Raw genomic sequence first — 91,304 nt, forward strand, 5'->3', positions numbered from 1 at the left:
ACAGACCGAAGCCACAATCATACGGCACTGACACTACCACACTCGGTTGAGTTCAGGCGGTAACTGGATCGCACATATACACGGTCGGCCGATCGCGAGATCGGAACCACCGACACAGGCGTCTTCCACTACGGAGAGGAAGGCTCGGTTCGAATCCGAGCGTCGGCGTAAAGGCGGCCAGAGCGGTGGGGCCACACCCGTACCCATTCCGAACACGGAAGTTAAGCCCACCAGCGTACCGGGAAGTACTGGAGTGAGCGATCCTCTGGGAACCGCGGTTCGCCGCCTGCCCATTCATCCGGGGCGATTGCCCCACACGTTTTCACCCGCAGAGCGGAGCGTCTGTGAGCACCTCCGCAGTCTCCGCGCCCAGTTACGGCGCCGTGTCCGCGGTCGACGCTTACGCGCGACCGCTAGGCTTAAACGCTCGACTGCGGTACGTCCGATAGGCGCCAAGGTGGCAGAGTCTGGTCAGACGCAGCGGCCTGCAGAGCCGCCCAACGCCGGTTCAAATCCGGCCCTTGGCTTCATTTCTGATACAACCGGAGTCCGTGACACGTCTCGGTTGAGGGTGTCGACCACCGCGCGTGGTGTTTCCGGCTACGGGGCGTTGCGGTGGGTTGCGGGAGCCGGTCAGCGAGGACAGGCGGTTCGACTCCGCTCTCGCTGTCGCCCCGGGGTAGCGCTGAACCGTATCGGACGGTCGGTCGTCACGATGGCTCGGCTTAGTAACCGTTATACACGGGGTGACCCATGCTGAAACCATGCAACGACGCGCTGTGGCCGTGTACGTCGCGCTCTTCGTGCTGATCGCGGGTGGAGCGGGTGTCCTCACCGCGACAGCTGATAGCCCGGAGATCGGTTTCGAAAACCCCGACTTCGAGGTCTCGGAAGGTGACCCGATCGAAGTCGACGGGGAAGAGTACGTCGTCGCCGGGGTCGAGGGTGACGATGGTGCAGAGTCCTCGGCCGTCGCGACGATCGAGCGGAACGTGACAGCGGAACAGTCCGAGACGTGGGCGAACGAGTCGACCGTCGAGGTCGGCGACCGCGAGTGGCGCGTGATGATCACGGGAGAGGACCCGAACGAGTTCACACTCGTGGAAGAGCTCGACCGGCAGGCGATCCTCGAGGACGACTCCCAGGCCGACAACGAGACGGTTGAGCGCGACGACGGCGAGTACGTCGTCGTCACTGAGGACGGCGAGTCGACGCTCGTCCCGGTCGAGGAGTACTTCCCGACCCCCGAGGAGCGGTCGTACGCCGAGGATGACGCCTTCGAGTACGGCGATAACACCGCCACCGTCGACAACGTCACGGCCGATCAGGCGGTGCTCGTCTGGGAGGCTACCGAGACTGAGAGCATCGAAATAGAGGGGGAGGCGATCGTCACGATCGGCGAGACGGAGTTCGTCGCGAACTTCCCAGACGCCTCGACGGTGCAGCTGTCGAGCGACATCGAGGGGTACGAGGCGCAGGTCGCACAGATCGAACAGTTCCAGCAGTACAACAGCGGACTGACGCGCGTGTTGGTCCTCGCGTTCCTCTCTTCGCTGCTCCTGCTCGGAGCGGCGTTCATCCCCTCGCGGTACTGACCGCGCGGTCCCGGAGCGAATTTTTTGCCGTTCACGCTTCCCGAGACGGTATATTGGCTGCGCGCGTTGTGGGCGTATGACGTCGACCCGCGAAAAGATTCGACAGCTCGCACCGCACTGGGCCGTGATGTTCCTCCTGATGATGGCCGTACTGACGCTCGTCGAACGGGTCGTCGGGTCGGTTGGATTTGTCCCCTCGGTGGCGCTGGTCGTCGCCGTCGCCGCCGCCTATCCGTTCGTCGTCAGAGCGCTCGGCGTCGCCCCGCCGGTCTGGCAGCGTTCGTGATACCGGCCCCGGGGGAGCTCGTCCCGAGCGCCAGTCACCGACCGCGTCGGTGAGCGTGGACGCCAGCCGCCGCTCGCACCGATTTCAGGCACGGAGGCGACGACGGAACTCCACGACGCGTCGAGGTCGGTGATGCAGTACTCGCAGGCGCGGGGCGCACTGGCGGTCAGGAGTACCGATTGTGGGTCGTGCGTTGCGTACGTGCCCGTGTGCTCGTGATCGACCTCCGAGCGGTGCCTTCGAGCGCCGGGCGATAACACCGATGTCAGTCGATCACCCGAGGGTCCCTTTCGTTTTTATCCCTGCTCGGCTCGTACGAGCGGTATGAGCGACGACACTGCGGCTCCGGTCACGACGGAGCTCCCGGACGCACCGTTTCACACCAGCGGCACCGATCACATCACCGTCTGGGGGAGCAACGAGGCCGACACGATCGCCTTCTACCGCGACCTCATCGGGATGCCGCTCGTTCTCCGACAGCCGAACCTCGACGACCCGTCCCAGACGCACCTGTTCTTCGACACGGGCGACGATCGAATCCTGACGTTCTTCGTGAGCGACGACCGGCCCTCGGCCCGCGGCCAACGCGGCGGCACCGGCGCGGTCCATCACCTCTGTTTCAGCGTCGAGCCCGACGAGTACGAGGACATCATGGCGGCGTTAGAGGAGGCCGGCAAGGGGTACAACGTGTTCGATCGCGGGATATTCCATTCGATCTACACGCAGGACAACAACGGGCTCGTCATCGAGCTCTCCGCGGACAAGTACGAGATCCCGGACGGCCGCAAGGGCGAGGTGCTCGCGACGGCGCAGCGCCTCCGCGAGGAGGACGGCGCCGACTTCGCGCAGGACCGCCACATGAAGGGGGCCTTAGAGGAGCTGGGCCTCCCGGTGATAAAACACGACCTCCCCGACGCGGACGCGGGCGTCGGCGTATGAGCGGGCGTACTCCGCACGCGGACGACGACCCCCACGCCGGCGAGGAGCTGGTGGCCGCCGGGACGCCGGTCGACGAGGCTGACGCCGCGGTCGTCCTCGTTCACGGCCGCGGCGCGACCGCCCGGAGTATCGTCGGCTTCGGCGAGGAGGTCGCCCGCGACGGCGACGTCGCGCTGCTGGCCCCTCAGGCGGCGGCGAACACCTGGTACCCGAACTCCTTTCTCGCGCCGGTCGCCGACAACGAGCCCGGTCGGAGCTCCGGTCTCCGCGCCGTCGGTCGCGCGGTCGAGGCGGCGACGACCGCTGGAATTCCGACGGAGCGCGTTCTCGTCGCCGGCTTCTCGCAGGGGGCCTGTCTCGCCGGTGAGTTCGTCGCGCGGCATCCGGCCCGGTACGGCGGGCTCGCGGTGCTGAGCGGCGGCCTGATCGGCGAGTCGATCGACGTCGACGACTACGTCGCCCACGCCGCGGCCAGGGTCGACGGGAACGCTGCCGAGCCGCTTGCCGGGACGCCGGCGTTCCTCGGCTGCAGTGACGTCGATCCGCACATCCCGGTGGAACGGGTCCACGAGACGGCGACGGTGCTGGAGGCGCTGGGCGCCGCCGTCGACGAACGGATCTACGAGGGGATGGGCCACGGGATCAACGGGGACGAGACCGAGGCCGTCGCCGCGCTGGTCGCGTCACTGTCGTAGGGATCGGCGCGCCGCCGTAGGGCTCAGGACGCCACCGTCCGATCTTGTCGCTGTCGTCGGGGCCGGCGGCGCGGCCCCGGCCCACTCGCTACCGCCGCCTCACGCCAGCCAGTCGTCCGGCTTGGTGTCGTAGTCGACCTCGTCGGCGGCGATCCGCTCGCGGACCTCCGGCTCGAGGTCGTGTTCGGTCACTTCGCCGCCGTCGTACTGGAAGCGCACGCCGACCTCCTCGCCCTCCGGTTCGACCCCCCGGCGTTTCGCCCGGCGGATCGCCTCGTCGGAGTACTCGACGCGGATCGTCGCGAGGTTCACGGGGCGGCCCCACAGCTCGAAGACGCGTTTCAGCGTCTCCGTCGCCGACTCCTCGTCGAGCGCGACCCCGTTGAACCGGTGGCCGAGCAGGAGTTCGCCGCGGTTCCGGTAGTTCCCGTCGAGCACGACGACCGTCGGCTTTCCGAAGTTCGTGAACTGCAACAGGAGCTTCCGACGCACGTCGTCGGCGTCGACGCTGGCGACGCGGTGTTCCTCGGCCGCTCGACTGTACTCGTAGGTGAAGTAGTTCCCCTCCCGGACGAACTCCTCGGTGAGGAACGCGTCGATGAACGTCACGTCGTTGTGGCTCTCGCGCACCTCCAGCATCCGGTCCCAGCCGGCTGTCCGGTCCACGTCGGCGAGCGCCTCGTCGACGGTCCCGTACCGGTCGACGTCGAACATGTACCGGGCGCGCTCGGTCAGCGTCTCCCGGGAGACGTTTCGCAGCGCGCCCCGGTGTTCCGGCCGCGAGAGGACGTAATGGCGCTCCGCGAGCCCCTCACGGGTGAGGAGTTTCCACGGGTACCGCTCGATGTCCGGACCGGCCTCGGGGTCGATCTCCCCGTCGTCGGTGCGGGCAGAGAGCGCGCGGTCGACGGCCTCTGCGTCGACCCGCGGGTCGCCGTCGCCGGCGAGGTCGGCCAGTTCGTCGAGCGTCGCCGGCCCCGCGCCGGTGATCGCGGGGTGCGGTGTGAGCGCCTCGGCGACCTCGTCGAGGTCGATCCGGGAGTGGAAGTTCTCGGGCGTCACCCCCTCGACGCGGAGCAGCCTGTCGATCACGTCCCGTCGGGCGGCGCGGAGCTCCAGGTGTGTCCACAGCTCGAAGCCGAGCTTGTAGGGGTTGAGCCCGGGCGAGCCGAGCACCCGAGACATGTGGTCGGCGTACGTGAGGAACTCGTCGGGACCGGCGAACCCCTCGCCGCCCATCATGATCGACTCCCAGTAGGTCGCCCACCCCTCGTTCATCACCTTCGTCGACTTCTGGCCCGCGAAGTAGTACGCCTCCTCGCGGATCGCGTCGATGACGGTCGTCTCCCACGGTTCGCGGTCGACCGCCTTTCCGCTCTCGGCGTCGTACCGCTTCCCGTAGTCGCGCAGGAACGCGAGCACGTCCGGGCGCGGCTCTTCCGGCTCGACGCCCTCACCGTGTTCCTCGAGCCACTCGTCGTCGAACACGTCGCGGCGCACCTCGTCGGAGAGGTCGAGCTCGGCGATCCGGTCTTCGATCGCCGCGAGGGTATCGTCGTCGGGGTCGCTCACGTCCTCGGCGATCCCCGGTTCCTCGACCGACCGAGCGGCGTCGACGGGGCTGTGCTGGTCGATCGTGTCCTCCAGCGCCGAGACGGCGTCGATCAGCCGCTCGACCTCGTCGCGGTCGACGTTGGGTCGGTCGACGATCGCCGCGATCCGGTCGGCGTTGCGCTCCAGCCGGGCCGCGGCGTTCGGGCCGTCCTCGCCCCGGTCGGCGTACAGCCCGAACCACCCGTTGTTCGCGAAGAAGTCTGCGTGCGCCTCGACGTGAGTAATCACGGCCTTCTGGTCGGCGGGCGAGTTCGACTCCTGGAGGAACGCGTGGCTCGGGTCGTCGTTGTTGACGATCTCGAACGCCTTCCCGAGGCCGTGGCGGTCCACCTTCGACTGTCGCTCGTAGTTCATCCCCCACCGCCAGTGCGGGTAGCGGTGCTGGAAGCCGCCGTACGCGATCAGCTCGTTCATCTCGTCGTGGTCGACCACCCAGTACCGGACCAGGTACGGCGCCAGTCCGAGCCGCTCCGCGAGCTCACGAGCCTCCTCGGCGGGCTCGTCGAGGACGTCCGCCGCGCGTTTGGCCTCGACGCGCTCGTCTCTCATCGGCGATCACCCCCTTTTTGCGCCGCTCTGCCGGCGGCCTCGGTGCCGTCCTCCGACGCCTCGGTGCTGAGGATCTCGTAGATCGCGTCGGTGACGTCGTCGGGCTTCGAGACGCGCGCGACCGCCACGTCGTCGCCGGCGCCGAACGCCGCCTCGACTTCGTCGGCGTGGCGCGCGTTCGGCGCGGCGCCGCCGGGCTGGGTCTCCACGTACGCGTGGAGGTTCGCGTCGATGGACTCCATGAGCGGGATCACCGAATCGGTCGTGTCGCTGCCGGAGTTCTCGGAGTCGCCGGCGGCGAAGACGTAGCGGTTCCACTCGCTGTACGGGTACTCCTCGAGGATCTCCGCGACCAGCTCGTAGGCGCTGGAGATCCGGGTCCCGCCGCCCGACTGGATCCCGAAGAACTCCTCGCGGTCGACCTCCCAGGCCTCCGCGTCGTGGACGACGTACCGGAACTCCGCGGCGTCGTACTTCCCGGTCAGGTACCAGTCCATCGGCGTGAACACGCGCTCGACCAGTTCGCGCTTCGTCTCGCGCATCGAGCCCGAGGCGTCCCGCACGTTCACCACGACGACGTTGCGCTCGCGCTTCTCGATCACCTCCGGGTGACGGAACCGCTCGTCCTCCCGGCGGAAGGGGACGCTGTCGATCCCCTGCCGGCGGATCCGGTGACTCACGGGCTCGCGGTCGATCTCGTCGTCCAGCGCGTCGAAGCTCTCCCAGCGGTCGAGTGCCGCCACGGGCTCGCCGCGCTCCTCCGCGAGGGTCGCCGCGGCGTCGGCGATCCACGCGCGCGAGACGGGCACGCCCTGCCCCCGCGCCCACGCGAACACGTCGTCCACGTCGGCGCCGGCGACGAACAGCCCCTCGCGGACGTACTCCCGGTCGAAGTCGGTCGCGAGGTGGCGCTTCAGTCCGCGCTTGAAGAACTCGTCGACGTCGAGGGTGCCGCGCGGGCCGGCCCGGGCGGTGTCGGTGAAGTCGCCCTCCACCTCCTCGACCACGCGCTTCCCCTTCGGTTCGAGGTCGAGCCCCAGCTCCTCGTCGAGCTCGCGCGCGAACTCCTCGGGGTCCATCTCGTAGTACTCGTGCTCGCCGCCCTCCTCGCCGGGGTCGCCCTCCTCGTCGCCGTCCCCGGGCTGGGGGTCGACCGGCTGGCCGGGCTGCGGCTGGCCGCCCTGCCCCTGTCCGACGCCGCCGGCCTCCCGTTTGTCGTACTCGAAGGAGGGGAGGTCGACGATCTTCACCGGGATCTTGACCCGGTCCGGGTCGGAGCCGCCGAGGTCGCCGTGGCTGATGAACTCCGAGAGGTCCTCGCGACGCTTCTCGCCGATCTCACGGAAGCGCTCGCGGTCGTCGGTCAGTCCCACGCCACACCACCTCCGTTCTCGTCGCGGCCGCCCCGCCGACCCTTCTCGTCGCTGCCGTCGGCCGCGAGGTCGGCCCACTCGTTTCGAGCGTCGCGCATCACGGCGCGGCTGGTCAGCTCGGCCGACGCGGGGCTGTACCCGCGGTCGACGAGGCGCTCGATCGTCGCCGCCTTCACGCGCTCCGTCTCGGTGTCGGCCGGCGGGTCCGCCCACTCGGCCGGGTCGAGCTCCGGGAAGCGTCGCTTCACGTCGGCCAGGTCGTTCGCGTCGAGGACCTCGCGCAGCTCGGGGATCTCCCCGAGGTCGACGTCGTCGACGCTGAACTCGTCGCCGCGGTTCCGCCACGCGTACCGGGTGAGCGCCCGGATCACGCGCTCGCGGCGGAACTCGGCCACCCGCCGCGTCGGGTCGGTCCCGTAGTAGTCGTCCTCGTCGAACCGACCCAGCGTCTCCGTCTCGAACACCTTCATCACGAGCGCGTCGGGCTCCTCGGGGCCGCGCTCCGTCTCCACCGGCTCGTCCGCGTCCCAGGCGTACACGTGTTCGACGTACTCGGCCACCGTCTCTTCCGGGACGGTCGCCTCCGCGAGAGCGGCGTCGATCACGTCGGCGCGCTGGCGCTCGCGGACGCGCTCGGCGACCGGGGTCTTCCGGCTCTCGAACTCCGCGACCTCCGACCGGGAGAACAGCGGCGCCGCCGAGAGCTCCTCGGCCATCGCGTCGAGCACGTCCGTCGGCGTGACGACGCGCTCGACCGGCAGCTCCGGGTGGCTCCGGTCGACGTCGGTCCCCAGCAGATCGGCGACGACGTCGCGGGTGTACGTCACCGGGATCCCGTTCCGCCCGTCGCCGTCGCCGAAGTCGACGTCGTCGATCGTGATCAGCTCGTCGTCGCCGTCGTCGTCCCGGCGTCTGAGCTCGCCGGCCTCGTACAGCTCCGCCTTCTCAATGAGGCCGAGGTCGGCCGGCAGATCCTCCGCGTCCAGTCGGGTGACGACCGCGTACAGCGCCGCCGCCCCGACCGCGTGGGGCGCGAGCTCGCGCTCGGTGACGCTCCCCTCGTCGTCGCGGACGTCGACCGCGAGGGCCGCGGCGCCGGGTTCGTCGGCCGGGTCGCGCTCGGGGTCGGCGGTCTGGCCTCGCCCTGGGCCCTCGTCGTCCTCGACCTCCGTCTCGTCGACGCCGTCGACGGTCGGCACGCCGCGCACGCCGCCCACCTCGCGGCGGAGCAGCTCCGCCTCCAGCCGCCGGTTCGTCAGGTAGCGGAACTCGTGACGGGTAAGCCGCCGCTTCAGCGCCTTCAGAGGATCGGCCCCCTCGCGCTCGGCGTGGCGGTCGAGCTCGGCGTCGAGGTCGGGGTTCGAGATGACGATCAGCTGCGTGTCGAGGTCCATCCCGATACCCTTGTCCAACTTCACGCGCCGCTCGTCGGGGACGTTGAGCAGTCGTCGGAGTAGGTCGGCGTGCTGGCTGGCGTCCTCCACGACGGTGGCGACGCCGTTCCCCTGCGAGAGCACGCCGTCGTAGCTGAACGCCTGCGGGTTCTTCCGTCCGCGAGAGTCGAGCTCGCGGAGCATCCCGCCCATCCAGGAGCCGACGAGCCGCTCTTTCGCGGTCCCGTCGTCCTCGGCGTGGAGCACCCCGACCCCCTCGCCCACGTCGACGACGTAGCTCGTCACGCGGAGGTGGTCGCGGTCGGTGATCGCGGAGAACAGGTCCCGGCGTCCCTCGTCGCGGTACGTCGACTCCAGGTGGTCGTACGCCTCGCGGCTGAACGGGTCGAGGTCGACGTCGGCCGCGATCGGGTAGGCGTCGTCGTCGACGGCGTCGGCGATCGACTCGCGGACGTCCTCGGGGAACACAGAGAGGGGGTGCGCCTGCACGGGGCTCCGGTACCACGCGGCGGTGTCGCCGCCGTCGCCGTACGAGAGGCCGCCACCGCCGCCGCTCCCGGCGCCGGTGACGTTCCACTCGACGGTGTAGCGACGACCGCTCTCCGTCTTCGAGAACTCGCGGAGCCCGTTCACGAGGCACCGCTTGAACTCCGACTTCCCGGTCGCGGTGGGGCCGTCGATCCAGACGATTGTCTCGTCGTTGCCGCGGCCCGCCGCGGCGGCCCGGAGGTCGTCGACGAACGCGTTGAGCGCGGCGGTGTTGCCGAGGACGGCGTGCTCGCCGCCGTTGAACGGGTCGTCGAAGAACCGGTACCGCTCCAGCCGCTCGCCGCGCTCGCGGACCTCGCGGGTGCCCTCGGACTCGATCGCCGCGAGGACGTAGCGGGCCCCGGAGGCGGCGGCGACGGGGTTCTCTAAGACGTGGTCGACGTACTCGTCGAGACTCATCGGCGGGTCGTACGCGCCCCGCAGCGTCTCGTCGGCCGCGTGGACGAACGCCTCGCCGTTGGATCGGTCGCGGTCGTTCATGTCAGCTCCCGCCGTCTTCGATCTCCGAGCGGGCGACGGCGGCGCCCGCGTACTCCAGCACCTCCGCCGCGCCGTCCTCGGAGTAGCCCCGGTCGACGAGGGCGTCGACCCAGGCGCTGCGCTCCTCGTCGTCGAGGTCGGTCGCGGAGACCAGCGCGGAGAAGTTGATGTTGTGTTTCTTGTCCTCCCACAGCTTGCGCTCTAAGGCGCGCCGGAGCCGGTCGTTCTCCTGCGGGTCGAAGCCGCGCCCCTCGCGGGCGCGCCGCGAGATCCAGTTCGACACCTCCTGCCGGAAGTCGTCCTTCCGGTCAGAGGGGACGTCGAGCTGCTCTTCGACCGCGCGCATGAACGTCTCGTCGGGCTCCGTCTCGCGCCCGGTGAGCTCGTCGTCGACGGTGTCGTCGTCGATGTACGCCATGACGTGGTCCATGTACTTCTCGCCCTGTCGCCGGAGCTCGTCGACGTCGTACGCCAGCGCGTGGCGGACGTCCTCGATGGCGCGCTCGCGGTACTCCTCGCGGACGGTCTCTAAGAGGCGCTCGTAGCGGTCGAGGTCGTCGGCCGCGATGGAGCCGTGCCCGCCGAGGTTCGCCTCGAAGTGGTCGAAGACGGAGAGCGGCGAGAGGTAGCCCCGTTCGCGGTGGGTCGCGTCCATGATCGCCTCGGCGATCTCGTCGCCGATGAACCGGGCCGAGACGCCGTCCATCCCCTCGCTCACGTCGGACTGCTCGGCGCCGTCCTCGCGCAGCTTCCGGCGGTCGATCTCCTCGTCTTCCAACTCGCCGTTGTACACCTTCGCCTTGTCGAGGAGGCTCACCGTCTCGTCGGTGGGCTCCTCCAACCGGGTGAGTACGCCGAAGAGGCCGGCCATCTCCAGCGCGTGCGGCTCGACGTGGACGTTCGGCACGTCGGCGTTGTCGAGCATCTTCTGGTAGATCTCCGCCTCGCTCTCGTACTCCAACACGTAGGGGTAGTCGATCCGCTTGGTGCGGTCGTTGAACGCCTCCATCTTCTCGTCGCCCGTCTTCTCGCGGTACTCCGGCATGTTCGTCCGGCCGACGATCACCTGGTCGATGTCGATCCGGGGGTTGTTTTTCGGCTTGATCGTCGACTCCTGGGAGGCGTGCAGGAAGTCGTAGAGGAACTCGCGCTGGAGTTTCAACAGCTCCTCGCCGGAGAAGAGCCCCCGGTTGGCGTTACAGAACGCGCCGGCGTAGTCGAACGCGCGCGGGTCGGACTCGCCGTAGACGGCGAGCTTCGCGTAGTTGACGTCGCCGGTGAGCTCCGTCTCGTCCTGGTTCTTCTTGTCTTTCGGCTCGAACGTCTCGATGCACTCCCGGCGGTTCTCGTCGGCGACGAGCCGGACGACCTCGATGTGCTCGTCGAGCACGCGCCGGAGGTCGTCGTCGTAGTGCGCGAGCAGCTCGTTCAGGTAGAACTCCGAGGCCGGGTCCGGGTGTTGGTCGTTCCGGAGGGTGTAGGGGGCGTCGAGGACCTCGTTGAGGTCTTCGATGACTTCCTCGCGCTGCGGGCGCGGGAGGAGCACGAGCGGGTCCTGATTCATCGGCGAGCGCACCGTGTCGTCGGCCGGGTCCTGGTCGTCGATCACCGAACAGAGGTCGACCCACCGGAAGGTGTACATCCGGCCGGCCTCCTCGCGGGTGTACGCCTCGAAGTACCGGCGCGTGAGCCAGTCGAAGTGCGACTTCCCGGAGCCGACGGGGCCCAAGAGGAGCTTGATCCGCTTTTCGGGCCCGAGCCCCCGGGCGCCGGACTTCACCTTGTTGACGAACTCGTGAATCGACTCGTGGACCTCGCGGCCGTAGAAGACGTTCTCGCCGTCGTGGAGCGGGTCGTCCGCGGCGAGCGCGTACTCGACGACCCCGCGTTCCTCGTCGTACCGCGTGCCGTAGTGGTCGAACATGTCGGCGACGCGCTGGTGGGCGTTCCGCGCGATACGCGGCTCCTCGTACAGCGCGTCGAGGTACCAGTCGAACGAGCGGGGTTCCCGGAGGTCGTCCGGGACGTTCGTCCGGTACTCCTCGCTGAGCCGTTCGAGCGTGTGTCGGTCTGGCATTGTATCTGGTTTCTCGGACGGGCGAGGGACGTCAACGACCGGACCGCGCAGACGCGCGGCTCTTCGTGCCGAAACGACGGCTCATCGAGCCGCGCACGCCGCTGTCGTCGAGGGGGACCCGCCGCGGGCCACCGGTTCGCCCGTAACCGAGGCTATATGTATGGGAGGGATTCGCACTCATAAGTGTGTCGCTGGTACACATGAGACGCGCCACCACGGATCCCCCCGCGATCTGCGCTTTTGTCTCGCGTTAACCCCTCGAAATCGACGCAGAGCGGGCTTAAAACGGCTCCGAGAGCGATCTGCTTTTATCCGAGGAGCCGGCAGCGTCGGCTCCGCGGTCATCCCGGGTCCGCACCGGCCGACGCCCGGTACCGGAAACGTCGCCCCCGGGGCGCAGTCTTTTGCCGGTCGCCGTCTCACGACCGGTGTGACGTTCAGTATCTGCGTTCGCGAGCGGTACACCGACGACGACGGCGGCGACCAGCTCCGTTACGGCGTGGCGGTGACCACCCGGCTCCCGGGGGTCGGCACCCTGTGTCCGTTCGCGTCGGCGGACGGTGCGGTGGCGACCCAGTCGCTCGTCAACGTCGAGCTCGGGCGGAAGGGGATCGAGTACCTCGGGGACGGGCTCGCGGTCGACGACGCGCTCGAGGCCCTCCTGAACGCCGACGAGGGCAAGCCCCAGCGCCAGCTCCACGGCGTCGACGCCGACGGGACGTTCGCGTTCTCCGGCGAGGAGTGCAACGACTGGTACGGGCACGTCGTCGGCGAGAACTACACCGTCGCCGGGAACCTCCTGACGGGCGAGGACGTGGTCGACGACACTGCGGCCGCCTACGAGTCCGACGCCCACGGCGACGCCCCGCTCGCGGAGCGGCTGATCGACGCCCTCGCGGCGGGCCACGCTGCCGGCGGCGACAAGCGCGAGGACCTCGAAGTCCAGTCCGCGGCGCTCGTGGTGCGGGACACGGAGGAAGGGACCGACGACCCGTACTACAACGACCTCCGCGTCGACGCAAGCGAGACGCCGGTGGTCGACCTCCGCGAGACGTACGAGACGGCGAAGCGCGGCTACGAGACGGTGTTGGAGAAGTACGCCGACGAGAGCGACGAGAGCGACGGGGAGTGAGCCGTCGCGGGAACGAGTCCCTCCCTACAGCGACGCCCACGTCAGGATCGGCAGGTGGTCCGACGGGTACCGACCCCGGTCGTCGCGGTCGGTGAGGGTGGCGAACGCCTCGACGCCGACCGTCTCCGAGACGAGCGCGTGGTCGATCCGGCGACCGTCGATCAGCCGCGAGAAGTCCGTGAGACTCGTCTCCGGGCCGTGCCGGAGGTCGGCGACCGCGGCGGCGTCGCGGAGGGGGAGCCGGTCGGCAGTGACCTGACCGCCCGCGCCCCGTTCCGGATCGTCGCCGAGGAGGATCCGGTGGGGATCCGACCCCGCCGTGCAGTTGAGATCGCCGACGAGGACGACCGGGATCGTCTCGTCGGGGTCGCCCGCGCGTCGTCGCGCCAGGTCCGGGAGCCGCTCGCGGAGCAACCGCGCGGACTCGCGTCGCGCGTGCGCGCTGACGTGGTCGAAGTGCGTGTTGACGACGAGCAGTTCAGCGGTTCCGTCGACGGCGCGGACCCGCGCCCACGTCGCGATCCGCGGGTGGGCGGCGCCCCAGTCGGTCGACGGCTCGGCCGGCGTCTCGGAGAGCCAGAAGGTGTCGTCGTCGACGATCTCCCACCGATCGACTCGGGCCGCGATCGGACACCCCTCGCCCTCGCCGCCGGCCTCCCGCCCCCGTCCGACGAACTCGTAGCTCGGGAGCCGCTCGCGGAGGTCTCGGCGTTGGCCGGGGAGCGGCTCCTGGAACGCGGCGACGTCCGGGCGGTGGAACCGGACGAGCCCCCCGACCGCGTCGCGGCGGTCGTGCCAGGCGTCGTGGTGGTCGCCGCGGTTGGCGTAGCGCACGTTGTAGCTCAGCACCCGAATCCGGGTCATTGTCGGGAGGTCGCGCGCGAGGCGATTAAAAGACGCGGAGCGACCGCGAACAGACGCGGAGCGACCGCGAACAGACGCAAAGCGATCGCGAACAAACGTGGAGCGACCGCAAGACAGGCGACGGACCGTCGTCGGCTCGCGCCGCCAGCACCCTCCGTTTATAAATAACCGTCGCAACCGCCCGCCTACGCCGAGAACTCGTACAGCTCGTCGCCGACGTGGTGGATCGACTGGACGACCTTTCCGCTGTCCCCGACCATCTCGTCGCCGTCGACGAGCGCGCGGCCGACCGCGAGGACTTTCTCGTGGGTCTCCTCCGCGACGACGACGAGGTCGCCCCCGCGGATCTCCGGGTCGGCCTCGACGATGCCGGGGCGCATCACGTCGGCGCCGTCGGAGACGAACGAGACGGCGCCCGCGTCGACCGTGACGACCCCGGTCTCCGGCTCGTAGTCGTTCGCCCCGCGGACGGTGAGGAACGGCTCGTCGTCGTCGACGTAGAAGACGGCCGGCTCGCCGTCGACGAGGACGAGCTCGTAGCCCGCGTCCACGAACTCGACGAACTCGAAGGTGTCCCCGTCGATGTCGACGCCGAGGTGGTCGGCGATCGCCTCGCGGATCGTCGCGATGTCGTCGCTCCGGAGGTGGTGCCGCGATTTCACTTTCATGCGCGCCCAGTGGGTCGCTCGGCCGATAAATGGTCCGTTTGACGGCCTCCCGGGACGCCGCGCGGCGCGGGCGTCGCCCCCGACGCCCGGCTCTCACGCGGTTGGACCGATCAAAACGGCCTTAAGCAACCTCTCCATATCGGTTCGTATGCTCAACCCGCTCATTGCGAACGTCGCGAACCTGCCAGCGATCGTTCTCGGGGTGATCGCGACGCTGATCGTCGTCCTCGTCAGCAGCCTGAAGGGGACGGGGTGGGAGCCCACGTCCGACATCTCGGACGAGATACTCGACCGTCGCGCGGCCGCGGTCCCCGAAACCGAGTTCCCCGAACCCGGGAACCGCGCCGTCGGCGGCGGCGGCGGCGCGATCCCCGCCGGCGGCGCCGAGGGCGAGGAGGGCGAACTGGAGGAGGGAGGCACCGCCAGCGCCGGCCCCGGCGACATCCCCGAAGACGAGGTCGAGTACTTCGAGGTCGAGTTCGTCAAGCAGGGCGAGACGGTCGAGCTCTCGAACGACGAGCCGATCCTCGACCAGGGGGAAGACGAGGGCTGGGACCTCCCGTACGCGTGTCGGCAGGGCCAGTGCGTCTCGTGTGCCGGCCGCATCACCGACGGCCCCTCCGAGGACTTCGTCGAGCACGACAACCAGCAGATGCTCGAGGCGGGCGAGATCGACGACGGCTACACCCTGACCTGCGTCGCGTACCCCCGCGACTCGTTCAGCATCGAGACGGGCGAAGCGCCGTAGCGGTCCGGGCGCGACCCACCGCTCGGTTCCCTCCCGCCCCGGTCTGCTCCGCTCTCCGCGCGCGGCGGTCACGGGTGCTTTTTTAACATAGTGTCGCCCTCGTCCGGCAGCGACAGTCGTTCGACCGTTCTCCCATGTTCCAGCATCTCCTCGCGTCCGTGCTCGCCCAGTCGCTCCCGTCGTTTCCCATCGAACGTCCCGTCATCGTCTTCGCGCTCGCGCTCGCGACGTTCCTCGTCGCCCCCCTCCTGATCGAGCGCGTCGGGCTGCCCGGGATCGTCGGCATCGTCCTGGTCGGCGCCGCGCTCGGACCGAACGGAACTGGGATCCTCGCGCTGACCGACGCCATCGTCCTCCTGGGGAACGTCGGGCTGGTGTACCTGCTGTTCACCGTCGGGCTCGAGCTCGACCTCCGCGGGTTCGCGGCCGCTCCGGAGGACGCCGCGCTGTTCGGGCTGACGAGCTTCCTGCTTCCGTTCGTCGTCGGCACCGCCGTCGGCGTGACGGTCCTCGACCTCGGGACGTGGGCCGCGCTCCTGCTGTCCGCGGTGTTCGCGTCCCACACGCTGCTCGCGTATCCGGTCGTCAACCGACTCGACGTGACGAAGAACCGAGCCGTCACCGCCGTCTTCGGGGGGATCCTCTTCACCGACACGCTGGCGCTCGTCGTGCTCGCGGTCGTGCTCGGCGCGGTCGAGGGCGACCTCTCGGTCGTCCTGTTCGGCCGGGTGCTCCTCTCGATCGCCGTGCTGTTCGCGGGGGTCTGGTTCGTGCTCCCGCCGATCGCCCGGTGGTTCTTCCGGAACACGAGCCAGGAGAGCTACTTCGAGTTCCTGCTGGTCGGGGCCGCCATCTTCGGCGCGGCCAGCTTCGCCGAGGTCCTCGGGCTCGCGGACATCCTCGGCGCGTTCGTGGCGGGAATCGCGCTCAACCGGCTGATCGCCAGGGGCGGACCGCTCATGAACCGGATCGAGTTCGTCGGGAACGCCCTGTTCGTCCCGTTCTTCCTGCTGTACGTCGGGATGTTGGTCGACCCCGGCGTCATCCTCGACGGCCCGCGGACCCTGTTCGTCGCCGGGGTCATCATCGGCGTCATGCTCGTCACCAAGGTGGCGGCGTCGGGGCTCGTGACCCTGGTCCAGGGCTACGACCGCAACGAGTTCGGCGTCATCACGGGCCTGTCGGTGGGGCAGGCGGCCGCCGCGCTGGCGATCACCCTGATCGGCTTCGACGTCGGCCTGTTCGGGACCGACGTGCTCAACGCGGTCGTGCTGATGATGCTGGTGGCGGCCGTCGTCAGCCCGTGGCTGACCGAGCGGTACGGCACCCGGGTAGCGCTGGCGGAGGACGTCGAGCCCGGGGACACGCGGGAGTTCGACCCCCGGATCCTGCTGCCGCTGTCGACGGACGCCGAGAAGCAGCGGGCTCTCCTCGACCTGGCGTTCACGCTCAAAGACGACCTGACCGAGGCCCCGGTCCACCTGCTGACGGTCGTCCGACCCAACCGGACGCCCGATCCGGAAGCGGAGGTCGAGGAGGCGGAGGAATCGTTCGCCGACGCCGTGGACCACGCCGAGGCGGCGGAGGTCCCCGTGCGGACCGAGACGCGCGTCAACCACAACGTCGCGTCGGGGATCGTGCGCGCGACCACGGAGACCCGCGCGGACGTGGTGGTCATGGGCTGGGACGCGGGGCGCTCGCTGTCGAACCGCGTGTTCGGCAGCGTCATCGACCAGGTCCTCCGCCGGACGACCGTTCCCGTCCTCGTCTCGCGGCTTGGACATCCCCTCAACACGACGGACGAGGTGTTCGTCGTGATCCCCCCGGGCGTCGACCACCACGACGGGTTCTACGAGGCGGTCCACCTGCTCAAGCGGCTGACCGAACGGCTCGGCGCGTCGCTCCGCGTCTACGTCGTCGAGGACAATCCGCGCCAGTACGAGCGGCTGTTCGGGCTGGTCGAGCCCGAGCTCGACGGCGAGTTCGAGGGCGTTCCCGACTGGTCGACGCTCCTGACGCGACTCGAAGAGAACACCGGTCCCGACGACCTCGTCGCGTCGATCTCGCCGCGTCAGGGGGGCGTCGGCTGGACGCCGGCCCTCGCCGACCTCCCGCGGGACCTCGCGGCGTTACCGCCGCACTCGTTCGTCGTCGTGACCCCGCGTCAGAGCGACCTGGCGTATCCCGCCCGGTTCCTCAGGATCGACTGAGTCCGCTCGTCGCCCCGGCCCGGACACCGCTCCGCCGCCCGCCCGCGACACCCTTTTTCGCGTCTCGCCCGAACGGGCGGTATGTCAGTCACCACGGTCGTCGGCGTCGGCGCCGCCGCGCTTCTCGCCGTCGTCGCGGTCGTTCTCGTGTACCGTGACGCCGCGCGCGTCGGCGTCGACCTCGGTTCGCCGCCGCTGTGGGCCGCCTTCGTCCTCGTCACCTCCGGCGCGAGCCTGACCACCGCCCTGCTCGTCCCCGACGCGCCGCTCCCCGGCGTGCTCGTGCTGGCCGCGCTCGGCCCGCTCCTGTACCTCCTCGAACGCGACGACGCCGTGCACGGCGACGAACCCGCCGACCCAACCCGTCTCCCGAGTCAGTCGGAGCGCGCCGACGACCGCGACGAATGACCGACGGCGAAACGAAAATCGGTTTCGGAGCGCGGCTTCTGCGGGATCGACGGTGACACAGTTCGTTTCGTCGATTCGGTTGGCTCTGAAACCGCAAGCTTCCATAGGCTCGGGTGCCAACGTTCATCAATGAGCGACGAGAGCCTCGCGGACCGAGTCGAGCGGTGGATGGTCGGACAGATGCCGATCATCCAGATGCATGGCGGCACGAGCGTCGTGCGCGAGGCCGACCCCGAGAGCGGCGAGGTCGTCGTCGAGCTCGGCGGCACCTGCTCCGGTTGCGGCATCTCGAACATCACGGCCGACAACATCCGCCGCGACCTGATCATGGACTTCGACGAGGTCGAGAACGTGACGGTCCGGACCGCCTCCTCGGGCGACCAGGGCGCCTCTACCGTCGAGGGCGGCCGCGGCGGCGAGCTGAAACACGAGACCGAGTCCGCGAACCACTTCTGAGACCGGGGGCCTCCCCGCCCCGTCCGCTCGCTTTTCGACGCTCGTCGCGACGTACCGGCCCGCTACAGCGACGTGAACGGCAGCGTGGCCAGCGAGTCGGGGCCGTAGTCCAACGCCTCGGACTGGCTGACTTCGTCCGGAGGCACCAGATCGATGACGCTCGGGGCGTTGTCGACCGCGTCCTCGCGCGCGCCGCCGAAGACGAACCCGCCGGCGTTCACCTGTACGTCGCGGAACGCGCCGAAGTCCTCCGAGCCGACGACCGGCAGCGCCTCCCACTCGGAGAGGTCCGGATCGCCGAGCGCGGACTTCGGAACCGAGAGGACCGCGACGTTCGACTCGAAGCTGGCGAAGACCTCCGGCGTGCCGAGCCGGTTCCCGTCGGCGTCGACGATACCGACGTCGAAGCCGCTCGCGCCGATCCGGTACTGCCACGGGTCGGCGAACTCGGCGGTGATCCCGAGCCCCGACTCTCCGCCGAGCTCGGTCGTCCGCCCCCCGTCGGCGGACGGATCGCGCAGGTAGACGACGAAGTAGTGCGGGGAGAAGGTCCCGCCGAAGGCGGCGTACAGGGTCTCCACCTCGAAGGCGAACCGGTACTCCTCGTCCGTCTCCAGCACGCGGACCGAACGCAGGTCGAACGCGCCGTCTCGGAACGCGCCGTCGGTCGGGTACACGTACTCGCCGGGACCGGTATCGTCTCCCCGCGGGTCGGTGAGCTCGGCGACGAGGTCACCGAGCGTCACCGTGACGCGGCCGGACGCCAGTTCGGCTCCGTCGTCGGGCTCGCGGACGACGACGTCGAACGTGCCGACCCGCGCGATGCTGAAGCCGAGGGTGACCGTCTCGTCCGTCGCGTCCGGCGGAAGCCGGACGTTGTCGACAGCGGCGACCTCGCCGTCGACGACGATCTCCACCGTCGTCCCGCCGATGTAGTCGCCGTCGTTGGAGCCGGTCGCGGTGAGGAAGGGCTCGTCGAAGTCGGTCTCGGCGGCGATACCGACGGTCAGGTCCTGCTCCGGGCGCTCGTACTCCGGGAGCCGGTTGATCTCGCGCCCCCGTGCCGCCCGCAGCCTGACGGCCGTCCCGCCGCTCGGCGCCATCGACGCGAGCAGGGTCGTCTCGGGATCGACGACCGCCTCGTCGATCCGGACGCCCGTCGGAGCGGCGTCCACGCCGGCACCGACCGCGTCGGAGTGGATCTCGGCGACGTACTTCGGACCGCTTCGGTCGTTTCCGGTACCGGTTCCGTCGTCGCCTCCCTTCCCGCCGGAGTCTCCGGGGGCGAGGAAGTCCAGCGGGACGTCGACGGCCCGCCCGCCGCCGTCGGTCATGGCGCCGACGTACCACTCCTCGCCCGCCCGGCGCGCGATGGCGATGTAGTCGCCGATCGCGGAGCCGACGACGCGCGTCTCGTCCCAGCCGGCCGCCGGCACCGACTCGATGAAGCCGAACTCGGGCTCGGCGTCGAAGTTCTCGTTCTCGGGGACGTACCCCTCGTACTCGGCCGGCACCGGAGAGGGATCGCCCGACTCCGTGACCGCGAGCGCGTTGAGGTTGAACCCGCCGACGTCGCCGGCGAAGCCGTCGTCGCCCTCCGCGTAGTCGAGCTCGATCGCGACCTCGGTGTCGCCGGCGTCCAGCTCGACCTCGGTCGTGAACAGGTCCCAGTCGTCCCAGTAGTCGGTGAACCCGGGCTCGATCGTCTCGCGCTCGTCGCCGACGCGCAGGGTGGCCCGCGGGCCGCCGGCGTCGATCACCCGGCCCGCGTTCTCCTCGGGGGCGCTCGCGTACCGGAGGTGGAGGTCGTACGTCCCCGCCGCGGGGACGTCGCGGACGGTGAACGAGACCGACGACCCGCTCGGCGCGCGGTTCGGGTCGACGGCGACGAAGTTGGTCCCGAACGCGTTCCGCCACGTGTCGTCGGTGACGAGGCCGTCGAGGTCGCCGGCGGCGGCCTGGAGCCCCTCGCCCACCGCGAACGTCTCGTCGACGTACGCCTCGATCCGGTCGGCGGCCATCTGGAGCCCGCTCAGGTACGTCGGGTACATCGCGAGCTGTTTCGCGCGCGTCGTCTGAATCTGGTCGCCGCGGTCGTCGTTGAAGGTGAGATCGAAGATGCCCGGCTGGTAGCTCACCGGCCCCGCGAGGTTGCGCGTGAACGGGAGCGTGACGTGGTGGCCGCGACCGACGTTCGAGCCGAGCTGGCCGAACCCGTCGTACTCCTGGGCCTTGACGACCTCGCGGTTCGCCACGTTCGGGTAGGTGCGGATCTCGCCGGTCGGCTTGATCCCCTCGTGGATCTCCAACAGCTGGCGGTTCGCGGCGGCCTCGCGGATCACCAGCCGGTGGTGGTTCACCGCGAGCTGGTTGTGCTGGTTGTGGGTCGGCGCCGAGCCGTCGCCGTCGATGCCGAGCCCGGCGTCCGAGACGTAGCCGTTCTTGATCGAGTTGATGCCGACCGACTCGTACCCCGCGAACGCGTCCCCGTCGAGGATCGCGTCCTCGTAGTTCGGGAGGTTGCCCGCGGTCTCATTATGGATCGTCATCTCGACCGGCTCCGGCAGCGACGCGCCGAAGTCGGTCGCCTCCCGGACGTCGAAGTCGGGATACGAGTCGTCGACGCCGAACTCGAAGCCGGAGCCGTCGCCCGGATAGGTGTCCCACCCCTCGTTCCACCCCTCGACGAGGACGCTGTCGATGCCGTTCTCGCTCGCGAACCGCATGTACCGCTTCATCCGCTCGGTCCGGGCGCCGTGGACGTAGGCGGCCGGGTTGCCGTCGTCGGCCCTGACCTCCTCGTCGGTCTTGTACTCCCAGTTCGCCGACCCGGCGATCATCGTCCACCAGATGCCGACGTACTTGCGGGGCTCGATCCAGTCGGTGTCGGGCGCGCCGCCGACGGTCGGGAGCGCCGACTCGTCGAGCGGGTCGGAGAGCAGGGGGACGAGCTGCGACTCGATTAACCCGCCCGGTCGGTCGACGAGCTGGACCGTCCGCCACGGCGTCGCCGCGGGGAGCTCCAGCGACGCCTTCGTCCCGTCGGGGAGGGGGGTGAGCGCCGTGCGGAACGCGGTTCCGCCGCCGTCGTCACGGGGGGCGAGCGTCGTCGCGGCGTAGTCGTCGAGGTTCGCCTCGTGGACGCTCAGGTACGCGTCGCCCGCGTCGACCGTCAGCGGGGTGTGCGCGCCCTCGCGGATCGGGGTGTCGGTCGGCCGCGTGGGCCGGGTCCCGCCCGGGATCTCCGAGAGCGGCGTCTCCGCGTACTCCTGCTCGAACCGCGGGTTGGTCACCTCGTTTCCGATCCACCACGCGTCGTAGTCGTCCGCGAACGCGACGCCCGTGTTCTCCGCCTCGATCACCGCCCGCTCGGCGTTGCTCGCGAACCCCTCCCCGAGCACGACACGCAGGCCGATCCCGTCGTCGAAGACCCGGACCTGGAGGGTGGCGCTCCGGCCGTCCACCGCGTCGGCCCCGCTGACCTCCGTACTGCCTTCCACGTCGCCGTCCGTGAGCCCGATGCGCAGGGCGTTGTACTCCGCCGACACCTCGTCGAACGCCCCCCAGACCGGCTCCCACTGCTCGGCGTCGGCCTCGCGCTCGGTCCCCGTGACGGTCAGCGGGACGGCGCCCCCGTCCGTCGCGCTCGACGCGCCGAACGACGCCTGGTTCCGGAAGTCGAAGCCGAGGGACGACGGCTCGACGTACGTCGTCCCGCCGCGGACGACCTCGTAGGTCGGGATCCCGTCGGCGACGTCGACCGTCACCGCGATCGATCCGTCCGGGGACTCGACCGTCTGGACCGGGTCGTCGTCGCCGTTCGCGACCGTCTCGGCGTCCGCGGCCGAGACGTCTCGCGAGTACGCGGCCGCGGCCACCAGCGCCCCCACGCTCCCGAGGAACCCCCGCCGGCTCGTCTCCTGAAATTCGTGCTGTGATTGTTTTTCGCCCATTATGCGTTCGCCATGTATGCGATGATTTATAATGTTATTGTAACGAACGAGAGGTGTTTCGTCCGTCCGTATTCGGGATAAGAACACGCGGGGTCGGGACGACCCGAGAGAGGGACGGGACGATCCGAAACGGCGTTCGGACGCTCCGTGGCGACGTCGGACGCTTCGAGGTGACGCCGGGACGCTCGGCGACGTCGACTGAGGGCCGCGGCGATCCGGTACTGTTTATAAGGCGTTCTCCAGCGCGGACGCGACGCTCCGCGCCTTCTCCGCCAGCGGCTCCGGCACGTCGCCGGTCGCTTCCGCGTCCCGCAGCTCGTCGTCGTCGAGGCGCTCGACGGTCCCGTCCGGGCGCTTCACCACGTCGACGTGGAGGTCCACGTAGCGCGCGGCGTCCGGGAACACCTCGACCGGGGTACAGACGTTGACGTAGGTGCCCCGAACCGTCCCGTCGCGCCCCCGGTACGTGGTCGGGTACCACCACCGGCCCTCTTTCAGGCTCGTCTCGGCGATGTCTCCGGCCTCGCGCGCCACGCCGAGCCCGTCGTAGATGCCGCTGCCGGTCATCTCGCGCTCGAGGGTGACCGAGCCGTCCGCGTCGACGCCCGTGACGGTCCCCTCGCCGAGCGTGAGGAGCCGACCGTCGGGCTTCCCGTGGTCGATCCGGAGCGCGTCGCCCTCGCTCGGCCCGAACGCGTCCGTCACGACCCCGAACGGGAACGCGGCGTCCGGGTCCGGCTCGCAGAGCGCCTCCGCGAGGTCGACGCCGGCCGACGCGTCCCCCGATCCCGCCTTCACCCGGTGGTGGCCCGGCATCGTCGCCGTCGCCTCGCGGCGCCGGTCGTCGAGCGCGAACCGGCTCTCGCGGCCGAACCACACCCACGCGCCCGCGGTCGGCGACGCGAGCGGCTCGTCGCGGACCCGCCCGGTGTCGTCGAGGACGCCGACGCCGCCGGCCGCGTCGACCGCGTCGCCGAGCCCCTCGGCCGCGGCGACGGCGCGCTCGAGTCCCGCCTCCAGCGCCTCCGTGTCGGCGTCGACCGCGGGCGGCTTCCAGACCGCCCGCCACCCGTCCGGCGGCTCCAGTCCGAGCAGGTCGAGCATCCCCGCCAGCTCCCGGGCGGCCTCGTCGTTTCGGACGTCGACTCGGGTGCCCGAGCCCGGCTCAAGCGCGACGAGCCCGTCACCGGCGCGCAGCGAGCCGTCCAGCTCGGGGCGCCGGTCCGTCCACGGCGCCGCGGACGCGCCGACCCGCACCCGGACCGGGTCCCCGGTCTCGACGCGGTCGTCGACGCTCCCGTACGGGAGGTACCCCTCGGCGGTCGCGCCGTCGCCGGCGCGGAGCCGCACCACCGCCCCGCCGCCGAGCGTCTCGGTCACCTCGCCGTCGAGGACGGTTCCCGGCGGCGTCGGGTCGGTCCACGCCAGCGCGTCGCGCCCCACGCCGCGCAGCCGATCGCGGAGCGACGCCACCGTCTCGGGGTCGCCGCGGACGCCGACGCCCTGCCTGTCGGCCGTCGTCTCGATCCGGACCTCCGGCGGCGCGTTCTCGAAGTCCGCCTCGAAGCGCCGGCGGATCGGCGGCGACGCGTCGACGACCTCGTGGCCCGCGTCGAGCAGGAACCGCGTCAGGGCGGTGGCGTAGATGCCGCGGACGCGGACGGCGGCGGTCACAGCTCCTCCGGGTCGCGGGCGAAGCGGACCCGACCGTGGATCGTCTCGCCGAGCGAGAGCTCGACGAGGACGGGGGCTTCGCCGCCGTCTTCGTCCTCGCTCTCGCCGTCTTCGCCCTCCGCCGTCCGCAACACCCGCCCGTCCTCGACCGGGACTCCCCACCCATCGAGCGAGAGGTACCCGCGGAGGTCGCTCCCGTGGGTGAACAGGTCGACGTCGGCGGTCGAATGCTCCTGCGTCTCGGCCGTGCTGTGAGCCAGCTCCATGTCGGAGTAGTACGGCCCCTCGGCGGCGAAGAACGCCCGCAGCCGGTCGGCGTCCGCGGCGACCAGCTCGGCGACGCGGTCGGAGGCGGTCGCGATCGCGTCCGCGTCGAGCCCCGCCTCGCGCAGCGCCTGCTGAGTCCGTCGGTCGAAGTGCATACCGTCCCTTCGGACGCCGCGGTTTCAACTCCATCGGCTCGGACCGCTCGCGCCGCGCGAGTTGTTTCGGGTCTCCGCCTCGGCCACGGCTTAAGTCACCGCGGGCCGAACCGAGCCGTATGTCATCCCCGTCGGACCCGGTCAAGTCGCGCGCCTCCGACGACCGCGACCTCTACGACGTGGCCACGTGGGAGGAGCGCACCTCCCTCGACGGCCTCTCGGTCGCGCTGTACTGGCTCATCACCCGGTCGGCGAAGGCGCTCGTCGTCTTCGTCGCCCTCTTGGGGCTCCTCGCCATCCTCGGATCCTTCGGTCTCGGGCTCGTCTTCGACCCCGCCGTCGCGATGCTCGTCGGCCTCTCGGCGATCCCGGCGTTCGGCCTCGCCGCGTACGTGTACGTCTCCGACGTCACGACCGCGGAGCCGCTCTCCCTGCTCGTGGCGACGTTCCTGCTGTCGATCCTCACCGCGACGTTCGCCGCCGTGCTCAACAGCTACGCACAGCCCCTCTTCGCCCCGTTCGGGTTCCTCGGATTCGTCCTCTTCTTCTTCGTGATCGTCGGTCCCGTCGAGGAGACGGTGAAGCTGCTCGCGGTCCGGCTGTACGCGTACACGGACGACCGGTTCGACGCCGTCGTGGACGGCGCGGTGTACGGGGCGATCGCCGGGCTCGGCTTCGTCGTCATCGAGAACCTCGTCTACATCGTCCAGAACGTCGAGATGTCGGAGCTGACGCTCGGGTTCGCCGTCCTCGGCGCGGGCGACGGGATCACGGCCCTCCGCGCGCTCGCGGGCCCGGGCCACGTCGTCTACTCGGCGTTCGCGGGCTACTACCTCGGGCTGGCGAAGTTCAACCCGGAGAACCGCGGCCCGATCGTCGTGAAGGGGCTCGTCATAGCCGCCGTGATCCACGCGCTGTACAACACCCTCGTCGGTCCGGTCACCTCGGTGGCCTCGGCGCTCACTCCCCTGTCGCGGATCTCGGCGCTGTTCGTCTTCGTCCTCCTCTTTCAGGGCGCGTTCGGCTACGTCCTCCTGCGCAAGATCTGGCGGTACCGGGACGCGTACCTGGAGACGCGGGACTCGGTCGACCCGAACGTCAAGCCGGAAATGACCGAGTTCGAGGACTGACCGTCGCCGCGCGTTTCACACCGATCAACTGGGCGGCGTCTCAACTCGCGAGCGGTCGCCCGTGCCCCCGGTGAGCGCGCTCGCGAGCGCTCCCTTCACGACGACCTCGTCGCCGAGTTCGGTGAGCCGGAACTCCGGGACGTTGATGAACACCATCTCGGCGAGCTTCTCGCGGATGGGGTCGAGCACGCGTTCGGGGTTGTTGAGCGCGACCGCGCCGCCGACGCTCACCACGAGCGGAGCGTACGCGTGTATCACGTTGGCGACGCCCATGGCGTTCCAGTGAGCGACCTGGTCGATCACGTGGTCGGCGAAGATGTCGTCGCCGGCCGCCTCGAACACGTCCACCGCGGAGAAGTCGGGGTCCTCGATGGGCAGCGAGGTCTCGACCGGGTCCTCAGCGTGGAGCTCGCGGGCGTACTTCGGGATGTTGTTACCGGAGCAGTACCCCTCCCAGTGGCCGTCGAGGCCGCACCCGCAGGTCATGAAGCCGTGCGGGTCGACGGTCATGTGGCCCACCTCGCCGGCGTTGCCGTCCCACCCCGAGAGCACGTTGCCGTCGACGGCGACCCCCGCGCCGATCCCCGAGGAGATCGTGAGGTACACCATGTCGTCGGGGTTGCGCTCGGCGTGGAACCGCTCGCCGATGACGCCGGCGACGGTGTCGTTGTGGAGGTGGACCTCGTCGGTGTCGAGGAGCTGGGAGACGGGTCCCACGAGGGGGATCCGCTCGACGGTGTCCGGGAGGTTCGCCGGCCCCTGGACGACCCCGGCCGCGAGGTCGAGGGGACCGATCGAGCCGATCCCGGCCGCGACGGCCTCGGTCGGGTCGATCTCCGCGGCCGAACACGCGCCGCGGACGACGCCCAGCACGGCCTCCGTCACGGCGATCCCGTTCGGCCCGCGGGGGGTGCCCCGCTCGTCGGAACCGAGAATCGTCGCCGTCTCGTCGCCGACGACCGCCCGGACGTTCGTCGCCCCGAGGTCGACGCCCACGTAGTACATCGGCTAAAATCGCGTTCCGGTATCACTTAAGCGGGACGCTTCCCGAGACGGTTCGCCGCGCTCTCAGGCCGCGACCTCGCGCACGAAGGTCACGGGGCACGGGGACGAGAGCATGACGTCCTGCGCGATGCTCCCGAAGACGGCCTTGCCGGTCGGCGACCGACCCCGTCCGCCGACGACGATGCGGTCGGCGCCGACGGCCGTGGCCGTCTCGACCACCTTGTCGGCGTGGTCGCCGATCTCCCCGCGGATCGAGTACCGGACGCCGGCCTCGGAGAGCGCCTTCGCGATCGCCCGCGTCGTGGTGTGTCGCTCCGCGACGGCGTCCGGCGTCGAGCCCTCGCTTGACTCGTTTACGCCGAGTTTCGCCCGGACCCCGTCGAACTCCTCGTCGGTGAACACGTGGGTCAAGACGACCTCCGCGCCCGCGGGCTCGGCGACCGCGATGGCCTCCTTCGCCAGCTGTTCGGTCCGCTTTTCGTCCTCGGTACCAACGGCAAGCAGTACTGTCTCTATGCTCATACCCCTACTTCGCCGCCTGCCGGTTTAAGACTGTCGAAGTTTTAACTCAGTTCTGAATTAATTTTCACTTGATCGATCCTGACGTTCCTCGCCCGGATTCGTTCCGGGGAATTCGGCCGTTTCAGCCTTTTGAACGCCGGAACCGGCCGGTCTCTCGTCCGACGATCCGGACTCGGTCGCGTCCGACCGGCTCGGCGGCTCCACGAACAGCGGCTCGCCCCACGGTCGCCCGTAGTCGACGACCCAGAATCGGCCGCGGTAGGCGCCGACGTTCTCCGGTTTGAGCTCGTCGAAGTGGAACCGGTCGCGATAGGGCGCCAGCGCAGCCCGCATCCGGTCGAGCGCCTCCTCCCGGACCGCCTCGTCCGGCGGGACGTCCGCGCGCGGCATGACGATCCAGTCCCCGTCGCCGTCGCCGTCGAGGACGGGGAGGAACGGGTGCGACCCGATCGCCGACCAGATCCGGCGCTCGCGGCGGTTCTGCAGGCGCCCGTCGCCCATCTCCGCGGACGGCCCGTACCGCGCCAGCTTCGCGACGAGGGGATCGTCGGCGACCGTTCTCGACCCCGCGTCGGTCACGTCCGACCCGTTGCCGGTCACGTCCGGTTCCCGAGGCGTCGATTCGGCTCCCTCACCGGTCGTCTCCACCTCCCAGCGGATCGACTCGGGGATCCCGACGGCGACGCGGCCCGTACCGAACCCGACGACCTCGGCTCCCGGCTCTGACTCCGGGCGAGATGCGTTCGGCTCGGTCGCCCCGGTGAGGTCGTTGAGCTCGGCGATCAGGTCGTCGAGGACCTCGCGCTCGCCCGGCGCGAGCTCGTGAAAGTAGGTCCTCGCCTCGCCCGCCGGCCACGACCACGTCCGACCCGCGTACTCCCACTCCGTGTCCTCGACAGCGACGCGGTCGAGCGCGGTCCGACGAGCCGCCCGCAGACGGCGAGCCGCGATCGACAGCCGGTCGGCGACCGGAGCCGGGATCGGGTCCTGGCGCATTCGTTCTCTCTACCCGGCGAGTCGTCAATAGCCTGTCGTCCCTGATCGGCCGTCGACACCCCGTCGTCGGTCGTCGGTCCCTTCCGCACGCCCGCCTCCCAGCGAAACCTCCTTGCCGCGCGCTCCCCTCTCTCGGCCGTGAGCACGCTGTTCGTCAGACACGGGACGACCGAGTGGAACGAGGTCGGTCGGATCCAAGGGTGGGCGCCCGTCGGCCTCTCGGACCGCGGACGTGGGGAGGCCGCGCGGGTCGCCGACGCGCTCGTCGAGCGCCACGCGGTCGACGCGGTCGTCGCCTCCGACCTCGCGCGGACCATCGAGACCGCCGAGCCGATCGCCGCGGCCGCCGGGGCCGAGGTGGAGACCGACCCGCGGCTCCGCGAGCGCGACTTCGGCGTCTTTCAGGGGCTCTCGTCCGACGACTTCTTCGAGCGATTCCCCGCCTTCGACCTGCTGGAAAACGGGCGGGCAGCGGCCGAGCGCGCGCCCGAGAGCGGCGAGAGCTGGCTCGCGGTCCGCGAGCGCGTCCTCGACGCGGCCGCCGACCTGCGCGCGCGGGAGGAGACGGTCGTCGCCGTCACCCACGTGAACCCGATCCGGCTCCTCCTCGGCGAGCGCCGCGGCCTCTCGGTGGTCGAGTCGCTCACGGGGCTGTCGGTCGACAACTGCTCGGTCACCGCGGTCGACGACGAGGGCGGGGTCGTCCGCGCGAGCGACCGATACGACACGTAGCGGGGGCAGTCGGTCCGTTCAGTAGTCGGGGGCGTCGTCCTCGACCTCGCGCTTCAGCGAGTCGCGGCGGGACTTCGCGTCGCGCCCCGTCGCCTCCAGCAGGAACTCGTTTTTCGCGTCGACCGCGTCGGCGGCGGCGTCGGCGTTCCCCTCGGCGATGACGTCCTCGGCCGGCCGCTCCTCGAAGTGGACCGCGAGCTTGTCCTTCTTGCTGCCGTACTCGGCGGTGCCGGCCACAATCCGTTCGAAGACGGGGTTGTCGGGGTCCTCGACGACGTACAGCTCGTGGCCCTGCCACTCCTCGGTCCCGCTGACCTCGCCGAAGTACTCCTCGATGGATCCCTTCAGGTCGGGCATGCGTTCGTCCAGATGCTCGCCGCGGCGCATCTTGTACTCCTTCATGCCGCGACCGTTCGACAGGGGGGCGTAAACCAGTTTCGTCACGGGGTCTTCAGGCCGTTGAGCAGCCCGTCCGACGCCGTCGGTCCGGACGCCCGACGACCCGAGCCGAACTCCTCGCGAATCAGATCGGGCGTTCGGTGACGTATCCGCGCTTGCACTCGGGACAGATGTCGCCCGCGCGCATGGAGTTGCCGTCGGACTCCCGGGTCATGCCGCACTCGGGACAGTGGTACTCCGTCGCCGTCTCCGACATCGACGTCTCGAGATCGGGGCTCTCGGGACGGGTGATCCCGGTCCCCGCGTCGATCGACTCCGCTTCGCCGTCCCGCTGTTCCGCCCCTCCGCCGACCCCGTCGCGATCCCGCGCCGGCCCCTCGACGTACTCCGCGTCCGCGTCGTTCGAGGCCGTGTCGGCGGCCTCCGGCGTGAGCCCCGCGCCGAACTCGACGGCGTCGCCCGCGTCGCCGTCGCCGACTTCCGCGCTGAACCCCTCGTCCTGCCCGTGCTGTTCGGGCCACGGCGTCGTCGCGGTCGGCGCGTCCTCGGGCTCGTCGACCTCCGGCCACGCGCCGCGCTCGCGGTCGGTCGTCGGCTCGTCCTCCTCGTCGAGGATCACGCCGTCGTCCGTCTCCGCGCGCTGTTCCTCGTCGACCGGCGACTCCACGTGCTCGACCTCCGGGTACTCCGCGTACTCGTCGCTTCCGCCGAGCGAGCCGGCCTCGTCGTCCGGTCCCGACTCGAGGAGCTCCACGCCGTCGTCCGTCTCGCCGACGGGCCCGCCTTCCGCGTCCTCGTCGGCCGCAGCCGTCGCCCCCTCGTCGACACCCGGATCCGCGACCCCGTCGTTCGCGGCCGTGGCCCCGTTCTCGGCGCCCGTTTCCACGCCCCCGGCCCCGTCATCGATGATCACGGCGTCGTCGACGTCCCCGTCGACCGGCGGGTCGGCGTCGGCGACTCCGGCGTCCGTCGACGCGGGCCCCACCGGGACGTCGTCCGGGCCGACCTCGTCGGTCGCAGCTGGACCGCCGCCGACGCTCTGGTCCGTCGGAGCGGTCGGTCCGGCCCCGGCGGCGGCCTCGTCGGCCAGCTGCTCCATCGTCGTGACCTCGGTGTTCTCGCTCACGACCTGCGTCTCACCGCAGCGAGCGCAGGTCTTCACCTCGGTGACGGTCGTGACGACCTCGTTCCCGTCCTCCTCGCGCTCGCGCCGTAGTTCGGGCTCGCCGAAGTCGTGCCCGAGCAGACACCTGAGTCCCATTATGCCAACTCTGCGGTGCCGAAGGTAAAAAAACGCCCCGTCCGTCGTCAGACGCCTGGCGCACGCCCGTTTTCGGGACGCCGCGGCCGACGGTCCCGGTCCACCCGCGCCGCGGACACAGACTCTTTGTGGATCGCCGCTGTACCCTTCATCGACATGCCTACCGTATCCTATCAGGGGGAGGAAATCGAGTGCGAGAAGGGCGACGTGTTACGCGACGTCTTGAAGGAGGCCGGCCTCTCCGTGTACAACGGCAAGATGGAGCAGCTCAACTGCCGGGGCGTGGGGTCGTGTGGCTCCTGTGCGGTCCAGGTCGACGGAGAGGTGAGCGAGCCCGGAAAGAAGGAGAAGGCCCGCCTCTGGTTCCCGCCGCACCACCCCAGTCACGACGTCCGCCTCGCGTGTCAGACGAAAGTCGAGGGCGACGTCGAGGTGACGAAGGGCCGCGGGCTCTTCGGACAGCACGTCTGATTCGGTCGAAAACTCCGCTTTCGTCGCGACGCGGATCACGCTCGCCAGCGCCGCCGCTCGCCGTCCTCCGCCGGACCGGTCGGCGACCGCCCGACCGGCGACGGCGCTCGGTGTCGTGATAAGAACCCGTGTCGGACGTGAGTCCGATACGGGCAAAAGTCTCGTTATCGCGTGTCAGAGTCGCGTTCGGCGTCAGCCGGACCGACCCACCTTATCGGATCGGCTTACTGCCGAACGACGTTGGACGCGCGCGGCCCCTTGGGCGAGGACTCGATGTCGAACTCGAGCTCTTGGCCCTCTTCGAGGTCCGGCCCTTCGACGTCTTCCATGTGGAAGAACACGTCGTCGTCAGCGTCGTCAGTCTCAATAAATCCGTAGCCGCCAGTGTCGTTGAAGAAATCAACCTTTCCGGTCGCCATTGCATCTGGACGGACGCCCGCTCGGGTCATAAGGATTGCGAGTGTACAGTTACCACGGCTGTTGCCGGACGTTTGTTTCTGTTATCGGCATTTATCGGGACGATCAGTGACCGTACTGCGAAGTCGCTTCGGTTCGACCGACTGATCACGCGGTTCTGCGAGCACGCTGCCGCCGGAGGGACGTTTATATTCGGCCGCCGCGATCGGACCGACGTGTTCCGATCGATCAGAGCGAACGGCCCGGCGCTGCTCGTCCCCGCCGCCTGGCTCGTCGTCGCGGCGACGACGCTCGGTGTCGTCTCGACGCACGCGCTGTTCGTCGCGCACGTCGTCATGAGCGCCCTGCTCGTCGCGTTCGTCGTCGCCTCGTGGCGCGACATGGCGACCGGCGTGCTCCGGGCGTGGAAACTCGTGATCCTCGCGGGCACGCCCGTGACGCTCGCGGGCGTCGCCGGCTTCCTCCTCCGCGGCGGCGACGCCGGAGTCCCGGCGGACGTCCTGTTGGCCGTCTCGCTCTTCGGCTGGGCGCTCCTCCCCGCGCTCGGGTTCACGTACACCGGGCGCCGCGTCGAGGCGGGCGCGCGGATCTACGCCGCCGGCGTCGTCTGCTGCGTCGCCGGCGCGGTCGCGGTCGCGGTCGCGCCGTCGCCGCCGTGGACCGCGGTCGGGCTCGCGGTCGTCGGCGCCGGACAGACGGCCGGCATCCTCGACGCCACGCTGCGGTACTGACCGACCGTCGCCACGGTCCGTGCCCCGCGTGATCACCCCACAATACCTAAGCCTCCGGCCCGTAGGGCTCGCATGATCGACGTCGGCCCGATCTACCTCGCGATCGCGGGAGCGCTGCTGCTGTTCGCGCTCGCGCTCGGCTTCCGTGTGCTCCGCGATATCGTCCGCGAGGGCCGCGACCGCCGGCGTCGTCGGCGGGCCGGGGAGCTGGAGAAGTACACCGAAGACCAGGAGTACGGAGGGCGGCCGCCGGTCGGCTCCGGTGCGGACCGCGGGGAGGCGAACGATCCGGACGCCCCGGACGACCGGACCGATCCGGGCACGACGTGTCCCAAGTGCGGCGCGGCCAACGAGCCGGGGTTCAACTACTGTCGCCGCTGCACCGCGCCGCTCCGTTCCGGGACGTAGCTCCCCGTCTCCGTCGCTGCTCCGTTCCGGGACGTAGCTTCCCGTCTCCGTCGCCGCTTCCGTCTTCGCATCGCCGCGGAGGCGGACGTCGGCCCCGGCCCCGGAAGCGTGTGCCACCACGCCCACAGCACGGCCTGACACGGCGACTGACAGCGTGTCGACCACCGCTTCGGCGGACGCCTGATGCGACACAACGGCGAGCGCAACGAGCCCGGGTCCTCGGATTCGGGTCCCGGACGGTGCCTACGCCAGACCGAGTATCTCTCGTGGGTTCTCGTAGACGACCCGAGAGACGTCCTCGCGATCGACACCGAGGCGGAGCAGGTCGAGGATCGTCCGCTTCATGACGAACGGATCGTTGTCCATCGCGCCGATGAGGTCCGTGTCGACGACGATCCGGTCGCTCCCGTGTGCGTCGATCGCTGCGGCGACGTCGCGGGCGTCGACACCGCGCAGCCACGGCGCACTCACGCTGTAGGCGAGATAACAGCCCGTGTTCTCTAACACGAAGTCCCGGACGCTCCGACCGGCGTGGTCGATCACGAGCTTCTCGTCGGACAGCCCCACCTCGTCGGCGAGCGCGAGGTCCATCTCGACGGCCTCCATTTTCGCGTCTTCCGGGGATAACAGCGGATCCGTAAAATTGCGGTTTCCTTCCTCGTAGCTCTGGACGTGCCGCGGGTCGACGTCGCCCTTGCTCGACCCCGGCGTGTGGACGAGCACCGGAAGATCCGTGTCGCGCGCGACGCGAAACTGCTCGCGGACGACCTCCTTCTGTCCCTCCAGCGGCCATGACACGGTGTGCTGAGTCGATTCGATCCCCGTCTCACCGATGGCGATCACCCGATCGTCCTCGCAGTACTCGGGGAGCACGGCGAGGAGCTCGTCGGCGTCCTCGACCCGGGACCAGGTGTGGATCCCGACGGCGACGTACTGGTCGTAGAAGTGCCGGTGATCGAACGCGGCCGCCCGTCGGAGCGCATCGTCCCAGAGGAACCGGACGTCGTCGGAACTCACCGGCCGGTACGGAGCCCAGTAGTACCCCGCCGCTATCGCGACCGCAGCTTGCCCACCGCTGAGATCGAATTTCTCGCGGTCGTTCCACGTCAGCGACTGCGTGTGCTGGTGGATGTCGATCCACGGGATGTCGACCGGATCCGGCGCCGCTCCCGCTTCCGGCGGGTCGCCGATCGGTCGCTTCGTCGGTCCGCTCATCGGCATCGCCGCCCGGTGCGCTCGGATCGGCGGCCGTTCTCTCGCTCGCGCTGATGGCGCGTCACCGTCGCCTCCGGCACGCTACCGCCACGACCGATGGCGTGTGTCGGCGACCGACCCCCCCCGTCTGCGCTCCGTCCGAGGTTCGAACGAATTTTCTTGCCATGTCTCACCATCACATATCCGACCGATACCGCATAAGTTCGCCGAAAACAGCGGTCAATACCCGTTCGAACGACGAGTTAAGTACGAACGCGCGAGGGTGCCGTGGTTGGCGTGATTCAAAATCAGCGTCGATTCGGTAGCGGCCGACGGTCGGCCTCATCGCCCGGTCCCACGACCCGTCTGATCAACTCGGCTCGGGGTTGCCGTCGTCGCTTCCGGACCCGGATTCCGGGAGCGTGTGCCACCACGCCCACAGCACCAGCACGGCTTGAACCGGTAGGCGCGCCCACGCTGCCGCCCGGGCGGCGCCGGCGAGACGGCCGGGAGCGAACTCGGCCGCCACGTCGTCGGTCGCCATGTAGACGTTCGCCGGGAAGACGGCGACCAGCAGCGCCACGAGTCCCCACGCCGACGCGCGTCGCGTCCGGTCGAACTGCATCCCGAGCCCGAAAAGTACCTCCGCGACTCCGGAGAGGTAGACGAGCGCCCGCGGCCGCGGAAAGCCGGGCGGGACGACCCGGGCGAACGACTCCGGCGCGAGGAAGTGCGTCACGCCCGCGACCGCGTAGATCGCGCCCATCACGCGACCGAGAGACCGCTTTCGTCGGGCGAACGACCCGGCCCGGTCGACCGGAGAGGCGGCACCGATGTCGACGTCGTCGCTCATCCGTGTGGATAGCGACTGCCGGCTAATGAGCGTTCTCCCGGCTCTTCGAGACGAGACGACACTGAACAACGACGTGGCTCGCCGTCGATCCTTCGCTGCCTGCCGCGCTCGCTGACGCAATCGTTATAACGCTGCTCAGCGTACGTTCAAGTTGTTACATGTTACCATGGGACACTATAACGGCGGTTCACCGATCGGCGATATATCGTATCTCGTGCGTGCCAACCACCGCGTCCCGACGCTCGTCGCGCTGACCGAGCGACCACTGCGCCGGTCAGCGCTCTGTGAGCTGACCGACGTCTCGTCCTCCACGATGCGGCGGACGCTGAGCGAATTCGACGACCGGAGCTGGGTCCGCAAAGACGGACACGAGTACGCGGCGACGCGACTCGGGGAGGCGATCGCATCCGGGATGGAGGACCTGATCGAACGAGTCGAAACCGAGCGAACGCTGCGTTACGTCTGGTCGTACCTCCCCGACGCAATCAGCGAGTTCCCGTTCGACACCTGGTCGGAACTGACCATCACCGTCGCCGAACCCGATTCCCCGTACTGTCCGGTGGATCGATTCGAGTCGCTTCTCCGGAACACGACCACGTTACGGTTTCTTCGCCCCGAAGTCGCGCTGATGGATCCCTGTTTCGACGTTCTCTACCAACTGGTCGACGACGGCGTGGAGATGACGCTGATCGACCGACCAGCGTGCCACGCGTACTTCCTCTCGACGTACCCGGACCGAAGCTCGGAGATGGTGCAACGGGACAACTTCACGATTCTCGAGCATGACGAGCTCCCCGCGTACGGAATCGGTCTGCTCGACGACCGCGTCGCGATCAGTTGTTACGGCCAGGACAGCGGCACGGTACGCGCACTAATCGATACCGACGCGCCGGCGCTCCGCGAGTGGGCGGAATCGACGTACGATTCCTCCCGACGCGAGGCGCGACCGCACACCCTCGAACTAGTCGCGAAGTGACGGTATCGATAATCGAGAGATCCGCTGCCGCTCCCTCTCGAGTGCCGATCCATTTCTCAGAGTGACCGTTGCACCACCTGCTCGGCGGTCAGTGGGTGACCGAACGTCACGAGATGACTACATGTCTGCTCGACACCTCTCGGTACTCGACGAGGTACGAAATAGCATGTCAATCACAAACGGCGTAGACGTGGAACAACTCGGCCAGGCGGTCGAAACGATCACGGACGAACCGGAGGGCGGTCAGTTCCGGTTCCGTGCGGAAACCGAATGGACCGACGGCCTGCAGTCCGTCACGGTGATCGACGATTTCGATCAAGCAGGCGAACAGATTCACACCCAAGAGTTCCACATCGAGGGCGACGAGCCGGAGCAGATCCTCGGTGAGCGGGCGGCACCGAACGCGGTCGAGCTCCTGCTCGCCGCTCTCGGGTCGTGTCTGAGCGTCGGCTACGCGGCCAACGCCGCCGCCATGGGTATCGAACTCGACGACCTCCGATTCGAACTCGAAGGCGACGTCGACCTCCGGGGATTCCTCGGGATCTCCGAAGACGTCCGTGCCGGGTACAACGCGGTGACCTGCACCGCCTACATCGACGCGGACGCGTCGGACGAGGAACTCGCCGAACTCCGGGAACGCGTCGAAGCCACGTCGCCGTTGCTGGACAACATCACGAACGCCGTCCCGCTCGAAACCGACGTGGTCTCCGCACGGAAGCGCGAGCTCTGATTTCCCAGTCGCTCACCGTCGAGCGACTGGCGAACGCGCGGCGGCTGCGCGAGGAGGCCGGGACGGAGACCGTCTCTCCGCACTCACTCCCGGTCTCGAAGCTGCCGCCACGAGAGGACCGCCCGCTGGAGCGCGGTGGCGTTGCTCGCGATCATAAAGAAGACGATAAGCCATCCGACGATCGTCAACCCGAAGTACTCCCCCCGGACCCACACGGCGGCGATGCTCACTCCCCCGATGAGGAGCAGAACCTCGACCCGCGTAACGAGCCCCTCGTACATCCGACCCAGCCCGACGGCCTGGGCCTGCGTGCCCACGTAGGCGTTCAACAGGATACCGACGATCGCGACGAAGCCGATATCGTAGCGTCCGACTCCCGCCACGACCCCGCCGAGTATCACCACGTCGGCGTAGCGATCGACGAGGTGGTCCAGGAAGTCCCCTTCCGGGGTCGCGCTGTCGGTCTGGCGAGCGAGGGCCCCGTCGAGCAGATCCAGAAAGCCGTTGAACAGCACTAACGCACCGCCCAGCAGGTACCACGACGGATCGTCTCCGGCGATCGCCAGGGCGACCGCGGCGGCGACGGCGACCCCCATGGACCCGACGGTCACCGCGTTCGGTGACAGCCCGAGGCGGTCGGCGACGGAGACGAACGGGGTGATGGCCCGGTTCGATATCGCCCGAAACCTGTCGAGCGTCATCGTCGCGGACCCCTCGTTCCGCCTCTGTCGCCGTCGCCGTCCGAACCCGCGATCAGAGCCAGGAGCATGATCAAGGGCTCTCGCGGGATCGATAAAAAGTAGTCTATCGATCCGAGGCACAGTCACCGGTCGTGAGCGGTAGCGAGATTACGACCCCGCGGAACCGCCGGCGCTGTCGGTCTCGTCCGACGAGTTTTCGTCGTCTTCTTCAGTCTGTTCTGCTGATTCCTCGTCGTCTTCTTCAGTCTGTTCTGCCGCCTTCTCGCCGCTTTCCACCATCTTCTCTACGACCTCTTCGCCGGTTTCTTCAGTCTGTTCTGCCGCCTTCTCGCCGGCCTCTTCGGCCTTTTCTGAAGCCTTTTCACCGGCTTCTTCGGCCTTTTCTGAGGCTTTTCCGCTGACTTCTTCGGCCTTTTCTGAAGCCTTTTCGCCGGCCTCTTCGGCCTTTTCTGAGGCTTTTCCGCTGGCTTCTTCGGCCTTTTCTGAAGCCTTTTCGCCGGCTTCCTGAACCGCCTCGCTGGCTCGCTCTGAGCCCTCTTCGATCCGTTCGGACGCGGTCTCGCTCCCCTTCTCGATACTCTCTGCGGTCCGGTGGATCCGGTCGGCCGTCTTCTGTTTTACACCCTCGACAAGGTCGTCCGGCCTCTGGGAGTTCCGGATCCAGTAGGCGAATCCGATCGCCCCCGCTCCCAACAGCAGGAGGGTCTTCAGTCCCATCCCTTTCGACCGTTTCGCGGGCCTGATCTCGATGACCTTATCGTTCGACGAAAAGGCATCGGTTATGGCTTCCTTCATCTGATCATCTATACTGGACTCGTCCGTGCCGAGCTGCTCTTTGAGTGACGGAGGGTTCATTGTGATTTGGTGTTGCCGCGATAGGTTGCGTCCGAGCACAGCCGCGTCACCGGGAACCGTGATCCGGATCACGATAGGCTCGTGACTGGTCTCCCATCGACCACACGTTGATCCCGCTCAGGTATTGTTATGTTCCGCTGTATCAGCCTGCCAGCGAACGATCGTCCGTAACCCTGCCTTATCGGCGACGCACTCCGAGTTCGGGATTACGACACGACTCATCCGCTACGCTACGGCCTGAGCGCTCCGTGAAGGCTGAGGGTGCCCGAAGCGTGAGATGAAAGGCCGTGCAGCCGCGGGGACGCTCGTCACCCAGCCCGCTCGACCTCTCTGACCCGTCCGGTCGCACACCGCCGTGATCACGGCGGTTCCAGTTCCGCAGTGACTCCCGCGTGGTCAGACGGCCACCGTCCCTCGACGCGAGCGGTCTGATCGTCCACAACGCGTTCGGCTCCACGGATTTTCACGTCCCCTCGTGTGAAGACGTGATCGATTCGACGGTCCAGCGTCGACTCCTCGTTGGTGAGCGTCGGTTCCTGACAGCACGTGTACCCCTTCTCGTCCGGATTCGCTGCGGCGTACGCGTCGGTGTAGCGGTTCGTCAGGACGTCGTACGCCGGTGCGGAGGACGTGTTCGGACCGCTATTGAAATCCCCGACGAGGACGGTCGGTGGATCGCGAAAGCGCGCCGATAGCTCCGACGCTTGACTGAATTGAAGAACGGGGACCCGCGGGGGAGATAGGTGGGTGTTGACGAAGGTAAACGCCCCCTCTACGGTGGTCGAGCAGTATCCACGCCCGACGCCGAACTCCCTGCTTCCCGCGTAGTACGTGCCCGCGTCGGCCGCGCTCGTTTCCACCCCCTCGCGAGCCAGGATCACATCGCGGTTCGAAAATCGAACCCGATCGGGAGCCGAGCCGCTCGTGACCGGAAATTCGGCGTCGAACGTCTTGACAGAAGCGCGTTCGGTGTACGACAACCCTTCCTCTTCGAGTGCATCGGCAAACATGTGAAAATAATCACGGGTCGTCGACTCGCCGTCTCGCTCCGCGAAACGGGCGGCCTCCTGCAGCCCGATCACGTCCGGCTCGATGTCGGCGACCTCGTCCGCCAACGCTCGGGCCCGCAGATCCAAACGGCTTTCGAGGACGTTCCGGTAGATGCTTTCGGCCGTCTTCTCGAACTCGGTTTCCGTCTCCGCTTCCAACGCAGGCGCAAGCGCTGCTCCGAGGAAGAGATTCTGGGTCAGTACGCTCACCGTACCGGACGAACTGGCGGCGACGCTGCCTATCCCATAGAGGCTACCAATGGCAACTGCTCCGCCCGATTTGAGTATCGCCCGACGGGACGTTAGACCGGACGCGACGGTTCGTGGAGTCATCTTCCAGACCTCGAACTGACACTATCGGCTAAAGTTATCACCGACGTAGCGAGCCAAACGTGAGACGTCTCTCGTGAACCCGCTCCTCCACCCGTCGATCGGCGACGTCGAACACGGCGAGCGCCGCTTGTTCTCTTCGCCTCTCTACTGGGTACCGTCGACGGGTAATCGTCGCTTATGGGGCCCTCTCGTTTCGTGGATGATGATCGGACCTCCGGCTCACATGGTGGTTCGAAACGGTCGCCTCGCTGCGCGCTTCGAATCTCACTCGATCCCGGGGACGGACTCGCACTCTGACGGTTCTCTCGAGTGCTGTGCTACAGTGCCCCGCCAGCTACCATGTACCGAGCGGGGTTCCGGTGACCGGAACGCGCTCTACTGACAGCAACCGGTTCAATCACAGGCAGACTCCGGGTTTTGATCCCGAACGGAATAGATTCCTCGCCCAGCACCGGGCAATCACATCTCGTCGGTCGCAAGCGCTTCGAGTGCGTCGGCGATGTTCTCGAGAATCTCGTCCCGATCATCGATGCCATGGCGGGCGGCAATATACTCCGGATCGTTGTATGTGACCTTGACCTCGTCGCTGTCCTCCCAGACGAGCATCCGTTGAGGGAGGTCGAGTCCCGCCCGCGGAGAGCTCTGCATCAGTGGTGTCCCGAGCTCCGGGTTACCGAAGAACACCACTCGCGCCGGCGGCAACTCCATATCTACTCCCGCGGCGTTCGCGCTGTGGTCGAGTTCCGCTACGAGGCCCAGATTCTCGTTTTCCTCGATTGTTGTCGTGATACGATCGAACGCCGCGTCGACGGTGTCTTCGTCCACCGTTACCGTCACTACTCCCGCGTTCTCGGGATCAGCCCCGTTACCGTCGTCGTCACCGGCACAGCCGGCAAGCACACCGACGGTAGTGACTCCCCCCAGAGCGAGGAGGTATCTGCGATTCATACCGTTCTTTCGTGAAGAACCTGCAAAAGCCTGTCTTCCATCGGTTGCCACACCAGTCCTAGCGGAACGAGACGTGGACCGGATCACGCAGTCGGCTCCCCGAGTTGAACTCCGAAAGACGGTCGCGCTCACTCCGTTCGCGCGCTGCGACTTCCGTGCGCAAATCGACTCGGCGACGTTTCTTCGCCGCTCGCTACGCTCGCGGACTCAGAATACGCCGCCTCCCCGAGTTGAACTCCGAAAGACGTGCTCGCAACGCGGCTCTCGACCGCGGCTCGACGACGCCACTGGTCGGTCGTCCGCTCCCGCGTGGTGACCACTATTTTTCAAACTCGATGTAGTAGGGTAGTGCGACAGATGGGATCGACCTGGCAAGCAGCGTGGAGCCGCCTGCGCGAGGACGGCCCGCGATCCCTGGCGATCCGAACTGCCGAACGGACGGCCGAAGGAGGCTGTCTCCGAGCGTGCTCACCGGAGACGTACTGGACGCTCGCGTCCCGGTACTACCGCTGGCGCGCGACCAGGGACGTCGACGGGTACGACGTGCCGACCGATCCGTTTCGGGTCCTCTGGGTCGACCCGGACGACATCGTCCGTCACTCGAACCGGGAGTACCCCCCTTGGCAGGGGGGATGGCGGCTGTGCGGTCGCGTCGCAGACGGCGACTGGGACCGGCCCTCCGAGGAGTACCGGCACCCGCCATCGTTCGAGGATCGACTGGAGTTTGAAGCGTTCCGTGCCCACTTCGTCGACGGCGTCCAGTGGGGGGAGACGGAGTTCCTCCTCCGGAAGATCGAAACGGTCGAGAACGGCGGGACGAGCAGGGCCGGCGAGGACCGAGAGGAGATCCTCGACTACTGGACGAAGTACGACGACCTCTACCAGGAGATATCGGAGACCGGCTACGACACCCAGCGGGACCGCGTAACGAGTGGAGCCGAAACGAAGCGGTTTCCGCAGGCGATCAGAGACGAGATCGCGATCGACATCGCGCGCGACGGGGAGCCGCTGTTCGTCGACGGCTCCCACCGCCTCTCGATCGCGAAGCTCCTCGACCTCGACTCGGTCCCAACCGTCTGCTTCTACCGCCACGAGGAGTGGATGGGGGTCCGCGAGGCGGTATATCGCGCCACCACCGTCGACGAGCTGGGCGAAACTGCACGCCGGCGACTGCAAGCGGATCACCCGGACCTTCGAGACCTGCATGACTCCTTCGAGTACGGCGGCGAGCACCCCTCGTATCGGTGAGGAGCCTCGCAGCGATCTCGGCCCGAGACGGCGGCGAATCGACGCCCTCGCGAACCGATAGACGACCCTGACTTCGAACGACTGGAATCGGGACTCCTCGCCGACGCAACACGAACTCGCGACCGGGCGGTCATGTCGTCCGTCGCGGTAGAACGCTCACGAACGTTGTCGACGTCGGTTTCTCGAGGGCTCGCTCCGCTCACCGCCTCGAAATATGCCGCCTCCCCGATTTGAACTCCGGAAGACGTGCTCGCTTCGCTGCGCGCGACTTCCGTGCGCAAACCGGCTCGGGGATGCAGATTCGTGGCCGACGGCTCACTCGCTCCGCTCGTTCGCGTTGTCGGCCACAGAAATATGCCGCCTCCCCGATTTGAAACGCGTGAGACTCCCTGCGGTCGCCTCACTGTACCCCGCTCGCTACGCTCGCGGGGACGGGGGACAGCTCGATCTTCAGCCGACGCTCACGAACGTTGTCGACGTCGTTTTCTCGACGGCTCGCTCCGCTCACCGTTTCGAAATATGCCGCCTCCCCGATTTGAACGGGGGACAGCTCGATCTTCAGTCGAGTGCTCTCCCAGTCTGAGCTAAGGCGGCTCGCACTCGGACCAACGCCGATTCCGGACAAAAGGATTTCGAAAGGCGGCAGACGGGTCGGCGTCGATCTTGCCGTCGCCGTGTCGTTCTGCACACCGCCCGGACTACTTTCTCCTTCCGCTCGCGGTGTTGCTCGCGCCGGGAAAGTGGGACCGCCCGGATTCGAACCGAACCCGAACGTGCTCGCTCTTTCGTCGCTGCGCGCGTCCGGTAGGGTTCGAATCCGTTCACCGCTGCGGCGCTCGCAGTGTTGCTCGCGCCGGGAAAGTGGGACCGCCCGGATTCGAACCTCAGTCGCTCCACTCCGTTCCGCTCCCTGCTTCGAATCCGCTCCGCCTGCTGCTGCTCGCGAGCGTGCTCGCAGCAGCAGAATGGGACCGCCCGGATTCGAACCGGGGTCACGGGCACCCAAGGCCCGAAGTATACCACTAACCCACGGTCCCGCGTCTACGTCTAGCCGCATCGGCCGCTAAAGCGTTTCGTTGCGCGGGTACGTCGCGTTCGACCGCGGACTCCTCGCGACGACCCGGTCACTCCTCGTCGTCGCGCAGCTCGAGATCGGCGACGATCTGGTACGGGTCCGTCTCCTTCCGGATCGCGTCGAGGATGAAGAACGCCTCGTCGGGCGCGAGGAAGTGCCTGGTGACGCCCCGGCCCAGCGGCGTCGGCGAGAAGCCGTCGATGAACTCCCACTCCAGCAGCTTCCCGATCGCGTGCTTTGTCGGCACCTCGCCGATCATCCGGTCGTTGAGTCGCTTGGCCTTCTTGCCCGCGACGACGATGTTCGCCAGCGTCTCCTCGACGGCGGCCGCCTCGTCGTAGTGGGTCGCGACGTCCTCCATCTCCCCCTTGAGCAGCGTGAACGCGACCTCGTCTTCGGTGCGGTCCATGGAGTTGTGGTACACGCCGTCGGGCTCGACCAGGAGGTAGACGCGCCCGCGGTCGTGATAGTCCGGACGCCCGGCGCGCCCCAGCATCTGGGAGAACTCTTGGACGGAGAGCCACTCGATCCCCATCGCCAGCGAGTCGAAGATCACCTGCGAGGCGGGGAAGTCGACCCCGGCGGCGAGCGCCGCGGTGGTGACGACCGCCGAGAGGTCCTGGTTCCCGAACTGCCGTTCCACCGTCTTCCGGCGCTTGTAGTCGAGGCCGGCGTGGTACGGCGCGGAGTCGTACCGGAGCTTCCGGCTGATCTCGTGGCAGCGCCGTCGCGAGTTCGTGAAGATGATCGTCTGGCCGCGGTACCCCTTCGAGGACTTCGTGTCGAATTCGCGTTTCACGAGCTTGTCGGCGATCTGCGCCTTCTCGCGGCTGTCCGCGAAGGTGACGTGTCGCTCGATGGGGACGGGTCGATCCTCGTACTCGATCAGGGTCGCCCGGAGCTTCTCGGCGAGCCACTCCGGGTTCCCGACCGTCGCGGAGAGGTAGACGAACTGGGTGCCGTCGTACCCCTCGTGAGTCCGCATCCGCTCCTCGCTGTAGTACTTCAGCCGGGAGATGAGCCCGTCGAGCCGGTGGCCCCGCTCGCCCTCCTTCAGCGTGTGGACCTCGTCGATGACGACGGTGCCGACATCGCCCAGGTCCTTGCCGGTCCGGAGCGCGTGGTCGATCCCCTCGTAGGTCCCGACGATCACGTCGGCGTTCGGGTCGAAGCGGTTCCCGTCGTCGTTCACCCGCGAGGAGCCGACGCGGATCGAGACGTTCAGGAGGTCCCCGTAGCGGTCCGTGAAGTCCTCGTGCTTCTGGTTGGCGAGCGCGACGAGCGGGACCAGAAAGAGGAGCTTCCCCTCCCCTTTCAGCGCGCGGTCGATCCCGGTCAGCTCGCCGACCAGCGTCTTCCCCGTCGCGGTCGCGCTCACGACGAGCTGGTCGTCGCCGTCTAGGAGGCCGTTCCGTACCGAGAGGCTCTGGACCGGCAACAGCTCCTCGAATCGGCCCTGGAGGTGCGCGGAGAGGTCCGGGTGGAGGTTGAGGTCCTCGGTCCGCACCGGACTCACGTCGTCGACGTTGGCGGAGACCTCGTCGTACTTGGTGAGGTCGGGATCGAGCCCGCCCTGCAGGAGGTTGACGATCCGGTCCAGGTCGCCGGACTCGTACAGCAGCTCCTCCAACCGCTCCTCGGCGGCGCCCGTGAACTCGCCCTTATAAGAGAGCTCTCGCTCCAGCTCTCGGCGGGCGCAGTCGCGGCAGATGAGCTCGTCGTTGTGTTCTATCGCGGACTCGCTCGTTATCGGTCCGTACCGACCGTCGTTCGCACAGCGCCGACAGGTCCGGACGGCCACCGCCTCCAGCTGGTAGCCGTCGAGCATCGCCTCCAGCCGCGCCCGGTTCTCCGGGGACGTCTGCTCGGAGATGCGGATCCGGCCGGCCGCGCGGGCGAGGTCGACGAACTCGTCGGGCTGGCGAGGGTGGTCCTCGCCGTCGCGGAGCACGCGGAACTTCCCCGGACGCGGGCCCGCGGAGGTCTCCTTCAGTTCGAGCCGCCCGCGGAGCACGCGGTTCCCGTCCCGGTTCGCGACGACGGTGTAGTCGCTCCGCGCCTCGTGGAGGAACAGCGTCTCGACCTCGGCCAACTGCTGTGACACTGCCCGTCGGTACGCGAGGAAGGTATTTCAGGGGTTCGGCTCGCCGTGCGGCGGGTTCGCAGTCCCGGACTCGTCCACGGCGGGTTGCGCCTCGGTGACTGTTCGCGTGGCCGCGCGGCTGGGGGCCGTGAAAACCGCGCCTCGAAAAAGACCGGAGCGTCTACGAGACGAGGAGCTTCTCGCCGCGCTCGACCGTGATCCGGCACGGCGGCGAGAGCTTGTTGTACGCGCGGCGGAACGCTTCCTTCACGACGGGCGCTTGCTCGACGTCGCAGTACGCGGTGAAGACGATGTCGTCCTTGTTCAGGCGGGCGGCGGTGCCGACCGGCTTCCCGAACGCCTGCCGCATTCCGTCGGAGACGCGGTCCGCGCCGGCGCCGGTCGCCTGCTTGTTCTCCCGGATGACCTGGTGGGGGAACTTGCGGAGCGTCATCTTGTAGTTGCCCTCGCCGAGCTCCTTGATCAGGTGGCGGTTCGCCGAGAGGCGCGCGCTCTCCAGCGAACCGTGGCGGATCTGGAGCTCCTCTCCGACGCGGAGGCTGATCTGGACGGGGTAGTCGTCGGGCTCCGCGGACAGGTCGCCCATGTTGTGCTGGGCGATCTTCGATCCGGGGATACCCGTGATGTACTCGCGCCGGGTGTACGACGGCTTGTCGATCTCCCGGTACATGGAGGCGGGTTTGTCAGACATGGCTACTTGCCCGATGTAGCCCGCGCTGCGGCGATAAACCCTTCGATACGGCGGCGTCGGCCACTCGTTTCTTCGGCGTCGACGGCCCATTTTCCGGCAGCCACCGACTCACTCCTCGGGCGTCGGCTCGAGCGCGACGTGGTCGAACCCCCGGTCCGCCAGCCGCTCTGCGGCTCGATCTGTGATCGAGGGCGCGACGAGGATACCCCGGACGAGGGGGGCTTCGTCGCTGTCGCGGTCCGCCTCTTCGATCCCCAGCTCCTCGCGGAGCGCGCGGACGTATCGCGCGAGCTGCCCCACCGCGTCCGGACCGACGCGCCGGCGCTTCAGCTCGACGACGACCGGGTTGCCGTGGGCGTCGACGCCGAACACGTCCATCGGGCCGGCGCTCGAGGGACGCTCGATCTCCCTCGGCTCGAACCCCGGCTCGACGAGCTCTGGACGTTCGAGGATGCGGGTCCGAAGGTCCTCCTCGCTCCCGTGGAGGCTGAGGTCGCGCCCGCCGGTGACCGCCATCGCCGAGAGCTGGTGGACCCGCTCGAAGCGGACGGTGAGCGTCTCGTCGGGGTTCATTCGCCTCGAGCGCACCCGGAGCCGCCCCTCGCGGACCGCGGCGCGGTGCTCCGACCCGGGCGGCTGCCAGTTGACGGGCTGGCGTCCCTCGTCGGTGTGGACGAGCGCGGCCCCGTCGGGCTTCAAGACGAGGAGTCGGTCGCCCGCCCCGAGGTCCGAGGCGGCCCGGCCCTCGTAGCTGACCGTACAGCGCCCGAAGACGCTCACGAGGTCGCCGCGCTCGAAGGCGTCCTCGAGCTCCCAGAGGGCCTCGCGGTGGCTCGGGTCGTGGACGCTCGTGACTGTCACTGGAGGCCGTAGGCGGTCGTCGCTGAAAAAGGGCGCGCGGGGTCCTCTCGGACCCCGATCCGTCGGCGTCACGTTGTTTCGTCGGCGTCACACTGTCTCGTCGGCGTCGTGCCGCCACCGGTCCTACGCGGCGTCGCTCCCGTCGCCGCGCCGCGACACCGCGATCCCGGCGACGAAGAGGACCGCGCCGAGCCCGAAGGCCGCGACGCGGAGCGTCGTGTCCGAGACGAGGACTCCCGCCAGGATCGCCGCGCCGAATCCGCTGTGAAGCACCGCCGTCAGGTTCATAGAAACGGTACGGCCGCGCCGCACTAAAGCCGGTCGGACCCGGTGCGTCCGGCGGACGGGGGCGGGCCGCGACCGGTCCAGTCGACGCTCCGGGTCTCGTCGAGCCCGATCAGGTACCGTGCTCCCAGCTGCCCATGTACTCGCGCTGCTCGTCGGTGAGCGCGTCGTGTTCGACGCCCTCCGCCGCGAGCTTGATCTCGGCGACCTCGCGGTCGAGCGCGTCGGGCACGTCGTGGACGCCCGGCCCGTACTCGCCGCCGTTTTCGGCCAGCTCGCGGACGACGACGGCCTGTACGCCGAAGCTCTGGTCCATCACCTCGACCGGGTGCCCCAGCGAGATGGGCGCGGCGAGGTTGACGAGCCGTCCCTCCGCGAGGACGTTGAGGACGCGGCCGTCCGCCATCTCGAACCCTTCGACGCCGTCGCGGACCTCGTAGCGGTCGACGGCGAGGTCGTCGAGGTCGTCGAGGTTCACTTCGACGTCGAAGTGGCCGGCATTGGCCAGCAGCACGCCGTCCTGCATCTGCTCGAAGTGCTCGCGGGTGATCACGTCGCGGTTGCCAGTCGTCGTGATGAACACGTCGCCCTTCTTCGCGGCCTCGATCATCGGCAGCACCTCGTACCCCTCCATGTGGGCTTCGAGGGCCTTCCGCGGGTCGACCTCGCAGACGATGACGTTCGCGTTCTGGCCGGACGCCTTCTTCGCGACGCCCTTCCCGCACTGGCCGTATCCGCCGACGACGACGTTCTTGCCGGCCCACGAGAGGTTCGTCGTCATCGCGATGGTCGCGAGCGACGACTCGCCCGTGCCGTGGACGTTGTCGAACAGCTGTTTCATCGGCGTGTCGTTCACGGCGAAGACGGGGTAGTTGAGCTCGCCGTCGGCGTCCATCGCGCGCAGGCGGTGGACGCCCGTGGTCGTCTCCTCGGCGCCGCCGACGATGGAGTCGATCAGGTCGGGGTACTCCTCGTGGACGAGCTTCACCATGTCCATCCCGTCGTCGACCGTGATGGTGGGGTCGTGGGCGATGCAGGCGTGCATCGCGTCGTAGTACTCGTCGTCGTCGACGCCTCGGACCGCGTAGGAGGTGATCGACTCGTGGGTGTCGAGCGCGGCCGACACGTCGTCGTGGGTCGAGAGCGGGTTACACCCGGTGATCGCCACCTCGGCGCCCCCCTCGGCCAGCAGTTCGACCAGGTTCGCCGTCTTCGCCTCGACGTGCATCGCCATCGCGATCGTCTCGCCGGCGAGCGGCTGTTCCTCGACGAACTCCTCGCGGAGCGCGTTCAGGATCGGCATGTGCTGGAGCGCCCAGTCCATCTTCCGGCGCCCCTCCTCTCGGGCCGCTTCGACGTCCGAGAGGTGCTTCGACACCGGCGGATACGCGGTTTCGCTCATACCAGTCGGTTCGCTCACGGCGCACTAAACCCTGCCGACACCGGGTCACGTCGAAACGCGTCGAAAAGGAAACTGCACCGCCTGCACGTCGGTTGCGGCGTCGTTCGCGCGTCGGTTGCGGCGTCGTTCGCGCGTCGGTTGCGGCGTCGTCCGGTCGTCAGTTATTCGGACCGTTGCCGTTCCCGTTACGGTTGCCGTTGCCGTTCCCGGCACCGTTGTCGTCGTCATCGTCGTCTCCTTCGTCCTCGTCATCCGCGGTTTCGGCGCCGTCTTCGGTCTCGCCGTCGGCGTCGTCGCCGTTACCGGCGTGGTCCGGCGGACCCTGCTCGCCGTCGTTACCCTGGCCCGCGTGGTCCGGGGCGTTGCCGGGCGCGTCGCTCTCGTTACCGGAAGCGTCGCTCGCGTTACCGGCCGCGTCGTTCGGGCCGCCCGCGTGGTCGGGCGCGTTACCCGGGTTGTTCTCCGTCACGAAGTCCGAGACGGCGGCGCCGATGCCGCCCTCACGGTCTTGTAGGCTCTCGATGAACTCCTGGACCTGCAGGCCGAACGGCTGATCCTCCTCGCCCTCCTCGCTGGCGGTGAGGTCGGCCGTCGCGGTGGCGGATGCGTTCTCGTGCTCGGCGGTCACGTCGATCGTGACGTTCTCGTCGGCGGCGACGAGGGTGACGGTGCCGTTCTCGTCGGTGTCGTAGCTGCCCTCGCCGTCGTAGGTGGCGTTCTGCCCGTCGGCGGTGGTGACGTTCACCGAGGCGTTCTCGACCGCGGTGTCGTTGTCGGTCACCGTGACGACGGGCTCACCGCTGGTGTTCGAGACGTCGAGCGCGAGGCCGTCGGCGGGGGCCTCGAGCGGGACGTTCTCGGCGGACGCGGTCTCGTTATCGGAGGCGGCGGTGACGTTCACCGTCACGTCCTCCTCGGGCGCGGGGAGAGCGACGGTCCCGTTCGCGTCCGTCTCGTACTCGCCCGTTCCCGCGTACGATTCGTTCTCCGCGTCGACGACGCTCACGTTGACGGTGGCGTTCTCGACTGCGGTGCCGTTGTCGGTCACGTTGACCACGGGTTCGTCGCCGGTGTCGTCGACCGACACCGCGAGGTCGCCGTCGGCGGCAGCGATGCCGGTCATCGCGCCGAGCGCGACGACCGCGACCAGTAGAACTGCTGTCGTGCGTCCTTTCATGTCCACTCGGGTACAGCCGCCGTTACCACATAAAAAGGGAGTTCGATTAAGCCGGATTTAACCGAATTTTATCCGGGTTTCCGGCGCTGTATCGGTCGTTTGGGGATCGAGTGCGGGATCGGCGGTTAATCGAACCGAACCCGTGTCGATCCGGTCGGGTCCGCGGCTCGGGCGCGCTGGGTCGGGACCCCCGGTCGCTACTTCTCGACGGGCGGTCGCTACTCGCCGACCGTCGGGCGTTGCTCGTCGACCCCCGGTCGCTACTCGTCGACGCGGTCGCTACTCGCCGACGCGGTCGACGAGGTCGGCCGCGGCGTCGGCCGCCCCCTCCCGGACCGCCTCGGCGTCGAGCGTCAGGACCTCGCGGTCGCGCATGAGGACCTCGCCGTCACAGACCGTGTGCCGGACGTCGCTCCCGCGAGCCGCGTACGCGAGGTGCGAGACGGGGTCATGGACGGGCGTGAGGTGCGGGGCGTCGAGGTCGACGACGGCGAGGTCGGCGGCCGCGCCCGGCTCGATCCGACCGCCCGGGAGGCCGAGTGCCTCCGCGCCCGCCGCGGTCGCCATCTCCACGACGGCCTCGGCCGGGACCGCCGCGGCGTCGTCCGCGGCGAGCTTCCCGAGCATGGCCGCGTCGCGCATCTCGTCGAAGACGTCCAGGTCGTTGTTCGAGGCCGCGCCGTCGGTGCCGAGCGCGACCGTGACGCCCGCGTCGCGGAGCCGCTGGACGGGGGCCATCCCGCTGGCGAGCTTCATGTTCGAGGCCGGACAGTGGACGACCGCGGTCCCCGCCTCGGCGAGCCGGCCGATCTCGGAGTCGTCGACGTGGACGCCGTGCGCGAAGAAGTCGTCCGGGCCGAGCGCGTCGAGGTCGGCCGCGTACGCGATCGGGCGCTCGCCGCGCTCTTCGACGATCGGGTCGACCTCGTCTTCCGTCTCGTTCGCGTGGAGGTGGACCGGCACGCCCGCCTCGCGCGCCGCCGCGATCCCCTCGCGCAGGAACCCCTCGCTCACCGTCGTCAGGGAGTGCGGCATGAACGCGGTCCGGATCCGACCGTCAGCGGCCCCGTCGAGCTCGCGGGCGATCTCGAGGCTCTCCTCGACGTCGGCGCGGGCGTCGGCCTCGTCTTTCCCGACCGTCACGACGCCGTGTCCGAGCCGTGCGCGCAGGCCGGCGCGGTCGACGACGTCGGCCACCCGGTCCATCGCGAAGTACATGTCCGCGAACGCGGTCGTCCCGGAGCGGATCATCTCCAGCGCGCCGAGCGCGGCGCCGGCCTCGATGTCGTCGGGCGTCAGCTCGGCCTCCGCCGGCCAGATGTCCTCCCGGAGCCACGCGTCCAGCGGCTTGTCGTCTGCGTACCCGCGGAGCAGCGTCATCGCGACGTGCGTGTGGGCGTTGACGAGTCCGGGGATCACGAGCGACCCCGCGGCGTCGAGGGTGTCCTCGGCGGTCACCGGGACGTCCCCGTCGGCGGCGGTCGCCGTCTCGTCGCCGACCGCCAGGATCGTCCCCGCGTCGCGGTCGACCGTCACGTCCGAGTCGGTCACGGAGCCGTCCGGTCGAAGCACTCGTCCGCCGGCCACGCGAAGCGTGTTCATACGAAGCGATCCCGGCCCCCGAACCAAACGGCTTCGGTTCCGACGCGCCGGGGTTCGGCGGGCGTCGCCCCGCTCCGTCGCTCCTGCGACGGGCTTAGGCCGCTCGGGCCCCTCCGTTCGGAAGTGACTGTCGACGTCCACGCGCACACGTCCTATTCGGACGGGTCCGGGATCCCGCTCATGGTCGACGCCGCCGAGGCGGCGGGGCTCGACGCGGTCGGGTTCACGGACCACTGCAGCCTGAGCGAGGCCTGGCGCGACGAGCGCCTGCTGTGGAACCGCAACTTCGATCGCACCTACGCCCGCCGTCGGACGGCGCTCTCGATCGTCGCCGACCGCACCGACCTCGCGATCTACGACGCGGTCGAGATGGACTACGAGCCCGGACTGGAGGCCGCGATCGACGAGTTCCTCGACGAGGCCGGCTTCGACTACGCGATCGGGAGCGTCCACTACGTCGCCGGCAAGCAGGTGTTTCCGTTCGAGTCGTTCGCGGACGCGAGCGACGCCGAGCGCCGGGCGTTCGTCGACGACTACTACGACGCGGTCGTCTCCCTCGTCGAATCCGAGCTGTTCGACGTGCTCGCGCACGCCGACCTCGTCGAGAACCACCCCGCGCTCCGCGGGCTCACCACGGCGGCCCACCGGGACCGAGTCGCGGCCGCCTGCGCCGCCTCCCGGACCGTCCCGGAGATCAACGCCGGCCGAGCCGGGGACCGGGGCGAGTTCGACCTCTTTCATCCGACCGACCCCCTCGTGGAGGCGTTTCGCGACCGCGGCGTCAGGTTCGTCGTCGGCACCGACTCCCACGACCCAGCGGACTTCGCCGACAGGGTCCCGCGGCTCGAGCGGTACCTCGAGGAGACGGGAATCGAACCGCTCGGGATGGCGGAGGTGGCCAACGACGGGGTCACCGGGCGTTCCGGCGCTTCCGAGGCGGGACCCTCCGAAGCCTCTTAGGCCGGCGCCGCCGCAGTACGGACATGGCAACCGACGCCCAGCAGGCGTGCTTCGAGGCCGGGATCAAGTTCGGCTCGCTGTACCACCAGTTCGCGGGGACCCCCGTCAGCCCGTCGAGCGCGCGGAGCCTGGAGGCCGCGATGGCGGAGTCGATCGAGAACCAGCCGTTCTGCGAGTCGGTGACCGTCGCGATCCACGACGACCGCGTCGCCGACGCGATCGACCACGAGAACGGCTACACCGAACTCACCGGCTCGCTCATGGACGTCGAGATGCGGATCGAACACGAGGGCGTCACCGTCCGCACCCGGATGACGATGTCCGACGGCTACCCGCTGATGGAGATCGCCTCGATCGACGGCGCGTAATCCCCGACCCGACGATGGTCCACCGACGACACGGCGACTCCGACGACAGAACCGGCTTCGACGAGACCACCAACTACCTCTCCGCGGCGGTCTCGCGGTTCGTCCCTCGTGGGCTCGCGCGCCGTGCGGTCGCCGTCGACGTCAGCACGGACCGCGACGCGTACGACCCGGGCGAGCCCGTCGAAATCACCGTCCGGCTCCACAACCGGCTTCCGCTCCCGGTCGAAGTCGTCACGCCGACTCGTCGCCCGTGGGGGTGGGCGGTCGACGGCGTTCTCGAGGGGACGGACGAGCGACGGTACGTCCGCGAGGAGTCCACGGCCCTCTCGTTCCGCGCGGGCGAGACGAAGACCGCCACCGCGACGTGGAACGGCCGCTTCCGTCGCGAGAACGCAGACGGCCTCGACCGCTCGGAGCCCGCCGACAGCGGCGACCACACCGTCTCCGCCTTCCTCTGTGTCGCCGACCGACGGTCGCACCACGAAGACGCCGTGGAGATACGGATCCGCTGACCGTCGCTCCGGCTCTCTTCGCCCGCTTCAGTCGTCCGCGCCGGCCTCTCCGACCGCGCCGCTCCCGGGCGCGTCGAGGTCGGCGGCCGCGCCCGCGGCGATCGCCTCGTCGCGAACCCGGTGACAGGCGGTGTAGTGGCGGCCGTCGCCGTGGACGGGAGCCACCTCGTACGCCGGCTCGTCGGTCGCACAGACGCTGGCGTCGGCGAACGACTCCGTGAGGAGGTCCTCCGCTTCGTCCCACCGCTCCTCCGCGATGTAACTCAACGCGTCCTCGACGAGCGTGCCGGCGTCGCCGGCCGGCACGTCCTCGAAGTAGCGCCGTCGGATCTCTCCGCGGTCCGTCGTCTCGAAGGCCCGTCGCTTCACCGCCCGCTGGAACGCGACGACGTCCGCCCACTCGGACTCCGTCATCTCGAACTCCGCCGGCTGGATCAACACCGGGCAACGCGTCCTGAACCGACACCCCGAGGGCGGGTCGATCGGCGAGGGTACGTCGCCGGTCAGCAGCCCCGTCCGACCCGCGCTCCGCGGATCGGGCACCGGGATCGCATCGAGCAGCGCCCGCGTGTACGGATGCCGCGGATTCTCGAACAGCTCCTCCTTGTCGGCGAGCTCCACCATCTGCCCCAGGTACATGACGGCGACGCGGTCGGAGATGTGCCGAATGACGCTCAGGTCGTGGGCGATGAACAGGTACGTGAGGTCGAACTCCGCCTGCAGTTCCTGCATCGTGTTGAGCACCTGCGCTTGGATGGAGACGTCCAGCGCCGAGACGGGCTCGTCACAGACGATGAAATCGGGATTCACCGACAGCGCCCGCGCGAGGTTCACCCGCTGGCGCTGCCCCCCGGAGAAGGCGTGCGGGTACCGGTTGTAGTGCTGCGGATCGAGGCCCACCTTCTCCAACAGCTCTTTGGCGCGGGCCTCGCGCCCCTCCTCGTCGAGCATCCCGTGCGCCTGCATCGGCTCTTCGACGATGGGACCGACCTTCATGCGGGGGTCCAGCGAGGACTGTGGGTCCTGGAAGATCATTTGCATGTCCTGTCGCTTCCGTCGCAGCGGCTCGCCGGAGATGGTCGCGAGGTCCTCTCCCTTGAAGTAGACGCTGCCCGACGTCGGTTCGAGCAGCCGGAGCACCGTCCGGGCGAGCGTCGACTTCCCGCAGCCGGACTCGCCGACGAGCCCGAGCGTCTCGCCTTTCTTGATGTCGAAGCTCACGTCCTCGACCGCGCGGACCTTCGACGGGTCGCGCGCGACGAACGGGAACTCCCGATCGACGGTCACCCCCCCGAACAGCCCCCCGTCGTTGTCGAAGTACTTGCACAGGTTCCGGACCTGCAGCAGCGGTTCGTCGTCGCCGAGGCCGCTCATTCGTCGCCCTCCGTCTCGGTCAGGCCGGCGGAGAAGCCACCTGTCGCCTCCGTCTCGATCGGGCGGCTCGCTTCGTACCCGACGTCGAACTCGTCGTACATCACGCACGCCGCGCTGTGCATCGGTTCGCCCTCGTCGGAGAGGTCCCGCGGCTCGGGATGGACCTCGCGGCACACCTCCCGCGCGTGCGGGCACCGCGAGTGGAACCGACACCCGGACGGCGGGTCGATCGCCTCCGGCATCACCCCCTTGATCGGGTCCAACTCCTCGACGGTCTTGTCCGGCCGCGGCATCGAGTCGAGCAGCGCCTGCGTGTACGGGTGTTTCGTGTCGTAAAACAGGTCGTCGACCTCGGCGTGCTCGATGATCTCCCCGAGGTACATGACGTTCACGCGGTCGCAGATCTCGGCGACGACGCTCATGTCGTGTGTCACCCAGATGAACGACGTGTCGTACTTCTCCTGGAGATCCGCCACCATCTCGAGGATCTGCCCTTCGACGGTGACGTCGAGCGCGGTCGTCGGCTCGTCGGCGATGATGAGGTCCGGTCGACACGCGAGCGCCATCGCGATGAGGACGCGCTGTCGCATCCCGCCGGAGAACTGGTGCGGGTACTCGTCGTACCGCGATTCCGGCGCGGGAATGCCCACTTCGCGGAGCATGTCTATCGCCTCCTCTCTGGCTTCCTCCTCGGAGAGGTCGCGGTTGATCTCGATGAACTCGCGGAGCTGCCCGCCGACGGTGAAGACAGGGTTCAGCGACTCCATCGGGTCCTGGAAGATGATCGCGATCTCGCGGCCGCGGATCTGGCGTCGCATCTCCTCCTCGGAGAGCATGTCGTCGCGGGGCTGAGGGTCGCCGTTCGTCCCCTCTTCGAGGCCGAATATCGTCTCGCCTTTGAACGTGATCTCGCCGCCGACGATCTCGCCGGGGCTGTCCACGAGGCGGAGCAGACTCGACGTGGCGACCGACTTTCCGGCCCCCGACTCGCCGACGAGCCCGACGATCTCTCCCTCGTAGACGTCGAAGGAGATGCCGTCGACGGCCCGCACGGTTCCGTCTTCGGTGAAGAACTGTGTCTTGAGATTCTCGACGCTGAGTAGTGGTTCGCTCATGTCAGTTGTTGATGCGGGGGTCGAGTGCGTCCTGGAGCCCGTCGCCGAGAATGTTGAACCCGATGACGGTGATCAGAATCGCGATCCCGGGGAAGAGGCTGAACGTCGGCGCCGGGAGCATGTAGTTCCGAGACGCCGAGAGCATCTGCCCCCACGACGGGGTCGGCGGCTGCGCGCCGAACCCGAGGAACGAGAGCCCGGCGACGATCAGGATGCTCACCCCGATCTGGAGCGTCGCCTGCACGAGCACCGGGGCGAAGCTGTTCGGGATGATGTGCCGGAAGATGATGTTCCGGTCTTTTACGCCGGCCGCGCGCGCGGCCTCGATGTAGTCCTCCTCGCGGATCGAGACGACTCGCGAACGGATGAGCCGGTTGAACACCGGTATCGACGTGATCCCCACGCCGATCATCGCGAAGGTGAGGTCGCGGCCGAACGCCGTCATGAAGGCGATCACCAGCACGAGGAACGGAATGGCGTAGATGGTCTCCGTGACCCGCTGGAGCACGTCGTCGATCCACCCGCCGTAGTAGCCGGAGACCGCTCCGATCAGGGTCCCGCCGAGGAGACCGATACCCGTCGCCATGAAGCCGACGGTGATGGCGATCCGTGTCCCGTAGAACAGGCGTACGAAGATGTCGCGACCGCGGTGGTCGGTCCCCATCGGATGCTCGATGACGCCCGGGCCGTACTGGTTCTCCATCCCGACGGGCGGCAGGAGCCGCTGCACCTGATCCGGGTCCTGAACCGGGCTGTACCAGATCGTCTCCGCGATCGCGTAGTCGAGGAGGTAGTAGTCGATCGCCGCCACCAACGCGACGAGGGTGACGAACCCGACGGTGTAGATGCCGATCAGCGCCGTCGTGTCGCGTTTGACCTGTTTCAGCGTGTAGCGGAGACCCACGCGCGCCTCGATCTCGCCGGCGCCGCTCTCGCCGGCCGCCGTACCGTCGTCCGTCCGCGGGTCCGTTTTTGTCGACATTAGTCGTCACCGTAGGCGACCCGCGGGTCGATGTAGGCGTACGCGACGTCGGTGATGATGACGCCGATGACGAACGCGACGCCGAACATGAACGTCGTTCCCATGATCAGTTCGTAGTCCTGGTTGTTGATCGCCGTGATGATCAGCCGGCCCATGCCCTGTATCTCGAAGACCGTCTCGGTCAGCACCGCGCCGCCGAGGGCCGTTGAGAGGCCGAGGCCGATGATCGTTATCACGGGCAGCTGTGCGACCTGGAAGGCGTGTTTCCGAACGATCTTCGACTCCGGAACCCCGTACGCCCGGGCGAGCTTGACGTACTCGCCCTGGAGCGACTCCACCATCGACGACCGTTCGATCCGCGTGATCTGCGCCATCTGAAGCGTTCCGAGCGCCACCATCGGCATCACGAGGTGGTGGAGCGACGTCCGTATCACCTCCAGTTGGGTCTCCGCGCCGCGGATGTCGGCCGGGTCGGCCCACGGTAACGGGAGCCCGCGGGCGGGGAACCAGCCGAGGTAGAACGCGAACACGATGATGAGCATCAGTCCAATCCAGAACGACGGCGTCGACACGCCGATGAGCGAGACGATCCGCGAGACGTGGTCGGCCGGCTTGTTGCGTCGCTTCGCCGAGAGGACGCCCAGCGGGATCGCCGTCGCGATGGCGAACATGAACGCCGACACCGTGAGGTACAGCGTCACCGGCAGCCGGATCAGGATCATCTCTAAGACTGGCCGGTCGTAGTAGATGCTCTGTCCGAGATCACCGGCGGCGACGCCGGACAGGTACGCCAGATACCGCTCGTGGGCCGGCCGATCCAGGCCGTACCGAGCCTGAATCGCCTCGACCTGTTCCTGTGCCGGGGTCGGCCCCAGCATGATCTCGACCGGATCGCCGGGGATCTGGTTGGCGAGGAAGAACGTGATCGTGATGATACCGATCAGTACGGGAATCGACTGTGCGAGCCGCCAGAGTGTGTACCGTAGGAGCCCCATTTCGTGGCGTGTTGTTACTGTGTAGTTCGGACCGTGGTGTTATACCTGACTGATCGTCACCGGTTCGGTCGCCGCAGTCTCCCGATTTCGCCGGTTTTAACCGCTCTTCCGTCGCCGCTCCGCCTCCTGTCGCCGTTCCGCCTCCCGCCGTCGTTCACCCGGCGCGCTCCGCCACCGGTGCGCCCGGACCGGTCGAACTCGCCGGCTCCCGACGGACTCCCTCGGAAGCCGTCCTGCGCCCGGACCGGGGCGCCGTTCGGCCTCACTCCACCGAGACGTTGTTGTGTCCGGTGAAGATCTGGATCTCGCTCGAGATCGCGTGCGCGCTGAAGTCGGAGACGCGCTCGTGGATCCCGTAGGAGTTGTTCAGGTTGTACGCCGGGATGTGGACGCGCCCCTCGAGCAGCTCCGTCGTCGCGTCGATGTAGAGCTCGCGACGTTCCTCGCGGTCCGCGCTCTCGCGGGCCTGCGTCAGCATCTCGGAGGCCTCGTCGTAGTCGTGGAACGTCCCGTTGGTGACGCCCTCGACCTCCTGGCTCAGCAGCTGGTACGCGAACGCGTCGGGGTCGGGCGAGCCGGACCAGCCGAGCGTGTACATGTTGAAATCCTCTTCGTCCCCGCTGGTGTACGCGTCGGTGAACGTCCCCCAGTCGAGCCGCTGGACCTCGACGTTCTCGAAGCCGGCGTTCTGCAGGCCGTCACCGATCGAGACGCCGATCTGCTCGCGCATGTCGTCCGGCGGCACGATGATGCGCCAGTCGTAATCCATGTCGACGCCCGCCTCCTCGAACAGCGCCTCCGCCTCGTCGAGGTCGCGGTCGTGCGAGATGTCGCCCCACTCGTCGAGCGGGAACTCCCACTCCTCGGCCATCGTCTGCGGGTACGGGCTCACCTGCCGGACGCCGGCCGGCGCGACGAAGTTCTCGATGGCCTGGTCCATCGAGAAGCAGTAGTCGACCGCCTCGCGCACGACGGGGTCGGACGTCGGTCCCTCGCCGCAGTTGAACGCGAGGTAGAAGTACCCCACGCCGGGCTCCTCGTCGATCGTGGCGCTCTCGTTGTTCTCAACGGTCTCGTACAGCTGCGGGGGGATCGTCTCGATGATGTCGACGTTGCCCGTCTCCAGCTCGGTCACCCGCGTCGTCTGCTCTTCGATCGGGTCGAACTCGATGGTCGCGACGTTCGGCAGGCCGTTCGAGTCGTCCCAGTAGTCGTCCCACCGCTCGAGCGTCGCGTAGCTCTCCGGCTCCCACTCGACGAGCTGGTACGGTCCGGAGCCGACGGGGTCGGTGTTGTACGCGTCCCGGTCGTCGGTCCGAACCGACTGGCTCACCACGCTCCGAACGAGGGCCACCTCGAACGCGCCGTACGGGAACGAGAGGTCGAACTGGACTGCCGAGTCGTCGATCACTTCCGCCGTGTCGACCATGTTGACCTCCGCGGCGTTCTCGGTTTCCTCTTCCGCGGGGGCGACAACGGTGTGCATGACGTCCTCAGCCGTGACCGGGTCGCCGTTCTGGAACGTCGCGTCGTCGCGGACCGGCACGATGAATCGGGTGCCGTCGCGTTCGATCGTCGGCGCCTCGGACGCGATCTTCGGTACGATACCGACGCCCTCGTCGTACTCGTAGATCCCGTCGAAGATCTGGTTCGCGATCTGCGCGGACGGGACGTCGTTGATGATGATCGGGTCCATGTCGAGCGGTCCCTTCACCTGCGCGAAGTACAGCTCCTGGTTCGGCAGGTCGTCACCGTCGGACCCGTCGGAACTGTCGTTCCCGTCGGAGCCGTCTGACCCGTCCGAGCCGTCCCCGCCGTCACCGGCGCAGCCGGCGAGCAGCATCGAGGACGAAACCGCCATCCCGCTCGCCAGCGCTTGCCGACGAGTGATACCTAGTTCTGTGTCGAATTCACGTGCCATACCCTCACGATCCGGGGATATCGGTATAAACTTTGCCACCGGTTTGCTGTGAAACTCTCGTCTCTGCGCCGATCAGTCTCACAGTTGGGCGAATTTACACCGGATAAATAACAGATGACAGAACGAAACGAACTGAGAAATTCCGAATTCAATACAACCGATCACCGTGTGTAAAATTCATAATTTTTGATTATGTATTCGGGGGCGACGTCCACGTCAGCGTCGGTGTATCGGGAGCACCGGAGGACAGGCACGCGAGGCAGTGACCGTCCGTAGCGGACCCGGCCGCGTCCCTTTTCGCCGGACGGTTCTCGGCCGGACCGTCTTCTTCCGCGCTCAGTCCCGACTGCGGGATTCCACCTGACGAATGGTTCCGACGCCCTTGCTCGAACCCTCTCGGAAGACGAACCGCTGGCCCTCCTCGACGAGGTACGGCCGGAACTTGAACCGGACCCGCGTCCGGCCGGTGTCCCCGGGCAGCAGCCGGCCGCCCTCGGGCGCGAAGACGGCCGCCTCGGAGACGGTCTCCACGTGAACGACCGGCTCGTACCCTTCCTGGATCCGCGTCGGGTGGTTCAACACCATCACCTCCGCCTCGAACTCGCGGACCGGCTCGGGGTCGCTCTCTCGCGGCACGAGGGCCATCCCGCGCTCGATCTCGGCCTCGTCGACGCCTTTCAGCGCGATGCCGACGATCCGGCCGGCGGTCGCCTTGTCGACCCGGTGGTAGTGCATCTCGATCGAGCGCACCTCCACCTCCCGGAAGGTGCCGTCGGCCATCGGGCCGAGCAGGAGCTCGTCGCCGGCCTCCACGGTGCCGGAGTTGACGGTGCCGGACGCGACCGCGCCGACCCCGGTCACCTTGTAGCTCCGGTCGACGTACATCCGGAACTCCGCGCGCTCCGGCGTCGCCCGCTTCGGGAGCGTCTCGAACAGCCGGTCGAGCGTCCCGATTCCCTCCTTCGTCACCGCGCTGGTCCGGAGCAGCGGGACGACGCCGTCCCCGACCTCCGCGACCGCCGCGTCGATCCCGTGTCGATCGACGAGCAGGGGCGTCTGCCCGGCGTCCCGGAGCGTCGACTCCACCTCGCGCTCGACCTCGGTGAGCCGCTCGTCGCTCACGGCGTCGGCCTTCGTGATCGCCACGATCGTCGGCAGCTCGGTCGCCAGCAGGATGCCGAGGTGCTCGCGGGTCGTCTTCGTCGGCCCGTCGTCCGCGGCGACGACGAGGAGCCCGTAGTCGAGCTTCTGGCCGACCAGCCCGCGGATCGTCGTCCGGAGCCAGGGCTCGTGGCCGACCGTGTCGACGAACGAGACGAGCCGATCGGCCTCCTCCACGATCCGCGCGCGGTCGGACTTGCGGTGCGGGTTGTCCATCCGTACCGGCTCGCCGTCGCCCTCGTCGAACCCGTAGACGGCGTACGACAGGTCGGCGGAGAGCCCCCGCTCGACCTCGTGGGGCTGGACGTCGAGGAAGCCTCGCGTGCCGCCCTGTCCGTCGTCGGCCCGACCGGTCACGAGGGTACCGACGAGCGTCGACTTCCCGTGGTCCACGTGGCCCGCCGTCCCGATCACGAGGTGGTCGTCGTCCGTCTCGAACATCCCGCCGTCGCGGAGGGTGGCGAGGCCGACGAGCCCCTCCGCGCTCCCGTTGCCCGCGGAGCCGGCGCTCCACGTCTCCACGTCGGCGATGTGGGCGTCCGCCTCGTCGGCCAGGAGCGAGAGGACGTCCATCGTCTCGGAGAAGGCCTCGGGCGCGATCCCGGCCAGCCCGCCGTCGTCGGTGACCCCGAGGACGTAGGTCGCCTCGCCGTCCCCGGAGAGCACCCGGTGGCGGAGCTGGGCCACGAGCGACTCCATCCGTCCCTCCGCCAAGTGGACCTCGCGTGTCAGTCGCTCCTTGAACTCGATCGCGCCGCCGTCGCGCTCGCCGCGCTCGATGGCCCGCCGTAACGCGGACCTGTCAGCGCTCATGGACGCTCATAAGCGACAGCCGGGCTTAACGGTTTTCGTGGTATCCGTCCCCACGTCACGTGATCGGTACCGAGCGCTCCCGAGCGGCGCGACCCGCCGTCGCTTCCGTCGTATTTTAAAATACGACCGGCTAGGGACGCGGCGGTCTCCGTCGCTTCGGAACCCTTCGACCGCTTCGCGACGCCACTCGGCTCCGGACGCCCCTCGCACCCCCGGCGCAATATTTATTAATACAAGTAGTATAGTTATTACTGTACAATAATGGTGTTCGAAAGCTTCGCCCGACGGGTAACCGGTGAGCGCGGCCGGTCGGAGACCCGCGAGCGGGCGGTCGGCGGCGGCGGCGTGGTCGCGCTCGTCGCTCTCTCGGCCCTCGCGCTGGCTACGGGAGTCACGTGGAAGCTGGTCGCCATCTCGTGGGTCGCGTTCGGTGCCATGGCCCTCGGCGCGCCGCTGGGCGCCCGGGCGGCGGCGGCCGATCACCCTCTCGAACCGGTCTGGGGGTACGGGCTGGCGAGCGGCGCGATGGTGACGAGCACGGCGTTGTTCCTGATCCCGCAGGCGCTCGCTCAGCACGAGAGTTTCGGCGGCCTCGGAATCGCCATCGGCTTCTTGGCCGGGTACGCCGGTCACTCGCTCGGACACCGGTTCACGCACCTCGACCTCCCGGTCGACCACACCGCCGCGGAGCTGACGGTCCACGCCCTCGCGGCCGGCGCGATCATCGGTGCCATCTACAGCGCGATGCCGTCGCTCACGTCGCTGCTCGGCATCGCGCTGGTCTCTCATAAGGCGCCGGCCGGGTACGCCGCGGCGCGACGCCTCGCCGGGCGGGACCGCTCGGTCGCCGTGCTCGCGCTCCCGGCGGCCGCCGTCGGTCTTGTCGCTCTCCCGGTCGGCGCGACCGGACTCATGCCGCCAACCGTCGTCCGCGGACTGCTGTTCGGCGTCGGAGCGGGGGTGTTCCTCCACGTCGCCGTCGACCTGCTGCCCGAGTGCACCGCCGGGAGCGAGACCTGTCCCCCGGACGCCGCGGCCGACGGTCACCGTCTCCGTGACCGCCTGCGCACCCACGCCGCCGTCAGCTCCGCCCTCGGTGGGGCCGTCGTCGCGCTGGGCTGGTTCCTGGTCGGCTGACGACTCCGCCCCCCGCGCCCCGCCGACGGCCGGTCACTCCCCGGTCAGGTCCACGTACGTCCGCCGGACCGTCACGGGCGTCACGTCGGCGACGTCGGCGGCCTCCTGCTGCGTGCAGTCGGCGCCCAGCTCCCGGGCCGCCGTGTACAGGCAGGCGGCGGCGACGCCGACCGGGTTGCGGCCGTTCGCGATCCCCTCGCTCACGGCGCGCGCCGCGAGCTCGCCCGCCCGCCGCTCCACGTCGGTCGAGCAGCCGAGGTCGCTCGCGAACCGCGGGAGGTACTCCGCCGGGCCAGTCGGCCCGATCGGGAGCCCGAGCTCCCGGTTCATCGCGTCGAAGGCGGCCCGGTGTTCGTCCTCGGTCGCCTTCGCCTCGGCGCAGATCTCCCCGACGGTCCGGGCGACGTCGGCGGTGCGGCAGGCGACGTAGACGCAGGCGGCCGCGAAGCCCTCCAGCGACCGGCCGCGAAGCAGGCTCTCGTCCTGCGCGGAGTCGAACAGCGCGCAGGCCGTGTCGCGGACGCTGCCGGGGAGCTCCAAGACGCCGGTCAGCCGACGGATCTCGGTGTAGGCGTACACCTTGTTGCGGTCCCGCTTGGTCGAGATCCGCGCGCGGTTGTGCTGGGTCCGCATGCGGGCGAGCCGTCGGCGCTTCCGCCCCTTCACGCGGGTCGACCGGCCGATCTCAGTCGAGAGCCCGCGGTCGTGTCGGGAGCGCGTCAGCGGTGCGCCGGTGCGCTTGGGATTCGTGTCGTCGTCGGCGAAGGACCGCCACTCCGGGCCGTGGTCGATCCGATCGGCCTCAACGACGAGCCCGCAGTCGGTGCAGACGCGTTCGGCGGCGTCGACGCGGGTCCGGCCGCCGCATTCGGGGCACTCGTCGACGGCGGATTTCGCCGCCCCGCCTCTCCGCTCGTCGCGGTCGGTGTCGACGGCGGTCGCCGTCGGCTCCTCGTCGCGGTCGGTCGTCTCGGTGCGGTGCGAACGGACGCGGGTCGAGCGTGCCGGGCTCATCACACGTCGAACTCGGGCCCGATCCCTTACTTAAACCCGGGGGGATTCGGGGTCGATCGACCGGATCGGCGCGCTCGAACCGACCGGTAACCGGTCGGTGATCGGCGTCTCCGTCCCGCCGCAGTACGGTGGTTTTAACCCCTCGAACGAGCTACCGGTTCGCATGACGCTGTCGGAGATCGCGGACGGGCTGGAGGTGACCGCGAGCCAGCGGAACCGCGGGGTCGCCGTCGCCGACGACACGGAGACGCCGCTCGTCGAGCGCCTCGCGGCGCACGCGGACGACCTCCCGTGTACCCCGGCCGCGACCGCGACGCTCGTCGACGCGTACACGGCCGGGCGGAGCGTCGGCGACGCCGCCCGCGAGGCCGGCGTGACGCCGATGACGGGCGCGAAGGCGCTGCACCGCTGCGGCGTCGAGGGCGTCTGCCCACTGGCGCCGAGCCGACGGAGCGTCGTCCGCGACTGGCTCGACGGGCGGATCGCGCGAAGCGAGGCCGTCGCGCTCGCCGGCGGCGACGAGGCGGACTTCGCGCTGGCGACGTACGTCGAGACGCACGACTCGGTCCCCGCGGTCGCCGACGCCGTCGACGCGCACGTCGCGGGGTCCGCACCGCTCGGCGACGGCGACGCGCTCGGCGGCGCGCTGGGTTCGCCCGACGGCCTGCGCTGACGGGGTCGCGACCCGGCGCCTCTCCTCCCGCTCGTTTCCCCGCTTACCCTCGGGACCGCATCCGCTCGACCAGCCCCGGCTCCTCGAACTCGATCCCCACCGACGCGTCGAACGCGCGCTCGTACGCCCCCGCCAGCGCCTCGACGTACGCGCCGGTCCCGGTCGCCGCCTCGGGAGCGCTCCGGACCGCGGGGTCGACGGCCGGGAGTCGAGTGTCGGCGCTCACCCCGCCGTTGCCCTCGGAGTCGGCTCCCGCGGCGCGCTCCACCGCGATCGTCCCGTCGACGCTCTCGCCGACGTCGGCCACTCGACCGCGGAGCCGCTGGAGCGCGTCGCGACCGTGCGCCGTCGCGGGCGTCACCGCCTCGACGCGGTCGGCGGCCGCGACCGCCCCGACCGCTTCGTTCGACCCGACCGGGGCGACGTCGACGATCACGGCGTCGTAGGCGGTCGTCGCCTCGTCGATCCGACGCTCCAACTTCCGCGCGGCCTCCGCCGTCTTCGCCCTGGCAACGCGCTCGAACGGCGCCCGGGCCGGGATCAGGTCCGCGCGTCCGGGGAGCGTCGCCGCCTCGCCCGCGTCGTCCCCGCCGCGGCCGGCGCGGATCGGGTACGCCGCCGCCGACAGCGACGCGTCGGTCTCGTCGGTGAGCAGCGCCGTGAGGTCGGTGCCGATCCGACCGGCGACGTACTCGGAGAGCCCCTGCGTCGTGAACGCGGCGTCGATCACGGCCACGTCGCGGCCGTCGCGCGCCCCCAGCGCGGCCAGTTCGACGGCGGTTCGCGTCGTTCCCGCGCCGCCGGTCGCCCCGACGAGCGCGAGCGTTCTGGTGTGCATGGCTCTGCTCACTGGGGTCGATTGTTAAGCGTCGCGGATCGCCGCAGCGCCGGCCACAACGTTTATGTCTCGGTTATTGGTATCGACACTGACATATGGCCGCTATCGCAGACGGGAAGTGGCGCGCGCTCGCGCTCGTCGGCGTCGCGGAGCTGTTCGCGATGACGCTCTGGTTCAGCGGGACGGCCGTCGGGCCGGAGCTGGCCGCGGCGTGGGGGCTCTCCGCGGCCGAGACGGCCTGGCTGACCAACGCGGTCCAGCTCGGCTTCGTCGTGGGGGCCCTCGCCTCGGCGTCGCTCACGATCGCCGACGTCGTCCCGCCGCGGTACCTGTTCGCCGGCTCCGCACTGCTCGGCGCGGCGGGGACGGCGGCCATCGCGGCGGTCGTCGCCAGCGGCCCGCCCGCGATCGCCCTGCGATCCCTGACGGGCGTCGCGCTCGCGGGGGTGTACCCCACCGGCATGAAGATGATGGCGTCGTGGTTCGACGCCGGGCGGGGGCTCGCCATCGGCGTCCTGGTCGGCGCGCTGACGGTCGGGTCGGCCTCGCCGCACCTCCTTCGAGCGGTCGGCGGGATCGGTCGCCCCGACGCGGTCCTGTACGGCACGGCCGCGCTGGCGGCGCTCGGCGGCGCGCTCGTCCTCGCGTACGAGGACGGGCCGCACCAGCCCGAGACGGCACCGTTCGATCCGGGCGCGATCCGCCGGATCGTCACCGACCGCGGCGTCGTCCTCGCGAACACCGGCTACTTCGGTCACATGTGGGAGCTGTACGCGGTCTGGACGTGGATCCCGTTCTACATCGCCGCGAGCTTCGAGGTCGGCGGGGTGGTCGACGCCGACGGCCGCGCCGCGCTGCTGGCGTTCGCGACTATCGCGATCGGCGGCGTCGGCGCGTGGCTGGCCGGATCCGCGGCCGACCGCTGGGGTCGGTCCGCCGTCACCAGCCTGTCCATGGCCGTCTCGGGGAGCGCCTGTCTGCTCGCGGGCGTCGTCTTCGGGTCGTCGCCGCTCGTGGTCGTCCCGTTCGTCCTCGTCTGGGGCTTCTTCATCGTGGCCGACTCCGCGCAGTTCTCAGCCGCCGTCTCCGAACTCGCCGACGAGAGCTACGTCGGCTCCGCGCTGACGCTACAGACCGCCGTCGGCTTCCTCATCACCATCGCCTCGATCCAGCTGGTTTCCCTCGTGCGGGACGCCGCCGGCTGGCAGTGGGCCTTCGCCCCGCTCGTCGTCGGGCCGCTCGTGGGCACCGGGGCGATGCTGTGGCTCCGCACGCTCCCGGAGGCCGACCGGCTGGCGGGGGGGCGGGGGTAGGTCGGCGGGCGATCGGCCGCCGGCCGGCGTCCCCGCGACCCCCGAGTCAGCCTCTCACTCGGCGATCGCTTCGGCCACGGCGTCCAGTTCGTCGTCGGAGAGGTCCGGTCGCTCGCCGCCCACCGCGTGGAGCGGCGCGCCGCCGTCGCCCTCGAACCGCGGGATAATGTGGACGTGGACGTGCGGGACCTCCTGGCCGGCCGCCTCGCCGTCGTTGATCCCGACGTTGGCGCCGTCGGCGCCGACGGTCGACTGGACGCGCGAGTTGAGCTCGGTCACGGCCGCGAACAGATCGCTCGCGAGGTCGCCGTCGAGGTCGCCGACGTGTTCGGCGTGGGCCTTCGGGATCACGAGGGTGTGCCCGCGAGCCAACGGGTTGGCGTCGAGGAACGCCAGCACGTCCTCGGTCTCGTGGACGGTCCGGGCCGGGATGTCGCCGGCGACGATCGAACAGAAGACGCAGTCGTCGGACATACGCGAGGAGTCGGCGCCGCGACTCATCAAGGTTTCCCGGGCGCGGGTCTCGGGCGGCGCGGGCGGCCCTGCGGGCGACGGTATCGCCCGGCGCGCGGCCCTTACTCGTCGGCGTCCTCGCGAACGGTCCCGCCGACGACGAGCGCGGCCCCGATGATCACGAGGTTCTTGACGATGTACTGTCCCTCGACGGTCAGCCCGAACGGGAACGTCGTGAACACGACGTCGGGCAGGAGGACGATCGGCAGGAAGGTGCCGGGCATCTGGAGGAACAACAGCAGGATCCCGACTCTGATGAGGGGCCGGTACAGCAGACACAGCCCGATGAGCACCTCCCAGACCCCGAGGATCGGGACGAACATCTCCGCCGGCACCACGTACACCGTCGCGGCGACGAGCTCCGCGGCCGGACTCCCGCCGACCACTTTCAACCCGCCGAACCAGACGAACACGATCCCGAGCGCGACGCGGAGGGCGGGGATCCCGAGCCGGTTCATCTGCCGCGTGATCTCGCGGTCGATCCGGTCGAAGCGCTCCCGGACCGATTCGAACCGGTCCGTCGCCTCCAGATCCCCCTCGACGTCGGTCTGCGTCGTCTGTGTGTCGGACATCGCTTCTCGGGATTATAGGGCGCCGATACGCAAAAATGCTCCTCAGAGTGTCCCTGAGCGGGAATACGTGGGGTTTCTCGCGGTGCGTTCTCGGCGGCGACGCGATCGCCGGAGGGGTCCTCGTTCACTCCGCCGCGTCGGGGAACGGCACCTCGATCAGATCGCCGTCGTCGGGGAGCAGGACGTCGCCGTCGAACGCCGCTCGCGCCTCCCGCAGGATCGGAGTGGCGTCGGCGGCGTACCGCGAGGAGACGTGAACCAGCGCCAGCCGCTTCGCGTCGGCGCGAGCGGCGATCTCGCCGGCCTCCCGGCCGGTCGAGTGCGCCGTGTCGCGGGCCCGGTCGGCCATCTCGTCGGTGAACGTCGCGTCGTGGACGAGGAGGTCGGCGTCGCGGGCGACCTCGACCGTCCGCTCTCGCGGGCGCGTGTCGGCGGTGTACGCGAGCGTCCGGCCGGGTCGCGGCGGGCCGACGACCTGCTCCGGCTCGACGACCGTCCCGTCCTCGGCCTCGACGGGCTCGCCGGCGTGGAGCCGGCCGAACTTCGGCCCGACGGGGACGCCCAGTTCCTCGGCTTTCGGGCGGTCGAACCGGCCGGGGCGGTCGTCCTCCTCGAGGACGTACCCCTGCGAGACGGTCCGGTGTTCCGTCTCGAAGGCGCGGACCTCGTAGCCGTCGGCGTCGAGCGCCACCTCCCCCGGCGCGACCTCCTCGATGCGCACGCGGAAGGCGGGGTCGTGACCGACCGCGTGGACGAGGTCGCTGAGGTCGTCCGCGGTCCCCGGCGGGCAGTGGACCGTCAGGGGTTCCGTCCGGTCGTTGAACCCGAGGGTCTGGACCAGTCCCGGGATCCCGAGGACGTGGTCGCCGTGGAGGTGCGAGACGAACAGGTGGTCGATCCCGAACCCGGTGCCGAACCGCATCATGCCGCGCTGGGTCCCCTCGCCGCAGTCGAAGAGGAGGCGGTCGCCCTCGCGGTTGACGAACAGTGCGCTCGGCGCGCGCTCGGTGGTCGGAACCGCGCCGCCCGTGCCGAGAAACGTGACGCGAAGGGACATACCCGCCCTGCGGTCGGCGGCGATAAACTCCTTTCGAGGTCGGCGTCGCGGTCGTCGCCTCCGCCGATTGCGGCGTAACAGAGACGGCCTCGTCGAGTGCGACGCGACGGAGACGGCCTCGTCGACCGGGGCCGAAGCCGACATGTGTCCGCCGCCCCGAACGCGACCATGCACGACTCGATCGCCGCGCTCGTCCGACAGGAGGGGTGGCGCGCGGAGGGCGCCGCCGCCCGAGTCCACTACGACGGCGGCGGCGACCGGTTCGCGGTGGAGTTCTACGCCGAGGCCGAGCGCGTCCTCTACTGGACGGTGCCCGCCCCCGGCGGCGACGCCGCGACGACGGCGGACGCGTCGTCGACTCGCGACGCCTCGACGCCGACCGCCACGGCCGCCCCGGTCCCCCGCGACGACGTCCCCGACCCCCTCCGGCGACGCATCCGGGAGGACCTCGCCGCCGCCGACGTCGACCCGTCGGTCGAGCGCCGCGAGGTGTGACCCCTCCTCCGGACTCCGGAGGCGGATCCGCCGGCCGAAACGCGGTCGTTGGCCCGCGATACCGGCGATTTCCTCCGATATGTTTCGGTTCGAAGGAAACCTATTTGCCGACAGATACGATATGGAACGGTAATGAGTAGTGTCGAATGGGAGGAAGACGACCCCTTCGAGGAACAACGGGACAAGATCGAGAACCCGATGAAACGGCTGTTCCTCGCGTACGGTCGCGACTACCTCCCGCAGGTCACCGTCGGTATCCTCGCCAGCGTCTTCGCGCGGCTCCTCGATCTCCTCCCGCCGCTCATGCTCGGGATCGCCATCGACGCCGTCTTCTACGAGGACGCGCTCTTCAGCGAGCAGATCCCGCTCGTGATCCTCCCGGACGCGTGGCTTCCCACGGGACAGACGGAACAGTTCTGGTTCACCATCGCGGTCATCGGGGCCGCGTTCGGCCTCGGCGCCGGCTTCCACTGGATCCGCAACTGGGGGTTCAACGCGTTCGCCCAGAACATCCAGCACGACGTCCGGACCGACACCTACGACAAGATGCAGCGGCTGAACATGGAGTTCTTCTCCGACAAGCAGACCGGGGAGATGATGTCGATCCTCTCGAACGACGTGAACCGGCTCGAACGGTTCTTAAACGACGGGATGAACTCCCTGTTCCGCCTCTCCGTGATGGTGTTGGGCATCGGGTTCCTCCTCGTGTGGATCAACTGGCAGCTCGCGCTCGTCGCGCTCCTCCCGGTCCCGGTCATCGGGGGCTTCACCTACCTCTTCATCAAGACGATCCAGCCGAAGTACGCCAAGGTGCGCTCCTCGGTCGGGAAGATGAACTCCCGGCTCGAGAACAACCTCGGCGGCATCCAGGTGATCAAGTCGTCGAACACCGAGCCGTACGAGTCCGACCGCGTCGACGACGTCTCGATGGACTACTTCGACGCCAACTGGGGCGCGATCAAGACCCGCATCAAGTTCTTCCCCGGGCTCCGCGTGCTCGCCGGAATCGGGTTCGTGCTCACCTTCGTCGTCGGCGGGCTCTGGGTGTTCCAAGAGACGCCGCCGGGGCCGTTCACCGGCGAGCTCTCGGTCGGCATGTTCGTCGTGTTCATCCTCTACACCCAGCGGTTCATCTGGCCGATGGCGCAGTTCGGGCAGATCATCAACATGTACCAGCGCGCCCGCGCCTCCTCCGCGCGGATCTTCGGGCTGATGGACGAGCCCTCCCGGCTCGCCGAGGACCCCGACGCCGAGGAGCTGGCCGTCGACGACGGCGACGTCGTCTACGACGACGTCTCGTTCGGCTACGACGAGGAGACGATAATCGAGGACGTCGACTTCGCGGTCGAGGGCGGCGAGACGCTCGCGCTGGTGGGCCCGACCGGCGCCGGGAAGTCCACGGTCCTCAAGCTGCTGCTCCGGATGTACGACGTCGACGACGGCGCGATCCGGATCGACGGGCAGGACGTCCGGGACGTGACGCTCAAGTCGCTCCGCCGGTCGATCGGCTACGTCGGCCAGTCGTCGTACCTGTTCTACGGCACCGTCCGTGAGAACATCGCGTACGGCACGTTCGACGCGACCGACGAGGAGGTCCGCGAGGCCGCGAAGGCCGCGGAGGCGCACGAGTTCATCGAGAACCTCCCGGAGGGCTACGACACGATGGTCGGCGAGCGCGGCGTGAAGCTCTCCGGCGGGCAGCGCCAGCGCGTCACCATCGCGCGGGCGGTCCTCAAGGACCCCGACATCCTCATCCTCGACGAGGCGACCTCCGACGTCGACACCGAGACGGAGATGCTGATCCAGCGCTCGCTCGACCGGCTCACCGCCGACCGGACGACGTTCGCCATCGCCCACCGGCTCTCCACGATCAAGGACGCCGACACGATCCTCGTATTAGAGGGCGGCGAGATCGTCGAGCGCGGGACGCACGCGGAACTGCTCGACAACGCGGGGCTCTACGCCCACCTCTGGGGCGTGCAGGCCGGCGAGATCGACGAGCTTCCGCAGGAGTTCATCGACCGAGCCCAGCAGCGGACCGCGCGCCTGATAGAGGACGCGGAGAGCGACGACGACTGAGCGGGCGTCGTCGGTCGACCCGGCGACCTCGGCTGACCCGGCGGCGTCGGTCGACCCGACGCTCCCCGCGACCACCCGAACCCGAGACCGAGGCGCCTTGGACTCCCGATGGCCCCCGCTCACATCGACAGCCGACTCCAGTCGTCCGCGCCGCCGCCGTCGCCCTCCGCTCCGCTCCCCTCCGCGGTGACCCCCTCGCTTCCCGGTCCCTCGCCGAGCGCGCGGAGGACCGCGTCGCGAACCTCCTGCGGCTCGTGGAACCTCGTCCGTTCGCACCGCTCTAACGCCGTTTCGAGCCGTTCGCTCCCGCCTCCGACCTCCAACTCGAACCCGCCGTACTGCTCGATCAGCTCCCCGACGGACACCGGATAGCTGTGTTCGCGGAGCGCCCGCTTCAGCGGTCCGAACGTAACCCCCGCCGCTCGCCCGTGTTCCCCGTTCTCGTCACCCATGCGTGGCGTCTCGTCGGGCACCGGAATAATTCCTCGGGCCGACGCGCGCCGGTCGCGGCCGGGGCCTCGCTCCGGGACCGTCGGCTATACGACGCGTCCCGCAGAGGGGACGGTATGCGACTCGCGGACGCCACCTGGACCGACGTGCGCGACGCCGACGTCGACGTCGCGTTCGTCCCCGTCGGCAGCACCGAACAGCACGGCCCCCACGCGCCCCTGGGGACGGACACGCTCGACGCCGTCGCCGTCGCGGAGGCGGGGGCGGCGGCGTACGAGGCGGCGGCCGAATCGCCGGGGAGCGGCGGGGCGACGGCAGGCGACGCGGGCGAAGTCGCCGTCGCCCCGTCGATCCCCGTCGGCGTCGCCGAGGAGCACCGCGCCTTCGACGGCACGATGTGGGTCTCGCCGGACGCTTTCCGGACGTACGTCCGCGAGGCGGCCGAATCGCTGCCGCACCACGGGATCGACCGGGTCGTGTTCGTCAACGGACATGGCGGCAACGTGGAGGCGCTCGCGGAGGTCGCCCGCCGGTTCTCTCGGGACCCCGCCCACGACGGGTACGCCGTCGCGTTCACGTGGTTCGAGGCGGTCGGCGAACACGCGGGCGACATGGGCCACGCCGGCCCGCTGGAGACGGCGCTGCTGCGCGCGACCAACCCGGGGCTCGTCCGCGAGGACCGCGTCGCGGCCGCGCGGGAAGGCGCCGCCGACCGGTGGGGCGAGTGGGTCTCGGGCGTGAACCTCGCGCACGACTCGGACGAGTTCGCGGAGAACGGCGTGGTCGGTGACCCGGCCGCCGGCGACGCCGAGCGCGGCGAGGTCCTGCTCGACCTCGCGAGCGACGCGCTCGCGGAGCTCGCGGCGGCGGTCGTCGAGCGGGAGTCCGTTTAAAAAGAGAGCGTTACTCGTCCTCGTCGACGGCCTCCGCGGCGTCCTGTAGCGACCCGCGGATCGCCGGGACGGTGCCGGTGAGCGACGCGACCTCCTCGGCGGCGCTCTCGATGTCGCCGACGAGCGACTCCAGCTCCTCGATCTCCGACTTCAAATCGTCGGCGTCCTCGAAGGCGTCGGCCCGCTCGCCGAGCACGTACGCCTTCTTCGCCGATCGGACGGAGTCGAGCGCGTCGCCGACGTCGAGCGCGGACTTGAGCCCGTTGAGCGCGCCGAGCACGTTGTCCGCGTCCGTCTCCCACACGTCGTCCGGGTCCGGGAGCTCGTTCCGAGCGGCCGCGAGGTGCTCTTCGACCTCGGCACGGGTCTCTTCGGCCGCCTCGCCGAACAGGTCGTCGTCGTCGAACGTGGACTGGCTCATACCCGTGTCGTCGTTCCCGCACCTTTTAAAAACGCGCCCGAAAGCGAAAGTGAAACCGCGGCCGAAGGGCCGTCTGGGTCCCCGTTCGGTGCGGGACGGCGTTCAGTTCCGCCGCGGACGTCGGCCGGGTCGCCTCGTCGGCGGCGACACCTGGACCCGCCGCGGCGTCATCCTACAGCCGAACGAGGAGCTCTAGCATGACAAGCGCGATCAGGAGTCCAGACACGCCGGCCAGCAGGAGGAGCGTGCGGAGCCACTCGACGACCCGCTCCGCGCTCGGCGTGGCGGCGAGCAGCACCGGTCGTTGAGGCGAGCCGACGTCGGGATCGGTCACAGATACGGAAACGGCCGGAACCGACGTAAAACCGACTATGAGGCGGCTGTACCGGTCACGTCGGCTCCGGACACCTATATATCCGCTCGGAGGGGGCGCCCCCGGTCACACCCGGTTCCACGGCGCCTCTTCGAAGTCGACGACGCGCTCTCCCCGGTCGAGAGCGTCGATCCGGTCGACGTCCTCGGGATCGAGCTCGAGGTCGCGCGCCGCCCAGTTCGCCTCGACGTGGTCGGGGTCGGCGGCCTTCGGGATCGGCGCGACCCGCTCCTTCGAGAGCAGCCACGCGAGGCTCACCTGCGCCGGACTCGCGTCGTGTTTCTCGGCGACCTCCCGAAGGGCGTCCACGTCCGCGACCCGGTTGCGCGCGATGGGCGAGTACGCGACGAGCCAGTGGCCGTGCTCGACGGCGAGCTCGCGCAGCTCCGTCTGCTGGAGCAGCGGGTGACACTCCACCTGGTGGGCGAACACGTCGTGGTCGAGCCGGTCGATGGCCGTCTCGAGCTGATCGGGCCGGAAGTTCGAGAGCCCGATGCGGTCGACGACGCCCTCGTCGACGAGGTCGTCGAGCGCGGGCAGCGTCTCCGCCGGGTCGTAGGTGTTGATCGGCCAGTGGACGTAGAGGAGGTCGATCGAGTCGACCCCGAGCCGGTCGCGGCTCACCCGGGCGGTCGCGACCGCGTCGTCGTACGAGAGGTTGTCCGTCGAGAGCTTCGTCGCGACGAACAGGTCGTCGCGGTCGACGTCGGTGCGGTCGATCCCCGCCGACACCGACGCCTCGTTGTCGTACCCTTGCGCCGTGTCGACGTGACGGTACCCCGTCTCGAGGGCGTGGGCGACCCCGGCGACGCACTCCTCGCCGTCCGCCAGCTTGTACGTCCCGTACCCGAGCCGATCGAACGCGTTGGACATACTCATCCGGGGACCGCAACGCCCCTCAACGTACCGGTCTCGCGCGCTGGCGTCGGTCTCGCAACACGCGGGGCGACGGAAGCCCCGCTCGATTTCGGGTCGCACAGGGTTCTCAGATCTGATATTTTTGTCACAGTTATTAATTCGGTCGTCGCCCTGGGGATCGACACCCCATGCAAGAGGGACCGTTCTCCGGCGTCCGGTCGAGTTACGGCGCGAAACTCGCGCTGTCGCTGATCGGCGTCACGGGGATCTCAGTGACGTACGGGGCCGTCGTCTACCTCCGAACGGAGGGGATCGGGGCGGTCGGCGCGGAGATCCGCTCCGGGCTGATCGGGATGACGCTGTTGACGGTCATCGGACTCGCGCTCATCGGGGTCACGGTCGGGTCGAACACGGTTATCTCGCTGCGCCGGCTCACGGCGAAGGCGGAGCGGATGGCCGAGGGCGACCTCGACGTGACGCTCGAGACGGGACGGACCGACGAGATCGGCCGGCTGTTCGAGGCGTTCGACGCCATGCGCGGCTCGCTCCGCGCCGAGATCGACGACGCCGAGACCGCCCGCGAGGAGGCTGAGGCGGCGCGCCGGGAGGCCTCCGAGCGCACCGACACCAGCATGACCGAGATTACCCGCGCCACGGAGACGCAGGCCGACTCCGTGGACGCGGTCGTCGGCCACGTCGAGGACGTCTCCGCGATCAGCGCGCAGACGGCCAGCGCGGCCGGCGACGTCACCGGCGCGGTCGACGAACAGGAGCGCACCCTCGGGGCCGTCGAGACCGCCGCCGAGTCGCTCTCCGACCGTGCCAGCCGTCTCCGCGCCGCCGCCGGCGGCTTCGAGTTCGCGGCCGACGGCGCGCTCGCCGGAGCCGACTCGGGCGACCCGGACGCCGCGAACGCGGCCGTCACGGCGGTCTCAGACGGCGGGACGGCGGGCGGTGAGGACACCGACTTCGATTTCTCGCACGGCGGCGGAGTCGACGACGGCGCCGCCGGAGAGTGGGTGAACTGAGATGCTGACCGACACGACGGTGTGGGCGTGGCTCGGCCTGCTCGCGATGGGCGCCGGAACGGTTCCGCCGCTGTGGAACTGGGCCACCCGGTCGTCGGCGTCGGGGGAGTCGCACGCGCGGTACTACGCCACCCTCGCCGGCGTCACCGGCGTCGCGGCGCTCGCGTACCTCGCGATGGCGCTCGGGCTCGGGACGGTGGCGACGCCGGGCGGTGACCTGCCGGTCGCCCGCTACCTCGACTGGCTGATCACGACCCCGCTGCTGCTCCTGTACCTCGGCCTGCTCGCCCGGCCGTCACGCCGCGTCCTCGCCGGACTGATCGCCGTCGACGTGGTGATCATCGCCGGCGGAATCGCGGCGGTCGTCACCGCGGGAACGCGCTCATGGGCCCTGTTCGGCGTCGCCGCGGCGGCGTACGTCGCGCTCGTCTACGGCCTGCTCGTCACGCTCCCGCGATCGGCGTCGGCCGAGAGAGACCGCGTCCGGGCCGTCTTCGGGACCCTCCGGAACATCACGGTCGTCCTCTGGACGCTGTACCCGGTCGTCTGGGTGCTCGCGCCCACCGGGCTCGGGCTCCTGACGAGTTCCACGGAGATGCTCGTCTTCGTCTACCTCGACGTCGTCTCGAAGGTCGGCTTCGTCGTCGTCGCGGTCGCGGGCGCGGACGCGCTCGACGGACTCGACGCGGGACGCGGCCTCGACGCCGACGCCCTCGGCAACGACGCCCTTGACGCGGACGAGCCGGCCGCGTCGTTCGGCGACGACTGAGAGACGCGGATTCGTCTTCCGCTCTCCCGTCCGTTTTTCAGGACCGTCGACGTCTCGTTGGTCGCCGTCGTCTCGGTAGTAGTAGTCGGCGCCTCGTTACTCGCCGTCGGCGACGAGGTCCTCGTATCGCGCGCCGGTCTGTTTCAGGGTCTCCGTCGAGTAGAGCCGCTCGTGGGCGAACGGTAGGTGCTCGGCCGCCAGCTCGTCGATCTTGGCGTCGACGGCCTCGGCCTCGCGGCCGTGGATCATCGTGAACAGGTTGTACTCCCACTCCTGGTCCGTCCGCCGGGGCCGATGGTAACACAGCGTCACGTACGGCAGGCTCCCGACCGCCTCGCCGCGCTCGTCGAGCTCGTCGTCGGGCACGTCCCAGACGACCATGCAGTTGTTCGTGAACCCGGTGACGACGTGGTTGACCACACAGCCGATACGCTTGATACAGCCGTCGGCGAGCAGGCGCTCGACCGCCGCGAGCACGTCGTCGAGCGGGGCGTCGATCTCGTCCGCCACGTCGGCGTAGGGGGTCGCCGACAGCGGGAAGCCGTCCTGGATCGCCAGGAGGAGGTCCGCCTCCAACGCGCTCAGGTCGCCGCGGGCGTCCTCGGAGATGCGGGTGGCGGAGACCGCGGTGTGGTCGAGGGACTCCCGGGCGAACCGGTCTCCGTTGACCACGGGAAACTCCAGGTCGATGTAGTAGTCCGTGAGCATCGGGAGGTTCAGCACCTCGCAGCCGGTCCGCTCCTCGATCTCCGCGAGGATCGCGTCGCGCGTCTCCCGGGAGCCGGCGGTGACGACGAACCACTGGTTCCACTCGTGGTCGCGCCGGTAGTTGTGGTTCACCTGTCGGTAGCCGTTGATGATCTCGGCGACCTCGTCGAACCGGTCCTCCGGCGCGCGCACCGCGGCGAGGGTCGAGGAACCGATGACCGGGGGATTCAGCACCGCGCCGAACCGCCGGAACACGCCCTGTTCGCGGAGGTCGCGGACGCGGTCGAGAACCTCGTCGGCGTCGACGTCCGCACCGGTTTCGGCCGCAATGTCGCGGGCGACTCGCTCGAACGGGCGCGGCTCGACGGGGAACCCGCTCTGGTACTCGTCGATGAGCGCCGCGTCGACCGCGTCGATCCCGGTCCGCCAGTCGGCGTCCAGACTCATTACGTCTTGTTCGCGTCGCTCGTACCTACGGGTTTCGGAGAACGGCGGCCGTTCCGGGCGGCTCGGAGGGGGGTCAGTCGTCAGCGGGGGTCCGCTCCGGCGTCGGCGCGAACGCGCGGGCGCTCTCCTCTAGTTGCGCCGTCGAGCAACCGCCGACGGTGGCGGCCTGTTTGAGCGTCAGAGTGCGAGCGCGATACAGCGTCAGTGCGGTGGCCAGAGATTTTGACGTCATCGGGAACAATTCTTCACTGGGTGGACATACATATAACTCTAACGCCTTTATTGGCGCGTTACAGAATATATTAGCGACAGAATACTCTGTATCAGACACAAAATAGTCTAAAAACGAACGATTGTCTGATAAAGATGTGTGACTGACTACCACGGCACCGGCGCGATCCGACTCGTTCGTCGGGTCCGTCGCTCGCGCGCGCCGCCCGACGCGTCTTCTCCGCGGCCCGCATCCCGGCGCAGCCTGCCTCCCGGCGCGGCCCGCATCCCGGCGCGGACCTCCTCCCAGCGCGGCCCGTTCCCGCGACTCGGGAGTCGAGCGAGGGACTTTTCGTTCGAGGTCCCCAACGGCGCGTATGGCTCAGGCGACTCAGGAGTTCGGCGACTGGCCCCTCAAGCGGCTGATGACCGAGGTCTGCGGCTCCGGCCACAAGTCGGCCGACGACCTGTCGCGCGCGCAGGCGACCGAGGCGTTCGAGCGCATCCTCGCGGGCGAACCGGACCCGACCACACTCGGCGCGTTCTGGCTCTCGAACCGCTGGAAGCGGAACACGCCAGAGGAGCTCGGGGCGTACGTCGACGTGATGTGCGACCGCGTCGAGTACGCCGAACCCGACGCCGACCCGGTCGACTGCGGCGCCAACTACGACGGGAAGGGACGGACCGCGATCCTCGGCGTCGCCGCCGGCGTCGTCGCCGCCGCGGCCGGCACCCCCGTCGTCGTCCACTCCGGCGACCGCGTCCCCACGCAGAAGCAGGACGCCTACAAGCACGTCTTAGACGAGCTGGGCGTCCACACCGAGCTGACGCCCGGCGACTCCGCCGACATGGTCGACGAGACCGGGTTCGGCTTCTACTACCAGCCCGCGTTCAACCCCGCGATCGACGACCTGTTCGACCGCCGCGACCAGATGGGGGTCCGGACGTTCGTCAACACGATCGAGACGCTGACGAACCCCGCCGGGGCGTCCGTCCACCTCGGCTCCTTCTACCACCTCGCGTTCGCGAAGAAGGTGGTCGACACGTTCGTCGAGAGCGAGTTCCACGACCTCGACCGCGTCCTGATGTTCCAGGGCATGGAGGGGTACGACGACGTCCGACCCGGCTACACCAAGGTCGCAGAGTGGGACGCCGACGGCGGCGAGACGGCCGACGACGACGAGACCGGCAGCGAGGGCGTATCCTTCGACGACTTCGAGATCGAGACCGCTGAGTACGGGATGGACCTCGAAGAGGCTGACCTCGCGGTCGACGACGTCGCCGCCGACTCCGCTGAGATCACGGAGGAGGTGCTGGCCGGCGACCGCGACGACGCCTTCGCCGACGCGGTCGCGGTCAACGCCGCGCTCCGGATCTACGCCCGCGAGGACGCCGACTCGATCGACGACGGGCTGGACGCCGCCCGCGAGGCTATCGACGACGGCTCCGCTGCGGCCGTGCTCGAGGATCTCCGGGCGTTCTGAGGCTCGGCTCGACGGTCGCTGACTCCGGCCGTCGACGCGCTTTTGGGGGAAATTTGGGACAGAGTTCGGAAAGCCCACTTACGCGTTCGTGCCCAACGTTCACATGCATAGAACACCATGACACACGACGCCATCTCACACCGAGGATGCCTCCACGATGCCCACGTGTGAACACTGCGACGCGCACGTCTCGGACCGGTTCGCCCGCGTGTTCTCGGACGCGCGCGGTCGGATCCACGCGTGTCCGAACTGCTCGGCCAACGCCGGTATCGCGGAAGTCACGAAACAACGGGCGCACGACGCCTGATCGGCCGTTTTTGTGCCGTTCGGTCTCCGTCTACCGCTCCGGAGCCGGCGGCATCGACCGCTTGTGAGCGCTGCGCTCGTAGAGGTCGACGACGCGGTCGACGGCGGTCTCGGGCACGCCGAGCTCGCGGACCGTCGCCGACCGGGAGAGCCCCCCGTCGACGTGGACCGCCAGAATCGCGTCGACGACGTCGTAGTCGAGGCCCAGCTCGGCCGCGTCGGTCTGTCCCTCCCACATTCCCGCGGTCGGCTCCTGCATCACGAGGTCCCGCGGGACGCCGACGTGCGCGGCCAGCTGACGGACCTGCTGTTTGTAGAGGTTCCCGATCGGGTTGCAGTCGACCGCCTGGTCGCCGTACTTGGTGTAGTACCCCGTCATCGCCTCCGCGCGGTTCCCCGTGCCGAGGACGACCCTGTTCTCGGCGTTGGCGACGAAGTAGTTGAGGACCGCCCGCGTCCGGACGTACACGTTCCCCGCCGCGGTCTGGTCGGCGGCGGCTTCCGGGAACGCGTCGAAGAACGACTCCGCGATCGGCTGGATCTCGACCACGTCGTACTCGATCCCCAGGTCGTGCGCGACGCGCTCGGCGTCGCTCATCACGTCCGGGTCGTTGACTTCCGAGGGCATGGTGAGCCCGTGGAGCCCGTCCTCGCCGAGCGCCTCCACGGCGAGGTAGGCGGTCAGCGTCGAGTCGATACCGCCCGAGAGGCCGAGGACGGCCCCCTCGGCGCCCGCGTCGTCGACGACGTCCGCGATGAACGAGACGACGCGCTCGCGGGTCGCCTCGAGTTCCGACTCCGAGAGCCGGAGGTCGAGGGGCGGGTCGTCAGAGAGCAACACCGACTGTTCCGAGGTCTGGCTCATGCCAAGAGATAGGGGGCGAGCCGACTAATATCTCCGCTTCTCCGCGGTGAACTGGACGTTCGTCGGGTTTCGATGCAGTCGTCGCGTTCGGGGGACGCGGCGCGGTCGGGACCGGCCGCCGCGCTCAGAGCAGCCCCTCGTTATCGGCGAGCAGCAGTCCCTCCAGTGTCGCGTCGTTCGTCGGGGGCGCGCGGGCGATTTCGAGCGCCTCCTCGACCGGGACCGCTCGCGGCGCGAGGAACTCGTTGCTGTCGTGGTCGACGCTCACGGGGTCGAGCCCCTCGGCGAACACGTACCCGCGCTTGTGGCGGAGCACCCCCGTCGAACACCACACCTCCTGGAGCAGCGAGGTCGAGGAGGGCGCGAACCCCGTCTCCTCGGCGAGCTCGCGCGCCCCGGCGGCGGTGTACGACTCGCCAGGCTCCACGATCCCCGCGGGTAGCTCCAGCTGGGTGTTCCGAACCGTCGGGCGGTACTGCTCGACGAACAGCACGTCGCCGTCGGCGACCGCGACCACGACCGTCGCGGGCGACAGCTCCGCCCAGTAGTACTTCTTCTCCGACCCGTCCGGCTGCTCGACGCGGTCGTACCCGCCCACGTACCAGCCGGGATCGTACTCGACGGCGACCTCCCTGACCGGCCACTCCGGCTCGCCGGGCAGCGAGTGGGTCCGTCCGTCGGAGAAGGCCGGCAGGTCCCGGAGGTCGGCGGCGGGGCACCCGTCACCGGGGGGCGTCGCGTCGTCGATCGGGCGCTCGCTCTCGTCGGTCACGGCTGCACCACCTCCGCGCGGTAGACCGTCCCCTCGTACCGCACGCGGACGCCGTCGTCGGTCGCCGCCTCGGGCGTCTGTCGCGCCAGCGCGTCCACCTCGTCGAAGGGCGTGTGGGTGAACCACTCCTTGATCCCGTACGTGTCGGCCCGGTACGGGTCTGACCGCCCGTCGTCGCTCGCGAGCGCGCTCGTCAGGAACGGATACTGTTGCTCGGAGGCGTTGGTGACGTCCACCGTCGGCTCGTCGGTCTCGATCGGCTCGGCGGTCAGGTAGTAGGGGTCGCCGCTGCCGAGGTAGCTCGGCAGGGCGCCCAGCGCGAGCAGGGCGACGACGACCAGGGCGATGGCGATGAGGAGATTCCGGGTGACCCGGCGCATGGTCGACGTTGACGCCGCCCGGGAATACCGGTTTCGACCGCGGCGGTTCCGAACCGAGACGCCGGCGTCCGCGCCGCCGCGTCTCACTACCCTTTATACGCCATCGCCCGCGCCGACGCGCTTTACTCGCCGGCGCCCCTCCGGTCTCTCATGGAGTTCCGGTTCGAGCTGGCCCTGTGCGCCGCGCTCGAATCGCCGGACACCGTCGTCGCCCGTCAGCTCGGTGCCGGCGTCGCGAACCCCGGCGGCCGCATCGTCGACGTCTGCGTGCTCGCGCCCGGACCGGGGTTCGACCGACGGGCGGCGATCACGCCCGAGCGGATCCCCGACCCCGCGATCGAGGCGGCGGTCGGTCCCGGCGAGGCGGTCCCCGTCGCGGCGGCGTTCGACCTCCCCCCGGACCGAGCGGCCGCGGTCGTCGAGCGCGCGGTCGAGATCGGCTACCTCGAGCGCGAGCGCCGCGACGGGCGCCCGGTCGTGCGCGCGACCGCTCGGTACCCCGACGACTGGGTCGGCTCGCTGACCGCGATCGAGAACAAGCCCGATCTCGGGACGCCGGGCGACCTGGCGGCCCAGCTGCGGTACGACGTCGCGCTCGGCCTGTTCGACGAGGTGGTCCTCGCCACCGCCTCGTACGTCACTCGCGCGCACCTCAACCGGATCCCGGACCCGGTCGGCGTCTGGCGGTTCGACCCCGAGACGGGCGAGCGCGAGGTGGTCCGAGAGCCGACGCCGCTGACGCCCGACGCGCCGGGGGTAGAGATCCGCGAGGAGCGGTCGCTCCGGACCGACGTCGCCCTCGTCGACCCGGACGCGCTGGCCCGCAAGCGGCGCCGGGTCGCCGAGCGCGCGTACGGGAAGGGGTGGCGGCCGTCGCCCCCAGCGTGCGCGCACGCGGCGGGGACCGCCGACGGCCGGCCGTACTGCGACCGGTTCGACAGGGTGGTGAACCCGGGACGCGACTGCGGCGCGGCCTGCACCGCGTACGACCCCGCCGACCCGCCGGCGATCGACCGCGACCGGCTCCGCGACGAGCGGACCGCGTGGGTGGCCGAGCCCGACGGCGACGGCCCGCGCCGGCAGTCGGGCCTCTCCCGGTTCCTGTGACTGTGGGAATCCTTATACCCCGAGCGACGGACTCTCGAGTATGAACGACATCGACGACGTGTTCGTCGCGCGGCTGATGACGAGCGATCTCCACACGGTAACGCCCGACACGCTGGTCGAGGACGCGGCCGCCGTGCTGCTCGACAACGACATCAGCTCGGTGCTGGTCGTCGACGACGGCGCCTTGGTCGGCATCCTCACCACGACGGACTTCGTCGACATCGTCGCGAAGAGCCAGCCGAAGGCGGAGACCACCGTCGAGCGGTACATGACGCGCGACCCGATCACGGCCGGCGCGCAGGACTTCGTCTCGGACGTCGCCGCGACGATGGTCGAACACGGCTTCCACCACGTGCCCGTCGTCGACGGCGACACGCCGATCGGGATCATCACCACCTCCGACTTCGCCGCGTACGTCTCCTCGCCGGACACCCCGTCGCCGTAGCTCGGTTTCGCCGTCGCCCCCGCCGGCGTCTCCGACATCGACAAGTGACGCCCCTTTCTGTGGGGTATTATCCGAGCCTCCCGTATCCGGGTCCATGCCCGACCACCTGCATCTCAACCTCTTTACCATGGCCTCCGTCGAGCACGTGTCGCCGGGGTCGTGGACCTACCCCGGCGACCGGTCGCCGGAGTACGCGGACCGCGAGTACTGGACCGAGGTCGCGCGGACCGCCGAGCGCGGCGGCTTCGAGGCGGTCTTCTTCGCCGACGTGCGCGGGATCTACGACGTGTACGGCGACGACCGCCACACGGCCGTCGAGAAGGCGGTCCAGACGCCCGCGAGCGACCCGCAACTGGTCGTCCCCGCGATGGCGGAGGTCACCGACGACCTCGGGTTCGCCGTGACGCGCTCGACGACGTACACCCACCCCTACCAGCTCGCGCGGGAGTTCTCCACGCTCGATCACCTCACCGACGGCCGGATCGCGATCAACGTCGTCACCTCCTACCTCCAGTCGGCCGCCGAGAACCTCGGGCTCTCGGAGCGGATGGACAAGGAGACGCGCTACGACCGCGCCGACGAGTTCCTCGACGTCTGCTACAAGCTCTGGGAGGAGTCGTGGGACGACGACGCGGTCGAGGTCGACCGCGAGTCCGGGCGGTACACCGACCCCGAGAAGGTCTCGGCGATCGACCACGAGGGCGAGCACTTCTCCGTGCCCGGCCCCCACGGCTGCGAGCCCTCGCCGCAGCGGACCCCCGTCGTGTACCAGGCCGGCTCCTCCGACCGCGGGCGGGCGTTCGCGGCCGCGAACGCCGAGGCCGTCTTCGCCAGCCAGCCGACCGAGGAGGGCGTCCGCGAGTACATGGCCGACGTGAAGTCGCGCGCGGCCGACCGCGGTCGCGACCCCGAGAGCCTGAAGTTCTTCATCGGCGTCGTCCCCGTCGTCGGCGAGACGCGGGCGCTCGCGGAGGCGAAGTACGAGGAGCACACGCGGCACGTCGACGTCGAGGCGACGCTCGCGCTCCTGTCGGGGTTCCTCGACATGGACCTGTCCGAGCTCGACCCCGACCAGAAGGTCGAGCACATCGAGACGGACGCGATTCAGGGAACGATGAACGCGTTCACGAAGGCCCAGCCGGACCGCGAGTGGACCGTTCGCGAGGTCGCGGAGTTCTGCGGCCTCGGCACCACCTCCCCGAAGGTCGTCGGCACGCCGGAGACGGTCGCCGACGAGCTGGCGTACTGGCACGAGGAGGTCGGCGTCCACGGGTTCAACGTGAAGGAGGTCGTGCGCCCGGACTCGCTAACGGACTTCGTCGACCTCGTGGTACCCGAACTGCGTGAACGCGGACTCGTTCCCGATCCGACCGACGGCGAGGCGCGGCGCGGCGGCACGCTCCGCGAGCGACTGCTCGGTCCGGGGCAGTCCCGGCTCCGTGACGACCACCCGGCGAGACGCTAGGGCTTCTCTGTCGAGCGATTCCGACCGACGGGACCGGATCCGCGTCCGGCGGCGCTGCCGCCCCGCTACGCTTAAGTTCGTTCCCCCGCTTAGTTCGCGTGACGCTTCGCTTTGGAGGGCCGAAGCGTCAGCGGGGACCTATCGAACGGCACGCTCGTGCCACCTTTTCCCGGCACGGGCGTGCGGTTCGTTCCTTTGATACCGACGAGCGACGCCCGAACCTCGCGCGGTCACCGCCGCCCTCGGACCCGTCGGTGACGGCCCCGAGAGCGCGTTCCTCGACGGGGTGATCTGCCCCCGCTACAGGTTCTCCGCCTGATACGACCCCTCGTACGCCCCGTCGTGGTCGGCTTCGGCGAGCACCAGCTGAGCGAGACGCGCTCCCGGCTCGATCTCGATCGCGTGTCCCACGTGGAGACGCCCCTCGCCGACGCCCTCGTACCCGGCGTCCCAGACGGCCGTGTCGAGGGTACAGGAGTTCCGAAGCAGCGTCGAACGCGGGAGCACGAAGCCGATCCGCTCGCTCGGAATCCGGACCGGCTCGCCGTACCGGACCACGTACGTTCCGGGGTCGAGTCGATACGCGCCGTCCTCGGGCTCGATCTCCTCGCGCTCGCCCACCCGCTTGCCGTCGCGACGGATCGCGCCCGGTTCCGTCTGCTCGAACACCGCGCCGACCGTGAGATCGACGCCGTTCGGCTGTCGCTGCGCGTCGTCGAGGTCGGCGTCGCCGGCTTCCAACGCCGCTGCCACCGTCGCACCCGAGTCGAACATGCCCGACCCAACCCGCGGCCGAGACTAAACGGTGTCGCACGCCGACGCGGTACGTGCCGCCTCGCCCGCAGCCGCCGCGAGATCCGGAAAATTCAACCGATAACGGCCTTTATGAGCCTTATACTCTCGTTACGACTATTGCTCACACGGGGGACGATACCTCGTCGATCATCCCCCAAGAATTGCCGCCTCGGCGGATCTTACACGGTCGATCTTCCAAAAAACTCGCGGGTTTTATATTCTCGGGAGGGCGACGTGCGAATGATATGGGACAAACGATTACCGAGAAGATCCTCGATGATCATCTCGTCGAGGGCGAGCTGACGCCCGGGGAGGAGATCGGCATCGAGATCGACCAGGTGCTGACGCAGGACACCACCGGAACGATGGTGTGGCTCCAGTTCGAGGCGCTGGACCTCGACGAGGTCCAGACGGAGCTCGCCGCGCAGTACTGCGACCACCAGACGTACCAGTTCGACTTCAAGAACACCGACGACCACCGTTTCCTCCGCTCTGCGGCCGGCACGTACGGCGCTTATTTCTCTCGCCCCGGCAACGGCATCTGCCACCAGGTCCACAAGGAGAACTTCGCCGCGCCCGGCAAGACGCTGCTCGGGTCCGACTCGCACACGCCGACCCCGGGCGGACTCGGCCAGCTCGCGATCGGCGCGGGCGGGCTCGACATCGCCGTCGCGATGGGCGGCGGCCCCTACTACGTCGAGATGCCCGAGGTCGTCAACGTCCACCTCGAAGGGGAGCTCCCCGAGTGGGCGACCGCCAAGGACATCGCGCTCCACCTGCTCGGCGAGCTGACGGTCAAGGGCGGCGTCGGCAAGATCTTCGAGTACACCGGCCCCGGTGCCGAGAACCTCTCGATCCCGGAGCGGACCACGATCACGAATCTCGGCACCGAGCTCGGCGCCACCTCCTCGATCTTCGCGACCGACGAGAAGACGAAGGACTGGCTCGCGCGTCAGGACCGCGAGGAGGAGTACGTCGACCTCCAGCCCGACGACGACGCGGAGTACGCGGAGACGATCGAGGTCGAGCTCTCCGACCTCGAGCCGCTCGTGGCCGCCCCCTCGATGCCCGACAACGTCGCCCCCGTCAGCGAGTACGAGGGCACCGACGTCGAGCAGGTCATCATCGGTTCCTGTACCAACGGCGCCTACGAGGACATCCTCCCCAGCGCGAAGATGCTGGAGGGCCGCGAGGTGTCGAAGGGCACCGAGATGATCGTCGCGCCCGGCTCCAAGCAGGCCTCCGAGATGCTGGCCCGCGAGGGCTGGACCGCGGAGATGATGGCGGCCGGCGTCAACTTCTCCGAGGCGACCTGCGGCGCGTGTATCGGCATCGGTCACGTGCCCGCCTCCGACTCCGTCTCGCTGCGCACCTTCAACCGCAACTTCGAGGGCCGCTCGGGCATCGAGGACGACTCCGTCTTCCTCTGCTCGCCCGAGGTCGCCACCGCGGCGGCCATCACCGGCGAGATCGTCGACCCGCGCGACCTCGCCGACGACCTCGGCGACCTCGAAGAGCCCGGGTTCGAGATGGGGACGAAATACGGTCCCGGCATGGGCGAGTCCGACTCCGACATCATCGCGCCCGACGAGGCGATCGACGACGGCCTCGTCAAGGGGCCGAACATCGGCGACGTCCCGCTCAAGGACGGGATCGACGTGGACGGCGGTGAGGCGCTCCTCAAGATGACGGACAACATCACCACCGACCACATCATCCCGGCGACGGCGGACATCCTGAAGTTCCGCTCGAACATCGAGAAGCTCTCCGAGTTCACGCTCTCGCGCGTCGACGACACGTTCGCGCAGCGCTCGCTCGACGCCGACGGCGGCGTCCTCGTGGCCGGCGAGAACTACGGACAGGGCTCCTCGCGCGAACACGCGGCCCTCTGTCCGATGTACCTCGGTATCGAGGCCGTCTTCGCGCAGAGCTTCGCCCGCATCCACAAGGCGAACCTGTTCAACTTCGGCATCGTCCCGCTGGCGATCGACGCGGAGACATACGAGCGGATCGAGCAGGGCGACGACCTCCAGATCGTCGACGACGTGCCCGCGGGCGTTTCCTCCGGACAAGAGGAGTTCACCGTGAGCGTCAACGACGACTGGGAGTTCACCGCTGACCTCGACGCCTCCGAGCGCGAGCGCGAGATCCTCGCGGCCGGCGGCAAGCTCTCGTGGGTCAAACAGCAGCACGCCGATGACGGCTCCGGCGCGGCGCCGGCCGACGACTGAGACGGCTCACGGACGGTCGAACCGTTCGCGGACGGGCGGTCCGCCGCCCCTCCGCGACGGATTTCCGCTTTTTTAATCGTCGCCAGCGGCGACGCCGGGCTCACCGCTCTCGCCGACCCACGCGCCCTGCGTGAAGTCGATGGCGTTGTTCCACTTCGCGACGATCGTGGTGACCGCCAGATCGCCGCTGATGTTGGTCATCGTCCGCATGCGGTCCAAGATCGGGTCGACGCCCGCGACGAACCCGACGACCTCGAGCGGGAGCCCGAGCTGGGTCAACACGAGCGTCAGCATGATGAGCCCCGTCCCCGGGACGCCCGCGGCGCCGACGCTCGCCAGCACGGCGACGAGGACGACCGTCAGCTGCTCTGCGAGCGACAGCTGGACGCCGACGAGGTTCGCGGCGAAGACGGCCGCGACGCCCTGATACAGGGCGGTGCCGTCCATGTTGATCGTCGCGCCGAGGGGCAGCGAGAAGCTGTAGACGCCCTCGTCGATATGAAAGTTGTTGTCCGCGTTGGCCATCGTCACCGGGAGCGTGCCGCTCGACGAGCGGATCGACAGCGCGGTGATCAGCGCGTCGCGTCCGCCGACGAGGAAGGCCACCGGCGACTGTCCGGCCAACAGCCGCACGATGATGCCGAGGTGGACGACCGCGATGTGCGCGACGACGGCGATCGCCAGCGCGGCGATCAGCAGGGCGAACGGGACGATCGCGTCGACGCCGGCCTCGCCGAACACCGCCGCCATCAGCGCGAACACCCCGATCACGCCGTACTCCATGACGCCCCAGACGATCTTGAACATCGCCTCGGCGCCGGCCTCTGCGAGGTCGTAAAAGGACTTGACGCCGTCGCGGATGTCGGCCGAGTCGGTGGACTGCTCGACGAGCGCCAGCGCGAGCCCGAACACGATGATGAAGAAGATGATCGGGAGGATGTCCCCGGACGCCATCGCTCCGATCGGGTTCTGCGGGACGATACCCAGGATCACCTCGACGATGTCGGGCGCCTCGGCGGTCTGCGGTTCCGCGTCGCCCAGTTCGAGGTTCACCCCCGGATCGATGAGGTTCGCGACCAGCAGCCCGAAGCCGACCGCCGCGGCCGAGGTGAGGGCGTACAGCGCGACCACCTGCCCGCCGATCTTCCCGAGGTTGCTCGGCGAGAGCCGACGCGCCCCCATCAGCAGCGTGAAGACGACGATCGGTACGATGAGCATGCTCAGGAGATTCACGAACAGGTCGCCGAGCGGCTGGAGCGCGGTCGCCGGCTGACCCACGGCGAGGCCGAACACCGAGCCGAGCACGAACGCCAGTCCGATGCGATACACGATCGGCACCGCCCGATACCGCCGCCAGAACTGCATGACTGTGCCTGCCATACGTTGTGCGTGTCTCTGGAGGATCTACAAATAAATGTCGCCGATCTGGACGCTTGCCGGGAACCGTGACGTGAGACGACGGGAGTCGGTGATTTCGTCGGTCGAATCCAGATGGAGTCGCGACTCGAAGGCGTGGAAAGAGAGAAGTCCGCTCGGCCGGCCGAAGCCGTCGCGTCAGCGGGCCGCGGCGGCGACGCGCTCGCGCTCCTCCTTCTGCGAGATGGAGTAGGAGCGGTCGGCGTCGTAGTCGGCGGCGGCGGTCAGCTCGTTGGCGAGCGCCTCGGCGGCGGACGTGGTCGACTTGTACGTCGCGCTGGCGACGGCGTCGGAAATGAACAGGAGCGCTTGGTCGACGCGACGCTGGGGCGCGACGTCGACCGCCTTGGGGACGGAGATGCCGCCGTACTTCAGGCGAACGGTCTCTTCCCGAGGCGCGGCGTTCTCGACGGCCGTCACGAGGACCTGCACCGGGTTCTCCTCGGTCCGGTCGTGGACGATGTCGAAGGCGTCACGGACGATCCGCGTCGCCTGCTGTTTCTTCCCTGTGTTCTCCTCGGTCTGCATCAGGCGGTTGATCAGCCGCTCGACCAGGGAGATCTCGGACTTCTTGAACTGTTTCGACGCGTGGCGGCCCATGGTGTGGGCGATGGGCGTCACGGTCATGTACCGCTTCGTCGAGGGGTCCTCGTAGGCGATCTCGGTGACGTCCCAGACGCCGAACAGCTTGGCGTTCTCGTTGGCGGCCTCGCTGGCGGCGGGCGCGTCCGGGTCCGGCTCGTCGGCGGCGACGTCCTCGTCGGACGCGGCCTCGGCTTCCTCACCGCTCATCTGACGGGCTTCTCCGCGTTGCCGCGAACCAGTTCGATCATCGAGACGCCGTTGACCTTCTCGACTTTGTAGTTGACGCCGGAGAGGTCGCCCATCGCGCGACCCTTGGCTCCACCGATCCCGGCGATCGTGACCTCGTCGTGCTCGTCGATGAACGAGATGGCGCCGTCACCGGGACAGAACGCGGTGACCTGCTTCCCGTTCTTGATGAGCTGGACGCGGACGCACTTTCGGATCGCCGAGTTCGGCTGCTTTGCCTCGATTCCGACCTTCTCGAGGACGATCCCGCGGGCCTGCGGGGCGCCCTCGAGGGGGTCGGACTTCTTCTTGAGCCCGCGCTCTCGCCGAGCGTACTCGGAGTCGGACCAGCGGCGCTTCTGCCGGTCCTGTTTGAGCTTACGGGCCGCGTATTTGCCGTTCGCCATCGTACGTCTACTTCCGAACGGAGCTACTTAAGCGTCGTCTTTCGACGCGACGAAACGCCCTCAGATCGCTCGAGCGGTACCTCTCGTCCATTCTGAGGGTGTTTTCGCGACACGCGCGATACGAAATGACCGTCGCTCCGCTCCGCTGAGCCGGTAAGCCGGCGTGAGCGGGCGTCGTTTGTCGCCGTCGGTGACGGTGACCGCCCCGTCGTCCCGTCCGGGGTATCGCCGCCGCCGTCTTACCCGTCCGTCGCCTCGCGGGCGTCGTCGGCCCAGTCGGGCTCGGGAATCTCCGCGCCGGGATTGCGGTAGTCGATGTCGACGTCGACGGTCGCCTGCTGGTCGTCGTGCTCGCCGGTCCACGACTGCTCGAGCCGCGGCACGACCCCGGACTCGTACACGTGCGCCGTCGCCGACGCGGTTTCGGCCGCCTCCGGGATGTTCCGGTCGCCGTCGAACTCGTCGGCTGTGAACCGGGCGGTCGGCTCGTCGCGGACCTGCCCCTCGCCGTCGCTCGTCGCGTTCCAGCGGTTCAGTCCCTCGTACTCCGTCTCGCCGGCCGCCGTCTCGGCCCCCACGCGGATCCCCGTCAGCGCCTCCTGTCGCATCGCCTCTTCGAGGTCTGCATCCGACCGGTCCACCGACTGGCGGTCGTACTGCGTCTCGCCGTCGGCCCGCCGCCGGAACAGCAGCTCGTCGCCGGCGACGTACAGCTCCGTGACGTCCGGCTCCTCCGTCTCCGTCATCTCCTGTTTCACGTACTGGCGACCGTTCTCCAGGTCGTACCCGGACTCGTAGGTCTGCGAGGGAAGCCACGGGGTCGGCTCCGCGTCGCCGTCGTGGCTCGTCTCCGCCGTCGAGAACAGCGTGAACCCGCCCGCCTCGACGAGCGACTCGGCGTGCGTCTCGGCGAGTACCTCGAGCGCGAGCCCGTCCCCGTCGCGCCACTCCGCCTCTGCGAACGGACGGTCGGGGCCGTCGTCGTCCGCCCCGTCGTCACCCGACCCGTCGTCGTCGCCGGAACAGCCGGCGACCCCGACCGCGACCCCGGCCCCGAGCCCCGCGAGAACGCGTCTGCGGTCCATGGGTCGAAAAACCGCGCCGCGGACAAAAGAACGTGGGTTCGCGGTCGAGGGATCGGGTCGGGCCTACGTCAGCTGGACGTCGTCGATGTCGTGGTGACGCTTCGCCAGCGTCCGGGCCGTCTCGATGTTGGTCCCGTCCGCACCGATGGCGACACCGCGGTCGGGCTCCGGCACCTCGACGTACGCGACGCGGTCGTTCTGCTCGGAGATCGTCACGGCGTTGACCGCCGCGGGCGCGAGCGCGCTCGCCACGAACGCCGCCGGGGTGTCCGCGTCCTCCACCAGCTCGACCGACTTGCCGAGCCGGCGCTCCGCCTCCTCGACGGTCTCGCCCGCCTGTCCGATCGCGGCGGCCATCTCGCCGGCCGGCACGAGGAACACGAGCCGGTCGCCCTCCACGAGGCAGTCCTTCGGCGCGACCCCGGTCAGCTCGTCGAAGCGACCGATGTAGCGCCGCGCCTCGTCGGAGAGCTCGACGCGCATCAGTCGTCGCCCACGACGCGCGACCCCATCCGGAGGTCGACGTCGCCCGTCCCGAGCGAGATGGGCTTACCGGCGATGACGTTCTCGATGACGCCGTCGAGCTCGTCGTACTCGCCGTGGATCGCCGCGTCGAGGAGGTGGTTGACCGTCACCTCGAACGCCGCGCGCGCGAGCACCGAGTCCTTCGAGCCCGAGATGCCGTGGCGGCCGATCGAGTCGATCTCGCCGTTGTTCGTCATGATGTCGGCCACCAACATCAGGTGGCGGACGTTCACGTCGTCGAGCCCCTGCTCTTCGAGCGTGTTCTTCGTCTCGTCGATGATCGTCTCGCGGGCGGCCTCGACGCCGAGGTTGCGGTAGATCTCGTGGATGTTGTTACACGTCGTCCGCGAGGCGTCGACGCCTTCGATGTCGAGGGTGTCGCCGAACGCCGACCCCTCGGTGTAGAGGACGAACTCCTCCTCGCCGTCGATCTCCTCTTTCCGGATGACGACGCGTTCGATCTCTTCGATCCCCTTGAAGACGATGTCGCGGAGCCGCTCGACCAGCTGGAGCAGCTCGCGGTAGCTGGGCTCGCTCGGACCGAACTCGATGACGGTGCCCGACTGCCGGGTGTCGACGCCGAGCGAGTCCTCGATGGTCTCGGCGATGACCTCGGCGACCGCCGAGGGATCGGTGTGGGTCGGCCACCGCTCCAAGAGGGTGTCGTCGTTCAGGTCGATGCGCACCAGCATGTCGGCGACGTTCGTCGACACGTCGCCGAGCGCGAGGATGCGCGTCGCCTCGATCGACCAGACGACCTCGTGGGCCTTCTCGCGGTCGGTCGCGTACTCGCCCTCGAGGTGGACGGTCATCATCGGCGTGTCCGGCGTCTTCCGGGCGTCCACCAGCTCGATGAGCCGGGGGAGCCCCTGCGTGACGTCGATCTCCGCGACGCCGGCGTAGTGGAACGTGTTCATCGT

The 91,304-nt window shown here is 69.1% G+C and carries 89 protein-coding genes, 3 tRNA genes and 1 rRNA gene; 36 read left to right on the forward strand and 57 right to left on the reverse strand.

Annotated elements, in window-relative coordinates; genetic code table 11:
- Positions 1-169 precede the first annotated feature (169 nt).
- From rrf to R6U01_RS14070, 6 genes are all read left to right on the forward strand, one after another.
- Positions 170-291: ribosomal RNA gene (gene rrf, locus R6U01_RS14045) — 5S ribosomal RNA — on the forward strand.
- Between the two features lie 160 nt (positions 292-451).
- Positions 452-527, forward strand: a tRNA-Cys gene (locus tag R6U01_RS14050).
- Positions 528-779: 252 nt separating this feature from the next.
- Complete coding sequence (locus tag R6U01_RS14055) at positions 780-1,595, forward strand: hypothetical protein (protein ID WP_410287156.1); 816 nt, start codon at positions 780-782, stop codon at positions 1,593-1,595.
- 76 nt (positions 1,596-1,671) lie between these two features.
- On the forward strand, positions 1,672-1,881 hold the full coding sequence (locus R6U01_RS14060) for a hypothetical protein (RefSeq protein WP_410287072.1): 210 nt from the start codon (positions 1,672-1,674) through the stop codon (positions 1,879-1,881).
- Positions 1,882-2,205: 324 nt separating this feature from the next.
- Positions 2,206-2,820 (forward strand): VOC family protein, encoded by a 615-nt coding sequence (locus R6U01_RS14065; RefSeq protein ID WP_410287073.1) that lies wholly within the window; start codon positions 2,206-2,208, stop codon positions 2,818-2,820.
- Positions 2,817-3,515, forward strand: coding sequence for an alpha/beta hydrolase (locus tag R6U01_RS14070; RefSeq protein WP_410287074.1), 699 nt, complete (start codon positions 2,817-2,819; stop codon positions 3,513-3,515). Before R6U01_RS14065 ends, R6U01_RS14070 begins: the two co-directional genes overlap by 4 nt.
- Positions 3,516-3,614: 99 nt before the next feature.
- On the opposite strand, the gene R6U01_RS14075 is transcribed toward R6U01_RS14070, so the two are convergent.
- Genes R6U01_RS14075 through R6U01_RS14090 form a run of 4 tightly spaced genes read right to left on the reverse strand, consistent with a single transcriptional unit; the run spans position 3,615 to position 11,551 of the window.
- Positions 3,615-5,678 (reverse strand): SpoVR family protein, encoded by a 2,064-nt coding sequence (locus tag R6U01_RS14075; RefSeq protein WP_410287075.1) that lies wholly within the window; start codon positions 5,676-5,678, stop codon positions 3,615-3,617.
- Complete coding sequence (locus R6U01_RS14080) at positions 5,675-7,051, reverse strand: DUF444 family protein (RefSeq protein WP_410287076.1); 1,377 nt, start codon at positions 7,049-7,051, stop codon at positions 5,675-5,677. Before R6U01_RS14080 ends, R6U01_RS14075 begins: the two co-directional genes overlap by 4 nt.
- Positions 7,042-9,474 (reverse strand): kinase anchor protein, encoded by a 2,433-nt coding sequence (locus R6U01_RS14085; protein WP_410287077.1) that lies wholly within the window; start codon positions 9,472-9,474, stop codon positions 7,042-7,044. Before R6U01_RS14085 ends, R6U01_RS14080 begins: the two co-directional genes overlap by 10 nt.
- 1 nt (position 9,475) lies before the next feature.
- Entirely contained in the window at positions 9,476-11,551 is a 2,076-nt protein-coding gene (locus R6U01_RS14090; RefSeq protein WP_410287078.1) for a PrkA family serine protein kinase, read from the reverse strand.
- A gap of 430 nt (positions 11,552-11,981) precedes the next feature.
- Between R6U01_RS14090 and R6U01_RS14095 the strand changes: the two genes are divergently transcribed.
- Positions 11,982-12,683 carry a DUF1028 domain-containing protein gene (locus tag R6U01_RS14095; RefSeq protein WP_410287079.1) on the forward strand — a complete coding sequence of 234 codons (702 nt, stop codon included), beginning with the start codon at positions 11,982-11,984 and terminating at the stop codon, positions 12,681-12,683.
- A 24-nt stretch (positions 12,684-12,707) separates the two neighbouring features.
- Here the strand turns inward: R6U01_RS14095 and R6U01_RS14100 are convergent, their stop codons facing one another.
- Positions 12,708-13,547 (reverse strand): endonuclease/exonuclease/phosphatase family protein, encoded by an 840-nt coding sequence (locus tag R6U01_RS14100; protein ID WP_410287080.1) that lies wholly within the window; start codon positions 13,545-13,547, stop codon positions 12,708-12,710.
- A gap of 185 nt (positions 13,548-13,732) precedes the next feature.
- Complete coding sequence (locus R6U01_RS14105) at positions 13,733-14,215, reverse strand: RNA-binding protein (RefSeq protein WP_410287081.1); 483 nt, start codon at positions 14,213-14,215, stop codon at positions 13,733-13,735.
- A 148-nt stretch (positions 14,216-14,363) separates the two neighbouring features.
- Here R6U01_RS14105 and R6U01_RS14110 point away from each other — a divergent pair, with 148 nt between their 5' ends.
- The 4 genes from R6U01_RS14110 (at position 14,364) to R6U01_RS14125 (ending at position 18,037) form a co-directional block, all read left to right on the forward strand.
- On the forward strand, positions 14,364-14,963 hold the full coding sequence (locus R6U01_RS14110; RefSeq protein ID WP_410287082.1) for a 2Fe-2S iron-sulfur cluster-binding protein: 600 nt from the start codon (positions 14,364-14,366) through the stop codon (positions 14,961-14,963).
- Between the two features lie 134 nt (positions 14,964-15,097).
- Positions 15,098-17,173 (forward strand): cation:proton antiporter, encoded by a 2,076-nt coding sequence (locus R6U01_RS14115; protein ID WP_410287083.1) that lies wholly within the window; start codon positions 15,098-15,100, stop codon positions 17,171-17,173.
- 81 nt (positions 17,174-17,254) lie between these two features.
- Positions 17,255-17,581 carry a hypothetical protein gene (locus tag R6U01_RS14120; protein ID WP_410287084.1) on the forward strand — a complete coding sequence of 109 codons (327 nt, stop codon included), beginning with the start codon at positions 17,255-17,257 and terminating at the stop codon, positions 17,579-17,581.
- 129 nt (positions 17,582-17,710) lie between these two features.
- Complete coding sequence (locus tag R6U01_RS14125) at positions 17,711-18,037, forward strand: NifU family protein (RefSeq protein ID WP_410287085.1); 327 nt, start codon at positions 17,711-17,713, stop codon at positions 18,035-18,037.
- 62 nt (positions 18,038-18,099) lie between these two features.
- Here R6U01_RS14125 and R6U01_RS14130 read toward each other — a convergent pair whose 3' ends face one another.
- The 3 genes from R6U01_RS14130 to R6U01_RS14140 all read right to left on the reverse strand — a co-directional run bounded on the left by R6U01_RS14130 (position 18,100) and on the right by R6U01_RS14140 (position 24,086).
- Positions 18,100-21,990 (reverse strand): glycoside hydrolase family 97 catalytic domain-containing protein, encoded by a 3,891-nt coding sequence (locus tag R6U01_RS14130; RefSeq protein WP_410287086.1) that lies wholly within the window; start codon positions 21,988-21,990, stop codon positions 18,100-18,102.
- A gap of 225 nt (positions 21,991-22,215) precedes the next feature.
- Entirely contained in the window at positions 22,216-23,664 is a 1,449-nt protein-coding gene (locus R6U01_RS14135; protein ID WP_410287087.1) for a DUF402 domain-containing protein, read from the reverse strand.
- Positions 23,661-24,086: a hypothetical protein gene (locus R6U01_RS14140; RefSeq protein WP_410287088.1), complete on the reverse strand. Its 426-nt coding sequence runs from the start codon at positions 24,084-24,086 to the stop codon at positions 23,661-23,663. Before R6U01_RS14140 ends, R6U01_RS14135 begins: the two co-directional genes overlap by 4 nt.
- Before the next feature lie 119 nt (positions 24,087-24,205).
- Between R6U01_RS14140 and R6U01_RS14145 the strand changes: the two genes are divergently transcribed.
- The gene (locus R6U01_RS14145; RefSeq protein ID WP_410287089.1) at positions 24,206-25,216 is read left to right on the forward strand and encodes a PrsW family intramembrane metalloprotease; all 1,011 of its coding nucleotides are present in this window, start codon (positions 24,206-24,208) and stop codon (positions 25,214-25,216) included.
- 24 nt (positions 25,217-25,240) lie between these two features.
- Here the strand turns inward: R6U01_RS14145 and R6U01_RS14150 are convergent, their stop codons facing one another.
- From R6U01_RS14150 to R6U01_RS14160, 3 genes are all read right to left on the reverse strand, one after another.
- Complete coding sequence (locus tag R6U01_RS14150; protein WP_410287090.1) at positions 25,241-26,221, reverse strand: ROK family protein; 981 nt, start codon at positions 26,219-26,221, stop codon at positions 25,241-25,243.
- A gap of 63 nt (positions 26,222-26,284) precedes the next feature.
- A complete protein-coding gene (locus tag R6U01_RS14155) occupies positions 26,285-26,743 on the reverse strand; it encodes a universal stress protein (protein WP_410287091.1) in 459 nt (152 codons plus the stop codon).
- A gap of 57 nt (positions 26,744-26,800) precedes the next feature.
- Positions 26,801-27,739, reverse strand: a complete 939-nt coding sequence (locus R6U01_RS14160; protein ID WP_410287092.1) for a hypothetical protein — start codon at positions 27,737-27,739, stop codon at positions 26,801-26,803.
- Positions 27,740-27,877: 138 nt separating this feature from the next.
- Here R6U01_RS14160 and R6U01_RS14165 point away from each other — a divergent pair, with 138 nt between their 5' ends.
- Entirely contained in the window at positions 27,878-28,471 is a 594-nt protein-coding gene (locus R6U01_RS14165) for a histidine phosphatase family protein (RefSeq protein WP_410287093.1), read from the forward strand.
- Positions 28,472-28,489: 18 nt separating this feature from the next.
- On the opposite strand, the gene R6U01_RS14170 is transcribed toward R6U01_RS14165, so the two are convergent.
- On the reverse strand, positions 28,490-28,873 hold the full coding sequence (locus R6U01_RS14170) for a DUF5611 family protein (RefSeq protein WP_410287094.1): 384 nt from the start codon (positions 28,871-28,873) through the stop codon (positions 28,490-28,492).
- A 121-nt stretch (positions 28,874-28,994) separates the two neighbouring features.
- Entirely contained in the window at positions 28,995-30,131 is a 1,137-nt protein-coding gene (locus tag R6U01_RS14175; protein ID WP_410287095.1) for a hypothetical protein, read from the reverse strand.
- A 156-nt stretch (positions 30,132-30,287) separates the two neighbouring features.
- Between R6U01_RS14175 and R6U01_RS14180 the strand changes: the two genes are divergently transcribed.
- Complete coding sequence (locus R6U01_RS14180) at positions 30,288-30,602, forward strand: 2Fe-2S iron-sulfur cluster-binding protein (protein ID WP_410287096.1); 315 nt, start codon at positions 30,288-30,290, stop codon at positions 30,600-30,602.
- A gap of 224 nt (positions 30,603-30,826) precedes the next feature.
- Here R6U01_RS14180 and R6U01_RS14185 read toward each other — a convergent pair whose 3' ends face one another.
- Positions 30,827-31,021 carry a cold-shock protein gene (locus tag R6U01_RS14185; RefSeq protein ID WP_004048101.1) on the reverse strand — a complete coding sequence of 65 codons (195 nt, stop codon included), beginning with the start codon at positions 31,019-31,021 and terminating at the stop codon, positions 30,827-30,829.
- A 213-nt stretch (positions 31,022-31,234) separates the two neighbouring features.
- On the opposite strand from R6U01_RS14185, the gene R6U01_RS14190 reads away from it, so the two are divergent.
- Both R6U01_RS14190 and R6U01_RS14195 read left to right on the forward strand, forming a co-directional pair.
- Positions 31,235-31,750 carry a hypothetical protein gene (locus R6U01_RS14190; RefSeq protein ID WP_410287097.1) on the forward strand — a complete coding sequence of 172 codons (516 nt, stop codon included), beginning with the start codon at positions 31,235-31,237 and terminating at the stop codon, positions 31,748-31,750.
- Between the two features lie 72 nt (positions 31,751-31,822).
- Positions 31,823-32,158 carry a zinc ribbon domain-containing protein gene (locus R6U01_RS14195; protein WP_410287098.1) on the forward strand — a complete coding sequence of 112 codons (336 nt, stop codon included), beginning with the start codon at positions 31,823-31,825 and terminating at the stop codon, positions 32,156-32,158.
- Positions 32,159-32,401: 243 nt separating this feature from the next.
- On the opposite strand, the gene R6U01_RS14200 is transcribed toward R6U01_RS14195, so the two are convergent.
- Positions 32,402-33,373, reverse strand: a complete 972-nt coding sequence (locus R6U01_RS14200) for a TatD family hydrolase (RefSeq protein WP_410287099.1) — start codon at positions 33,371-33,373, stop codon at positions 32,402-32,404.
- Positions 33,374-33,722: 349 nt separating this feature from the next.
- Positions 33,723-34,205: a DoxX family membrane protein gene (locus tag R6U01_RS14205; protein ID WP_410287100.1), complete on the reverse strand. Its 483-nt coding sequence runs from the start codon at positions 34,203-34,205 to the stop codon at positions 33,723-33,725.
- Positions 34,206-34,371: 166 nt separating this feature from the next.
- Here R6U01_RS14205 and R6U01_RS14210 point away from each other — a divergent pair, with 166 nt between their 5' ends.
- On the forward strand, positions 34,372-35,181 hold the full coding sequence (locus R6U01_RS14210; protein WP_410287101.1) for a helix-turn-helix transcriptional regulator: 810 nt from the start codon (positions 34,372-34,374) through the stop codon (positions 35,179-35,181).
- A gap of 166 nt (positions 35,182-35,347) precedes the next feature.
- Positions 35,348-35,911 (forward strand): OsmC family protein, encoded by a 564-nt coding sequence (locus R6U01_RS14215; RefSeq protein ID WP_410287102.1) that lies wholly within the window; start codon positions 35,348-35,350, stop codon positions 35,909-35,911.
- Between the two features lie 83 nt (positions 35,912-35,994).
- On the opposite strand, the gene R6U01_RS14220 is transcribed toward R6U01_RS14215, so the two are convergent.
- From R6U01_RS14220 to R6U01_RS14235, 4 genes are all read right to left on the reverse strand, one after another.
- The gene (locus R6U01_RS14220) at positions 35,995-36,612 is read right to left on the reverse strand and encodes a CDP-alcohol phosphatidyltransferase family protein (protein WP_410287103.1); all 618 of its coding nucleotides are present in this window, start codon (positions 36,610-36,612) and stop codon (positions 35,995-35,997) included.
- 147 nt (positions 36,613-36,759) lie between these two features.
- On the reverse strand, positions 36,760-37,539 hold the full coding sequence (locus R6U01_RS14225; RefSeq protein WP_410287104.1) for a hypothetical protein: 780 nt from the start codon (positions 37,537-37,539) through the stop codon (positions 36,760-36,762).
- Positions 37,540-37,826: 287 nt separating this feature from the next.
- The gene (locus R6U01_RS14230; protein ID WP_410287105.1) at positions 37,827-38,849 is read right to left on the reverse strand and encodes an endonuclease/exonuclease/phosphatase family protein; all 1,023 of its coding nucleotides are present in this window, start codon (positions 38,847-38,849) and stop codon (positions 37,827-37,829) included.
- 459 nt (positions 38,850-39,308) lie between these two features.
- Positions 39,309-39,797, reverse strand: a complete 489-nt coding sequence (locus tag R6U01_RS14235; protein ID WP_410287106.1) for a DUF302 domain-containing protein — start codon at positions 39,795-39,797, stop codon at positions 39,309-39,311.
- 357 nt (positions 39,798-40,154) lie between these two features.
- Here R6U01_RS14235 and R6U01_RS14240 point away from each other — a divergent pair, with 357 nt between their 5' ends.
- Positions 40,155-41,045, forward strand: a complete 891-nt coding sequence (locus tag R6U01_RS14240) for a hypothetical protein (protein ID WP_410287107.1) — start codon at positions 40,155-40,157, stop codon at positions 41,043-41,045.
- 520 nt (positions 41,046-41,565) lie between these two features.
- On the opposite strand, the gene R6U01_RS14245 is transcribed toward R6U01_RS14240, so the two are convergent.
- From R6U01_RS14245 to R6U01_RS14285, 9 genes are all read right to left on the reverse strand, one after another.
- A tRNA-Phe gene (locus tag R6U01_RS14245) sits at positions 41,566-41,639 on the reverse strand.
- 372 nt (positions 41,640-42,011) lie between these two features.
- Positions 42,012-42,082 (reverse strand) — tRNA-Pro (locus R6U01_RS14250).
- A gap of 87 nt (positions 42,083-42,169) precedes the next feature.
- Positions 42,170-44,224: a DEAD/DEAH box helicase gene (locus tag R6U01_RS14255; RefSeq protein WP_410287108.1), complete on the reverse strand. Its 2,055-nt coding sequence runs from the start codon at positions 44,222-44,224 to the stop codon at positions 42,170-42,172.
- Positions 44,225-44,384: 160 nt separating this feature from the next.
- Entirely contained in the window at positions 44,385-44,915 is a 531-nt protein-coding gene (locus R6U01_RS14260; protein WP_410287109.1) for a 50S ribosomal protein L16, read from the reverse strand.
- A gap of 108 nt (positions 44,916-45,023) precedes the next feature.
- Positions 45,024-45,776 carry an endonuclease NucS gene (gene nucS / locus R6U01_RS14265; protein ID WP_410287110.1) on the reverse strand — a complete coding sequence of 251 codons (753 nt, stop codon included), beginning with the start codon at positions 45,774-45,776 and terminating at the stop codon, positions 45,024-45,026.
- A 123-nt stretch (positions 45,777-45,899) separates the two neighbouring features.
- Positions 45,900-46,064, reverse strand: a complete 165-nt coding sequence (locus R6U01_RS14270; protein ID WP_410287111.1) for a hypothetical protein — start codon at positions 46,062-46,064, stop codon at positions 45,900-45,902.
- Positions 46,065-46,173: 109 nt separating this feature from the next.
- A complete protein-coding gene (locus R6U01_RS14275) occupies positions 46,174-47,463 on the reverse strand; it encodes an adenosylhomocysteinase (protein ID WP_410287112.1) in 1,290 nt (429 codons plus the stop codon).
- 157 nt (positions 47,464-47,620) lie between these two features.
- Entirely contained in the window at positions 47,621-48,640 is a 1,020-nt protein-coding gene (locus R6U01_RS14280; protein ID WP_410287113.1) for a hypothetical protein, read from the reverse strand.
- 279 nt (positions 48,641-48,919) lie between these two features.
- A complete protein-coding gene (locus tag R6U01_RS14285) occupies positions 48,920-50,242 on the reverse strand; it encodes an amidohydrolase (protein ID WP_410287114.1) in 1,323 nt (440 codons plus the stop codon).
- Positions 50,243-50,365: 123 nt separating this feature from the next.
- On the opposite strand from R6U01_RS14285, the gene R6U01_RS14290 reads away from it, so the two are divergent.
- The 3 genes from R6U01_RS14290 to R6U01_RS14300 are packed head-to-tail and all read left to right on the forward strand — an operon-like array spanning position 50,366 to position 52,082.
- Entirely contained in the window at positions 50,366-51,202 is an 837-nt protein-coding gene (locus R6U01_RS14290; protein ID WP_410287115.1) for a PHP domain-containing protein, read from the forward strand.
- A 23-nt stretch (positions 51,203-51,225) separates the two neighbouring features.
- Positions 51,226-51,570 (forward strand): dihydroneopterin aldolase family protein, encoded by a 345-nt coding sequence (locus R6U01_RS14295; protein WP_410287116.1) that lies wholly within the window; start codon positions 51,226-51,228, stop codon positions 51,568-51,570.
- 14 nt (positions 51,571-51,584) lie between these two features.
- Positions 51,585-52,082 carry a hypothetical protein gene (locus R6U01_RS14300; RefSeq protein WP_410287117.1) on the forward strand — a complete coding sequence of 166 codons (498 nt, stop codon included), beginning with the start codon at positions 51,585-51,587 and terminating at the stop codon, positions 52,080-52,082.
- 27 nt (positions 52,083-52,109) lie between these two features.
- Here the strand turns inward: R6U01_RS14300 and R6U01_RS14305 are convergent, their stop codons facing one another.
- From R6U01_RS14305 to R6U01_RS14330, 6 genes are all read right to left on the reverse strand, one after another.
- Positions 52,110-53,456: an ABC transporter ATP-binding protein gene (locus R6U01_RS14305; RefSeq protein WP_410287118.1), complete on the reverse strand. Its 1,347-nt coding sequence runs from the start codon at positions 53,454-53,456 to the stop codon at positions 52,110-52,112.
- Positions 53,453-54,571: an ABC transporter ATP-binding protein gene (locus R6U01_RS14310; protein ID WP_410287119.1), complete on the reverse strand. Its 1,119-nt coding sequence runs from the start codon at positions 54,569-54,571 to the stop codon at positions 53,453-53,455. The genes R6U01_RS14305 and R6U01_RS14310 overlap by 4 nt, the downstream gene beginning before the upstream one ends.
- 1 nt (position 54,572) lies before the next feature.
- Positions 54,573-55,553 carry an ABC transporter permease gene (locus R6U01_RS14315; RefSeq protein ID WP_410287120.1) on the reverse strand — a complete coding sequence of 327 codons (981 nt, stop codon included), beginning with the start codon at positions 55,551-55,553 and terminating at the stop codon, positions 54,573-54,575.
- Positions 55,553-56,548, reverse strand: coding sequence for an ABC transporter permease (locus R6U01_RS14320; protein ID WP_410287121.1), 996 nt, complete (start codon positions 56,546-56,548; stop codon positions 55,553-55,555). Before R6U01_RS14320 ends, R6U01_RS14315 begins: the two co-directional genes overlap by 1 nt.
- 262 nt (positions 56,549-56,810) lie before the next feature.
- Complete coding sequence (locus tag R6U01_RS14325) at positions 56,811-58,469, reverse strand: ABC transporter substrate-binding protein (protein WP_410287122.1); 1,659 nt, start codon at positions 58,467-58,469, stop codon at positions 56,811-56,813.
- A 336-nt stretch (positions 58,470-58,805) separates the two neighbouring features.
- Positions 58,806-60,443, reverse strand: coding sequence for a GTPBP1 family GTP-binding protein (locus R6U01_RS14330; RefSeq protein ID WP_410287123.1), 1,638 nt, complete (start codon positions 60,441-60,443; stop codon positions 58,806-58,808).
- A 261-nt stretch (positions 60,444-60,704) separates the two neighbouring features.
- Between R6U01_RS14330 and R6U01_RS14335 the strand changes: the two genes are divergently transcribed.
- A complete protein-coding gene (locus R6U01_RS14335; RefSeq protein WP_410287124.1) occupies positions 60,705-61,580 on the forward strand; it encodes a ZIP family metal transporter in 876 nt (291 codons plus the stop codon).
- Between the two features lie 33 nt (positions 61,581-61,613).
- On the opposite strand, the gene R6U01_RS14340 is transcribed toward R6U01_RS14335, so the two are convergent.
- The gene (locus tag R6U01_RS14340; protein ID WP_410287125.1) at positions 61,614-62,594 is read right to left on the reverse strand and encodes a transcription initiation factor IIB; all 981 of its coding nucleotides are present in this window, start codon (positions 62,592-62,594) and stop codon (positions 61,614-61,616) included.
- Positions 62,595-62,757: 163 nt separating this feature from the next.
- On the opposite strand from R6U01_RS14340, the gene R6U01_RS14345 reads away from it, so the two are divergent.
- On the forward strand, positions 62,758-63,267 hold the full coding sequence (locus tag R6U01_RS14345; protein WP_410287126.1) for a hypothetical protein: 510 nt from the start codon (positions 62,758-62,760) through the stop codon (positions 63,265-63,267).
- Between the two features lie 43 nt (positions 63,268-63,310).
- Here R6U01_RS14345 and R6U01_RS14350 read toward each other — a convergent pair whose 3' ends face one another.
- Complete coding sequence (locus tag R6U01_RS14350; protein WP_410287127.1) at positions 63,311-64,105, reverse strand: AAA family ATPase; 795 nt, start codon at positions 64,103-64,105, stop codon at positions 63,311-63,313.
- Between the two features lie 95 nt (positions 64,106-64,200).
- Between R6U01_RS14350 and R6U01_RS14355 the strand changes: the two genes are divergently transcribed.
- Complete coding sequence (locus R6U01_RS14355) at positions 64,201-65,418, forward strand: MFS transporter (RefSeq protein ID WP_410287128.1); 1,218 nt, start codon at positions 64,201-64,203, stop codon at positions 65,416-65,418.
- Between the two features lie 54 nt (positions 65,419-65,472).
- On the opposite strand, the gene R6U01_RS14360 is transcribed toward R6U01_RS14355, so the two are convergent.
- From R6U01_RS14360 to rnz, 3 genes are all read right to left on the reverse strand, one after another.
- Positions 65,473-65,892, reverse strand: a complete 420-nt coding sequence (locus tag R6U01_RS14360; protein WP_410287129.1) for an HIT family protein — start codon at positions 65,890-65,892, stop codon at positions 65,473-65,475.
- Between the two features lie 101 nt (positions 65,893-65,993).
- Entirely contained in the window at positions 65,994-66,503 is a 510-nt protein-coding gene (locus tag R6U01_RS14365) for a hypothetical protein (RefSeq protein ID WP_410287130.1), read from the reverse strand.
- A 124-nt stretch (positions 66,504-66,627) separates the two neighbouring features.
- Positions 66,628-67,560 carry a ribonuclease Z gene (gene rnz / locus R6U01_RS14370; protein WP_410287131.1) on the reverse strand — a complete coding sequence of 311 codons (933 nt, stop codon included), beginning with the start codon at positions 67,558-67,560 and terminating at the stop codon, positions 66,628-66,630.
- 168 nt (positions 67,561-67,728) lie between these two features.
- Here rnz and R6U01_RS14375 point away from each other — a divergent pair, with 168 nt between their 5' ends.
- Both R6U01_RS14375 and R6U01_RS14380 read left to right on the forward strand, forming a co-directional pair.
- A complete protein-coding gene (locus tag R6U01_RS14375; RefSeq protein ID WP_410287132.1) occupies positions 67,729-68,055 on the forward strand; it encodes a hypothetical protein in 327 nt (108 codons plus the stop codon).
- Positions 68,056-68,187: 132 nt separating this feature from the next.
- A complete protein-coding gene (locus R6U01_RS14380; RefSeq protein ID WP_410287133.1) occupies positions 68,188-70,134 on the forward strand; it encodes an ABC transporter ATP-binding protein in 1,947 nt (648 codons plus the stop codon).
- A gap of 119 nt (positions 70,135-70,253) precedes the next feature.
- On the opposite strand, the gene R6U01_RS14385 is transcribed toward R6U01_RS14380, so the two are convergent.
- Entirely contained in the window at positions 70,254-70,586 is a 333-nt protein-coding gene (locus R6U01_RS14385; RefSeq protein ID WP_410287134.1) for a hypothetical protein, read from the reverse strand.
- A gap of 114 nt (positions 70,587-70,700) precedes the next feature.
- Here R6U01_RS14385 and R6U01_RS14390 point away from each other — a divergent pair, with 114 nt between their 5' ends.
- Positions 70,701-71,477, forward strand: a complete 777-nt coding sequence (locus R6U01_RS14390; protein ID WP_410287135.1) for a creatininase family protein — start codon at positions 70,701-70,703, stop codon at positions 71,475-71,477.
- Between the two features lie 10 nt (positions 71,478-71,487).
- Here R6U01_RS14390 and R6U01_RS14395 read toward each other — a convergent pair whose 3' ends face one another.
- The 3 genes from R6U01_RS14395 to R6U01_RS14405 form a co-directional block, all read right to left on the reverse strand.
- On the reverse strand, positions 71,488-71,898 hold the full coding sequence (locus tag R6U01_RS14395; protein ID WP_410287136.1) for a DUF5790 family protein: 411 nt from the start codon (positions 71,896-71,898) through the stop codon (positions 71,488-71,490).
- Positions 71,899-72,070: 172 nt separating this feature from the next.
- Positions 72,071-72,232 (reverse strand): hypothetical protein, encoded by a 162-nt coding sequence (locus tag R6U01_RS14400; protein ID WP_410287137.1) that lies wholly within the window; start codon positions 72,230-72,232, stop codon positions 72,071-72,073.
- Positions 72,233-72,337: 105 nt separating this feature from the next.
- Positions 72,338-73,144 carry an aldo/keto reductase gene (locus tag R6U01_RS14405; protein ID WP_410287138.1) on the reverse strand — a complete coding sequence of 269 codons (807 nt, stop codon included), beginning with the start codon at positions 73,142-73,144 and terminating at the stop codon, positions 72,338-72,340.
- A gap of 173 nt (positions 73,145-73,317) precedes the next feature.
- On the opposite strand from R6U01_RS14405, the gene R6U01_RS14410 reads away from it, so the two are divergent.
- Positions 73,318-74,157 (forward strand): HAMP domain-containing protein, encoded by an 840-nt coding sequence (locus R6U01_RS14410; RefSeq protein ID WP_410287139.1) that lies wholly within the window; start codon positions 73,318-73,320, stop codon positions 74,155-74,157.
- A 1-nt stretch (position 74,158) separates the two neighbouring features.
- Positions 74,159-74,926 carry a bacteriorhodopsin gene (locus R6U01_RS14415; RefSeq protein ID WP_410287140.1) on the forward strand — a complete coding sequence of 256 codons (768 nt, stop codon included), beginning with the start codon at positions 74,159-74,161 and terminating at the stop codon, positions 74,924-74,926.
- A gap of 96 nt (positions 74,927-75,022) precedes the next feature.
- Here the strand turns inward: R6U01_RS14415 and R6U01_RS14420 are convergent, their stop codons facing one another.
- Together R6U01_RS14420 and R6U01_RS14425 are read right to left on the reverse strand one after the other, a co-directional pair.
- A complete protein-coding gene (locus R6U01_RS14420) occupies positions 75,023-76,081 on the reverse strand; it encodes an Lrp/AsnC family transcriptional regulator (protein WP_410287141.1) in 1,059 nt (352 codons plus the stop codon).
- Positions 76,082-76,154: 73 nt separating this feature from the next.
- A complete protein-coding gene (locus tag R6U01_RS14425) occupies positions 76,155-76,313 on the reverse strand; it encodes a hypothetical protein (protein WP_410287142.1) in 159 nt (52 codons plus the stop codon).
- A 355-nt stretch (positions 76,314-76,668) separates the two neighbouring features.
- Between R6U01_RS14425 and R6U01_RS14430 the strand changes: the two genes are divergently transcribed.
- Positions 76,669-77,775, forward strand: a complete 1,107-nt coding sequence (locus tag R6U01_RS14430; RefSeq protein ID WP_410287143.1) for an anthranilate phosphoribosyltransferase — start codon at positions 76,669-76,671, stop codon at positions 77,773-77,775.
- 157 nt (positions 77,776-77,932) lie between these two features.
- Complete coding sequence (locus R6U01_RS14435) at positions 77,933-78,082, forward strand: hypothetical protein (protein ID WP_170938266.1); 150 nt, start codon at positions 77,933-77,935, stop codon at positions 78,080-78,082.
- A gap of 30 nt (positions 78,083-78,112) precedes the next feature.
- Here the strand turns inward: R6U01_RS14435 and R6U01_RS14440 are convergent, their stop codons facing one another.
- The 3 genes from R6U01_RS14440 to R6U01_RS14450 all read right to left on the reverse strand — a co-directional run bounded on the left by R6U01_RS14440 (position 78,113) and on the right by R6U01_RS14450 (position 80,098).
- Positions 78,113-78,946 carry an NAD+ synthase gene (locus R6U01_RS14440; protein ID WP_410287144.1) on the reverse strand — a complete coding sequence of 278 codons (834 nt, stop codon included), beginning with the start codon at positions 78,944-78,946 and terminating at the stop codon, positions 78,113-78,115.
- Between the two features lie 124 nt (positions 78,947-79,070).
- Positions 79,071-79,694: an NUDIX hydrolase gene (locus R6U01_RS14445; RefSeq protein ID WP_410287157.1), complete on the reverse strand. Its 624-nt coding sequence runs from the start codon at positions 79,692-79,694 to the stop codon at positions 79,071-79,073.
- 20 nt (positions 79,695-79,714) lie between these two features.
- Positions 79,715-80,098 carry a hypothetical protein gene (locus tag R6U01_RS14450; RefSeq protein ID WP_410287145.1) on the reverse strand — a complete coding sequence of 128 codons (384 nt, stop codon included), beginning with the start codon at positions 80,096-80,098 and terminating at the stop codon, positions 79,715-79,717.
- 150 nt (positions 80,099-80,248) lie between these two features.
- Here R6U01_RS14450 and R6U01_RS14455 point away from each other — a divergent pair, with 150 nt between their 5' ends.
- From R6U01_RS14455 to R6U01_RS14465, 3 genes are all read left to right on the forward strand, one after another.
- Positions 80,249-81,205 carry a DUF5787 family protein gene (locus tag R6U01_RS14455; RefSeq protein ID WP_410287146.1) on the forward strand — a complete coding sequence of 319 codons (957 nt, stop codon included), beginning with the start codon at positions 80,249-80,251 and terminating at the stop codon, positions 81,203-81,205.
- Positions 81,206-81,245: 40 nt separating this feature from the next.
- Positions 81,246-81,650 (forward strand): cyclic nucleotide-binding/CBS domain-containing protein, encoded by a 405-nt coding sequence (locus tag R6U01_RS14460; RefSeq protein ID WP_410287147.1) that lies wholly within the window; start codon positions 81,246-81,248, stop codon positions 81,648-81,650.
- 94 nt (positions 81,651-81,744) lie between these two features.
- On the forward strand, positions 81,745-83,115 hold the full coding sequence (locus tag R6U01_RS14465; protein ID WP_410287148.1) for an LLM class flavin-dependent oxidoreductase: 1,371 nt from the start codon (positions 81,745-81,747) through the stop codon (positions 83,113-83,115).
- 300 nt (positions 83,116-83,415) lie between these two features.
- On the opposite strand, the gene R6U01_RS14470 is transcribed toward R6U01_RS14465, so the two are convergent.
- The gene (locus R6U01_RS14470; RefSeq protein ID WP_410287149.1) at positions 83,416-83,889 is read right to left on the reverse strand and encodes a deoxyuridine 5'-triphosphate nucleotidohydrolase; all 474 of its coding nucleotides are present in this window, start codon (positions 83,887-83,889) and stop codon (positions 83,416-83,418) included.
- A 266-nt stretch (positions 83,890-84,155) separates the two neighbouring features.
- Between R6U01_RS14470 and R6U01_RS14475 the strand changes: the two genes are divergently transcribed.
- Positions 84,156-86,141, forward strand: coding sequence for an aconitate hydratase (locus R6U01_RS14475; protein ID WP_410287150.1), 1,986 nt, complete (start codon positions 84,156-84,158; stop codon positions 86,139-86,141).
- A 72-nt stretch (positions 86,142-86,213) separates the two neighbouring features.
- Here the strand turns inward: R6U01_RS14475 and R6U01_RS14480 are convergent, their stop codons facing one another.
- The 6 genes from R6U01_RS14480 to rpoA2 all read right to left on the reverse strand — a co-directional run.
- Positions 86,214-87,521, reverse strand: a complete 1,308-nt coding sequence (locus R6U01_RS14480) for a dicarboxylate/amino acid:cation symporter (protein WP_410287151.1) — start codon at positions 87,519-87,521, stop codon at positions 86,214-86,216.
- A 174-nt stretch (positions 87,522-87,695) separates the two neighbouring features.
- Positions 87,696-88,349: a 30S ribosomal protein S7 gene (locus tag R6U01_RS14485; protein ID WP_410287152.1), complete on the reverse strand. Its 654-nt coding sequence runs from the start codon at positions 88,347-88,349 to the stop codon at positions 87,696-87,698.
- Positions 88,346-88,774 (reverse strand): 30S ribosomal protein S12, encoded by a 429-nt coding sequence (locus R6U01_RS14490; protein ID WP_004048726.1) that lies wholly within the window; start codon positions 88,772-88,774, stop codon positions 88,346-88,348. The genes R6U01_RS14485 and R6U01_RS14490 overlap by 4 nt, the downstream gene beginning before the upstream one ends.
- Positions 88,775-89,013: 239 nt before the next feature.
- Positions 89,014-89,859, reverse strand: a complete 846-nt coding sequence (locus R6U01_RS14495; protein ID WP_410287153.1) for a hypothetical protein — start codon at positions 89,857-89,859, stop codon at positions 89,014-89,016.
- Positions 89,860-89,922: 63 nt separating this feature from the next.
- Positions 89,923-90,342 (reverse strand): NusA-like transcription termination signal-binding factor, encoded by a 420-nt coding sequence (locus R6U01_RS14500; RefSeq protein ID WP_410287154.1) that lies wholly within the window; start codon positions 90,340-90,342, stop codon positions 89,923-89,925.
- Positions 90,342-91,304: DNA-directed RNA polymerase subunit A'' (gene rpoA2, locus R6U01_RS14505; protein WP_410287155.1), on the reverse strand; the 963-nt coding region annotated here is incomplete at its 5' end. The genes R6U01_RS14500 and rpoA2, both read right to left, overlap by 1 nt.

This window comes from Halorubrum sp. (assembly GCF_046498025.1).
In the GTDB taxonomy this organism is placed as follows: Archaea; Halobacteriota; Halobacteria; order Halobacteriales; family Haloferacaceae; genus Halorubrum.

What these genes read in the sequence shown, in the direction of transcription:
- R6U01_RS14060 (WP_410287072.1), top strand. Translation starts at nt 1,672, where the DNA reads ATGACGTCGACCCGCGAAAAGATTCGACAGCTCGCACCGCACTGGGCC.
- R6U01_RS14065 (WP_410287073.1), top strand. Translation starts at nt 2,206, where the DNA reads ATGAGCGACGACACTGCGGCTCCGGTCACGACGGAGCTCCCGGACGCA.
- R6U01_RS14070 (WP_410287074.1), top strand. Translation starts at nt 2,817, where the DNA reads ATGAGCGGGCGTACTCCGCACGCGGACGACGACCCCCACGCCGGCGAG.
- R6U01_RS14075 (WP_410287075.1), bottom strand. Translation starts at nt 5,678, where the DNA reads ATGAGAGACGAGCGCGTCGAGGCCAAACGCGCGGCGGACGTCCTCGAC.
- R6U01_RS14085 (WP_410287077.1), bottom strand. Translation starts at nt 9,474, where the DNA reads ATGAACGACCGCGACCGATCCAACGGCGAGGCGTTCGTCCACGCGGCC.
- R6U01_RS14090 (WP_410287078.1), bottom strand. Translation starts at nt 11,551, where the DNA reads ATGCCAGACCGACACACGCTCGAACGGCTCAGCGAGGAGTACCGGACG.
- R6U01_RS14100 (WP_410287080.1), bottom strand. Translation starts at nt 13,547, where the DNA reads ATGACCCGGATTCGGGTGCTGAGCTACAACGTGCGCTACGCCAACCGC.
- R6U01_RS14105 (WP_410287081.1), bottom strand. Translation starts at nt 14,215, where the DNA reads ATGAAAGTGAAATCGCGGCACCACCTCCGGAGCGACGACATCGCGACG.
- R6U01_RS14110 (WP_410287082.1), top strand. Translation starts at nt 14,364, where the DNA reads ATGCTCAACCCGCTCATTGCGAACGTCGCGAACCTGCCAGCGATCGTT.
- R6U01_RS14115 (WP_410287083.1), top strand. Translation starts at nt 15,098, where the DNA reads ATGTTCCAGCATCTCCTCGCGTCCGTGCTCGCCCAGTCGCTCCCGTCG.
- R6U01_RS14120 (WP_410287084.1), top strand. Translation starts at nt 17,255, where the DNA reads ATGTCAGTCACCACGGTCGTCGGCGTCGGCGCCGCCGCGCTTCTCGCC.
- R6U01_RS14125 (WP_410287085.1), top strand. Translation starts at nt 17,711, where the DNA reads ATGAGCGACGAGAGCCTCGCGGACCGAGTCGAGCGGTGGATGGTCGGA.
- R6U01_RS14130 (WP_410287086.1), bottom strand. Translation starts at nt 21,990, where the DNA reads ATGGGCGAAAAACAATCACAGCACGAATTTCAGGAGACGAGCCGGCGG.
- R6U01_RS14140 (WP_410287088.1), bottom strand. Translation starts at nt 24,086, where the DNA reads ATGCACTTCGACCGACGGACTCAGCAGGCGCTGCGCGAGGCGGGGCTC.
- R6U01_RS14145 (WP_410287089.1), top strand. Translation starts at nt 24,206, where the DNA reads ATGTCATCCCCGTCGGACCCGGTCAAGTCGCGCGCCTCCGACGACCGC.
- R6U01_RS14150 (WP_410287090.1), bottom strand. Translation starts at nt 26,221, where the DNA reads ATGTACTACGTGGGCGTCGACCTCGGGGCGACGAACGTCCGGGCGGTC.
- R6U01_RS14155 (WP_410287091.1), bottom strand. Translation starts at nt 26,743, where the DNA reads ATGAGCATAGAGACAGTACTGCTTGCCGTTGGTACCGAGGACGAAAAG.
- R6U01_RS14160 (WP_410287092.1), bottom strand. Translation starts at nt 27,739, where the DNA reads ATGCGCCAGGACCCGATCCCGGCTCCGGTCGCCGACCGGCTGTCGATC.
- R6U01_RS14170 (WP_410287094.1), bottom strand. Translation starts at nt 28,873, where the DNA reads ATGAAGGAGTACAAGATGCGCCGCGGCGAGCATCTGGACGAACGCATG.
- R6U01_RS14175 (WP_410287095.1), bottom strand. Translation starts at nt 30,131, where the DNA reads ATGGGACTCAGGTGTCTGCTCGGGCACGACTTCGGCGAGCCCGAACTA.
- R6U01_RS14180 (WP_410287096.1), top strand. Translation starts at nt 30,288, where the DNA reads ATGCCTACCGTATCCTATCAGGGGGAGGAAATCGAGTGCGAGAAGGGC.
- R6U01_RS14185 (WP_004048101.1), bottom strand. Translation starts at nt 31,021, where the DNA reads ATGGCGACCGGAAAGGTTGATTTCTTCAACGACACTGGCGGCTACGGA.
- R6U01_RS14195 (WP_410287098.1), top strand. Translation starts at nt 31,823, where the DNA reads ATGATCGACGTCGGCCCGATCTACCTCGCGATCGCGGGAGCGCTGCTG.
- R6U01_RS14200 (WP_410287099.1), bottom strand. Translation starts at nt 33,373, where the DNA reads ATGAGCGGACCGACGAAGCGACCGATCGGCGACCCGCCGGAAGCGGGA.
- R6U01_RS14205 (WP_410287100.1), bottom strand. Translation starts at nt 34,205, where the DNA reads ATGAGCGACGACGTCGACATCGGTGCCGCCTCTCCGGTCGACCGGGCC.
- R6U01_RS14210 (WP_410287101.1), top strand. Translation starts at nt 34,372, where the DNA reads ATGGGACACTATAACGGCGGTTCACCGATCGGCGATATATCGTATCTC.
- R6U01_RS14215 (WP_410287102.1), top strand. Translation starts at nt 35,348, where the DNA reads ATGTCAATCACAAACGGCGTAGACGTGGAACAACTCGGCCAGGCGGTC.
- R6U01_RS14220 (WP_410287103.1), bottom strand. Translation starts at nt 36,612, where the DNA reads ATGACGCTCGACAGGTTTCGGGCGATATCGAACCGGGCCATCACCCCG.
- R6U01_RS14230 (WP_410287105.1), bottom strand. Translation starts at nt 38,849, where the DNA reads ATGACTCCACGAACCGTCGCGTCCGGTCTAACGTCCCGTCGGGCGATA.
- R6U01_RS14235 (WP_410287106.1), bottom strand. Translation starts at nt 39,797, where the DNA reads ATGAATCGCAGATACCTCCTCGCTCTGGGGGGAGTCACTACCGTCGGT.
- R6U01_RS14240 (WP_410287107.1), top strand. Translation starts at nt 40,155, where the DNA reads ATGGGATCGACCTGGCAAGCAGCGTGGAGCCGCCTGCGCGAGGACGGC.
- R6U01_RS14260 (WP_410287109.1), bottom strand. Translation starts at nt 44,915, where the DNA reads ATGTCTGACAAACCCGCCTCCATGTACCGGGAGATCGACAAGCCGTCG.
- R6U01_RS14270 (WP_410287111.1), bottom strand. Translation starts at nt 46,064, where the DNA reads ATGAACCTGACGGCGGTGCTTCACAGCGGATTCGGCGCGGCGATCCTG.
- R6U01_RS14275 (WP_410287112.1), bottom strand. Translation starts at nt 47,463, where the DNA reads ATGAGCGAAACCGCGTATCCGCCGGTGTCGAAGCACCTCTCGGACGTC.
- R6U01_RS14280 (WP_410287113.1), bottom strand. Translation starts at nt 48,640, where the DNA reads ATGAAAGGACGCACGACAGCAGTTCTACTGGTCGCGGTCGTCGCGCTC.
- R6U01_RS14285 (WP_410287114.1), bottom strand. Translation starts at nt 50,242, where the DNA reads ATGAACACGCTTCGCGTGGCCGGCGGACGAGTGCTTCGACCGGACGGC.
- R6U01_RS14295 (WP_410287116.1), top strand. Translation starts at nt 51,226, where the DNA reads ATGGCAACCGACGCCCAGCAGGCGTGCTTCGAGGCCGGGATCAAGTTC.
- R6U01_RS14300 (WP_410287117.1), top strand. Translation starts at nt 51,585, where the DNA reads ATGGTCCACCGACGACACGGCGACTCCGACGACAGAACCGGCTTCGAC.
- R6U01_RS14305 (WP_410287118.1), bottom strand. Translation starts at nt 53,456, where the DNA reads ATGAGCGGCCTCGGCGACGACGAACCGCTGCTGCAGGTCCGGAACCTG.
- R6U01_RS14310 (WP_410287119.1), bottom strand. Translation starts at nt 54,571, where the DNA reads ATGAGCGAACCACTACTCAGCGTCGAGAATCTCAAGACACAGTTCTTC.
- R6U01_RS14315 (WP_410287120.1), bottom strand. Translation starts at nt 55,553, where the DNA reads ATGTCGACAAAAACGGACCCGCGGACGGACGACGGTACGGCGGCCGGC.
- R6U01_RS14320 (WP_410287121.1), bottom strand. Translation starts at nt 56,548, where the DNA reads ATGGGGCTCCTACGGTACACACTCTGGCGGCTCGCACAGTCGATTCCC.
- R6U01_RS14325 (WP_410287122.1), bottom strand. Translation starts at nt 58,469, where the DNA reads ATGGCACGTGAATTCGACACAGAACTAGGTATCACTCGTCGGCAAGCG.
- R6U01_RS14330 (WP_410287123.1), bottom strand. Translation starts at nt 60,443, where the DNA reads ATGAGCGCTGACAGGTCCGCGTTACGGCGGGCCATCGAGCGCGGCGAG.
- R6U01_RS14335 (WP_410287124.1), top strand. Translation starts at nt 60,705, where the DNA reads ATGGTGTTCGAAAGCTTCGCCCGACGGGTAACCGGTGAGCGCGGCCGG.
- R6U01_RS14340 (WP_410287125.1), bottom strand. Translation starts at nt 62,594, where the DNA reads ATGAGCCCGGCACGCTCGACCCGCGTCCGTTCGCACCGCACCGAGACG.
- R6U01_RS14345 (WP_410287126.1), top strand. Translation starts at nt 62,758, where the DNA reads ATGACGCTGTCGGAGATCGCGGACGGGCTGGAGGTGACCGCGAGCCAG.
- R6U01_RS14350 (WP_410287127.1), bottom strand. Translation starts at nt 64,105, where the DNA reads ATGCACACCAGAACGCTCGCGCTCGTCGGGGCGACCGGCGGCGCGGGA.
- R6U01_RS14355 (WP_410287128.1), top strand. Translation starts at nt 64,201, where the DNA reads ATGGCCGCTATCGCAGACGGGAAGTGGCGCGCGCTCGCGCTCGTCGGC.
- R6U01_RS14360 (WP_410287129.1), bottom strand. Translation starts at nt 65,892, where the DNA reads ATGTCCGACGACTGCGTCTTCTGTTCGATCGTCGCCGGCGACATCCCG.
- R6U01_RS14365 (WP_410287130.1), bottom strand. Translation starts at nt 66,503, where the DNA reads ATGTCCGACACACAGACGACGCAGACCGACGTCGAGGGGGATCTGGAG.
- rnz (WP_410287131.1), bottom strand. Translation starts at nt 67,560, where the DNA reads ATGTCCCTTCGCGTCACGTTTCTCGGCACGGGCGGCGCGGTTCCGACC.
- R6U01_RS14375 (WP_410287132.1), top strand. Translation starts at nt 67,729, where the DNA reads ATGCACGACTCGATCGCCGCGCTCGTCCGACAGGAGGGGTGGCGCGCG.
- R6U01_RS14380 (WP_410287133.1), top strand. Translation starts at nt 68,188, where the DNA reads ATGAGTAGTGTCGAATGGGAGGAAGACGACCCCTTCGAGGAACAACGG.
- R6U01_RS14385 (WP_410287134.1), bottom strand. Translation starts at nt 70,586, where the DNA reads ATGGGTGACGAGAACGGGGAACACGGGCGAGCGGCGGGGGTTACGTTC.
- R6U01_RS14390 (WP_410287135.1), top strand. Translation starts at nt 70,701, where the DNA reads ATGCGACTCGCGGACGCCACCTGGACCGACGTGCGCGACGCCGACGTC.
- R6U01_RS14395 (WP_410287136.1), bottom strand. Translation starts at nt 71,898, where the DNA reads ATGAGCCAGTCCACGTTCGACGACGACGACCTGTTCGGCGAGGCGGCC.
- R6U01_RS14405 (WP_410287138.1), bottom strand. Translation starts at nt 73,144, where the DNA reads ATGTCCAACGCGTTCGATCGGCTCGGGTACGGGACGTACAAGCTGGCG.
- R6U01_RS14410 (WP_410287139.1), top strand. Translation starts at nt 73,318, where the DNA reads ATGCAAGAGGGACCGTTCTCCGGCGTCCGGTCGAGTTACGGCGCGAAA.
- R6U01_RS14415 (WP_410287140.1), top strand. Translation starts at nt 74,159, where the DNA reads ATGCTGACCGACACGACGGTGTGGGCGTGGCTCGGCCTGCTCGCGATG.
- R6U01_RS14420 (WP_410287141.1), bottom strand. Translation starts at nt 76,081, where the DNA reads ATGAGTCTGGACGCCGACTGGCGGACCGGGATCGACGCGGTCGACGCG.
- R6U01_RS14425 (WP_410287142.1), bottom strand. Translation starts at nt 76,313, where the DNA reads ATGACGTCAAAATCTCTGGCCACCGCACTGACGCTGTATCGCGCTCGC.
- R6U01_RS14430 (WP_410287143.1), top strand. Translation starts at nt 76,669, where the DNA reads ATGGCTCAGGCGACTCAGGAGTTCGGCGACTGGCCCCTCAAGCGGCTG.
- R6U01_RS14435 (WP_170938266.1), top strand. Translation starts at nt 77,933, where the DNA reads ATGCCCACGTGTGAACACTGCGACGCGCACGTCTCGGACCGGTTCGCC.
- R6U01_RS14440 (WP_410287144.1), bottom strand. Translation starts at nt 78,946, where the DNA reads ATGAGCCAGACCTCGGAACAGTCGGTGTTGCTCTCTGACGACCCGCCC.
- R6U01_RS14450 (WP_410287145.1), bottom strand. Translation starts at nt 80,098, where the DNA reads ATGCGCCGGGTCACCCGGAATCTCCTCATCGCCATCGCCCTGGTCGTC.
- R6U01_RS14455 (WP_410287146.1), top strand. Translation starts at nt 80,249, where the DNA reads ATGGAGTTCCGGTTCGAGCTGGCCCTGTGCGCCGCGCTCGAATCGCCG.
- R6U01_RS14460 (WP_410287147.1), top strand. Translation starts at nt 81,246, where the DNA reads ATGAACGACATCGACGACGTGTTCGTCGCGCGGCTGATGACGAGCGAT.
- R6U01_RS14465 (WP_410287148.1), top strand. Translation starts at nt 81,745, where the DNA reads ATGCCCGACCACCTGCATCTCAACCTCTTTACCATGGCCTCCGTCGAG.
- R6U01_RS14470 (WP_410287149.1), bottom strand. Translation starts at nt 83,889, where the DNA reads ATGTTCGACTCGGGTGCGACGGTGGCAGCGGCGTTGGAAGCCGGCGAC.
- R6U01_RS14475 (WP_410287150.1), top strand. Translation starts at nt 84,156, where the DNA reads ATGGGACAAACGATTACCGAGAAGATCCTCGATGATCATCTCGTCGAG.
- R6U01_RS14480 (WP_410287151.1), bottom strand. Translation starts at nt 87,521, where the DNA reads ATGGCAGGCACAGTCATGCAGTTCTGGCGGCGGTATCGGGCGGTGCCG.
- R6U01_RS14485 (WP_410287152.1), bottom strand. Translation starts at nt 88,349, where the DNA reads ATGAGCGGTGAGGAAGCCGAGGCCGCGTCCGACGAGGACGTCGCCGCC.
- R6U01_RS14490 (WP_004048726.1), bottom strand. Translation starts at nt 88,774, where the DNA reads ATGGCGAACGGCAAATACGCGGCCCGTAAGCTCAAACAGGACCGGCAG.
- R6U01_RS14495 (WP_410287153.1), bottom strand. Translation starts at nt 89,859, where the DNA reads ATGGACCGCAGACGCGTTCTCGCGGGGCTCGGGGCCGGGGTCGCGGTC.
- R6U01_RS14500 (WP_410287154.1), bottom strand. Translation starts at nt 90,342, where the DNA reads ATGCGCGTCGAGCTCTCCGACGAGGCGCGGCGCTACATCGGTCGCTTC.